Origin of the sequence: Moorena producens 3L, assembly GCF_000211815.1 — a bacterium.
Lineage (GTDB): Bacteria > Cyanobacteriota > Cyanobacteriia > Cyanobacteriales > Coleofasciculaceae > Moorena > Moorena producens.
In genome coordinates, this window is the sequence record NZ_GL890965.1 from 1 (window position 1) to 89,368 (window position 89,368).

At 44.8% G+C, this 89,368-nt stretch carries 74 protein-coding genes, 1 tRNA gene, 3 rRNA genes and 2 pseudogenes; 41 read left to right on the plus strand and 39 right to left on the minus strand.

Annotated elements, in window-relative coordinates:
• Positions 1 to 106 precede the first annotated feature (106 nt).
• The 4 genes from LYNGBM3L_RS26420 to rrf all read left to right on the plus strand — a co-directional run bounded on the left by LYNGBM3L_RS26420 (position 107) and on the right by rrf (position 5,059).
• Positions 107 to 1,595 (plus strand): 16S ribosomal RNA (locus LYNGBM3L_RS26420).
• Positions 1,596 to 1,709: 114 nt separating this feature from the next.
• Positions 1,710 to 1,783: transfer RNA gene (locus LYNGBM3L_RS26425), tRNA-Ile, on the plus strand.
• Positions 1,784 to 2,005: 222 nt separating this feature from the next.
• Positions 2,006 to 4,880: ribosomal RNA gene (locus LYNGBM3L_RS26430) — 23S ribosomal RNA — on the plus strand.
• A 61-nt stretch (positions 4,881 to 4,941) separates the two neighbouring features.
• Positions 4,942 to 5,059, plus strand: a 5S ribosomal RNA gene (rrf, locus tag LYNGBM3L_RS26435).
• The 16S, 23S and 5S rRNA genes sit together here with 1 tRNA gene alongside, the layout of an rRNA operon.
• 165 nt (positions 5,060 to 5,224) lie before the next feature.
• Here the strand turns inward: rrf and ribBA are convergent.
• Positions 5,225 to 6,904, minus strand: coding sequence for a bifunctional 3,4-dihydroxy-2-butanone-4-phosphate synthase/GTP cyclohydrolase II (gene ribBA / locus LYNGBM3L_RS26440; RefSeq protein WP_008188638.1), 1,680 nt, complete (start codon positions 6,902 to 6,904; stop codon positions 5,225 to 5,227).
• A gap of 909 nt (positions 6,905 to 7,813) precedes the next feature.
• On the opposite strand from ribBA, the gene argC reads away from it, so the two are divergent.
• Positions 7,814 to 8,872: an N-acetyl-gamma-glutamyl-phosphate reductase gene (gene argC / locus LYNGBM3L_RS26445; RefSeq protein WP_008188640.1), complete on the plus strand. Its 1,059-nt coding sequence runs from the start codon at positions 7,814 to 7,816 to the stop codon at positions 8,870 to 8,872.
• A gap of 277 nt (positions 8,873 to 9,149) precedes the next feature.
• On the opposite strand, the gene eno is transcribed toward argC, so the two are convergent.
• Positions 9,150 to 10,448 carry a phosphopyruvate hydratase gene (gene eno, locus LYNGBM3L_RS26450; RefSeq protein ID WP_008188642.1) on the minus strand — a complete coding sequence of 433 codons (1,299 nt, stop codon included), beginning with the start codon at positions 10,446 to 10,448 and terminating at the stop codon, positions 9,150 to 9,152.
• Positions 10,449 to 10,979: 531 nt separating this feature from the next.
• Here eno and LYNGBM3L_RS26455 point away from each other — a divergent pair.
• From LYNGBM3L_RS26455 to dtd, 3 genes are all read left to right on the plus strand, one after another.
• The gene (locus tag LYNGBM3L_RS26455; protein WP_008188644.1) at positions 10,980 to 11,804 is read left to right on the plus strand and encodes a hypothetical protein; all 825 of its coding nucleotides are present in this window, start codon (positions 10,980 to 10,982) and stop codon (positions 11,802 to 11,804) included.
• 4 nt (positions 11,805 to 11,808) lie between these two features.
• A complete protein-coding gene (locus tag LYNGBM3L_RS26460; RefSeq protein WP_008188646.1) occupies positions 11,809 to 12,294 on the plus strand; it encodes a hypothetical protein in 486 nt (161 codons plus the stop codon).
• 345 nt (positions 12,295 to 12,639) lie between these two features.
• Positions 12,640 to 13,101, plus strand: coding sequence for a D-aminoacyl-tRNA deacylase (gene dtd / locus LYNGBM3L_RS26465; protein ID WP_008188648.1), 462 nt, complete (start codon positions 12,640 to 12,642; stop codon positions 13,099 to 13,101).
• Here the strand turns inward: dtd and LYNGBM3L_RS46125 are convergent.
• Positions 13,090 to 13,338: a hypothetical protein gene (locus LYNGBM3L_RS46125; protein WP_131827069.1), complete on the minus strand. Its 249-nt coding sequence runs from the start codon at positions 13,336 to 13,338 to the stop codon at positions 13,090 to 13,092. The genes dtd and LYNGBM3L_RS46125 overlap by 12 nt on opposite strands.
• A gap of 334 nt (positions 13,339 to 13,672) precedes the next feature.
• On the opposite strand from LYNGBM3L_RS46125, the gene LYNGBM3L_RS49535 reads away from it, so the two are divergent.
• From LYNGBM3L_RS49535 to LYNGBM3L_RS44355, 3 genes are read left to right on the plus strand one after another with little or no spacing between them, the layout of a single operon-like run.
• Complete coding sequence (locus LYNGBM3L_RS49535; RefSeq protein WP_008188651.1) at positions 13,673 to 13,963, plus strand: RpnC/YadD family protein; 291 nt, start codon at positions 13,673 to 13,675, stop codon at positions 13,961 to 13,963.
• A gap of 24 nt (positions 13,964 to 13,987) precedes the next feature.
• On the plus strand, positions 13,988 to 14,653 hold the full coding sequence (locus LYNGBM3L_RS26475) for a hypothetical protein (protein ID WP_008188653.1): 666 nt from the start codon (positions 13,988 to 13,990) through the stop codon (positions 14,651 to 14,653).
• Positions 14,654 to 14,665: 12 nt separating this feature from the next.
• Positions 14,666 to 14,803: a hypothetical protein gene (locus LYNGBM3L_RS44355; protein ID WP_154659924.1), complete on the plus strand. Its 138-nt coding sequence runs from the start codon at positions 14,666 to 14,668 to the stop codon at positions 14,801 to 14,803.
• A 316-nt stretch (positions 14,804 to 15,119) separates the two neighbouring features.
• Here the strand turns inward: LYNGBM3L_RS44355 and LYNGBM3L_RS35110 are convergent, their stop codons facing one another.
• Both LYNGBM3L_RS35110 and LYNGBM3L_RS44360 read right to left on the minus strand, forming a co-directional pair.
• A complete protein-coding gene (locus LYNGBM3L_RS35110) occupies positions 15,120 to 15,623 on the minus strand; it encodes an ATP-binding protein (RefSeq protein ID WP_008188655.1) in 504 nt (167 codons plus the stop codon).
• 2 nt (positions 15,624 to 15,625) lie between these two features.
• Positions 15,626 to 15,775, minus strand: coding sequence for a hypothetical protein (locus tag LYNGBM3L_RS44360; protein WP_154659925.1), 150 nt, complete (start codon positions 15,773 to 15,775; stop codon positions 15,626 to 15,628).
• Positions 15,776 to 16,166: 391 nt separating this feature from the next.
• Here LYNGBM3L_RS44360 and gloA point away from each other — a divergent pair, with 391 nt between their 5' ends.
• Complete coding sequence (gene gloA, locus LYNGBM3L_RS26485; protein WP_044494940.1) at positions 16,167 to 16,595, plus strand: lactoylglutathione lyase; 429 nt, start codon at positions 16,167 to 16,169, stop codon at positions 16,593 to 16,595.
• A 253-nt stretch (positions 16,596 to 16,848) separates the two neighbouring features.
• The gene (locus LYNGBM3L_RS26490; RefSeq protein WP_008188659.1) at positions 16,849 to 18,273 is read left to right on the plus strand and encodes a carotenoid oxygenase family protein; all 1,425 of its coding nucleotides are present in this window, start codon (positions 16,849 to 16,851) and stop codon (positions 18,271 to 18,273) included.
• 88 nt (positions 18,274 to 18,361) lie between these two features.
• On the opposite strand, the gene LYNGBM3L_RS26495 is transcribed toward LYNGBM3L_RS26490, so the two are convergent.
• Complete coding sequence (locus tag LYNGBM3L_RS26495; protein WP_008188662.1) at positions 18,362 to 18,553, minus strand: hypothetical protein; 192 nt, start codon at positions 18,551 to 18,553, stop codon at positions 18,362 to 18,364.
• 528 nt (positions 18,554 to 19,081) lie between these two features.
• Here LYNGBM3L_RS26495 and miaB point away from each other — a divergent pair.
• Positions 19,082 to 20,428, plus strand: a complete 1,347-nt coding sequence (gene miaB, locus LYNGBM3L_RS26500; RefSeq protein WP_008188664.1) for a tRNA (N6-isopentenyl adenosine(37)-C2)-methylthiotransferase MiaB — start codon at positions 19,082 to 19,084, stop codon at positions 20,426 to 20,428.
• Here miaB and LYNGBM3L_RS44365 read toward each other — a convergent pair.
• Both LYNGBM3L_RS44365 and LYNGBM3L_RS26505 read right to left on the minus strand, forming a co-directional pair.
• Positions 20,369 to 20,599 (minus strand): hypothetical protein, encoded by a 231-nt coding sequence (locus tag LYNGBM3L_RS44365; RefSeq protein ID WP_154659926.1) that lies wholly within the window; start codon positions 20,597 to 20,599, stop codon positions 20,369 to 20,371. The genes miaB and LYNGBM3L_RS44365 overlap by 60 nt on opposite strands.
• Positions 20,600 to 20,801: 202 nt before the next feature.
• Positions 20,802 to 21,224 (minus strand): type 2 periplasmic-binding domain-containing protein, encoded by a 423-nt coding sequence (locus LYNGBM3L_RS26505; protein WP_008188665.1) that lies wholly within the window; start codon positions 21,222 to 21,224, stop codon positions 20,802 to 20,804.
• 180 nt (positions 21,225 to 21,404) lie between these two features.
• On the opposite strand from LYNGBM3L_RS26505, the gene LYNGBM3L_RS26510 reads away from it, so the two are divergent.
• Entirely contained in the window at positions 21,405 to 22,664 is a 1,260-nt protein-coding gene (locus LYNGBM3L_RS26510) for a uracil-xanthine permease family protein (RefSeq protein WP_008188666.1), read from the plus strand.
• Between the two features lie 267 nt (positions 22,665 to 22,931).
• Here LYNGBM3L_RS26510 and LYNGBM3L_RS26515 read toward each other — a convergent pair whose 3' ends face one another.
• The 3 genes from LYNGBM3L_RS26515 to LYNGBM3L_RS26525 all read right to left on the minus strand — a co-directional run bounded on the left by LYNGBM3L_RS26515 (position 22,932) and on the right by LYNGBM3L_RS26525 (position 28,227).
• Positions 22,932 to 24,446, minus strand: a complete 1,515-nt coding sequence (locus LYNGBM3L_RS26515; protein WP_008188667.1) for a hypothetical protein — start codon at positions 24,444 to 24,446, stop codon at positions 22,932 to 22,934.
• The gene (locus LYNGBM3L_RS26520) at positions 24,446 to 24,802 is read right to left on the minus strand and encodes a hypothetical protein (protein ID WP_008188668.1); all 357 of its coding nucleotides are present in this window, start codon (positions 24,800 to 24,802) and stop codon (positions 24,446 to 24,448) included. Before LYNGBM3L_RS26520 ends, LYNGBM3L_RS26515 begins: the two co-directional genes overlap by 1 nt.
• A 137-nt stretch (positions 24,803 to 24,939) precedes the next feature.
• Positions 24,940 to 28,227: a CHAT domain-containing protein gene (locus tag LYNGBM3L_RS26525; protein WP_008188669.1), complete on the minus strand. Its 3,288-nt coding sequence runs from the start codon at positions 28,225 to 28,227 to the stop codon at positions 24,940 to 24,942.
• A gap of 299 nt (positions 28,228 to 28,526) precedes the next feature.
• Here LYNGBM3L_RS26525 and LYNGBM3L_RS41795 point away from each other — a divergent pair, with 299 nt between their 5' ends.
• Positions 28,527 to 28,718 (plus strand): hypothetical protein, encoded by a 192-nt coding sequence (locus tag LYNGBM3L_RS41795; protein WP_131827070.1) that lies wholly within the window; start codon positions 28,527 to 28,529, stop codon positions 28,716 to 28,718.
• Between the two features lie 76 nt (positions 28,719 to 28,794).
• Here the strand turns inward: LYNGBM3L_RS41795 and LYNGBM3L_RS35525 are convergent, their stop codons facing one another.
• Positions 28,795 to 29,100, minus strand: coding sequence for a DUF4351 domain-containing protein (locus LYNGBM3L_RS35525; RefSeq protein WP_008188671.1), 306 nt, complete (start codon positions 29,098 to 29,100; stop codon positions 28,795 to 28,797).
• A gap of 355 nt (positions 29,101 to 29,455) precedes the next feature.
• Between LYNGBM3L_RS35525 and LYNGBM3L_RS37150 the strand changes: the two genes are divergently transcribed.
• Positions 29,456 to 29,533 (plus strand): DUF2281 domain-containing protein, encoded by a 78-nt coding sequence (locus tag LYNGBM3L_RS37150; RefSeq protein WP_229414730.1) that lies wholly within the window; start codon positions 29,456 to 29,458, stop codon positions 29,531 to 29,533.
• Here LYNGBM3L_RS37150 and LYNGBM3L_RS37155 read toward each other — a convergent pair.
• Complete coding sequence (locus LYNGBM3L_RS37155; protein WP_131827071.1) at positions 29,507 to 29,881, minus strand: hypothetical protein; 375 nt, start codon at positions 29,879 to 29,881, stop codon at positions 29,507 to 29,509. The genes LYNGBM3L_RS37150 and LYNGBM3L_RS37155 overlap by 27 nt on opposite strands.
• Positions 29,882 to 30,014: 133 nt before the next feature.
• Between LYNGBM3L_RS37155 and LYNGBM3L_RS26535 the strand changes: the two genes are divergently transcribed.
• Entirely contained in the window at positions 30,015 to 30,215 is a 201-nt protein-coding gene (locus LYNGBM3L_RS26535; protein WP_008188675.1) for a hypothetical protein, read from the plus strand.
• A 4-nt stretch (positions 30,216 to 30,219) separates the two neighbouring features.
• On the opposite strand, the gene LYNGBM3L_RS44370 is transcribed toward LYNGBM3L_RS26535, so the two are convergent.
• Positions 30,220 to 30,384, minus strand: coding sequence for a hypothetical protein (locus LYNGBM3L_RS44370; protein WP_008188677.1), 165 nt, complete (start codon positions 30,382 to 30,384; stop codon positions 30,220 to 30,222).
• Positions 30,385 to 30,733: 349 nt separating this feature from the next.
• On the opposite strand from LYNGBM3L_RS44370, the gene LYNGBM3L_RS26540 reads away from it, so the two are divergent.
• From LYNGBM3L_RS26540 to ndk, 6 genes are all read left to right on the plus strand, one after another.
• On the plus strand, positions 30,734 to 32,179 hold the full coding sequence (locus LYNGBM3L_RS26540) for a tetratricopeptide repeat protein (RefSeq protein WP_008188680.1): 1,446 nt from the start codon (positions 30,734 to 30,736) through the stop codon (positions 32,177 to 32,179).
• Positions 32,176 to 32,730, plus strand: coding sequence for a CHAT domain-containing protein (locus LYNGBM3L_RS46725; protein ID WP_008188682.1), 555 nt, complete (start codon positions 32,176 to 32,178; stop codon positions 32,728 to 32,730). Before LYNGBM3L_RS26540 ends, LYNGBM3L_RS46725 begins: the two co-directional genes overlap by 4 nt.
• Positions 32,731 to 32,964: 234 nt before the next feature.
• Positions 32,965 to 34,017: a filament morphology actin-like protein FcmB gene (fcmB, locus tag LYNGBM3L_RS26550; RefSeq protein ID WP_008188684.1), complete on the plus strand. Its 1,053-nt coding sequence runs from the start codon at positions 32,965 to 32,967 to the stop codon at positions 34,015 to 34,017.
• Between the two features lie 53 nt (positions 34,018 to 34,070).
• Positions 34,071 to 34,793, plus strand: a complete 723-nt coding sequence (locus tag LYNGBM3L_RS26555; protein ID WP_008188687.1) for a hypothetical protein — start codon at positions 34,071 to 34,073, stop codon at positions 34,791 to 34,793.
• A gap of 16 nt (positions 34,794 to 34,809) precedes the next feature.
• Complete coding sequence (locus LYNGBM3L_RS26560; RefSeq protein ID WP_008188688.1) at positions 34,810 to 35,856, plus strand: D-alanine--D-alanine ligase family protein; 1,047 nt, start codon at positions 34,810 to 34,812, stop codon at positions 35,854 to 35,856.
• Positions 35,857 to 35,933: 77 nt separating this feature from the next.
• Positions 35,934 to 36,383, plus strand: coding sequence for a nucleoside-diphosphate kinase (gene ndk, locus LYNGBM3L_RS26565; RefSeq protein ID WP_044494944.1), 450 nt, complete (start codon positions 35,934 to 35,936; stop codon positions 36,381 to 36,383).
• 111 nt (positions 36,384 to 36,494) lie between these two features.
• On the opposite strand, the gene LYNGBM3L_RS26570 is transcribed toward ndk, so the two are convergent.
• Positions 36,495 to 37,253, minus strand: coding sequence for a TerC family protein (locus LYNGBM3L_RS26570; protein ID WP_008188702.1), 759 nt, complete (start codon positions 37,251 to 37,253; stop codon positions 36,495 to 36,497).
• A gap of 373 nt (positions 37,254 to 37,626) precedes the next feature.
• Between LYNGBM3L_RS26570 and psaM the strand changes: the two genes are divergently transcribed.
• On the plus strand, positions 37,627 to 37,722 hold the full coding sequence (psaM, locus tag LYNGBM3L_RS37160; RefSeq protein WP_071986952.1) for a photosystem I reaction center subunit XII: 96 nt from the start codon (positions 37,627 to 37,629) through the stop codon (positions 37,720 to 37,722).
• 1,472 nt (positions 37,723 to 39,194) lie between these two features.
• Positions 39,195 to 39,587, plus strand: coding sequence for a slr1601 family putative cell division protein (locus LYNGBM3L_RS26580; RefSeq protein WP_008188704.1), 393 nt, complete (start codon positions 39,195 to 39,197; stop codon positions 39,585 to 39,587).
• Between the two features lie 122 nt (positions 39,588 to 39,709).
• Here the strand turns inward: LYNGBM3L_RS26580 and LYNGBM3L_RS26585 are convergent, their stop codons facing one another.
• Positions 39,710 to 40,414: a tetratricopeptide repeat protein gene (locus LYNGBM3L_RS26585; RefSeq protein WP_044494947.1), complete on the minus strand. Its 705-nt coding sequence runs from the start codon at positions 40,412 to 40,414 to the stop codon at positions 39,710 to 39,712.
• 390 nt (positions 40,415 to 40,804) lie between these two features.
• Here LYNGBM3L_RS26585 and LYNGBM3L_RS26590 point away from each other — a divergent pair, with 390 nt between their 5' ends.
• The 4 genes from LYNGBM3L_RS26590 (at position 40,805) to murI (ending at position 46,852) form a co-directional block, all read left to right on the plus strand.
• Complete coding sequence (locus LYNGBM3L_RS26590; protein ID WP_131827072.1) at positions 40,805 to 41,761, plus strand: hypothetical protein; 957 nt, start codon at positions 40,805 to 40,807, stop codon at positions 41,759 to 41,761.
• A gap of 258 nt (positions 41,762 to 42,019) precedes the next feature.
• Complete coding sequence (locus LYNGBM3L_RS26595) at positions 42,020 to 43,447, plus strand: cation:proton antiporter (protein WP_008188710.1); 1,428 nt, start codon at positions 42,020 to 42,022, stop codon at positions 43,445 to 43,447.
• Between the two features lie 448 nt (positions 43,448 to 43,895).
• Positions 43,896 to 45,830, plus strand: a complete 1,935-nt coding sequence (locus tag LYNGBM3L_RS26600) for an N-acetylmuramoyl-L-alanine amidase (protein ID WP_044494951.1) — start codon at positions 43,896 to 43,898, stop codon at positions 45,828 to 45,830.
• Positions 45,831 to 45,955: 125 nt separating this feature from the next.
• On the plus strand, positions 45,956 to 46,852 hold the full coding sequence (gene murI, locus LYNGBM3L_RS26605) for a glutamate racemase (RefSeq protein WP_008188715.1): 897 nt from the start codon (positions 45,956 to 45,958) through the stop codon (positions 46,850 to 46,852).
• On the opposite strand, the gene LYNGBM3L_RS44375 is transcribed toward murI, so the two are convergent.
• Positions 46,849 to 47,019, minus strand: a complete 171-nt coding sequence (locus LYNGBM3L_RS44375) for a hypothetical protein (RefSeq protein WP_008188717.1) — start codon at positions 47,017 to 47,019, stop codon at positions 46,849 to 46,851. The genes murI and LYNGBM3L_RS44375 overlap by 4 nt on opposite strands.
• A 498-nt stretch (positions 47,020 to 47,517) precedes the next feature.
• On the opposite strand from LYNGBM3L_RS44375, the gene LYNGBM3L_RS38925 reads away from it, so the two are divergent.
• The 3 genes from LYNGBM3L_RS38925 (at position 47,518) to LYNGBM3L_RS26620 (ending at position 52,279) form a co-directional block, all read left to right on the plus strand.
• Positions 47,518 to 48,312 carry a lysozyme gene (locus LYNGBM3L_RS38925; protein WP_008188719.1) on the plus strand — a complete coding sequence of 265 codons (795 nt, stop codon included), beginning with the start codon at positions 47,518 to 47,520 and terminating at the stop codon, positions 48,310 to 48,312.
• An 802-nt stretch (positions 48,313 to 49,114) separates the two neighbouring features.
• Complete coding sequence (locus tag LYNGBM3L_RS26615; protein WP_044494954.1) at positions 49,115 to 50,275, plus strand: iron-containing alcohol dehydrogenase family protein; 1,161 nt, start codon at positions 49,115 to 49,117, stop codon at positions 50,273 to 50,275.
• 798 nt (positions 50,276 to 51,073) lie between these two features.
• The gene (locus tag LYNGBM3L_RS26620; RefSeq protein WP_044494956.1) at positions 51,074 to 52,279 is read left to right on the plus strand and encodes an aspartate aminotransferase; all 1,206 of its coding nucleotides are present in this window, start codon (positions 51,074 to 51,076) and stop codon (positions 52,277 to 52,279) included.
• 287 nt (positions 52,280 to 52,566) lie between these two features.
• Here LYNGBM3L_RS26620 and LYNGBM3L_RS50640 read toward each other — a convergent pair.
• A pseudogene (locus LYNGBM3L_RS50640) lies at positions 52,567 to 52,680 on the minus strand (IS630-like element ISMae26 family transposase); the annotation flags it as partial.
• A gap of 729 nt (positions 52,681 to 53,409) precedes the next feature.
• Positions 53,410 to 54,324, minus strand: coding sequence for a restriction endonuclease (locus tag LYNGBM3L_RS46730; protein ID WP_008188725.1), 915 nt, complete (start codon positions 54,322 to 54,324; stop codon positions 53,410 to 53,412).
• A 278-nt stretch (positions 54,325 to 54,602) separates the two neighbouring features.
• Here LYNGBM3L_RS46730 and LYNGBM3L_RS47900 point away from each other — a divergent pair.
• Together LYNGBM3L_RS47900 and LYNGBM3L_RS26640 are read left to right on the plus strand one after the other, a co-directional pair.
• Positions 54,603 to 54,803: pseudogene (locus LYNGBM3L_RS47900) on the plus strand (hypothetical protein); the annotation flags it as partial.
• Between the two features lie 224 nt (positions 54,804 to 55,027).
• The gene (locus tag LYNGBM3L_RS26640; protein ID WP_008188729.1) at positions 55,028 to 55,417 is read left to right on the plus strand and encodes a hypothetical protein; all 390 of its coding nucleotides are present in this window, start codon (positions 55,028 to 55,030) and stop codon (positions 55,415 to 55,417) included.
• A 359-nt stretch (positions 55,418 to 55,776) separates the two neighbouring features.
• On the opposite strand, the gene LYNGBM3L_RS26645 is transcribed toward LYNGBM3L_RS26640, so the two are convergent.
• From LYNGBM3L_RS26645 to LYNGBM3L_RS44380, 4 genes are all read right to left on the minus strand, one after another.
• Positions 55,777 to 56,448, minus strand: coding sequence for a CpsD/CapB family tyrosine-protein kinase (locus tag LYNGBM3L_RS26645; protein WP_229414732.1), 672 nt, complete (start codon positions 56,446 to 56,448; stop codon positions 55,777 to 55,779).
• A 280-nt stretch (positions 56,449 to 56,728) separates the two neighbouring features.
• Complete coding sequence (locus tag LYNGBM3L_RS26650) at positions 56,729 to 57,073, minus strand: GNVR domain-containing protein (protein WP_008188731.1); 345 nt, start codon at positions 57,071 to 57,073, stop codon at positions 56,729 to 56,731.
• A 154-nt stretch (positions 57,074 to 57,227) separates the two neighbouring features.
• On the minus strand, positions 57,228 to 58,394 hold the full coding sequence (locus LYNGBM3L_RS46135) for a GumC family protein (protein WP_008188733.1): 1,167 nt from the start codon (positions 58,392 to 58,394) through the stop codon (positions 57,228 to 57,230).
• Positions 58,395 to 58,464: 70 nt separating this feature from the next.
• The gene (locus LYNGBM3L_RS44380) at positions 58,465 to 58,620 is read right to left on the minus strand and encodes a hypothetical protein (protein ID WP_154659927.1); all 156 of its coding nucleotides are present in this window, start codon (positions 58,618 to 58,620) and stop codon (positions 58,465 to 58,467) included.
• A 236-nt stretch (positions 58,621 to 58,856) separates the two neighbouring features.
• Here LYNGBM3L_RS44380 and LYNGBM3L_RS44385 point away from each other — a divergent pair, with 236 nt between their 5' ends.
• Positions 58,857 to 59,051, plus strand: coding sequence for a hypothetical protein (locus LYNGBM3L_RS44385; protein WP_154659928.1), 195 nt, complete (start codon positions 58,857 to 58,859; stop codon positions 59,049 to 59,051).
• Between the two features lie 188 nt (positions 59,052 to 59,239).
• Complete coding sequence (locus LYNGBM3L_RS26660) at positions 59,240 to 60,586, plus strand: RuBisCO small subunit-like domain-containing protein (RefSeq protein ID WP_008188739.1); 1,347 nt, start codon at positions 59,240 to 59,242, stop codon at positions 60,584 to 60,586.
• A gap of 168 nt (positions 60,587 to 60,754) precedes the next feature.
• On the opposite strand, the gene LYNGBM3L_RS44390 is transcribed toward LYNGBM3L_RS26660, so the two are convergent.
• Positions 60,755 to 60,892 (minus strand): hypothetical protein, encoded by a 138-nt coding sequence (locus LYNGBM3L_RS44390; protein ID WP_154659929.1) that lies wholly within the window; start codon positions 60,890 to 60,892, stop codon positions 60,755 to 60,757.
• 14 nt (positions 60,893 to 60,906) lie between these two features.
• Between LYNGBM3L_RS44390 and sfsA the strand changes: the two genes are divergently transcribed.
• The gene (gene sfsA, locus LYNGBM3L_RS26665; RefSeq protein ID WP_008188741.1) at positions 60,907 to 61,638 is read left to right on the plus strand and encodes a DNA/RNA nuclease SfsA; all 732 of its coding nucleotides are present in this window, start codon (positions 60,907 to 60,909) and stop codon (positions 61,636 to 61,638) included.
• 46 nt (positions 61,639 to 61,684) lie between these two features.
• Here the strand turns inward: sfsA and LYNGBM3L_RS26670 are convergent, their stop codons facing one another.
• Genes LYNGBM3L_RS26670 through LYNGBM3L_RS46140 form a run of 3 tightly spaced genes read right to left on the minus strand, consistent with a single transcriptional unit; the run spans position 61,685 to position 63,774 of the window.
• On the minus strand, positions 61,685 to 61,915 hold the full coding sequence (locus LYNGBM3L_RS26670; RefSeq protein WP_008188743.1) for a hypothetical protein: 231 nt from the start codon (positions 61,913 to 61,915) through the stop codon (positions 61,685 to 61,687).
• 9 nt (positions 61,916 to 61,924) lie between these two features.
• Positions 61,925 to 63,586 carry a uroporphyrinogen-III C-methyltransferase gene (cobA, locus tag LYNGBM3L_RS26675; RefSeq protein WP_008188745.1) on the minus strand — a complete coding sequence of 554 codons (1,662 nt, stop codon included), beginning with the start codon at positions 63,584 to 63,586 and terminating at the stop codon, positions 61,925 to 61,927.
• The gene (locus LYNGBM3L_RS46140) at positions 63,583 to 63,774 is read right to left on the minus strand and encodes a hypothetical protein (RefSeq protein ID WP_044494960.1); all 192 of its coding nucleotides are present in this window, start codon (positions 63,772 to 63,774) and stop codon (positions 63,583 to 63,585) included. Before LYNGBM3L_RS46140 ends, cobA begins: the two co-directional genes overlap by 4 nt.
• A gap of 975 nt (positions 63,775 to 64,749) precedes the next feature.
• Here LYNGBM3L_RS46140 and LYNGBM3L_RS26690 point away from each other — a divergent pair.
• The gene (locus tag LYNGBM3L_RS26690; protein ID WP_008188763.1) at positions 64,750 to 65,256 is read left to right on the plus strand and encodes a hypothetical protein; all 507 of its coding nucleotides are present in this window, start codon (positions 64,750 to 64,752) and stop codon (positions 65,254 to 65,256) included.
• A gap of 624 nt (positions 65,257 to 65,880) precedes the next feature.
• Here the strand turns inward: LYNGBM3L_RS26690 and LYNGBM3L_RS46145 are convergent.
• Positions 65,881 to 66,702 (minus strand): HIRAN domain-containing protein, encoded by an 822-nt coding sequence (locus tag LYNGBM3L_RS46145; protein WP_008188765.1) that lies wholly within the window; start codon positions 66,700 to 66,702, stop codon positions 65,881 to 65,883.
• A 195-nt stretch (positions 66,703 to 66,897) separates the two neighbouring features.
• The gene (locus LYNGBM3L_RS41825; RefSeq protein WP_008188767.1) at positions 66,898 to 67,113 is read right to left on the minus strand and encodes a hypothetical protein; all 216 of its coding nucleotides are present in this window, start codon (positions 67,111 to 67,113) and stop codon (positions 66,898 to 66,900) included.
• 170 nt (positions 67,114 to 67,283) lie between these two features.
• Here LYNGBM3L_RS41825 and LYNGBM3L_RS44395 point away from each other — a divergent pair, with 170 nt between their 5' ends.
• The gene (locus LYNGBM3L_RS44395) at positions 67,284 to 67,424 is read left to right on the plus strand and encodes a hypothetical protein (protein WP_008188768.1); all 141 of its coding nucleotides are present in this window, start codon (positions 67,284 to 67,286) and stop codon (positions 67,422 to 67,424) included.
• On the opposite strand, the gene LYNGBM3L_RS26710 is transcribed toward LYNGBM3L_RS44395, so the two are convergent.
• The 6 genes from LYNGBM3L_RS26710 to LYNGBM3L_RS46150 form a co-directional block, all read right to left on the minus strand.
• Complete coding sequence (locus LYNGBM3L_RS26710) at positions 67,415 to 68,776, minus strand: FG-GAP repeat domain-containing protein (RefSeq protein WP_008188769.1); 1,362 nt, start codon at positions 68,774 to 68,776, stop codon at positions 67,415 to 67,417. The genes LYNGBM3L_RS44395 and LYNGBM3L_RS26710 overlap by 10 nt on opposite strands.
• A 719-nt stretch (positions 68,777 to 69,495) precedes the next feature.
• Positions 69,496 to 69,942 (minus strand): hypothetical protein, encoded by a 447-nt coding sequence (locus LYNGBM3L_RS26715; RefSeq protein ID WP_008188770.1) that lies wholly within the window; start codon positions 69,940 to 69,942, stop codon positions 69,496 to 69,498.
• A 292-nt stretch (positions 69,943 to 70,234) separates the two neighbouring features.
• A complete protein-coding gene (locus LYNGBM3L_RS49030; protein ID WP_008188771.1) occupies positions 70,235 to 70,363 on the minus strand; it encodes a hypothetical protein in 129 nt (42 codons plus the stop codon).
• Positions 70,364 to 70,387: 24 nt separating this feature from the next.
• Positions 70,388 to 71,344, minus strand: coding sequence for an alpha/beta fold hydrolase (locus LYNGBM3L_RS26720; protein ID WP_008188772.1), 957 nt, complete (start codon positions 71,342 to 71,344; stop codon positions 70,388 to 70,390).
• Positions 71,345 to 71,393: 49 nt separating this feature from the next.
• A complete protein-coding gene (locus LYNGBM3L_RS41830) occupies positions 71,394 to 71,600 on the minus strand; it encodes a hypothetical protein (protein WP_131827073.1) in 207 nt (68 codons plus the stop codon).
• A 954-nt stretch (positions 71,601 to 72,554) separates the two neighbouring features.
• Positions 72,555 to 72,746, minus strand: coding sequence for a hypothetical protein (locus LYNGBM3L_RS46150; protein WP_044494964.1), 192 nt, complete (start codon positions 72,744 to 72,746; stop codon positions 72,555 to 72,557).
• A 990-nt stretch (positions 72,747 to 73,736) separates the two neighbouring features.
• On the opposite strand from LYNGBM3L_RS46150, the gene LYNGBM3L_RS26730 reads away from it, so the two are divergent.
• Positions 73,737 to 73,964 carry a hypothetical protein gene (locus tag LYNGBM3L_RS26730; RefSeq protein WP_008188774.1) on the plus strand — a complete coding sequence of 76 codons (228 nt, stop codon included), beginning with the start codon at positions 73,737 to 73,739 and terminating at the stop codon, positions 73,962 to 73,964.
• 143 nt (positions 73,965 to 74,107) lie between these two features.
• On the opposite strand, the gene LYNGBM3L_RS26735 is transcribed toward LYNGBM3L_RS26730, so the two are convergent.
• The 4 genes from LYNGBM3L_RS26735 to LYNGBM3L_RS26750 all read right to left on the minus strand — a co-directional run bounded on the left by LYNGBM3L_RS26735 (position 74,108) and on the right by LYNGBM3L_RS26750 (position 89,246).
• Complete coding sequence (locus LYNGBM3L_RS26735) at positions 74,108 to 74,896, minus strand: HIRAN domain-containing protein (RefSeq protein ID WP_008188775.1); 789 nt, start codon at positions 74,894 to 74,896, stop codon at positions 74,108 to 74,110.
• Positions 74,897 to 76,340: 1,444 nt separating this feature from the next.
• The gene (locus LYNGBM3L_RS26740) at positions 76,341 to 77,327 is read right to left on the minus strand and encodes a hypothetical protein (RefSeq protein WP_008188777.1); all 987 of its coding nucleotides are present in this window, start codon (positions 77,325 to 77,327) and stop codon (positions 76,341 to 76,343) included.
• Between the two features lie 132 nt (positions 77,328 to 77,459).
• On the minus strand, positions 77,460 to 88,553 hold the full coding sequence (locus LYNGBM3L_RS26745) for a Calx-beta domain-containing protein (RefSeq protein ID WP_008188780.1): 11,094 nt from the start codon (positions 88,551 to 88,553) through the stop codon (positions 77,460 to 77,462).
• 180 nt (positions 88,554 to 88,733) lie between these two features.
• A complete protein-coding gene (locus tag LYNGBM3L_RS26750) occupies positions 88,734 to 89,246 on the minus strand; it encodes a hypothetical protein (RefSeq protein WP_008188782.1) in 513 nt (170 codons plus the stop codon).
• Positions 89,247 to 89,368 lie beyond the last annotated feature (122 nt).

The following is an 89,368-nucleotide window of genomic DNA, read 5'->3' on the forward strand; positions in this document are numbered from 1 at the left end:
CCTAATTATAGGACAGATTAGCTAAAACTAAAACCTAAAATTCCGAACTGGTTCGAAGTTAACTGTTTAAGTTGACTAAGGGTCAGGGAAAGAAAAAAAACTGAGTACCATGGAGAGTTTGATCCTGGCTCAGGATGAACGCTGGCGGTATGCTTAACACATGCAAGTCGAACGCCCCTTCGGGGGAGTGGCGGACGGGTGAGTAACGCGTGAGAATCTGCCTTCGGGTCGGGGACAACCACCGGAAACAGTGGCTAATACCGGATATGCCTATTGGTGAAAGATTTATTGCCAGAAGAGGAGCTCGCGTCTGATTAGCTAGTTGGTAGGGTAAAGGCCTACCAAGGCAACGATCAGTAGCTGGTCTGAGAGGATGAGCAGCCACACTGGGACTGAGACACGGCCCAGACTCCTACGGGAGGCAGCAGTGGGGAATTTTCCGCAATGGGCGAAAGCCTGACGGAGCAATACCGCGTGAGGGAGGAAGGCTTTTGGGTTGTAAACCTCTTTTATCAGGGAAGAAGAAAGTGACGGTACCTGAGGAAAAAGCATCGGCTAACTCCGTGCCAGCAGCCGCGGTAATACGGAGGATGCAAGCGTTATCCGGAATTATTGGGCGTAAAGGGTCCGTAGGTGGTACCTCAAGTCGGCTGTTAAAGACCAGGGCTTAACTCTGGGCAGGCAGTGGAAACTGAGGAACTAGAGGGCAGTAGGGGTAGAGGGAATTCCCGGTGTAGCGGTGAAATGCGTAGATTTCGGGAAGAACATCGGTGGCGAAGGCGCTCTACTGGACTGCACCTGACACTGAGGGACGAAAGCTAGGGGAGCGAATGGGATTAGATACCCCAGTAGTCCTAGCTGTAAACGATGGATACTAGGTGTAGCTTGTATCGACCCAAGCTGTGCCGAAGCCAACGCGTTAAGTATCCCGCCTGGGGAGTACGCACGCAAGTGTGAAACTCAAAGGAATTGACGGGGGCCCGCACAAGCGGTGGAGTATGTGGTTTAATTCGATGCAACGCGAAGAACCTTACCAGGGCTTGACATGTCGCGAATCCCGGTGAAAGCTGGGAGTGCCTTAGGGAGCGCGAACACAGGTGGTGCATGGCTGTCGTCAGCTCGTGTCGTGAGATGTTGGGTTAAGTCCCGCAACGAGCGCAACCCTCGTTTTTAGTTGCCAGCACTTCAGGTGGGCACTCTAGAGAGACTGCCGGTGACAAACCGGAGGAAGGTGGGGATGACGTCAAGTCAGCATGCCCCTTACGTCCTGGGCTACACACGTACTACAATGGTGAGGACAATGGGCAGCCAACCCGCAAGGGGGAGCTAATCTCATCAAACCTGGCCTCAGTTCAGATTGCCGGCTGCAACTCGCCGGCATGAAGGAGGAATCGCTAGTAATCGCCGGTCAGAATACGGCGGTGAATCCGTTCCCGGGCCTTGTACACACCGCCCGTCACACCATGGAAGCTGGCCACGCCCGAAGTCGTTACCCTAACCCTTTAGGGAGGGGGATGCCGAAGGCAGGGTTGGTGACTGGGGTGAAGTCGTAACAAGGTAGCCGTACCGGAAGGTGTGGCTGGATCACCTCCTTTACAGGGAGACCAACTGAGACCGAATCTTTCGCCAAAGAGGCGAGTTCGTGAATCAGGTCAACCGAGGTCGAAGGGTAGAAGACTAGGCTCTCAAACTAATGATGGTTCGGATACGGGCTATTAGCTCAGGTGGTTAGAGCGCACCCCTGATAAGGGTGAGGTCCCTGGTTCGAGTCCAGGATGGCCCACATCTAAATAACAGGTGAGGCGCGTAGCCAGAAAAGCCAAAAAAAATCAGGACGGAAAACAAGCTCAGCACCGGAACTGCCAGAAAAAACCAGTTCAGGATGCTGGGCTTTGAGTCCAGTAAAGAACCAAGAAAATTGCATAGCGAAGTGTAGAAAAGCCAAAAAGTCGAGCCGCGAGCGAAACGAGAGTAGCGCGAAAAAGCGGTAAAAAAGAACAAGTATGGTCAAGCTACAAAAGGCTAACGGTGGATACCTAGGCACACAGAGGCGAAGAAGGACGTGGTGACCGACGATAAGCTTCGGGGAGCTGGAAACGAGCAGAGATCCGGAGATTTCCGAATGGGGCAACCCAAAAACGGCTGACTGAATCAATAGGTCAGAGCGAGCGAACCCAGCGAACTGAAACATCTTAGTAGCTGGAGGAAAAGAAAGCAAAAGCGATACCCTCAGTAGCGGCGAGCGAAAGGGGCAGAGCCTAAACCATCAGCAATTGCTGGTGGGGTAGTGGGACAGCATTAAGGTAACTGGAAACTAGATCAAGCAGCTGAATACTGCACCAGAGAAGGTGAAAGTCCTGTAGTCGAAAGTGGAAAGAAACCAGTTGAATCCCGAGTAGCACGGGGCACGTGAAATCCCGTGTGAATCAGCGAGGACCACCTCGTAAGGCTAAATACTCCTGTGTGACCGATAGGGAAACAGTACCGCGAGGGAAAGGTGAAAAGAACCCCGGGAGGGGAGTGAAATAGAACCTGAAACCGTTAGCCCACAAGCAATGGGAGGACGATTAAACGTCTGACCGTGTGCCTGTTGAAGAATGAGCCGGCGACTTACAGCCAGTGGCAGGTTAAGAGGGAGAAACTCGAAGCCAAAGCGAAAGCGAGTCTGACAAGGGCGATAGTCACTGGTTGTAGACCCGAACCCGGGTGATCTAACCATGTCCAGGATGAAGCTTGGGTGACACTAAGTGGAGGTCCGAACCGACCGATGTTGAAAAATCGGCGGAGGAGGTGTGGTTAGGGGTGAAATGCCAATCGAACCCGGAGCTAGCTGGTTCTCCCCGAAATGCGTTGAGGCGCAGCGGTTGGGGAAAGCCTGGGGGTAAAGCACTGTTTCGGTGCGGGCTGCGAGAGCGGTACCAAATCGAGACAAACTAAGAATACCAGGTGTAATCCCAACCAGTGAGACAGTGGGGGATAAGCTTCATTGTCAAGAGGGAAACAGCCCAGACCACCAGCTAAGGCCCCAAAATGCGTCCTAAGTGAGAAAGGAGGTGGGAGTGCAAAGACAACCAGGAGGTTTGCCTAGAAGCAGCCATCCTTGAAAGAGTGCGTAATAGCTCACTGGTCAAGCGCTCCTGCGCCGAAAATGAATGGGGCTAAGGACGATGCCGAAGCTGTGGGATAGAAATATCGGTAGGGGAGCGTTCTAAGTAGGGAGAAGCACTAGCGGCAAGCAGGTGTGGACAGCTTAGAAGTGAGAATGTCGGCTTGAGTAGCGAAAACATTGGTGAGAATCCAATGCCCCGAAACCCTAAGGGTTCCTCTGGAAGGCTCGTCCACGGAGGGTTAGTCAGGACCTAAGGCGAGGTCGAAAGGCGTAGTCGATGGAAAACCGGTTAACATTCCCGTACCATCAGTAGTTGAGACCGGGGGACGGAGAAGGCTAACCATCAGCCGGGGAATGGTAGTCCCGGTGCAAGCCAACGAGGTGATGAGGAACGGAGAAAACGTTCTGAGCTAAGTGGCGAGTCCGACCCGCTAAGGCGGGGAAGTGATGGCAGTCAGGCTTCCCAGAAAAGCCCGAAGTCTCATAAACTGTTGATGCCTGTACCCGAAACCGACACAGGTGGGGTGGTAGAGAATACTAAGGGGCGCGAGGTAACTCTCTCTAAGGAACTCGGCAAAATGGCCCCGTAACTTCGGGAGAAGGGGTACCACCGAGAGGTGGTCGCAGTGAAGAGCTCCAGGCGACTGTTTATCAAAAACACAGGTCTCCGCGAAGTCGCAAGACGCAGTATGGGGGCTGACGCCTGCCCAGTGCCGGAAGGTTAAGGAAGCTGGTGAGGGAAACCGTAGCTAGCGACTGAAGCCCCGGTGAACGGCGGCCGTAACTATAACGGTCCTAAGGTAGCGAAATTCCTTGTCGGGTAAGTTCCGACCCGCACGAAAGGCGTAACGATCTGGAGACTGTCTCGGAGAGAGGCTCGGCGAAATAGGAATGTCTGTGAAGATACGGACTACCTGCACTTGGACAGAAAGACCCTATGAAGCTTTACTGTAGCCTGGGATTGGGTTCGGGCTTGGTCTGCGCAGGATAGGTGGGAGGTGAAGAACATGCCCTCGTGGGGGCATGGGAGCCGACGGTGAGATACCACTCTGACGAAGCTAGGATTCTAACCCGAGACCGTAAGCCGGTTCGGGGAAAGTTTCAGGTGGGCAGTTTGACTGGGGCGGTCGCCTCCAAAAAGGTAACGGAGGCGCGCAAAGGTTCCCTCAGGCTGGTTGGAAATCAGCCGAAGAGTGCAAAGGCAGAAGGGAGCTTGACTGCGAGACCTACAAGTCAAGCAGGGACGAAAGTCGGCCTTAGTGATCCGACGGTACTGAGTGGAAGGGCCGTCGCTCAACGGATAAAAGTTACTCTAGGGATAACAGGCTGATCTCCCCCAAGAGTTCACATCGACGGGGAGGTTTGGCACCTCGATGTCGGCTCATCGCAACCTGGGGCGGAAGTACGTCCCAAGGGTTGGGCTGTTCGCCCATTAAAGCGGTACGTGAGCTGGGTTCAGAACGTCGTGAGACAGTTCGGTCCATATCCGGTGCAGGCGTAAGAGTATTGAGAGGAGCCCTCCTTAGTACGAGAGGACCGGGAGGGACGCACCGCTGGTGTACCAGTTATCGTGCCAACGGTAAACGCTGGGTAGCCAAGTGCGGAGAGGATAACCGCTGAAAGCATCTAAGTGGGAAGCCCACCTCAAGATGAGTACTCTCACTCTGTTAAGGAGGTAAGGTCACAGTAAGAACAGCTGTTGATAGGCGTTAGGTGGAAGTTTAGTAATAGATGAAGCCGAGACGTACTAACTGACCGAGGGCTTGACCACAAATTAAAGACAATTTGGCTTTGAAACACTAGCTATGCAATCTTAATGGTTCTAACCACTTCCTGGTGCTTATAGCGCTACGGAACCACACCGACCCCATCCCGAACTCGGAGGTGAAACGTAGCTGCGGCGAAGATAGTTGGTGGGTAGCTGCCTGCTAAAATAGCTCAGTGCCAGGATATATATTATTTTAATAATAGTTAATAGAAAAAGCCTCTTGTCTAAACTGGCAAGAGGCTTTTTCTATATCAAGCAACCAAAGAAATTAAAAGAGATTAAATCATTAGCATGGGTGTTGGGTTAACAAATAAGTAATAACTAATGACTAAAAGCAATAATTGATATTACTCCATGGAGCGATCAAAACTATAAATTTTCTGAGTCGTTAAATTCTCACACACTGAAGATGGTCGCTTAGTCAAGGGAAACTTCTCTCGGTCTAAGAGTATTTGTAAACTAGTCAGTGGATCGTGTCCAGAAGAGACTAGAAATTCCAGGCATCTTAGCTCAGGCCATTCAATCACGCTGTCTAAAATATTAGCGATCGCATTAACATAGGGATGGTCACTAGATTCGTACCAATCTAGTGCTGCTAGCTCAGGCTGATCAAACCCTAAGTGTACCATTAAAGCAGGTTTCTCAAAAACTGCGGACGCTACAGGTCGTGACTCCTCCTGCAATAATAAGTTCTGACTATGAGCTAGAGACCTTAGCTTTTCTAAACGCTGATAACGTTCTGTCACCTGCTGGGGCTGGTCTTGCCAATGAATCGCTACCGTAACTAAATAGGTCTGCAACAGCAAATGACCCAGCTTCTGTGCCTTAGTTGCCAGATAGCTAGAATTGTAGTCATTAGCTTCAATCAACAATGGTACCCGATCGACTACCTCCAATCCATAACCTTTTAAACCAGCGATTTTCCGAGGATTATTGGTAATCAAGCAAATTTTCTTAACTCCTAAATCATTGAGAATTTGTGCTCCCATGCCATAGTCTCGCAGGTCAGCCGGGAATCCCAAACGTTCATTTGCTTCTACGGTATCCAGTCCCATATCTTGCAAGGAATAAGCTTTCAACTTATTCACCAAACCAATCCCTCGGCCTTCTTGCCGCAAATAAACCACGACTCCCTCACTGGAATTCTCAATCATTTTCAGGGCAGCTTGTAGTTGCATTCGACAGTCACAGCGCAGAGAACCCAAGGCATCTCCCGTTAAACATTCTGAGTGCATCCGCACCATCACTTGATGGTCTTTGAACTGAGTCGGGTCTCCTTTTACAACGGCAACATGCTCCGAGTGATCTAACGTGTTGCGGTAAGCGTAAATCTGGAAATTCCCAAAATTACTGGGGAATTGGGCAACGGATTCTCGATAAACAAAGCGGTCATGTTTGAGGCGGTAACTGATTAAATCAGCAATACTGATAATTTTGAGTTGATGCTTATTGGCATACTCAATCAACTCTGGCAAGCGAGCCATGGAGCCATCAGCATTTTGAATTTCACAGATCACACCCGCTGGGTATAAACCTGCCAATCTTGATAAGTCAACCCCTGCTTCCGTATGACCAGCCCGCTTCAATACGCCTCCCTTTCTAGCACGGAGGGGAAAAATGTGACCAGGTCGTCGCAAATCACTGGGTTTGGTTACTGGGTTGATCGCAAACTGGATAGTACGAGCACGGTCTTCAGCGGAGATACCAGTGGTCACCCCTAAGTGGGGTGCTGCATCAATGCTCACGGTAAACGCTGTCTGGTTAGTGTCCGTGTTGTTACTCACCATTAGGGGAAGGTCTAGAGCATCCAAGCGCTCCCCTGTCATCGCCAGACAAATCAACCCTCGTGCTTCCACTGCCATGAAATTAATCATGTCAGGGGTAGCAAATTGTGCAGCACAAATTAGGTCTCCTTCGTTTTCCCGATTTTCATCATCAACCACCACCACTGGTTGACCTGATTTCAGGTCTGCCAGAGCATCATCAATGCTATCAAACTTATACACATCAGTTTTGGGTGATTCCACTTGCTTGCTGCTTTTGTTTAATTATTGAATGGGCTTGAAATCAATGGGAGAATGATTATAGCTCATTTTCCCAAGTTTGACACTTGACATGAGGTGAGATGGGTGCATCTCAATGCCTGAAATTAGGCAAAAATTGCCCCGAAAATTCCCACACTTCCCACACTCCCCCCCCTCCCCACACTTCCTTTTTTACAAATATTCGATGCACCCGGTTAGATGTTCTTGGTTTCTAGTATAGTCTATCGAAGTTCGGCTGCTGGCTTGGTAGATAGACCAGGCTTTTAATCACCAGAAGCAGGTTCCGATGTCAGCGCCTTGTGATTTGGAAAATCACGTAAGCATTCAGCCGTCAGGTATCAGCTAAGGCGCTACAGATGGTGCTACAGATGGTGCTTTTGAATGAAACAGGTAAGTATTCGTTTAATATCAGTTCCCTCCCCTGAGCGAGGAATTTATAGTCTTTGGCTTTGAGTCCGTTGAACTGGTCAGCCGGATAGCTTGTTTTAAGCTGACCGCTAAGGGCTGATAGCTGAATGCTTACGAAATCACAACTGGTCTTGTGCCATTCAAATGTTGCCAATAACTGAGGGATTAGGGTAAACTTAGTCAGTTTTAACGAACCGTTGCTAGGGGATAATTTTTGTTAGTGATCGGATTGACTAACAGATGTGGCAACTGCACAAATAGTGCTAAAACAGGACGTAGAAAACTGAGCCACTGTTCCCAAGACAGTGAATGAAAATGCCTGTGGAGAGGGTCTGACGGGGACTGAGGTTGTTCTTGGTCTAGTCAAGAGTCCCGCAAGCAGGTGTATAATCAGGCCCAAGGTTGAAAATCTCCCACTGAGCCAGCAATTAGCCCTTAGTGGGGGAGGATGTCAAAGCTCTTACCCTATAGGAAAGGAAGATGATGGGGGATTTAGAACGCCTGCCAGTAGGCATAATTGGTGCTTCTGGTTATGGTGGCGTACAACTTGTAAGGCTCTTGATGGATCACCCAGGAGTCGATGTAGTTTATTTGGGTGGAGAAAGCAGTGCTGGCAAGGGATTTGCCGAGCTTTACCCTCATCTAGGCCATCGTGTTAATCTAACCATTGAGCCTATTGACATAAATACTATTGTATCCCGTTGTCAGGTAGTGTTTCTGTCGTTGCCTAACGGTTTAGCCCATAAGCTAGCACCATCACTGTTATCAAAAGGATTAAAAGTTCTCGATCTCTCAGCTGACTATCGATTTAGTAAACTTGAGACTTACAAAAGCTGGTACGGTGGAGAGCGCCACGACCAAGAAACCGCTGCTACTGCTGTTTATGGTTTACCGGAACTGTATCGCGATCGCATTTCCTCTGCCGAGTTAGTCGGTTGTCCTGGTTGCTACGTCACCACCAGCCTGCTCGCCATTGCTCCCCTGCTCAAACAGGGTCTGATTATTCCAGACACTGCGATTATCGATGCCAAATCCGGTACTTCTGGGGGTGGACGCAAGGCAAAAACCAATCTCTTACTAGCAGAAGCTGACAGCTCTCTAGCCCCTTATGGCGTGACCCATCACCGCCATACCCCAGAAATTGAGCAAATTTGCAGTCATTTAGCCAGTCACGAAGTCAGGGTGCAATTTACACCCCACCTCGTTCCCATGGTAAGGGGAATCCTAGCTACCGTTTATGCCACATTGCAGGATCCGGGACTAGTCAGGGAAGATTTATTCACTATTTACACAGCCTTCTACCGCGCCTCTCCCTTTGTCCGGGTGTTACCCAGTGGCACCTATCCCCAAACCAAGTGGGCTTGTGGCACTAATCTTTGTTACATAGGGGTAGAAGTCGATAGCCGAACTGATCGAGTTATCGTTATGTCAGCCATCGACAACTTGCTCAAAGGTCAAGCTGGTCAAGCCGTACAGTGCTTGAATCTGATGATGGGTTGGGACGAAACCCTAGGCTTGCCTCAACTGAGTTTTTATCCGTGAATCGGTTGTGGGACGGATGTGCAGAAGACACCAGATGTAAGGGGAGATAGGAAAAAACCATTCCTCCCACACTCCCCACGAAATAACCTTCAACCTACCCTACAAGGGACGCCAAAGGCGAACAACCTTGGCCAATAGGCACGGGCGTCGCGTTCAACCAAATAACCTTCAACCTCCTAACCAAATAACCTTCAACCTTGGCCAATAGGCCACGCTACGCGTTCAACCTCCTAACCTTAGGCTATTGGCCACGCAATCGCGTTCAACCTCCTAACCTTCAACCCTGACACAGCGGTCCCATGCCACAAGTTCCAGCATAAATGGCGCGATCGCCTAATTCATCTTCAATCCGCAGCAACTGGTTATACTTAGCCACCCGTTCACTACGGCACAGTGAACCTGTTTTAATTTGACCGGCACGAGTAGCAACCGCTAGATCAGCAATAGTAGTATCTTCGGTTTCCCCAGAACGGTGACTAATCACGGAACGGAAACCGTTGCGAGTTGCTAAGTCAATAGTTTCAAGAGTTTCGGTCAAGGAACCAATTTGATTGAGCTTAATCAAGATCGAGTTACCAGCACCGATATCAATACCTTTTTGTAGCCTGGTGGGATTGGTAACAAATAGGTCATCACCCACTAACTGAATACGGGAACCCAGTTTTTCAGTGAGCAACTGCCAATTACTCCAATCCTCTTCGTGGAGTCCATCTTCAATAGAAACAATTGGGTATTGCCCCACCAACTCAGCTAGATAGTTAACAAACTCTTCTGGAGAGTGAGGCTGTCCATCATAGACATACTGAGCGTCTTTGTAGAACTCGCTGGCTGCCACATCCATCGCTAAAGCAATTTGTTCTCCTGGCTTATACCCAGATGTTTCTATAGCCGCAATCAATAAGTCTAGCGCTTCTTTATTTGACCCCAAGTTGGGAGCAAAGCCACCTTCATCTCCCACACCGGTAAGCAATTTTTTCTCTTTCAAAACCTTAGCCAAGGCGGCAAAAACCTCAGCTCCCCAGCGCAGAGCCTCTCGAAACGACTTCGCTCCCACTGGCACAATCATGAATTCCTGAAAATCTACATTATTATCCGCATGAGCACCACCGTTGATCACATTCATCAACGGAACTGGTAGTAGATTAGCTAGTGGTCCACCTAAGTAGCGGTAGAGGGGGAGTCCTTTACTGGCCGCCGCCGCCTTAGCTGTAGCTAGGGAAATAGCTAGGATGGCATTTGCTCCCATAGTCTTTTTGTTGGCCGAACCATCCCGATGAATCATCTTGTGGTCAACCAACATTTGGTTGAGAGCATCGTTTTCCAATAGGTCTGGGCCGAGTTTTTCTTTGATATTCGATACTGCCTTGAGTACCCCTTTACCACCGTAGCGACGGGGGTCATTATCTCGTAGTTCATGGGCTTCAAAAGTACCAGTAGAAGCACCACTGGGAACTTGGGCAATTCCCACGGCACCGTTCACAAGGCGCACTTGGGCTTCTACTGTTGGACGTCCACGAGAATCTAATATCTCTCTGGCATCAATTGCCGCAATTGCAGTTTCTGATTTAGTCAACATGCTTTTTCCTCTAATTATCTAAAGATTGCAACTGCCTTAATCGTTAAATCGCTCTAGGATAAGAAAGGAATGTCACTTCTTTTCAATCTCCTAGTTAATCAATGATGTCAGCCATCTCAGCCCTTAGGAGCTGTGAGCTATCTGCTATCTGAGCTATCTGCTATTAGCTATCAGCTTAAGCGCTACGCGCACGCTACGCGAACAGCCATGGTTTAAAAACTGACTAGTTAGTGCTGATAACTGGGTGCTGATAACTTAATTCTTACGATGAGAGTATGCCACTTTAAGGTCTGGAACATCAACACTACATAGTTTTCTATACCTATAGTATTGTTGATATAATCGCCCTAAATATTTCGACCATACTAATTGTGATATGGCTCACGAAAATTGCTGAAAATAATCACAATTATTTTAGAGTTGGCTCACAACTAACCAAAATTATTTTAAATAAGCTAGGGGAAGACTAGTTAAGATGACTAGGGTTTCGGGACTCTTACTGACCTGTTGTTAAGGGCAATAATATCATCTATGATTTCCTCCCCACTTCAGAAATTTGTGTTTAGACCAGCATTGATTTCAGCAACAGTATTTGCTGGGCTGACGTTACCCGTAGGCTGGTTCGGTGCTCAGCCATTATCCATTAAAGTACAGGAGGAGCAACTATTCTACGGTCATGTGCGAGATGCGGCAACGCCTTACCTGACCTTAGCAACGGTGATTAGCCTGGGAGCTGGTATGGCCAGTGTCGCCATAGCAGGATGGCAACAGTCTGCTCAACAGTCATCCCAACTTCAGTCACAGTTATCAGATTTAGCACAACAAAGTCAAAAAAAGGAAGAATTATTAGAAAAACTTAGGCTTTCAGAATCCCAGCAGAACCTTACTCAACATAAGCCTTTAGAAAATCAGATCGAGAATCAGATAGACAATCAGATAGACAATCAGAAATTGCCACAGCAGCCAATTAACTACACTGTATATACTAGTTCTAGCTTCCAGTCAAACCGTGAACCACTGGTGACTAAGACTCGGTCGAGAGAATATCAACCAGTAGCTAAATCTGCGGTGAAGGGGCCAGCCAAAACCGTTGAGTACATGGGATTGACCTACGGTCACGCTACGCGATTGACCTACGGTCACGCTACGCGATTGACCTACGGTCACGCTACGCGAACGCATCCTGGTGTCGGTAATGGTCAAACCCATACTGGGTTTCAATCCTATTCTGAAGTAACATCATTACCATCGGAAGATATTCAGCAACTTCAAAGTCAGCTGCAACAGGCCAAAGCTCAGATGGAAGCGATGCAAAAGGTTTTGCACAACAAACACTTTGTGTTACTTGAACACTAACGTTATGTCTAGTCCATCACCCATCGACCCCCAACCCCCATCGGGCTCAGAATTCGAGCTAAATCTGCTCAAACAGGAATATTTTTTCCTGCAAACTACTGTAGAAGATTACAACAAACAAATCTGGGTGATTAAAGCCTTGGGGATTACGGCCACTGGTGTGGTTGTGCGCATGGTCTTAAAAGAGAAACAGAATAGCATCGCCCTGATTGGGTGTGCTATTCCCCTGTTTTTCTGGATTCTGGAAAGTCAATGGAAGCACTTCCAGCGCGGTTTCTATCCCCGTTTGGGACAAATTGAGGAAATTTTGACTCAGGAGTTTAACTTGCGCAGTCCAGCTATTTTTACTGGCTGGAGTCGTACCTTTAAGCGCAGTAATGCTCCGAAACGCCAAGGTTATCTTTGGGATGGTTTATTAAACCGTAGCGTTTGCATTACTTATCTGTTAGAAATTGGCTTTCTTTTGGTATTATCGTTAATTAGTTTGTAGGTATCATAAGTTTTTAAGAGGGAACAGCGGATCTGGGAATCGGGAATCGGGAATCGGGAATCGGGAATCGGGAATCGGGAATAAATGGTGGCCTAGTGTGGCGATTATAAATGAGTATAAAATAATTGCTCTGAAGCTTACTAAATCAAGCTTTTATGGATTAAAAAAATCCATTTTTATTAAAATGGCCTTTCGTATTGTTTTATAATCTAATGAGGTCCATAAAATTTTTTTCGACTGCCGACTTTTCTCTTAACTCCTGTATGCTCCCTGTTCCCTATTCCCAGATCCGCTGTTCCCTAAAACCCAAAAATTTGTACCTCAGCCAATTGAGAACTGCTACATATGCGCGTAATCATCCAACGAGTCAAATCCTCTCAAGTCGAAGTAGAAACAACAGTGATTGGGAAAATAGGGCGAGGGCTTAACCTACTAGTCGGTATTGCGGATACTGATACGGAAGCTGAGTTAGACTGGATGGTGCGAAAGTGTCTAGAATTAAGGCTATTTGCTGACGAGACTACTGGTAATGACCGTTGGGAAAAGTCCGTGCAGGATATAGGTGGTGAGCTATTGGTGGTTAGCCAGTTTACCCTTTACGGAGATTGTCGCAAAGGACGCCGCCCTTCCTTTAGTAAGTCCGCTGCTCCAGAATACGCTAGGGGATTATATCAACTATTTGTGGATAAGTTACGGATGAGTGGCTTACGGGTAGAAACTGGTGAGTTTGGTGCGATGATGGAAGTTTCTATAGAAAATGATGGTCCTGTGACACTGTTGTTGGAGAAAGAGGCATCAGTAAGGTAAGGGAACAGGGAATAGGGAACAGCGGATCTGGGAACAGGGAGTGTGGGAAGTGAGATGACTAAGTGGTGCGCCAAAGGTGCCAGCACAAATTTGGTCGAGTTTGCTCCCATATCGGCTTTTGTCGTAACGGAAAAGGCTGGTTTCGGCTCTGTGAATGTGTCCGTGGAGGAAGAAGCGAAATCCAGCAACGGCCAGTTGTTCGATCAATCCAAAGTCAGTAATGCGATGCGTGAGCATTGAGCCGCTACGCGATGAAGCGTTCGCATAGCGTGGCCTACGGCCTCAGCTTCCGCGCTTATGCGATCGCATTACTGATCAGCCTCCTCTGCTAGTGTCCAGTTCAGGTCATGGTTACCAGGAACTAGAACAATTTCCATAAAATTTTAAAATTGTGTACTTAACCTAAGTTATAAATCCTAGAGATTGCTTTCAGTAATTTTAGTATTAATCTCTCCATAGTCTTATATTTTTATATACAAATTTCTACATTTACTACTATGATATAAATAAGATTATTTGTCTCTTTATGATTAGATATTTTTTAGTATTAGTGTAGTATTAAAAGATAGAAATGAACGAACCAATAGCTGACTATGACAATCCTTGTAAAGAAGCATTACAAGCCTATTTTGAGTCATTTTTACAGTTTTGTTTTCCCGAAGTTCACACTCTGATTGATTGGAATCAGACACCCCAATCCCTTGATACAGAGCTACAGCAGATAGTTGGTGCTGCCGAGTCAGGAAAACGGATCGCTGATAAATTATTCCAGGTCTGGCTCTGTGGTGGCAATGAAACTTGGGTGTTGATTCATGTAGAGGTACAAAGCCAAAAAGAATCAACCTTTGCCAAGCGAATGTAGCAATATCATTACAGGGCATTTGACTTGTACGAAAAACCTGTGATTAGCTTAGCGGTATTGGGGGATGAGAATGCGTCTTGGTCTCCATCGTCCTATGAATATGGATTGGGAGGTTGTCGCCTGAGTCTAGAATTTCCCATAGTTAAATTACTCAACTATGAGTCAAGGTGGCAGGTGTTGGAATCGAGTACCAATCCCTTTGCAGTAGTGGTGATGGCTCATTTAAAAACCAAAGCCACCCATAAACAACCGATGGAGCGCAAGCGATGGAAGTGGTACCTGATTCGGATACTTTTTGAACAAGGTTATAGTAAAAACGATATAGTGAAGCTATTCCAATGTATTGACCAGATGATGGCTTTACCGGAACAGTTAGAACAGGAGCTGAATCAAGAACTCGAACGTTATCAGGAGGAAAGACAGATGCCTTTAATTAGTCGAGGGTCAGAAAGGGCAATGAAAAGGGGTCTGGAACAAGGACTTCAACAATCTCGGAAAAGCTTTCAAGGGACAGTAGTTAAAATTTTACAAAAGCGCTTTGAATCGGTATCACCGGAATTGGTGGCAGCGATTAATGGCATAGACGATATCTCTGGGTTGGAACAGTTGATTGATCACTCTCTTGAGAGTAACTCCCTTGAGGAATTTGAGCAGCTATTGGCACAACATCAGGTTAGTCAGGAGAATTGAGCACTATCACAGATGCGATTGGCCGTAGGCCACGCTACGCGATTGACCTTTGGTCACGCGGGGCGCGTTCGCATTTGTGATACCAGGAAACGGGCAAGATGCCCATTCCACATCACTCCCGCCTACTCCCGACTCTCTACAAGTCAATGAAATAATGATCCAAAGCACCAAGTCCGGGACCCTGAGTCTTCTGGTAATCCCTCCGAAACTGAGTCAAATCTTGGTATCCTGCTGCTGACGGTAGCTCGTTCACGCCATCGCTCAGTAACCAGAATTGTCCATCAATAGACCTCTTGCAAAAGTATTTTTCTAATAGTGTTCTTGATGCAGTCGCTCATGGGGGAAACCACGGCAGTCGCTCATGGGGGGAACCCCCAAGACCGCGCTGCCTCCCCAAGACCACTTAGGTGCGCTTTCCGTAGGCGAATTAAATTCGCCACGGGTCGCACCTCTGCATCGCTTTGCGTCAATTCTTGTCCACTGTTCCCAGATCCGCTGTTCCCTGTTCCCGACAACTGCCGCGAAGTCTAAACAATAGTCTTTCAATTTCCGTGGAGTCCAGCAGTACACCATGGCGTTTCACAAAATTCCGTACTAACTCCAGCACCGATGTCTGGTAATATCGCAGTTCCACCAGCACCGGAATTTTTCCTTGTATCCCTTCATCCCCCAACAATCGCACTAAGGCTGTGGATTTGCCTGAACCCGGACGTCCTACCAGCAAGACATGGTCACCAGCATACTTCTGCAATCCTTCTAGGACAGGCAACCGCTGAGTCTCTTCCGGATGCTGGTATCTTTGTGGCTGCTCGGACTTGATGGTTTGCACCATTAGGTTAAAGTTAAACAGCCCAGGAGTCTGTTGCTGCTCCTTGCGCTTGCGGTTTTCGACATCGGTGAGGGTATAAACTTGCCACCATTGGTCGTACTCTTTAGGGATTGATGCTAGATAGGGATCCCAAGTGACCATGTTTAGGGTTGAATCGGGTTAAAGGTTAATTGGTTGAAGGTTGAAGGTTGAAGGTTAAAGGTTATGGGGTTTAAGGGAATCGGGAATCGGGAATCGGGAATCGGGAATCGGGAATCGGGAATCGGGAATCGGAAAATGCGATGCGCGCGCATTGAGCCGCTATGCGAGTCACGCGATGAAGCGTTCGCATAGCGTGGCCTACGGCCTCAGCTTCCGCGCTTATGCGATCGCACTACATGAACTGTGGAATAATCAACTCTATTGTAGACACAAGAAACTGCTAAACTCTGCCATGTATAGTAGAGAGACCTCCAAACCCGACCTTGATCACAATTCGAGGTATAGCGCTGGGTTCTCAATTATATTTCAGATATCAAAACTTATGAGGTAAACAGGATTTTTTCCCGATTCCCGATTCCCGATTCCCGACTCCCGATTCCCGACTCCCGACTCCCGATTCCCGACTCCCGACTCCCTGCTCCCTCTAACAACTGCTATAAAATAGAACCGAATTAGCTAGATTCAAGAGGAGACACTAAGCTAATGCGAATGCTACACACAATGCTGCGAGTCGGCAATCTTGAGGAATCGATCAAGTTTTACTGCGATGTCCTAGGCATGAAGCTGCTCCGTCAGAAGGACTATCCAGGGGGAAAATTTACCTTAGCATTTGTAGGCTACGGGGATGAATCTGACAACACAGTTATTGAACTAACTTATAACTGGGGGGTTGATCAGTACAACATCGGGGATGCTTTCGGTCATATTGCCCTTGGTGTAGACGATATCTACCAAACCTGCAACCAAATTAAATCCCTTGGTGGTAAGGTAGTGCGGGAGCCAGGACCGATGAAGCATGGTTCAACAGTGATTGCTTTTGTGGAAGACCCGAGTGGATACAAGATTGAACTGATCCAACGCAAAGATCAGGAGTCTGCCCAGAAACCAGAAGCGACAGCAGTAGCTGGGTAATAACTATCGGGAATCGGGAGTCGGGAATCGGGAGTTGGGAATCGGGAATCGGGAATCGGGAATCGGGAATCGGGAATCGGGCTAAGAACATTGAGTTTACCTGGTAAATATCAGAAAAGCTATAAAAATGTTTCCTATCTCCCTATCTCCCCATCTCCCTATCTCCCTATCTCCCTATCTCCCCATCTCCCCACACTCTTCCCTACTCCCTGCTCCCTGCTCCCTGCTCCCTTTGACAACTGCTATAGCAACGATGAATCAAGCATCTACAACAAAAGGCTGGGCGAATGCGATCGCAAAACCGGCAACTGAATTTCCGCCTACTGCCCTCCCGGTCATCTCTGGCCAAATCCCAGAAGGGTTGCGAGGTTCTCTGTATAGAAATGGTCCTGCACGGTTAGAGCGAGGTGGTGTAGCTGTTGGACATTGGTTTGATGGTGATGGGGCGATTTTAGCAGTACATTTCACCCCTGCTGGTGCCACAGGAGTTTATCGCTACGTCCAAACCTCTGGCTATCAAGCAGAAGCAGCTGCTGACAAATTACTGTACCCCAACTATGGCATGACAACACCAGGACCAATCTGGAAACGCTGGAGTAAGCCAGTTAAAAATGCTGCCAATACCTCAGTGCTACCATTACCTGATAAATTGTTAGCCCTATGGGAAGGTGGTCATCCCCATGCCTTAGACCTCCAGAGCTTAGAAACCAGAGGCACTGATGACTTATCTGGCCTAGCCCAGGGAGCAACCTTTTCTGCCCATCCCAAGATTGATCCCAAAACTGGAGAGATTTTCAACTTTGGACTGACGGCTGAACTTAATAGCAGACTCAACATTTACAAGAGCAACTCCACTGGCAAAATTATCAAACAAGGGTCAGTACAGCTAGAGGGTTTGCCCTTCATCCATGATTTTGTTCTGGCAGGGCCGTATCTAGTATTTTTTGTACCCCCAGTGCGAGTGAATTTCCTAAAAGTAGCTCTAGGTTGGTGCAGCTATGGTGATGCTATGGAGTGGCACCCAAATAAGTCAACCCAAATTATTGTTGTAGATTGTGACAGCCTTAGTGTAGTCAGTCGCGGTGAAGCAGAACCCTGGTATCAGTGGCACTTCAGCAATGGTTATGTGGAGAAAGATGGCTTGATCGTGATTGATTTTGTCCGTTATGCTGACTTTCAGACCAATCAGTATTTGAAAGAAGTTGCCACTGGTCAAACTAAGACCGAAGCGAAAGGAACCCTGTGGCAAGCCCGACTGAATCCTGACACTGGTCAGGTCGTGCAGTTACAACAGTTGTTGGATAGAAGCTGTGAATTTCCTGTAGTGCCGCAACAGCGAGTAGGACAATACTCACTTCATACTTATTTATCAGTACATCGCGAAGTCGTCGATATTAGTAAAGAATTATTGGGTGCAATTGGATGTTTTGACCACAAAACTGGCACCTTGATTGTGGCTGATTTAGGAGAAAATCGCTATCCCTCGGAACCAGTCTATGTAACGGATAGCCTGAATCCTGACCAGGGTTGGATATTAACAGTGGTGTATGACGGTAATTCTGATACTAGTGAAGTGATGGTATTTGGTAGAAACACCCTAAATCAAGAACCGATATGTCGTCTGGGATTACCAAAGGTTATCCCCTTAAGCTTTCATGGTCAGTGGAAATCCAGGTAGTTATCTTTTAAATTTACCTGATAAATTCCCCTGAACTGTAGTTATCAATTCCAGCAGGATATAGCCATTTTTTTAAGGATAAAGGCTTTCAATTTAAACAATCAGAAGTCTCTCGCCGTCCGCTTCCTGGAGGACAACTTTCTTCCTGTACAGCTAGTAATTGCTGGTAAACCGAATCAGAATGGTACCCTTGTCCAAAACTAGACTCACCATAGTAAAAATTACCTCCTAAAACTGTAACTAGCAGAGTAGACAAAAAGATATATCTTTGAAAACCCATTGTGGTGACCTTGCTCAAAGTTTCTACTCATTACTTCAAAACTTTTCCAGCAAAATCAGCATGAATTTTCAATAAAAACTAAATTAATCAAAAAATATTAAAATAATAAAACCAGCAAAAAACACACTATTTTAACTTAATAAAAACCAACAAAAAACGATGATTTTAGGGATTTATACAAATAGCTTTATGTTTAAAATAAGTGTATTTACGGATATGATTAAATAGTCAAGCAAGGTAAAGCAACCAGACAAAAATTTTGGTTAATAAAATGTTGATTAGAGAAAAATGCTGGCAACTATAGCAGAAGTCATTTGTCAGAAGTCATTTGTCAGAAGTCAAACTCTTGCGCTTACTTAGGTTTGAGACTAATGTCGATGTCCTAACTGCCCTGGCGACTGCTATATCTATAGGTTTGGTCTAGGGGTGTAATTTAGGTTTGGCTGAGAAATGATAAAGAGGAGTAGGTCTGAGAAATCTATAATTAGAGAAGATCCCCTGATCGAATCCTTAGCTGTTTAACGTAAGATGACCTCATTTCCCCGCCGCTACCATATCACCACCTTTGGCTGCCAGATGAACAAAGCCGACTCCGAGCGGATGGCTGGAATTCTGGAGGATATCGGCTTCCAGTGGTCAGAAAATCCCAACGAGGCTGACTTAATTGTCTACAACACCTGCACCATTCGAGATAATGCTGAGCAAAAGGTTTATTCCTACCTAGGAAGACAGGCAAAGCGCAAACACCAACAACCAGACCTGACCTTGGTAGTAGCTGGTTGTGTGGCACAACAGGAGGGAGAAGCACTGCTGCGGCGAGTCCCAGAAGTTGACTTAGTCATGGGACCCCAACATGCCAATCGTTTGGGGGATTTGCTAGACCAGGTATTTGATGGCAACCAGCTAGTTGCTACAGAACCAATTCATATTGTTGAAGACATCACTAAACCAAGACGGGACAGCAGCATTAGCGCCTGGGTAAATATAATTTATGGGTGTAACGAACGCTGCAGCTACTGTGTAGTGCCCAATGTCCGAGGTTTAGAGCAATCCCGTACTCCAGAAGCGATTCGGGCAGAAATGGAGGAGTTGGGACGGCTTGGCTATAAGGAAATCACCCTATTAGGACAAAATATTGATGCTTACGGACGTGACTTACCAGGGGTGACTGAATCGGGGCGGCATCAGCACACCTTGACAGATTTACTGTATTATGTTAGCAATGTGCCAGGCATTGAGCGGCTCCGGTTTGCTACTAGTCACCCCCGCTACTTTGTAGAACGGCTGATCCGCGCCTGTCATGAGTTGCCGGAAGTGTGCGAACATTTCCACATTCCCTTCCAATCTGGGGATAACGATATTCTCAAAGCTATGGCAAGGGGCTATACCCACCAGAAATATCGCCGGATTATTAATACCATTCGGGACTATATGCCCGATGCCTCCATTAGTGCAGATGCGATTGTGGGCTTTCCTGGGGAAACGGAAGCACAATTTGAAAATACCCTAAAACTAGTAGAAGATATTGGCTTTGACCAGCTCAATACCGCTGCCTATTCCCCTCGTCCTGGCACACCAGCCGCATTGTGGGAAAATCAGCTCTCTGAGGAGGTCAAATGCGATCGCCTTCAACGTCTCAACCACCTAGTTGCGGTAAAAGCAGCTGAGCGATCGCAACGTTATCTGGGACGGATTGAGGAAGTGCTGGTGGAAGACCAGAATCCCAAAGACAATACTCAAGTGATGGGCAGAACCAAAGGAAATCGTCTCACGTTCTTCTCTGGGGATATTAATCACCTTAAAGGTGAGCTAGTTCTAGTTAAAATTACCGAAGCTCGTGCCTTTAGCTTGACTGGTGAGCGAGTAGAGGAATAGGGAATCGGGAGTCGGGAATCGGGAATCGGAACCCACCCCTAACCCCTCCCAGGAGGGGAACGGGAATCGGGAATCGGGAATCGGGAATCGGGAGTAACCATGCAGTGAGGTCTTGGGGAGCCACTTACTCATCTCACTCCCCACACCTCCCACACCTCCCACACTTCCCACACTTCCTGTTCCCTATTCCCTTCCCCCCTTAGTAAGGGGGGTTAGGGGGGATCCGCTTTCCCTTCCCCCCTTAGTAAGGGGGGTTAGGGGGGATCCGCTTTCCCTTCCCCCCTTAGTAAGGGGGGTTAGGGGGGATCCGCTGTTCCCTTCACACCAAAAAGTATGTCCTAAACTATAGTTCCGTTGCTATAAAAGACGTTTCCTAATCTTCCCGCTGGAAGAAGCAAACCACATCCCGTATATAAAAATCGTTATAGAGGTCGCCAGCAGAGGGGTTTGGCAAATCTACGGCTTCAACCTCCAGCTCATTATCCCCATCCTTCAGGATGCCAGCACCAATGTTAATGATTTGGGTAAACCAGTGATTCGGATTAGCTCCCTCGTAGGAGTAGATCTTCCCTACACTTTTACCATTGATTTTGACCTCTGCATCACTGTCGGTTGCTGTCAATCCCTTAACCATCAACATCAGGATCGCAGCGCCGCCCTTGTAGCGTCCCCCTGTGTTGAAGGTCTTTTTCCAGAGGCTAGCACCACCATCGCCAATTCTGCGATTGATATCTCCCTGGATCACCACAAAGTTACCGGTGACTAGTTTAGTAGACGCAGTTGCTTTCTGTTCCATGTTTTTTGTAATTATCAAGTTATAAGCTAGTTGTTTGGAATTCTATCAGCTTTGGTGGGTAATGTCCCTTGAGGAATTACTGAATCAATCCCGAGTTATGATATGGAATAATTTCCATGCTTCCTGACTGAGTTCAGTGTAAGATAACTTTTAAGCAATTGACAAAAGCGTCCGCAACTCATGAGTGAATTCCCTGAACATTCACCAAACCCAGACCTTCAATCTAGCACAGTTTCAACAGTTTATAACTTCCGTTTTAAAGATATCCTCCTCGGGGCACAGATGCTGTTTGTTGCCTTTGGTGCGTTGGTGTTAGTCCCCATTTTAGCGGGAGTAAACCCGAATGTTGCCCTGTTTACTTCTGGTGTGGGAACGTTATGTTTTCAACTGGTTACGGGGGGTAAAATTCCCGTTTATCTCGCTTCTTCCTTCGCCTTTATCGCCCCCATCACCTTGAGTGTTCAGAAATATGGTTTGCCTGCAACCTTATCTGGACTTGCAGCTGCTGGCATTGTTTATCTGATTTTAAGTCTAATTATTTTTTGGCGCGGTTCGGGTATGATTACCCGTATTTTACCCCCGATTGTCACCGGACCAGTGATTATGGTGATTGGTCTGAGTTTAGCTTCAACTGCTGTAAAAATGGCATCAGAAGCTGGGGAAGGATACAGCGAAGGGATGGCAATTAGTGTAGCAATGATTTCTCTATTAGCCACGATGCTAACTGCCATTTTAGGGCGGGGTTTTTTACGATTAATTCCGATTTTGATGGGGATAGGAGTCGGTTATCTGGTAACTTTACCGTTAGGGATGGTGGATTTTACACTTGTTAGTCAAGCTCCTTGGTTTCAAATACCTGAATTTACCAGACCCAGTTTTAGTTTACCAGCAATTTTATTTATTGTACCCGTTGCGATCGCTCCTGCCATTGAACATATTGGGGATGTGTTAGCCATTAGTTCTGTGACTGGAAATAATTATCTTCAAGAACCCGGTTTACATCGCACCCTGTTAGGGGATGGATTAGCAACAACATTGGCGGCTTTTGTTGGGGGTCCTCCCAACACCACCTATTCGGAAGTTACAGGGGCAGTTGCCTTAACAAAAACCTTTAATCCAGCGATTATGACCTGGGCAGCTATTATCGCTATTTTACTCTCTTTTTTAGGAAAGTTAGAAGCCCTTTTAAAAACTATTCCTGTGCCAGTAATGGGAGGAATTTTAATTATTTTATTTGGCACAATTGTGGTGATTGGGATGAACAGTATTGTTCGCTCTAGCGCAGATTTATTAGAATCCCGTAATCTTGTGATCGTTGCTGTAATTTTAATGCTAGGGGTAGGGGGAATGAGCGTCAATGCAGGAGGGTTTGCCTTGGAAGGGATTGGACTTTCTAGTATTCTTGGGGTGTTATTAAATGGGCTACTTCCAGACAAATAGCTATAGCGCTACGCTTAGCGTCAGAAGTCAGAAGTCAGAAGTCAGAAGTCAGAAGTAAGCTAGACTCACGTTTCGGAGTTTAGGAGCGACTGCATCAAGACAATGTCAAACATCTGAATGCGTAGTGCTATATATAGCGGTTTATAGGCTAATGAGGTACACAGGATTTTTTACCTCTTGGCTCTTGGCTCTTGCCTCTTGGCTCTTGCCTATTCCCTATTCCCTATTCCCTATTCCCTATTCCCTATTCCCTGTTCCCTTGAGTACTCATTTTGATACCAATTTGATAATTCGATCCATAATTAACGCAGCGATCGCACCAACTCCTACATGAAATAGCACAAACACGAGAGTGTAAATCAAGCAAGGTGTAACACCAGCAGTGGGGCAATCTAAGGATTGTTCCGGGTATAGTTGGGTGATCATAGACTCTACCGGTTTAGCAGCAGTTTGGGACGAAATACCACTAACTGCTAAACCAGTACCGACCAGGGCAATCCAACGTTCTAATTGTTTTTCTCGTTCTTCAGCAGCTTTCTGTTCCTGATGCCGAATTGACTCTAATTGTTTTTCTCGGGCTTGATCAGCCTCCTCCTTATCTCTGAGGGCTTTTTCCAAAGCGCGATCGCATTCTGCCTGCTCAATGTCCACAATGCCTCGGATACTACCAAGCATCTGGTCAAATAGTTGCTGACCGGGTTTGAGATAATTGAGGTCGGTTTGAATCTGTTTTTTAAACCGTTTAGTTCTTTGGTTGAAGAAGTCTTCCAAAAACTTGATAGTATCGTCTTCGAGGCTATGTTCACAGATTTTGTTTAGCCAGTAGTCATAGTTGTAGTCATTGGTAGCGATCGCATTTTTGTGGTCCTCCATGTCTCGCAGATAACCAGCATACTCAAAGGTCTTGGGTGGCATCTCCGTCAGTTTCTGCTTCAGTTGCTCTAGCCGTGTTTCTGGCTCCCTTGGCAATTCCTTGAAGCCTTTAACCTCTTGTTCCAGTTGGCTATAGAGTGCTCTAGTTTGGCGATAACACCAACGGGCTTGATCATAAGCAAACAGGATTTTACTGCGACAGCACAACAGATTGAAAAAAGACAAGGAAGTCTTTTCAACCAGCTTTGAGGTTTCTGGGTTACGGTTTAACCAGACCAGAAGGTGACATTGCTCCGTTGGTTTCTCCTTACGGTTGTCATAGGCAAAAATTGGACTACCAAATAACTGCCCAGATGCCATAAACTGCGGTTTTTGGTCGCTTCCCTGGAAAAAAGCATCCACACAGGCATCGGCTAACTTTCTATCTTCCTCAAGAGTGCCCACGGGTTCGCCATAGAGCACTAAGGTTTGTCCCAAGGAAGCTTGAATGTTGCTGGCTAGGAGGCACCCTTGGGGATTGAAGCCACTAAATTCACTGGCTGCAACGGTATTCTGGCAAGACAGGGTTAGGTCAAGGGCATAAGTATCATGAATTTTAACCGGATAGACCTGGACGGTTAGGGGAGAGCCTGCTAGTTGCAGTGGTGCAGTGTAGGTTAAGGGAGCATTCCCTGGGAGTAACTCTACGTAACGGCTTGCGATCGCGGTTTGGCTTAGAGGGGATGGTATTTTTTCAGGTAAAGATTTCAGGTCTGGGATACCTAGGGGTTGGCTGAGGTTAGCACAGTGTTGCCACAACTGATCCGCATCCGGTCGCAACTGTTCCAGTTCTTGGCTTAGGTCTTGGCAGAGATGGAAGGCATAAAGGGTGACGCTGGGGTTTTTGAGTCGCAAGGCGGTGTTAGTCATCAGCCTTTGGGATTTTTGGGTTCGGGGTTTTCTGGGGGAGAACTCTTGCGGAGAGCGTTGAGTAGTTCTTCTTTCACGTTATTTTCATACTCAGCTTTAGTTTCAGGAGTGGGGACAGTGCCTCCAATTCCCTTCTCACCTATTGGTTCATGATCTGGGAGACTTCTACGTACTTGCTCCAAAGCCCCATTAATTTCTGGTCGTTGTTCGCACCAAGCCAAGAGTAATTCTGATATTTCTTCAATATCTTCTGGAATCTTATCTTCGAGAGTTTGTCTGTCTTGAATATTCAACAGGTCTGGATTATTTTTTAGTAACTTTATAAACGCTTTAACGTTTTTTTGTGCAAATGTCATGTTAAAATATCCCAATTTAATTACTATAAACTATAGCAGTCGAAGTAAAGCTTAAGACATCTTCTGCTCCCTGCTCCCTGCTCCCTGCTCCCTTTCAACTAAAAGACTATATCCTAAACTATACTTCCCTTGCTATACTAGTTACCAATGGCAACAAAAGCTGCCCAATAGTAGGGGTTCTGAAAAGGTTTTTCCATAGAACCCCGCTTATAAAAAGTGTCACCTAACTGTGCTCGATGATTCCGACTCAAGGGCAAGTGGTTTGCCCACTCCTCTAATTCTTCTTTGGTGCTATCCCGCAGCCAGAGTTGCGCTTGGTTAAGGGCAACTGCTAAAGGTATCTGCTCTCGCAGATTCTGATAAAATTTAATCATCAACAACGCTGTCGATAAATCGTTTACCTTCCACAAGCTACTAACTACTGCTGGACTTCCAGCAACTAGGAAACCACTGGGTAACCCAATGTATTCATCGCTGATGTTCTTAAAGTCGATTAATCCAGTTTCACAAGCCGAAAGGGTGACCAGGCGACATTGTTCTAATTGTAGGTCAAAGACTTGATCGATAGTCAGACATTTCTCTAGGTCAAAGATTTCCTCGTCACTTATCCGCAAATAGCGCTCCGAATTGGGTTCAGCAGATGCCGGTTGGGCATTGGCCAGAATTAGAGCGGATTTCCGGGGTTCTTGGTAATTAAAGTAACCGTGACAGCTAAAATGTAAACAGTGGTAACTGTTGAGAGCTTTGCTATCGATGGCGGCTTTGGTAGCAGCGTTTTCCACAAGAACCTCTGTATCTGGTGGTGGATTGAAGTAGCTTTTAATTACGTCTACTTCCATAGGAGTGTAATCCAAATCAGCACTGGGATTTTGAACCGCAAATAGGTGGGTAAACTCTTCTGGGCGTTTTCTGGTTTGAGTAAGTTGGAGTAGTTGACAGCTAGGGGCGTAACTTACCCCTGCTGGAAAGCGATCCATTAGAATTTCAGATTTACCTTCTCCCTGCTGACTGGTAATCGGTAAAGCATGAAGGGGGAACAAATGTAAATAGCGATGGGGGATTAAAATTAAGCGATCGCACTGTGGTGGTATTTGCTGAATGATTTCATCTATGTGCAGAATTTTTGCCAACAGATGGAGGCGAGTATTCAGACGGCGTTGCCAATGGTATTTTTTGGTATAGTAGGCTATGAGATAGCCTTTGAGGTATTTTATTAATTTGTAAAAGTCTTTTGGCTCAGATTCCCAAACGATAGGCTGCTGGGTTTGACCGGTAAAGATGAAACTGAGCAGCTTATCCCTTATAATATAAAACTCGACAATGGCAGTGTGGTGATCCAGCTTCTGCTGAAATTGCTCAAACTTAAACCTAGAACCGATAGGGAAATAGTAGTCTTGTAAATCATTGCGCTGCTGTCGCAATTCTTGAAGACGTTGTGCTAACACTTTTGGATTGTCAGCTTTTCCCTGTTGGATTTGGTTCTGACCTGCTGCTATTTCATCCCTGTATTTTTCTAGTTGAGTAGCAACATCTACAGGAAAGATAGTTTTCAGGTCACGGCTGAGAATCTCTTCAACTAAATTGCCGGTTTTGCTCCGTTCAACATAGTCAATGGCTTCAGTGATTTTAGTTAAGGCTAGGCAAACTTCTACCATGCCTCCATAGCTTCGGTGGTTCTCTTCAGCTAGTTTAGTCTTGTATTCTTCTACTCCAGAACCAGAAATAATTTCATCTCGCAGGAATTCTACTATTTTAATGGCAGCATCAAAAGCCTTGTAAGCTTCCGGTAAATTTTGAGCATCTCGGTAAGCAAAACCAAGGTTATGGTTAGTATGTAGATAGTTTTGGGGAAAAGCCTCAAAGGTAAAAACTCTAAGAGCCTGTTGGTAACAAGCGATCGCATCTTCTATATTCTCTGCTTTCTCACCTTTTATTCCTTGATAGCAAGCAGCACCGAAATTATTTTGTGTCCTTGCCCAATCAATTGGAAATGCCTCAAAGGTAAAAACTCTAAGAGCCTGTTGGTAACAAGCGATCGCATCTTCTATATTCTCTGCTTTCTCACCTTTGATGCGGTCACCGTAAGCATTACCGAGATTATATTGTGTCATTGCCCAATCAATTGGAAATGCCTCAAAGGTTCTGACTCTAAGAGCTTCTTGGTAACAAGCGATCGCATCTTCTATATTCTGTGCTTTCTCACCTTTGATGCGGTCACCGTAAGCATTACCGAGATTATTTTGAGTCCTTGCCCAATCATAAGTAAAAGCCTCAAAGGTATGAACTCTAAGAGCTTCTTGGTAACAAGCGATCGCATCTTCTATATTCTGTGCTTTCTCTCCTTTGATGCGGTCACGGTAAGCATTACCGAGATTATTTTGTGTCGATGCCCAATCATAAGTAAAAGCCTCAAAGGTATGAACTCTAAGAGCTTCTTGGTAACAAGCGATCGCATCTTCTATATTCTCTGCTTTCTCTCCTTTTATTCGGTTAGAGTGAGCATTTCCGAGATTATTTTGTGTATTTGCCCATTTTTCAGGAAAAGCCTCAAAGGTTCTGACTCTAAGAGCTTCTTGGTAATAAGCGATCGCATCTTCTATATTCTCTGCTTTCTCACCTTTGATGCGGTCACCGTAAGCATTACCGAGATTATATTGTGTCATTGCCCAATCAATTGGAAATGCCTCAAAGGTTCTGACTCTAAGAGCTTCTTGGTAACAAGCGATGGCTTCTTCTATATTCTCTGCTTTCTCTCCTTTTATTCGGTTACGGTAAGCAAGCCCAAGTCTGAATTGAGTATTTGCCCAATCTTCAGGAAAAGCTTCACGGGTGCGTACTTCTGCCAATTTGTAGCAAGCGATGGCCTCTTCTAGGTTTTGCGACTTCTGACCTGTGATTCTGTTAGAGTAAGCAAGACCGAGATTGTATTGAATCTTTGCCCATTCAACCGGAAAAGCTTCATGGGTGTGTACTTCTAAAGCCAATTGGTAACAAGCGATGGCAATTTCAAGGTTTTCTGCTTTCTGACCTGTGATTCTGTTAAAGTAAGCATTTCCAAGATTCCTTTGAGTTAATCCCCAATCAAACGGAAAATCTTCACGGGTGTAAAGAGTTAGTGCGACTTCATAGCCAGTGATGGCAATTTCTATATTGCTAGCTTTGTCACCCAAGGATAATTTTGCTACTATTTTGCTAAATTCAACAATATTTGCTGCTAGGGATGTGGCTTGATCTGGTTTTAATTCTTCAAGAGTAGTTGTTGCCGAATCCCGCAATTTATCTGCTAAGGTCTGATTAAGTTTATCTGTATTTGCTTCCAGTAATTTCTCAACTACCTGCTGATTACCATTACTGGAAGCAATTGCTTTTAGTACCTCTAACAGAAAGTCGAGTTGGGCATCAGATGTATTGTCAGTCATTGCCATCCACTGCTCTACAATAGTTATTCAAAAAATAGACTTATTGAAAGCACCCTGGATTTACCAATCTTCCGCCACTGCCAATTTAAGTATTCAGCCTAAGCGCTACGCCCACGCTACTTGAGGTGCTAATGGGCTACGGGCACCCTAACTTAGTCATAGCTTACTTCTGACTTCTGACTTTTTACTTCTAACTTGCGCGTAGCGCTATATCCCTTAGGGAAAGGCAAGAGGCAGAACCTGATAAATTATAGCATTTTTCAATTGGGTGAAGTTTTTATAAAATAGGGAGCATTTCTATGTGAGTGGTTAACCGTAAGTATTCAGCCGTCAGCCGTCAGCCGTCAGCCGTCAGCCGTCAGCCGTCAGCCGTCAGCCGTCAGCCGTCAGCCGTCAGCCGTCAGCCGTCAGCCGTCAGCCGTCAGCCGTCAGCTGACGTAACAAAGATTAAAAGAATGCTTACTTGTTTTCTTAAAAAGCTGATAGCTGATAGCTGATAGCTGATAGCTGATAGCTGATAGCTGATAGCTGATAGCTGATAGCTGATAGCTGAGTGCGACACCTAACCGGATCTTACTTATCCCTAAACTGCTTCAACCAATTGGTCAAATCCACTTCCGTTTCAAAATCTAACAACGCTTCTCCTAAATCCTCCAACTGTTCAAAGGATAATTCCTCAATTTGATTTTGTAATTGGGGATTGATTTCACCTAAGCGACGGCTAATTTGACGGATAATTAACTTAACCTCATTGCGCTTTCCTTGTTCTAATCCTTGGCGAATAATTCGTTGATAAACTACTGACTCTTGCATCATATCCTCCCGAAAATAAGCTTGAATTAACTGTTCATCAAATTTGACTCCAGCCAACAGTTGCACGCAAGCAGATAGGTTACGCTGCTGTTGTCTATGTCTTGATGCAGTCGCTCATGGGGGAAACCACGCCAGTTGCTCATGGGGGGAACCCCCAAGACCGCACTGGCTCCCCAAGACCGCGCTGCATCGCTCTTCAATGATATCGATTCTGGCTGCTACTTGGGATAGCAAGGTTTCTGAATGTAGAATGTAGAATTTAGAATTGGGAATGTAGAATTTAGAATTGGGAATGTAGAATTTAGAATTTAGAATTTAGAATTTAGAATGTAGAATTTAGAATTGGTAATTCAAGATAATTTAGAATAGGCGCGGTTTCGCCCCTGTTTTTATATATGCTAGCAATAAACGTCGTTCAGGTATATTAAAAGGAACCTTTGTTCTACCATTACCTGATGATTTTGATGAACCCTTAGACGATTTTAAGGAATATATGTAGGGGAGCAGGGAGTAGGGAGTAGGCAATAGGCAATAGGCAATAGGCAATAGGCAATAGGCAATAGGCAATAGGCAATAGGCAATAGGCAATAGGCAATAGGCAATAGGCAATAGGCAATAGGCAATAGGCAATAGGCAATAGGCAATAGGCAATAGGCAATAGGCAATAGGCAATAGGCAATAGGCAATAGGCAATAGGCAATAGGCAATAGGCAATAGGCAATAGGCAATAGGCAATAGGCAATAGGCAATAGGCAATAGGCAATAGGCAATAGGCAATAGGCAATAGGCAATAGGCAATAGGCAATAGGCAATAGGCAATAGGCAATAGGCAATAGGCAATAGGCAATGCTGACTTTTAAAGTCTTAATTCTAAATTCTACATTCTACATTCTACATTCTATAAAACATTTTTAAAACCCTTGACAAACAAAACTATAATCATTACCATAATCAATATAAACCCATTGAACGTTTTCACAATGTCAGAAAAATTTACTCGCAATTTCAAGAAAAAACCGACTCAGCACACTCTCAAAGGTCCTCGTGAATCAGTAATAAATAGTATGCACATGCTTTATTCCCTAGGTTATGCGGAGATTGCCGAGTGGACACCTCTAGAACCGACCGATATTCCAGGAGAAGTAATGACTACTATGATCAAGTATTGGTTGTTGCCATAACACCTTAAATTTCTGGGGGGTTTTCCCCCCGGTGGCCTTGGGTTTCGGAGTCTTGATGCAGTCGCTCATGGGGGAAACCACGCCAGTTGCTCATGGGGGGAACCCCCAAGACCGCACTGGCTCCCCAAGACCGCGCTGCATCGCAATTTCTGACATATGTGATTGCCATAGCCGTGGATAGTATTTCTACGGCTATTTTTTTTTGGAATTAAGAATCGGGAATCGGGAATCGGGAATTGGGAATCGGGAATCGGGAATCGGGAATCGGGAATTGAGAATTGAGAATTGAGAATTGAGAATTAAGAATTAAGAATTAAGAATTGAGAATTAAGAATTGAGAATTAAGAATCCCACACTCCCCCTTTGACCCTAAATGTAAAAACCTACCCCCGACTCCCGACTCCCGACTCCCGACTCCCGACTCCCGACTCCCGACTCCCGACTTCAGACTTCTGACTTCAGACTTCAGACTCCCTGCTCCCTTTGCTATCATTTAAATCTGCAACTGGCATTCTCCCATGAGCCGCCAATCCAGTGTCCGAACCGTTCTAGGACTTCTTTTCCTATCCAGCCTCACCATTAGCCTGTGGCTCGGTGATATTCCCCATACCACCTGGCAACTGCAAGTGGGAAACCCAGCCACAGCTCAATCTCCTGATGCTAGCCAACTTGTCCAACAAGGGGTGGAACACTACCAACTGGGAGATTTTACTAGCGCTATAGAGTATTGGCAAACTGCCCTAACTACTTATCAACAAACCAACAACCGCCCTAACCAAACTATTGTTATAGAAAACCTAGCGAGAGCTTATCAGCAAATTGGTCAAATCGACCAAGCCATTAACTACTGGGAACAAGTCATCACTAATTATCAGCAACTGGGTGATTTACAACAGGTAGGGCGGATGCTTACCGAACTGGCTCAAGCTTATAGTAAATTGGGGCAAAATCAAAAAGCGATCGCATTATTATGTGGTACCATTAATTATGATAATCCCCAAGATAACCCCTGTGTGCCAGAAAGTGCTTTACAACTGGCTCGCACCCATCAAGACCAACTGGGAGTTGCTGCGGCTCTGGGGAGTTTAGGGGATGCTTATCGCCTCAGGGGCAAGTACGATCTAGGGATTAACTATCTCAAAGAGAGCTTAACTATTGCAGAAGACATTGACCACCTTGCCTATCAATCCTCAGCCCTGAATAGTTTAGGTAATGCCTACAGTAGCAAAGCTCAGCTCAGCTATCGTCGGGCAAATTCTGCTGAAAAAATCGAGTACACAAAAAAGGCTTCGGCACTCGCAGAAAAAGCTAAGAATAACGATAGCGAAGCACTAAAGTATTTTCAGAAAAGCCTCGACCTAGCTATTACTCAAAACGACCAATCCGGTCAAATCCGGGCAAGGCTTAATGAGATTCCCTTGTATTACCGCCTTGATAAATATAGCGCTAGTGTTACGGAATGGCAAAAAGAATGGCAAAAAGCCTACTCCCTGTTGGAAAGTCTACCAGATTCCCAGGATAAGGTTTATGCTGCCATTGAGTTAGCTAACCTTTTGCAACCGATTGCTCCGGCTCATGAAACCAGTCCCTGGATGCGATGCTATCAGCCCAAACTAGAACCCCAGGCTATTGCACTCCTGACCCAAGCCGTAAAAATAGCGCAACGTATTAATGACCACCGCTCCCAATCCTTTGCCCTAGGGGAACTGGGTCATATCTATGAGTGTCGTGACCAGTATACCAAAGCCCTAGAGTTAAGCCAACAGGCTAGACTAGCAGCTGAGCAAAACTTGCTGGCAAAGGATAGTCTGTACTTGTGGGAGTGGCAAACAGCACGGATTTTTAAGGAGCAGGGGAAAGTAACTGAGGCAATTGGAGCCTATGAAAACGCGATCGCTACTCTCGAAACAATCCGTAGCGATATCCTAACTGCCAGTCGAGATGTCGTGAATTTGAAGCCTTGAGCAATGTCTCCAGAGAAGTTAAGGCAGTGACACAAACCATACCAGAGAGCAAACAGCTACTAGATGAGGAATTTCCCCGCGATCGCCTACAACAAGAATTAGGCACAACGGTTTACCCGATGATTCACATAGCTACTCACGGTGAGTTCGGCACTGAACCGGAGGATACTTTCCTAGTCACCGGGGAAAATAATCAACTCACCATTGATGAATTAGATCGGGTAATTCGCAGTGTAGCTAGTACTACTGAACCAGTGGAGTTACTATCCCTGACTGCCTGTCGAACCGCCACTGGTGATGACCGAGCAGCATTAGGTTTAGCCGGTGTAGCTGTTCAAGCAGGAGCCAGAAGTGCTTTAGCCTCGCTTTGGTTCATTAATGATCAAATTACTGCCCAAATTGCTGCCCAATTTGACCAGGGTTTGCGACAATCAAACTTAAACAAAGCCCAAGCGCTTCGTGCTGCTCAAATCGCTTTACTGGAAGCAGGAGGACAATATGCTCGCCCCGCCTATTGGGCACCTTATCTAGTAATTGGAAATTGGTTTTGACACTCCCATAAGGACGGGGCTTTAAACCCAAATTTTTTGGTAATCTTAGGTGTCCGACAGACTTGAGTGAACCTGCGTCTATAACCGACCTAGTATACTGATTTTTGGCCATTGGTGCCAGAGCGATCGCAAACAGCCTGATCATTGTCCGCACCCCGCTCTTGCCTAGACGGGGCTTCCAAACATCGGACTATTTTTTGTGAGTTGAGTTAAACAAACTGCTATATACTACGAATGACTGCTAAACAGCTTGCTACCCTCGTGAACAAAGTTCCTATTCTCAGCATTGACTTAGGTCGCACCTCTACTAAAGCTTGTATCAGCCGTTACCCCGATGGTGTAGTGCTAATTCCTGCCAACGTTGCCCATCTCACCGTTGAGCAAGTGCGTCGGGGTGGGTTTGAAGCTCGACTGGGTGACCCTCTATTAGATATTTGGCTCGAGTATCAAGGCAAAGGATACGCCATTGGACAACTAGCTGCTGACTTCGGAGCTAACTTGGGTGTTGGTCAATCGAAAGTAGAAGATGCCTTGATAAAAGTCTTTGCCTGCGTAGGACATTTCGAGCTTCAAGGTGACTTGGCAATTATCATGGGATTGCCCTACCATTCCCAAGAGCAGTTTGAGCGTGAAAAAGAGGAATTAATTGGTATCCTGGCTTCACCTCATGTCATGTACTACAGAGGGGAACCAGTGTCGATTACGATTAAAAAAGTTTGGGTGATACCAGAGGGCTATGGTAGTTTGATCTGGGTTGAAGTTCAGGAAAACGATCCATCCGATGGCGGATTACATGACCGTTCCGTCGCCGTTGTGGATATTGGCCACCAAACCACTGACTTTATCATGGCAGATTCGTTCCGATTTGCCCGAGGAGCATCTCAGAGTGAAGCATTTGCCATGAATGAGTTCTATGATCAATTAGCTGCCCAAATTCAGGGAGCTGACAGTCAATCTTTGCTATTAATCAAAGCGGTTAATCGTCCAGAAGGAGAGCGCTTCTATCGTCCTAAAGGTGCTGCTCAGCCCACAGACCTCGACGAAATTATACCGAGTTTGCGCAAAAGTTTTGCCCGTGAACTGTCTGATCGTTTGCTCGCTTGGCTACCAGAACGCACCACAGACGTAGTGGTGACGGGTGGTGGTGGACAATTCTTCTGGAATGATCTTCAACTTATCTTCAAAGAAGCTAGACTCAAGGGTTACTTAGCTCAACCCTCTCGAAAAGCGAATGCTTTGGGACAATACATTTATGGAGAGGTGCAGAAGCAGTCAGCATCTCGATAACTTGTAGATAAATTGTATTGTAATTATCCGATAAGATTATAGGCATAATTACCATGGCACCTATAGCAAAAAAAGTAAATAAAACAGTAGCATTTACCGCTAACCGGGAGGATCAAGCCCTACTAAAGGTAGTGGAGAAAGAACTAGCTAAGGGTCAGTATCCTAGCTTTAGCATGTTGTGCAAGCAAGCTCTCCAAGAGTTTCTGTTGAAACCAGAGTCCTCTGAGGAAAAGAAATCCTCCCAGGAAACAACCAAAGAAACAACCGAGGAAACAACCGGTGTTGGAAATCTTGAAGACAAGCTAACCCAACTGCAGCAGCAATTAACTGAAGTGGTACAGGCGTTATCGGTTCAGAGTCCTAGCCAAGTCAATAATCAGCTAAGTGATCTGACTCAACGAATTGAGGAAATAGACTCTAATACAACTGAACAATTGACCCAGTTACAACAGCAGCTTGGGAAATTAGAGCAAGTTATATCTACTGAAGAATCCTCTGACCAACTTGATGATCAATTGACGGCCTTAATCCAACAGGTCAAGCAAGTCGATGACCGTTCTCATCAACAACTCGAACACTTAAAACAGCAAGTTGCTGGTGTAGAAACGGTGCTGTCGAATTTTAGTACGACGGATGTGTCTGGCTTAACAGCACAGGCATCCACAGCAAAAGCGACTAGAGACTCAGATGGGACGGCTAAAGCAGGATTGGAAAAAGAGGCTGATCAATCTGATCCGTTACTAAGTCGCTTGGGTTCTTTATTAGAGGATTTTTAATTAACTTTATAGTGCTATGACAAAACGCACAGTTGGACTGCTGTTTGGTGGTGTCTCAGGAGAACACGAAGTTTCCATTAGTTCTGCAAGAGCGATCGCAAACGCTCTATGTGCCGACGAAAATGCCTCTAAGTACGAAGTGGTGCCAGTGTACATTCAAAAAAATGGCATCTGGACAGCGGTCGAAACTATCGCACAGGTTTTAGACTCGGGAACACCCCTGGAATCTGCTCCTAGCGGTAATGTCTGGCAATTTCCTGCCGTTGTCAGTGAGGTAGATGTCTGGTTTCCCATCCTCCATGGTCCCAATGGGGAAGATGGCACAGTTCAGGGATTACTAAAGCTGATGGGAGTTCCCTTTGTGGGTAGTGGTGTTCTGGGTTCAGCTGTAGGCATGGACAAGCTGGTAATGAAAACAGTATATGCCCAAGCGGGATTACCCCAAGTCAAATACATGGAAGTTTTGCGATCGCAAGTTTGGTCCGATCCCTGTGTATTTACCAAACTCTGTGACCAAATTGAAGAAACCTTAAACTATCCCTACTTTGTCAAACCAGCTAATTTAGGCTCATCGGTCGGGATTGCCAAAGTGCGATCGCGTTCTGAATTAGAAGCGGCCTTAGATAAGGCTGCTAGTTATGACCGCAGGTTGATTGTAGAAGAAGGAGTAGTAGGGCGAGAAGTAGAGTGTGCTGTACTAGGGAACGATCATCCCAAAGCCTCAGTAGTTGGTGAAATTACCTATGAGAGTGATTTCTATGACTACGAAACCAAATACACTCAGGGTCAAGCGGACTTGTTAATCCCCGCTCCCTTGCCCACTGACGTCATTACCCAGATTCAGGAAATGGCAATCCAGGCGTTTACTGCCGTTGATGGGGCTGGTTTAGGACGGGTAGACTTCTTTTATGTCGAAGCCACTAGGGAAATCTTCATCAACGAGATTAACACCTTACCAGGTTTTACAGCAACCAGTATGTATCCCCAACTGTGGGCAGCTACAGGTGTTTCTTTTCCAGAATTGGTGGATCAGTTAATTCAACTAGCAATAGGGCGGGCTTGAATCTTAGTCCGAAGGGAATATCATGGGAAAGGCTATGCCGAAGATTGAGCTGAGTTAAACAATTTGAGGAGATAAACTTGGAACGGACATTTCTGATGGTTAAGCCGGATGGTGTACAACGGAATCTTGTTGGTCAAATCATCCAGCGTTTTGAGACAAAAGGTTTTACCTTAGTTGGGCTGAAGCTGATGAACGTCAGCCGTGAACTTGCCGAACAGCATTACGCTGTTCACAAAGAGAGACCTTTCTTTCCCAAACTAATCGAATTCATCATCTCTGGTCCCGTAGTAGCAATGGTCTGGGAAGGAAATGGAGTAGTGGCTTCCGCAAGAAAGATAATTGGTGCTACCAAACCTCTGGAGGCTGAACCAGGAACCATTCGGGGCGATTATGGCTTAGACACAGGTCGCAATCTTATCCATGGCTCAGATGCCATTGAGACAGCGCAGAACGAGATTAGTCTCTGGTTTAAGGAAGAAGAGCTAGTTAGCTGGCAACCAACCATAACCCCTTGGCTTTACGAGTAATAGTAACATGAACCTTTAGACCGGAAGTCCAACGCTCTACCCATGTTTGGTGAGCGTTGGTATCATTGATTGGGAGATGGGGGAATTCTTCCCGGCTCTTGTGAAAAGCCTTTAGCGACTAGCTTCTTTTGCGGTTTGCTCTTTCCCCAAAGCCGGTTGCCCTTGGTTTTCCACAGGAATTGGCTCCAGGTCTGGGGTCTTAGACTTTTCAGAAAATCCCCACATGAACACTAGGGCAATAGCAGCAATCATTAACCATTCCGGTGGCACTAATTCCGGTTTAATCGCTCTGACCAACAGCCGCAATCCCACAAAGCCCACGGTGATGTAGCCAGCATCCTCCAGATAGACATACTCTTTCAACCAACGAATAAATAAGCCCGCCATGAAGCGCAGGGTAATTACCCCAATGGTGCCACCAGCAATAACCAGCCAGGTCTGGTCAGAAATTGCGATCGCTGTCGTGACACTATCCAAGGAAAAAGCTAAATCCGTAACAGCAATTAGGGGAATTGCCTGCCATAGAGAAGTAAACTTCGGGCCATGATGGTGATGTTGTTCATCTTCATCAGAGGTGAAATACTCAAAGACCAACCAGAGCAGATAGGCTGCTCCCAATAACTCAAACTGCCAAAACTGCACTACCCAAGTGGCTGTAAAAATCAAACTGATTCGTAGGACATAGGCAACTGCTAAGCCCAAGTTAAGAGCATGGCGTTGAAGTTGTTTGGTTTCTAAGCCTTGGGAGATCGCAGCTAACGCGATCGCATTATCAGCAGACAGTACAGCTTCTAGTGCCACCAGAATCAACAAAACCACAGGACCCTCAAGCCCCACATTAAACGATGAGTTAAGAATTTGGTCTAGCATTAAAAATTATTAATGTCTTAAAAGGTTAACTTAGTCTATGTAATAGACTTAATCGCCTAAATTGCTAAAACTTTGATATCTAATTTAATTAATCTTAACATTTAATCATAATTAAAGTGCGCTGCGACCCCAGGGAGGTTCCAACGCCCACACCGAACCTTCAGCAAGATCAAGGTAATAGCTGTGATCGCAATTTGAGATCAACCCAAGCTAAAAGGATTCTATTATCTGGATTTGACCAGTGATTGTGATAAAATTCCAGAACTAGCCCAATTAGTTGGCTTCGGTGCGACCCGTGGCGAATTAAATTTGCCTAGGTCAAGCGCACCGTGAATGGTATAGAATATCGCTCAAATAAAGGAGATTGTATACGATGCCTATTTCAGATGCCCAAGTTATCGGAGCTCTATTCCTGGCTTTGATTCCGGGATTTCTAGCATTCCGGCTGTCTACGGAACTTTACAAATAATCCTGGGAAGCTCAAAGCCTTGCTCCTAAGCGGCCTGGATCTAGAGCGGACAAAGGATAAACAAAATAGTTTAACTAACCCACCCATAATCTAGGATTTGGGTGGGTTAGCTTCCTCCGCGATTCATCCCACATCTCAATGCCCAGCATGAGTGTTTAAAGTTACCGTAAGGTACTGGTCGCCTTTATGGTTAGTCGGTTATGCGTAAAAGGGTTAAAACTTTGCCGATTTTGGCTCCACTAACAATCAGGTTTCGTCTCCAGGGATGAATCGCGGACAGGAACTCTGATAAACAGCCTGAAAAACGTTATACTAAAAATAGTAGGGAAAACAAATTAAGAGCTAACCGCCACCTACTAATTAAAAATAGAACTTATTGTATTGTTCCGGCGCGGAGGGGCATCCCGTGTCGTTAATAAAGTAACCCGTGTATCCGTTCGCGATGGCTGGAGTTGGTAAGAAGCCCACACTGTAATCTTCGATGAGCGTGTGGGAGTATGTCACTTAAACTAGTTAATCAATGGCGAAGCCTCATTAAAGCTAGTGAAATCCTTGACACTCGCTCACGCTCATCACGCGATTATAGTCAGGGATTCTTAAGAGCATAAAACTCTTAATGGCTGAGCCAAACAGCCTCTAGACTCTCTGACCAAATCATTGAGCTTACTTGCATCTTGATCTACGCTTTTAGCAGCGGCTTTTCAGCTGGCGCGCAAACCGGCACCTTTTGGGTGCATTAATATTTTTTAATCTTAGCAGAGCTCATCAAGAAGCGCAACAGATTGAGTCTCCAATTCCCAAGGGTCAGAAGTTACCCCAGCGAGCAATCCCTCGCTGGGGCAGCCTTTATGGTTGGGAGGCTTGGCTGAAAAGGCTTAAAACTTTGAGGCGCGACAATCGCGCGAATTTAATTACGGGTCAAGCGCGCCTCCATGATTAAGGCAAGAGACGAAACCTTAGATCAGGTCGCCTTTATAACAACAGTTTTAAACCTTTTCTGCATAACCTACAACCCAAAAAGGCGACCTGATCTTACGGTAACTTCAAACCTTATTTTAAGGTTTCGTCTCCGGGCTGTGTGGGTCACCTGCGTCCACACTCTATAAGCCCCCTTTCCCGCGCTTCATACGCGGGTATAACGGGAGGGGAATTGGATTTGAATGATGGCTGCCAACGCCAGTCTACCTGGGAATGTTAATAGATATTTTATATATTATAAGCAATAATTCTGAATTATTATCCTGAGTGGAAGATCCTTTCCCTTGGATTGGAGTCAACACCAGGCAATTTATGTGATCGAACTCACATTATGCTAAGCTCTTAGTCTATTTGGGGGTTTGATTCTTCCATAAAGACTATTCTTTAGCTAAATTATCTGGCTAAATAAAAGGTGCATACTCAAAACTCTATCCTAATCAACCCAATAATAAACCCAAGGGCGCTGGTGTGCCAGCGTGGCATTGTAAACGGAAATGAACGCAATCCAACCCCCTCACTCAACTCGGCTACCATCAAAACCTCGCCGAAGAGTTCCTCGAATCAAGCACCGTCCGCAGCGACAGTCTTACGGGGCAGTTGCTGGTGAAACTACTGCTAAGTTACTTGTTAACCTAGTTCTCTGTGCCGCTGCGATTACCGCACTAATGGAACTATTACCTTATCATCTCTCACAGCAAGCCAAGTTGCGAGAAGTCAAACGAGAGGTGAAGCGAACTGAAACACGAGTGAATAAATTGCGCCGTGAATTCAGTCGCTCTTTTGACCCCAGGCAAGCCCAGAAAGTAATGCGAGAGCAAAGCTTACGACGTGATCCAAATCAGGTTCAGGTCGTCTGGCAAGATCCCGACTTAGGGGATGGAAATTAGTTATACTTCCGGTGGGCATAAACTGAGCTAAAGGTAATAGGTCGAGGTGGCTCGATGCGTTCGCGTAGCGTCTCCTAGGTCGAATCGCTGTTTGGGACCGTTAGAGCTAAGCACTAACCCCTTCAAGCTCTCAGTGGCTTAAGCAAATCATTGATCCAATTTTCCACTTTCTCGCGCAAGGAATCAGAAGAACCAGACTTTGGCAGCCACTTCAGAGCCTTGTGATAGTCGCTGATGGCACAGTTCCAGTCACCCCTGAGATGGTAAGTACGCCCTCTCTGAGCATAGACATGGTCTTCCAGGCATCCCAGCATTAGAGCCATGTCAAGGTTTTCTAGGGCTAAATCGTACAATCCCAATTCCCGGAAGGTGATCCCTTGGTTAATCCAGGTGCGGATATTTCCCGGATTGAGATCAATAGCTTGCTCGTAGTCGGTGAGGGCTTCAGCCAGTTGCCCAACTGATGCATAATAATTAGCGCGATTGTTGTAAGCACTGTCCAATGTTGGATCAATTCCCAGTGCCTGATTGTAATCAAATAAGGCTTTGTAGGGCTGACCACTTTGGAAATACAGCAATCCCCGATTGTTGTAGTCTGATGCGCTGGTGGGATTGAGATTAATCAACTGGGTTAACAATGCGATCGCACTGTTGTAATCCCCTTGTTTCACTTTCGAGTTTGCTAAGGTGCGCAGGCTTTTCACAGAGTGTATGTGGCTTTTTCTAGGCACTAGCCTCACTGGCGCTAAATGCCTGTGGTTTTTACGGGACATTGGGAACCACTGTCGATTTTGGTTTTGCCGATTTAGAAAAGTAGGAGCATTCATATTTGCCTCAACCTCATTTGCAGCCTATCTAGATTCAACCTTACGGCTAACAGCACCCAGCTGGTTGGTCTTAATGTGTCACTTATTAATGCGTCTTCGGTGTACCCAAGAAAACCATCCAGATTGTCCCTACAACTTGGGACTCTTCTTTGAAGACTACAGCAGTAATATTACAGTTTCCTGAAAGACGAATTAATTTTGTCCGGATGATTTTATAGAGGGGCTGGGACTGGACACTTTTGGGAAGATGCACAATTCCCTAGGGGTTTGGGGTTTGGGGTTTGGGGTTTGGGTGTCATTACTGAAATGCAGCTATAGCAGAAAGCGGATAGATGTGTTCAAAATAGTATAGTTACTATTCCACCGCATCCACTCTCAGGAGGAAATCCTGTGCCATCCCTTCCACCTTCAATTCCACCTGTGTCTTCGCCCCCAACCAACCAATGGCTGCGAATGGTAGGGATGTGGCTAGCAGTTGCTGTCATTGGTGCAGGGCTAGGTTGGTCATATCAAGAATGGCAAAGTTATCGAAATCTACTATTACGCTTAGAAGAGATTCAGAAGCACCGATCAGAACGGGAATATGAAGAATGCATCAATAAAGCCACGACTATTCCTGAAAAGTCGCCTATATATCAACAGACTCAGGTGATTTTTAATGAGTGTGCCCAGAAACTATTTGGCAAAGCTAAGATACTAGCTGCAGCGAACCAATTTAAAGACGCAATTATCGAGGCCAATAAACTGACCCCAGATAGTGCTCCTTACCAAGAGGCACAACAGTTAATTAATCAGTGGTCTAACCGCCTATTTCAGAAAGCTACCAAGCTGTATCAGGAACAAGGGAAGCTCAATGAAGCCATTGCTCTAACTCAAGTCATTCCTGAAACTAATCTGATTCGTCAAAGATTACCCGAGACCATTGCCCAATGGAAACAAGAGTGGGCTGTGAATGTATCGATTCGCAAACAAGCACTTCAAGCTCTGGAGGCAGGTCAATGGCAACAGGCTAAGCAAAAGGCTAGGAGGGTGACCACTAGCTATTGGCAAAAGAAAGTTGAACCAATTATAGACAGGGCAGATGCTAAAATTTCTACCATAGAAGCCCACAAAGAAGCTCAACGAGTCAGACGACAAGCCCAGCAAGATGCTCAACGAGTCAGACGACAAGCCCAGCAAGAGGCTCAACGCATAGCTAGAGAAAAAGCACAACAACAAGCTCAGGAGCAGGATCGACGTAGACAGCAATGCATTAAGCTGGTAACCAAATACACTGAAGAGAATGAGTGGGCTCTCAAAGAATACGAAAGGTTAAGATGTGATGATTTTCCCCATGAGCTCTTTTAACCAAGCGATCGGGTTGTTCTTCTCCTAGACAAGTTGGTTTGTTGGCACGCCCTTGATTAGGAATTAAGTACCATAACTTAACCCAACATCTAACACCTCAAACCTGACATCTAACATTTAATACATAACACCTAACACCTAAGCATCAAAACTCCATTGACAGAGTACTAGCTTAGTTTGAGCCCCTGACTAGACCTGAGAGGCTCAAGGATTGCCATAATTTTTGTAAAGTATAATGAATGATTTATTCGCAACTACATGGCTGATACAACTGCCTGGGTGAATCTCCTCACCCCCTTACCATTCCTCCCCCCTGAACACCCTCTGCCATCCCTATTGGCAACAGCAACGGAAGCCACTGCTAATGCTAATGAAGCAGAAAACGGTTCACTGGTTCTTGCAGGAGTGCTATTGAGTCTAGTGGTGATCTACTTCGCCAGTAAACTTGGAGGCGAAATTTGTGCTCGGATTAACTTACCACCGGTATTAGGGGAATTGGTCGGTGGTGTAGTTGTCGGGGTTTCTGCCCTAAATCTGCTAGTTTTCCCAGAAGGGGGCAGTGTGGCTAGCAATTCCTTAATGATGAGCTTTCTGCAAACTACCGCTGGTCTAACCCCAGAAGCTACCAACTCAGTATTTCAGTCTACTAGCGAGGTGATTTCCGTCTTAGCGGAACTCGGCGTTATCATCCTGTTATTTGAAATTGGACTAGAGTCTGACCTCAAAGAACTGATCCGTGTTGGTCCGCAGGCTGCTGTGGTAGCTGTAGTTGGCGTGGTTGTCCCCTTTGCTGCTGGTACTGCTGGTTTAGCTTACCTATTTCATATTTCTGCTGTCCCTGCTATTTTTGCTGGTGCTGCCCTAACTGCCACTAGTATCGGGATTACCGCTAAAGTCCTAGCAGAAATTGGACAGTTGAGTTCTAAAGAAGGGCAAATTATCATTGGTGCTGCCGTACTCGATGATGTCCTAGGAATTATCGTCCTGGCTGTGGTGGCTAGTCTGGCAAAAACTGGGGAAGTCGTGATCACTAATGTGATCTATTTGATTATTAGTGCTGGTGTCTTCCTAGTTGGAGCAATTCTAATCGGTCGCTTCCTCGGTCCGTATTTCGTTGCCTTGGTCAAGGAAATGAAAACCCGAGGTCAGGTATTACTGACAGCACTCATTTTTGCCTTTGTCTTGTCCTATATTGCCACAGCTATCCAATTAGAAGCCATTTTGGGAGCCTTTGCTGCTGGGCTAGTCTTGGCAGAGACGGATAAGCGTCGAGAATTAGAAGAACAGGTCTTACCAGTGGCAGATATACTTGTGCCCATCTTCTTTGTTACTGTGGGAGCCAAAACTGATTTGAGTGTGCTTAACCCAGCAGTTCCCAGTAATCGCGAGGGTTTGATCTTGGCAACTTTCCTGATTGTGGTGGCAATTCTTGGTAAGGTGATCACAGGATTGACAGTCTTTGGTCAATCAGGAATTAACCGTCTGGCTATTGGGGTTGGCATGATTCCCAGAGGTGAAGTGGGGCTAGTCTTTGCTGGTGTTGGTTCAGCAAGTGGTGCTCTTTCAGAAGCCACTGAAGCAGCGATTATCATGATGGTTATTTTAACGACTTTTATCGCTCCGCCTTTGTTGCGGTTGGTCTTTCAAGAGCCATCTGAGCCGGTGGAAACAGCTGGAGAGTCTTGAGACTTGTTGCTAAGCTATCTGAGCTTGCTGATTAAAGACAATTATTGATGCAGGATTCTTGAAGAATCCTGTTCAATTTAGTTGATTGTGTATGCTTTAAGATTTGACAAAGCTAAGTGTGTTAACTAAAACCAAATTTTCGATTCAGAGAAACCCGTGTATACTGAAACTCTTGAAACTTAACCAAGCTACTCTACGTCCGAGTCTGTTAACGGTTTTAATAAGATTAATCAGATTAATCTTATTAGTCAAACAGACTAGACATTGCTTGACTGGGCTATTAATTAGGGGTATTCATCGTGAGTGGTTAGGGATTAGCGGTTAACTATAGCCTACTCTAGGCAGCTGTTGGGGTCTAATACTTAACCGCTAACAGCTGGTATAACCAATTGCTATAACCAATTGCTATAACCAATTACCTAAGATACATGATACAGGAGTAAGAATTGTGAGGTTTCGCTGGCTACTGCTACTCTCCAGCTCTTTGACATTTTCTCTATTTTCATTGGCGGCTCAAGCCCGTGAACTACTATTTTGGCAATATGATCGCAATCAGAATCGCCTGGAATTTACCACTGATGTGGGTGTACAACCCACAGCCCAACTCATTTCTAATCCTACCCGGTTAGTGATTGATTTACCGGGAATTAACGTCGGAGGTCCATCAACAAATCAGCGTCTAAGCGGGGCGATTCGAGAAGTGCGAGTGGGTCAATTTGAGAGACAAACCACTCGGATTGTGGTTGAATTGGCTCCTGGTTACACTATAGACCCCCAGCAGGTAAAATTTCGGGGTATTAGCCCCAATCAGTGGACTGTACAATTACCTCAGCCTTATCGAGGGTCACTGCCGGTTCTGCCTAACCCAGCACCGCCATCTCTACCACCGGCTCAGCCACCGACCCGCACTCAATCCCCTCCACCACGGCCAACTATTCCGAGATCCAATCCAACTATTCCGAGATCCAATCCGGGGATTCGCCGCCAAGGCTTTCAGATCAATAGAAATGGATTTTTTGTCAGTACCGATGGTGGGAAACCTATCATTCAAATCGAACGAAGTCGCAATAACCGCCGCATTAACATCGACCTAGAAGGGGTTACAATTGCCGAGAGTCTGTTAGGGGAGGATTTGGAGGTAAATCGCTACGGGGTTAGCAAAATCGAGTTTGAAAAGAAAAAAGAGTCCCCACCGATTGTCCGGATGACCCTAAATGTGGATAGTGACAGCCCTGATTGGCTGGCATCGTTCAGTCAAAGATTGGGAGGGGTGTTGATTTTCCCTAGGGGGATCCCAGCTCAACGCTTAGATAATGGACCAACATCCAAAGTGCCAACGAAACCGATTCAATCTCGTGGCTCGGCTAATACCGGTAAGTTAGCCACCATTGGGTCAGTGGAACTGGCTAGTAATCAGACTCAGCTATTGATTAAGGCTAACCAACGGGTCAGAGCCACTAGCAAATGGGATCCTCGTTCAAAGTCTTACCAAATTACTATACCGAATGCCAAACTAGCTGAGAAGTTCAGTGGCCCTCAACTTAATACCACTAGTCCCGTATCAGAGGTGATGGTTCGGCAGGAGGACAAAAACACGGTGCTGATTCTGGTACAACCATCAAACGGTACCCGAATTGGTAGCCTCAATCAGCTCAATGATCAGCTGTTGGCTCTGCAACTGAGACCATTTCTATCAAGGAGGCCAACCAGGATACCCCCGCGCTCGATTCCTGTGCCACCGCCTAACTCGATTCCTGTGCCACCGCCTAACCGGACTCGCCCACCAATTCCCAGACGTCGGGTTCCCAAAGAGCGCCTGGTAGTGGTCATTGATGCCGGACACGGTGGCAAAGACCCTGGTGCTATTGGGATTGGGGGTATACAAGAGAAGGATGTTAATTTGTCGATTTCCCGACAGGTGGAAGCGCTGTTGGAAAAACAGGGGATCCAGGTTGTCATGACTCGCTCAGATGACCGATTCATCAGTCTGAATGGACGAGTTCAAGTGGCAGAACGGACTGATGCTGATTTATTTGTCAGCATCCACGCTAATGCTATCGGGCGTAACCGACCGGATGTGAATGGATTAGAAACTTACTACTACTCTACTGGTCAGAGTCTTGCCCAAACCATCCACTACACTATCTTGCGGAGCGTGGATATTAGTGACCGACGTACCCGACGGGCGAGGTTTTATGTGCTCAGGAAAACCTCCATGCCAGCAGTTCTGGTAGAAGTTGGTTTTCTAACCGGCTATGAAGACTCCGCTAAACTGAAAACTTCCGCCTATCGCAGCCAGATGGCTAGAGCGATCGCTCGTGGCATCCTCCTATATATTCGGCAAAATCGGTTATATTCGGCAGAATCGGTTGACCTAAGTTAAGTTCTGATATTTTGTCAATTCTTAATTGATAATTGCTAACCTATAATCTAACAATTTTCTTGTTTTGAGCGAACCTAAGTAATTTGTTTATTGCCCCTGGGTGGGTAGGTGCCAATTCTTAGCCAATGATCAATAACCAAATTTTGATCTCTCGAACTCAACCCCAGAGTAGTCCTATCGGGATTTTCGACAGTGGTGTGGGGGGTCTGACTGTTCTGAGGGAACTATACAAACAACTACCATCCGAATCAATTATTTACTTTGCTGACACAGCACGGCTACCCTACGGTACCAGATCTACCGATGAAATCGTGCAGTTCGGCTTCGAGATTCTCAGCTGGATGGTGCAACAGGATGTCAAAATGGTGGTGATGGCCTGCAACACCAGTTCGGCTCTGGCATTGGAAACTCTGCGTAGTGAGTTTGACATCCCAATGCTGGGGCTGATTCTACCGGGTGCCCGTGCGGCGCTCCACCAAGGTCGTCGGATTGGGGTGATTGCTACACCAGCTACGGCTGCCAGCAATGCTTATCGAAATGCTATTTTAGAGGTTGAACCAACGGCTCAGGTCTGGCAAGTGGGTTGTCCGGAGTTTGTGCCATTAGTGGAGCAAAATCGCTTGTGCGAACCCTACACTACAGCGGTAGCACGGCAGTACCTAGAACCTTTGCTAGCAGCCCAAATTGATACCCTAGTTTATGGCTGTACTCATTATCCCCATCTCGAACCGATCCTACGGGAAATATTACCCCCAGACGTTAAATTGGTAGACCCAGCGAAATACGTTGTTGCTGCTGCTGCTCAAGAACTGGATTTAATTGGAGGGAAGAATACTGGGGAGGCAAGACCAACTCGCTTTGGGGTCAGCGGTTGTCCTCAACAGTTTGCCCAACAGTCCCTACAATGGCTGGGTTACACTCCAACAGTTGAAAAAATACATCTACCACAGGTGTCAATCCCTAGGATACCTTTAGGTGCGACCCGTGATGGCGAGCAATCCCTTGACCGTAGGTCACGCTAAGCGAACGCCATCACGGAAAGCGCACCTTTAGAATCGGTAGACTGACCAATAATAGACCGATTTTTTTTACCATAAAATTGCTTGTGGAGGCAATAGTTAACGCATCCCACTTTCCTTAGGTGAAGTCGTTGCTCAGAGGCGATTTCACCTAAGTTAGTTATTATCATGATTAATTTTTCGCAATTTTTTCGGTCACTTTAACCCCTTTAACTCACCCTAGATCTAAATCAAGCTAAATCAAGGTTTGGCTCGGCTTGTCATATCATCTCCGGATAATTACCCTTAATAATCTGTCGCCCACGGGAACGCGCACCAAGAGACGGGAAAGGGGAATTCCTAGTTTTGTAAATTTTTGTTTCAAACTTATCACAATTAACGTAAAAGCGAAAACTCACGCTGAAGACTACTTTAGTAACTCAAAACCCTAGTTGTTGAGTAAGCAGTCAGCTATCAGCTTAGTCAAGAAACAGAGTCAAGTCATGGAATTTTTTTCCTGGGCGACTCTTGTCTATTAAAATCTGGTTTATCGCTTTTTTATAACCATTAAAAATTGCGAATTAATAATTTACCCTTAACCTTTAGCAATAAAAAATCAGGGATATAATAATTAGTAAAGCAGATTTAATCGCCAATAACGTTACGTTAATTTTATAAGTAATCCAACTATGTCAGCTCTAACTATTAAAGACATCAACATCGATAGCCTTTCTGTGGAAGAACGCTATGCACTTGACATTCTAGTCAACCTGCCAGTGCCTCAGGTTAGTCAACTCCAAGAATTAATGGAATTGGAGGTAGAAGACGTTATTAACCCTATAATTTTAGAAAATTTTCTTGAACTGTGTCAAGAATGCGGCTTGGACTTGTCTGAGGCAGGAGTCAATAAGTTTAAAGATGCTAACAAACTCGGTAATACTGGAGCTGTCAGAGGAATTATTGGTCCTCAAACGGCTCAGTTTTACTTTGATGCTATCATCAATAAAGTAACACCAGAGTTGCCACCAGGTACCGATAGAAACATTAACCAAGCTGGTTTAGATCTTGTTAAAGAGTTTGAAGGACTCCATAAAAGGTGCCCTGATGGCAGAGTAGAAGCTTATATCGATCCGGTGGGAATTCCTACTATTGGATGGGGTCATACTGCTGGTGTTAGGATAGGAGATATCATCACTGTTGAGCAAGGGGAGAAATTGCTCAGACAAGATTTAGAAAGTTCTGAATCTACGGTGAGTAATCTTGTCAAAGTATCACTGACTGATAATCAATTCTCTGCTCTAGTTAGCTTTGTGTTCAATATAGGACCAACAGCGTTTAGGCGCTCGACATTATTACGTAAGTTGAATCATGGTGATGATCAAGGGGCTGCCAATGAGTTTCTTCGTTGGAACAAGGGTGGTGGTCGAGTCCTATTAGGCTTGAGCAAACGCAGAGAAGCGGAGCGTAAACTGTTTCTGAGCTAATTCAAATTGAAGGTTAAAGGTTGCAGGTTGAAAGGTTGAAAGTTTGAAAGGTTGAAGATTGTCATCCAAGGCTACACCTAATACCTAACCCCTAACCCCTCTAAGTTTGGCAAAATGTATAATAAAAGACCTATCACCCAGTAAGGTAATTACTCACCTTAGCCAAAAAAATGGGTTTAAAGCCCCGTCCTTCTAGGACGGCTTTTATTTTAATCTCTGACTTGACAGTTTTCACAGAGCGTGTTATTGAAAAATATAACAGATAACTAAAAACAATACGGATAGACACTATCTTAGAATAAGTAGACAATGTAAAAAACAAGCTAAGAGATAAGCATGTTGCATAATCCAATCTAACGATTTGGTCGTCTATGAAAATCTAAGATTAAAAAAAATATGGGCTCTCCTAGACTGATTATAGTAAATGAGTAGTTTAAATTAGCGATTACCCCTTAAATAGCAAGGGATTCAATAAACTAAAAATACATTTTTAGTTTATTGGCATTTTTAAATTAATCAAACCCTTGATTAGTAAAGGCTATGGCGATTATTTTATACTTTATAATAGCCACTCTAGGAGAGCCAAAATATTTAAAATCATTGTCTATCTAAATCCTTAATAATTTAGGTACGGTGGGGCACACCGAAACCTAGGTCATAGACCAAACACGCTCATGGAGAATTGTCCTCTACCTTTCCTGGCTCCGGCCTGGTTAGGCAAGACAGCTCGTTGAAGTGAGAATCCCCGTCCATAAGCGGGCGGGGAGTGTCAACAAACCAAAAGTTTATTTGGGCTACAGGCATGACCAAACAAGCACCTACTTCCTTGCTTTACCTAAACGTGGCACCGACTCAAGTAGTGCGTTGCTCCTTGGAAGAATCAGGAAATGCGATCGCACGGCTGGGAAATCGTCCTTTGATTCTAGGAGGTCAGCATACTCTGGCTACCCTAGCCTCATCACTGGAATCGGTTTTGGAACAGCATCAACTCAGTTATGAATGCGCATCCTACAGTCCTGATTGCAGTGAGAAGTCTCTAGCTAAACTCTCAGAAGCTGTTGCTGCTCATCAATCTGACTTGATTATTGGGATTGGCGGAGGTAAGGCGTTGGATACTGCTAAAATCCTAGCGCACCAGTGCCAGTTACCTGTGGTTACTGTACCCACCTCTGCTGCTACCTGTGCCGCTTGGACAGCTCTATCTAATATCTATTCTGACCATGGGGCTTTCCTGTATGATGTTGGACTTGACCATTGCCCAGATTTATTGGTACTCGATTACAGCTTGATTCAGACAGCGCCCCAACGTACCCTAGTTGCCGGGATTGGTGATGCCTTAGCGAAGTGGTACGAAGCTTCGGTTAGTAGTGGTAGCGCTACAGATACTCTAATTATTGCGGCTGTCCAACAGGCAAGGGTATTGCGAGATATTTTGTTCCAAAAGTCGGTTGAGGCTCTAACCCAACCTGGTAGTCAAGTTTGGCGGGAAGTTGTTGATGCAACAGTTTTACTGGCTGGTGTGATTGGGGGCTTGGGTGGAGCTCGATGTCGTACTGTTGCTGCCCATGCTGTACATAATGGTTTAACTCATATCCCAGCAGCTCACGATTCTTTACATGGTGAAAAGGTGGCTTATGGCATTTTGGTGCAGCTGCGTTTGGAAGAAATGCTTCAGGGGAACCAACTGGCGGCATCAGCACGGCAACAGTTGCTGAAGTTTTATGCTGAGCTTGGTTTGCCCCAAACTCTCCAAGACCTGGGATTAGGGTCGATTACCTTGGCTCAGTTACAGAAAGCAGCTGAGATTGCCTGTGGGGAAAATTCTGATATTCATCGGCTACCGTTTAAGGTGCTTCCAGAACAGCTGATGGCAGCAATGGTTTCTACTAGGATACTAGTTGAGGGCAGTCGTAAGGAGTTAAGTTTGCCAGCGGTTGAGGTTGAAGGTTGTCTGTCAGAATGAAGAATGTAGAATGAAGAATGTAGAATTTGGAATTCTACATTCTTCATTCAAAAATGTTGCAGGTTGCAGGTTGTAGGTTGAACGGTGTTGGGTTAAGGTTGCAGCTTTTGAGCTCAAACCTGTTGACACTCCCCGACCATTAGGCGCGGGGATTCCTAGATCAACGAGCCGCCTTAAACCGCCGTATTCCTATCTTTAACGCCGTCAAAAATAGGACAGTACTTAACCAAAAACCCGTCAAGACCAAGTTTTTAGTCAATTTACGACAGACCCAGAGGGCGATTCTCCCTAGGCGTTTGGTTACTTAGTTGGAAGTGCCTTTAAGAGTCCGTTTCTCTTCCTTGTCGCCTGGTTCCGGTGTGCCCCACCGTACCGTTTCTTTTTCTCAAGTTGTGATTTTTCTGGGTTCACACGTTAATTGTTAGTTAACGATTGGGTTTTTAAGGAGGATTTTCCCTGCCCTCCGGGCATTACTGTTTTAAGGTCAAGCAGTGGCGGGCTTCTCTCCCGGTTGCGCCTCGGTTTTTCAACCTGTACCCTATACTTATATACCCTAGGGCTAGATAATCGTCAACCCTTTAGACTAGATTTCTTTTAGGCTAAAAGCGCGCTAGTCGCTTTCATCTCCGCTCGCTTTGTGGCGGAGTTTTCAGTGTTCGGATTTCTAATAACCTTTTATATTACTAGCATTTTCCCTTATACTGGCTCTCAACTCGTTCGCGATCGCGTGGCCTTTTGGCCAAAGTCAAAAATTCTAGGTTTTGACCTTCAACCGGCTAACTTCCAAACCTGACACTGATGATGGTAGATTTGATTACCCCAGCACAACGACTAAGCGCACTCCCTCCCTATGTATTTGCTCGTTTAGATGAATTAAAAGCAAGAGCCCGTGAGCAAGGGCTGGATTTGATTGACTTGGGGATGGGTAATCCTGATGGTTCAGCACCGCAGCCGGTGATCGAAGCAGCGATCGCAGCCTTAAAAAATCCGGCTAACCATGGTTATCCTCCCTTTGAGGGGACTGCTAATTTCCGTCGGGCAATTACGAATTGGTATCACCGCCGCTATGATGTGGAGCTAGACCCAGACAGTGAAGCTTTACCTCTGTTAGGGTCCAAGGAAGGACTAGCTCACCTAGCCTTGGCCTATGTGAATCCGGGAGATTTGATTTTAGTACCTTCTCCTGCTTATCCGGTCCACTTCCGGGGTCCGTTGATTGCTGGGGGGGAAATTCACAGCTTGGTTTTGAAACGGGAGAATGATTGGCTGATTGATTTAGGGGCAATTCCGGATCAGGTTGCCCAACGAGCTAAGATCCTCTATTTTAACTATCCCAGTAATCCGACCACCGCTACCGCCCCAAGGGAGTTTTTTGAAGAAATTGTTGCCTTTGCCCGTCGGTACTCAATTCTGCTAGTACATGACTTATGTTATGCGGAATTAGCATTTGATGGCTATCAGCCTACTAGCTTGCTGGAAATTCCTGGCGCTAAAGATATTGGTGTAGAATTCCACACCCTATCCAAAACTTATAATATGGCTGGCTGGCGCGTTGGCTTTGTAGTGGGGAATAGCCGCATTATTCAAGGGTTGCGTACCTTAAAAACTAATCTGGACTATGGGATCTTTGCTGCCTTGCAAACCGCTGCTGAAGCGGCCTTGCAACTGCCAGATGTTTACCTTCAAGACGTCCAAAACCGTTACCGCCGCCGCCGAGATTTCATGATTGAGGGTTTGGCAGAGTTGGGTTGGCAGATTCCTAAATCCAAGGCAACCATGTATCTGTGGGTTCCTTGCCCAGTAGGGGTAAGTTCAACGGATTTTGCTCTGGATGTTTTGCAGCAAACTGGAGTAGTCCTCACGCCGGGAAATGCTTTTGGCATCGGGGGTGAAGGGTATGTGCGGATTAGTTTGATTGCGGAATGCGATCGCTTGGGTGAAGCCCTCAATCGGTTGAAACAAGCTAATATCCGCTACCAAGCCGAAACAATGGTTAAGGTTTAAGGTTTAAGGTTTAAGGTTTAAGGTTTAAGGTTTAAGGTTTAAGGTTTAAGGTTTAAGGTTTAAGGTTTAAGGTTGTAAATAGGTGCAAGTTGTAGGTAGGTGCAGGTAAGTGAACTCAACAACTGTTGGGGGAATTATATCAAATCTGGTAGCATCGGTTTACAACTTGCATTTGCCTTAACTATCCTTACCGACAGCGATTTTTGCGTATAGCTGTCAGTGAGAATGGCCAGAGTTTAGAATGGGTGCATCTCAGTTTTGCCATTAGGCAAAACTGAGATGCACCCTGGCGGACTTCCCCCTTGACGTTGCGGTTTAATATCTCCGGTTTCTCTATGTTGTTTTAGTAATTTTTGAATAAAGCTTTTGGCTACACCAAAACGTTGAGCTAAGTTTCGGAGGTGCGACCCTAGGGCGATTTACTCGCCCTAGGAGGCGCGCACCTTGATAATTTTTATTTGTTATGAATTTATAGAATTTTTTGCCGAAAGTCAAGAGAGTAAGGTTTCATACGAAATTTTTATAATTAACTATTTAATCTATTTATAATTGTACCTCATAGCTATGAGAAACGCTATATATTCCAAGCAGTAACGCTTCAAGTCCTAATTTTGATCAGCAATCAGCAGCTATTCCGACAACCCCAAAAAAAGCAATACCTCCTATCATTCCGAGCGGTAGCGAAATTTTAGCTAAACACTACCAGCGCGTCATGCAGGAGATACTCAATTATGCTTTACCAGCATTCTGAATTATTCACTCAACACCCGCTGCAATTAAACAGCGGGTGTTTTTTACAATGAACTATCTTCCTGGGGGGGTGACATACAAGCTGAAATCCTTACTGGATAATAATTTCAGCCCATAAGTTCCAAAAATATACATTCTGTTTTGGGCGCTCCTTTGGACGTAGTTATAAGGGTTTGAGCTTGCCATTAAGCGATGCAGCTTCGGAACAGGGGAGGCAGCGCGGTCTTGGGGGTTCCCCCCATGAGCGACTGCCGTGGTTTCCCCCACTCGCGCTTTGCATCAAGACAATGACTTGAGGGTTAATTTCCGACTGTATCTTCCATGAGCCCATTGGCATCAAAGCCTTATAGAGTAAGCTTTTTGGGGCTCATGTCACCCCCTCAGCTATCTTCAGAAGGCTTTTGCTTATATACTTTTTTAATTAATTTTTTCAAATCATCCCTATCAAAAAGCATAATGTCAGTCTTAGCTGCCAGATTTTTTGCAGGTTCTGTAAACTTACTATTAGTGATAACTAGTCCCAGGTTCGCCTGATAATAGCCAATTGCCCCTGTTACTTCCTGAACGGCCTTAATCCCTACGCTACCTTGTTGTATCTTGGCTTGAACAACAGCCTTTATCTCCCCTTTTTTAATTACCAGATCGGCTCCATAATCCGCAGTTGCTGCAGTGCGCTTCACTTGGTAGCCCAGTTGCTTAAATAATTTAGCCATAAATTTTTTAAACTCCCTCCCCTTCATTTTATCAATTATATCTAAGTGTTCATCAATATCCTCTATAGATTCAATATCTAAGTGTTCATCAATATCCTGTTTCGATTCACGCCTATCATCAACCAAAGATTTACCATTATTTACTTCTGCTTTGAGTTTGCGTTTCCAATCAACTTTATATTTCTTTATTCCTAAATTATCAAAAGATGATGAATTCGATGCCCGCCTATCCTCAACCGAAGATTTACCATTATTCACTTCTTCTTTGAGTTTGCGTTTCAAATCACGAGAAACCATTAACCGTTCAATCTCTTTACAGAGAGATGCTTTAGATTCTCCTTCTTGTTGGCGCTCTTTATATATTCCAACCAGTAATGCTTCAAGTCCGAATTTCGATAAGCCATCAGCAGCTATTCCCACCACCCCAAGAAAAGCAATGCCTCCGATCATTCCGAATGGACCTAACATTGCCAAAGCCGCTGTGATCGCTGCTGCTCCAGTAAATCCCGTTGTTGCCATAGCAATTAGAAGTATCACACCAGGTAAGCCTAGTGCAGCAAACTTTCTAACCACTTCATCCATATCACTATTCCTCAATATTGTTAGCTTAGAGAATTGCTCTAATTGTCACCAGTATTCCCTCCAAACTGAGTAACGACATCAGTGGAAATAGGGGATTATTGAATTAACGACGAAGCAAGCTAATAACAGGTTTACACCAACCACTTTACGTTGTCTACTTATGGTTAGCGTGAATAAAGTCAAAGCTTACTGCTGACAACCTATGGGAATCCTGCTTGATGAGTGCGCCCCACGACTAAGTTAAAATAGAGGCGTAAAGCTGAAACAAGATCATTCCAATGACAGTCCGACAACCTCGATACAGCAAAGAAGAATTTGCTCGACGTGGTGATGAAATCTACGAAACTCAGGTGCGTCCAAAGGTCGAAGCAGGGAATCACGGCAAGATTGTTGCCATTGATATTGAAACAGGCGATTTTGAGGTTGACCCAAGGGAAATAGCCGCTTGCGATCGCCTCGAAGCCCGTAACCCAGATGCTCAGAGGATATCTGAAAAGTTTTTTGATACTGAATTTTGCCCCCCTAGCCCCCCAATTCTGGGGGGAACAAGAATCAATTTGCTGGTAGAAGTCCCCCAAAATTGGGGGACCAACGGGGGCTTGGATGTAGCAAATGAGACTTTTCAGACAACCTCTCAAATCTGGATAGTCCGGATTGGTTCACGCTATGTTCGTCGGTTCGGTGGACGTGGAAAAAGAACGGGATGATTAGAGGAAATGTTAATGCAGACTTTGAACCCATTATTCCCATTTCAATTTATGGCTTGAATGGTAAAATTTACACTCAAGCGGCAATCATAGATACAGGGTTTAATGGTTGGCTTTCACTGTCTCCAGATTTGATTACTCAGTTAAATCTGAGATGGAAAAGGCGAGGACGCGCTCTTCTTGGGGATGGTAGTGAATGTATTTTTAATGTGTATGAGGTAGTTATCCTATGGGACGGATTCTCTCTAACAATTCCCATCGATGAAGCTGATTCAGAACCACTTGTTGGAATGTCATTGATGGAAGCGATGCAGCGCGGTCTTGGGGGTTACCCCCATGAGCGACTGCATCAAGACAGGCTATCAACTCATGATTCAAGTCTTTGAAGGAGGCAACGTAGAACTCCACAAAGTCAATGCACTCTAACTAATCACTACATCTTTCGCACTATCTCCCGTTCTTTGTAATTATCTATTAATTATCTAGGGATGATGGTCAATAGTAAATCGTCAATTCTAATTAGATTCAGTATCTAGGAATAAGGGGAAATCGTCCTCCCTACTCCCTACTCCCTACTCCCTACTCCCTACTCCCTGCTCCCTACTCCCTACTCCCTGTTCCCTTTGCTATATATGATCTAATTACTCATAACTAGCAACATCAAGTATTCTATTAAGAGCAACGCTTTCATCTGAAATGTATTCCTGAGAAAAATGGTAATAACTGTTAGGCTCATTATCAGGAATCACGCCATTAACCACCAAGCCCAGAACAGTCTGACCAGACTGCTCCAAAAGGCGAAAGCAGCACTACCAGAATCTACCACTCCAGGTCGGGAAACTAACAGCACACCATCGGTCATTTTTCCTAAGATAGGAGCATCAGCAGCAACGTTTAAAGAAGGGGTATCAATAATCACAAAGTCGTAACGACTAGCAACATGGTTAATCAATGAAGCCATGCGCTGGGAATCCAGAAGCACTGCTGGATTAGGAGGTACTACTCCAGAGGTCAGGACATCCAGAGTCTCGATTACTGGTTTAATGGCATCCCCCAAGTTAACCTGATTCACAAGCATATTGCTCAAGCCCACTTCATTGGACAAATCCCAGATCCGATGTTGAACAGGCTTATGGAGATCAGCATCGATTAGCAATACCTTACTTCCTCGCTGAGCAATCACTGCTGCTAAATTAGCAGACACCGTTGACTTACCTTCTTGAGGTAAGGAACTAGTCACAGTCACCGCCTTGAGGGCTTTATCTGAACTCAAAAACTTGAGATTTGCTTGCAGCATCCGATAGGATTCACTGATGGGAGACCGAGGCGTATTCCGAACAATAACTTGGGGGGTAAATGGATCTAAAACTTCCTGTGATGGATTTAATAATTGAGTTTTACTAAAGTGGGGAATCACACCCAGCAAGGTAAATTTAAATAATTGCTTAACGTCTTTGGCGTTGCTGAATTAAGGAATGAATTCGCGATCATCTGGTGAAAGTTAAAGCCCCCTAAATCCCCCAACTTTGCGGTGCGACCCAAGGGCGATTTACTCGCCCTAGGAGGCGCGCACCGGAAGGGACTTTGAAGGTCTTATTCCCCCCAGAATTGGGGGGTTAGGGGGGCAAAACCATACCCAGAATAAGCAACGCCACGTCTTTAATGGTTTTCAGAGATTTATCTCTTGTTTCTAAAATCTAAATAATTGCTGCGGTCGCAAACAGTCCCTGAAAGCAAGCAGCAATATAGGCTATTTTAGCAGAATAAATCGGAATCATCGGCACCTGAGCCCCTGCAATAATGCGGGCATTACCCATGTTTTGATTTTCCGCTACCTGAATTTCTCCAAGCTTATTTAGCAACAGAGAATAGGTGGATTGGGACACATCAAGTTGCCGTTCTAACTCGCGCTGCTGTTGTTCCAGTCTAGGGAGATCGTTAAGTCTTTTTCGGTAAGCGGTTTGGGCATTGACTAAGGCTTTTGTCTGATTAGCCAAACCTAAACGAGCTGCTTCTAATTCTACTAGCTCTTTAGTAAGCATTCAGCCGTCAGCCGTCAGCCGTGAGCTAAAGGCTCAAGCTGCTTGAGGTGCTTTTTGGCACAGGCTTTGGCCTTGGCCTTTTGGCCTTTTGGCCACGCTACGCGAACGGCCACGCGTGCGCGTTTGGCCACGCTGTGCGAACGACGCTGGGACTTCACTCAGCATTATTCCAATGCTTACTTGTTGTCTTGATGCAATAGCGAGTGGGGGAAACCCCCAAGACCGCGCTGCATCGCTTATTCAAAAGCTGAGAGCTGAGAGCTGAGAGCTGAGAGCTGAGAGCTGAGAGCTGAGAGCTGAGAGCTGAATACTTACGCTCTTTAGTCAGGTCTTGTTGTAACTCTCCTAGTTTAAAAAGCTGGCTAGCAGGTTTCGGCTTAGCATTAGAAACCTGTTTTACTCGCTGGTTTAGGATACCTTTTAGGCTGGCTACCTTACTTTCTAACTTAGCAATTGTGGGATGGGTGGATTGGAAACGGTTACGCTCTAGGGCCAGTTCGACTTCCACTTGGCGCAATTCTTGGAGTGCCTCCTGCACCTCAGGAGACTGTTTAAGAGCTGTAAGAGCTACAGCTTGTTTGGAGTTCATGCCCAATCGTTTTTGGAGCGATTCGTACTGGGCATTGACATCAGCCATTTTAGACTGATTTTGAGCAATTTCCTTTTGCAAATCTGTCAGGACTTCGATAGCTGAGCGAGCTTCTGCGTCTAAAGATATCACTTGATTTTCTTGTTTGAACTGACGCAAAGCTGCTTCTGTTTTACTAACAGTAGCTTCTGCTTGAGGTAACTGTTTCTCAATAAACTTCCGAGCAGCTACAGCTTCAGCCCGTTGAAAATCTAAGTGATTTTCTAAATAGATAGTCATTAGTTGATTAACAACTGCTGCTGCTTCTTTAGGGTCTTGAGATTGGTAAGATACTTCCAGAAGATCAGTTTTCCGAATATTGGTAACACTGACATTGTGCAAAAAGTCTTTAATTGCTAAAGGTTGCCCCTGATTATCTTTAAGATTTAGTGCGGTGATTGTCTTTTGAGCCAGAGGCTCAGACATCATGATGTTGGCTTCTGTATCTAGAGGATTACTTTGGTCTACCAGAGGTTGTAAAATACCGATTTCTTTACCTACCTCGGTAACTGAAGACGTGGTATTAAGCCGCTTAAATAACAGCAATCCTTGGGCTACATATACCGGCTTTTGCAATGATGCCACCAGAGACATAATCACAGAAACTGATACAAAAATACCGGAAGCTGGTAGCCAACGTCGCTTCAGGATCCACCAATATTGTTCAAACCTTGAGGATTCAGGAGATTCCATAAATAGCTCAAGAAAAAATTGTTTAAGTACCTGATGCTTATTTAGGGATATCCTAGCCCAACCAATAGTCTCAATTGTGCCAATACGCCAATTTGAGTACTGTTTGTTGAAGGTTGGCTGGTTGAAGGTTGAATGTTGAAGGTTGAAGGTTGAATGTTGAAGGTTGAAGGTTTAATCGGGTTAATCGAGTTAAAGGTTGAACGCGATCGCGTGGCCTTTTGGCCAAGGTTGAAGGTTGAAGGGTTAATCGGCTTGATGGTTGGCTGGTTGAAGGGTTAATCGGCTTGATGGTTGGCTGGTTGAAGGGTTAATTGGGTTGGCTGGTTGAAGGGTTAATTGGGTTGATGCTTGAATGTTGGCTGTTCGCTGTCAACTTTAAACCTACCCTACTTCAGAGGCCAAAGGCAAACAACCACATAACCTACCCTACACCGAACGCCAAAGGCGAACAACTAAATAACCTTGGCCAATAGGCCATGCGATCGCGTTCAACCAGCCAACCTTGGCCAAAAGGCCACGCGATCGCGTTCAACCAGCCAACCTTGGCCAAAAGGCCACGCGATCGCGTTCAACCAGCCAACCTTGGCCAAAAGGCCACGCGATCGCGTTCAACCAGCCAACCTTCAACCAAATAACCTTCAACCTTCAACCAAATAACCTTCAACCAAATAACCTTCAACCTTCAACCAAATAACCTTCAACCTTCAACCAGCTAACCTTCAACCTTCAACCTTCAACCTTCAACCCGATTAACCCGATTAAACCTTCAACAAACTGTAATAGTATTTCCAATAGGCTGAAAAATTGCCGGATTTGACGAGATTCTTACCATAGCACCTGTTTGTATGTCCCAGCACTATTACATTTCTCCCCGGTTTATCGATAAACTGGCAGTTCACATCACTAAAAACTTCCTTGACATACCCCATGTCCGTGTGCCTCTAATTTTGGGAATTCATGGACGGAAGGGGGAGGGTAAGTCCTTTCAGTGTGAGCTTGTGTTCGAGCGCATGGGAATTGAAGCGGTTCATATGTCTTCTGGTGAGCTAGAAAGCCCAGATGCTGGGGATCCAGCCCGTCTGATCCGCTTGCGCTACCGAGAAACGGCTGAAATGATCCGAGTCAAGGGTAAGATGTGTGTGCTGATGATTAATGACTTGGATGCTGGGGCGGGACGGTTCGATGAACGAACCCAATATACGGTAAATACCCAGCTGGTGCATGGGACTTTGATGAACATTGCTGATAATCCTACCAATGTCCAACTTCCAGGGAGTTATGACTCACAACCGATCCACCGAGTACCGATTATTGTCACTGGTAATGATTTTTCTACTCTGTATGCGCCCTTGACTCGGGATGGTCGGATGAGCAAATTCTACTGGGAGCCCAACCGAGAAGACCGGATTGGTATTGTTAGTGGTATCTTTCACGGAGATGGACTCTCTAGCGGGGAGATTGAACAACTGATTGATACCTTCGACAATCAAGCGATTGATTTCTTCAGTGCTTTGCGATCGCGTATTTACGATGAACAAATCCGTAAGTTTATTTATGATATTGGTATAGACCGAGTTTCTTCTCGTGTAGTCAACAGTAAGCAAGGACCGCCCAAATTTGAAACACCAAACTTTAGCATCTCCCGCTTAATTGAGTTTGGAGAACTGATTAAAGCTGAGCAGCAACGGTTGGAGCTCAGCGGACTAGCTAGGGAGTACAATCAAGTCCCCTCCCTGACGAGCCCAGCAAGTAATACAAATACTAATACAAATAGTAATTCTCATATCCCAACCCCTGACCAACCTCAAGCAAACCACAAGGCACCTCTATCCAATCCAGTCATCAGTGAGTCAACTAGCCCTAAGGTCGCCAACGGGTTAAATCAATGTCAGATAGGACAGCACAACGGTAGCAAAAAGCCCTTAGATCTAGGATTAGATCTAGAAACCCAAGAGCAGATTGGAGAGCTTTTGGCTCAAGGTTACCGCCTAACCCTAGAATACGGCAATGAGCGTCGCGTTAAGAATAATGCTTGGAAAAGTGGGAATCCATTACCAGAAAACAATGTATCGGAAGCGATCGCAGCTTTGACAGAACGCTTAGGGGAGCATAAGGGTGAGTATGTGCGCCTAATTGGTATCGACACCAAAGCCAAGCGGCGGGTTATCGAAAAGATTATCCAACGTCCTTGATATCTTTACGTAAGCATTCAGCTATCAGCTATCAGCTATCAGCTGATGGGTAAATCCCTAGACTTTCAATTCTCATTAATCTGGAACTATAGCAATTCTATATCCCATAAGGTACAAATTGATCCCCCTAAATCCCCCTTAATAAGGGCGACTTTGAGGTTGATAATTCTACCTCATAACTGCGATAAACGCTATATTAAATTCTCCCTTTTGAAGTTTATTTTCAGCTGACGGCTGACAGCTGACGGCTGACAGCTGACGGCTGACAGCTGACGGCTGACAGCTGACATCTTTACAATTAACCAATCCACAATTTTAACATGACTAATGACAATAACTTGATTTACTCCTACCCACCCCTAAAAGCTGGAACTTTACTCAAACGCTACAAACGCTTTCTTGCGGATATTGAACTGCCATCAGGGGAAATTATTACTGCTCACTGCGCCAACACTGGCCCAATGATCGGAGTATCAACCATTGGCTCTGCTGTACAAGTGTCCCATAGTGATAACCCAAAGCGGAAGTTACCATACACTTGGGAAATGATTCAGGTCAAGGACAATGAACCAACTTGGGTAGGGGTTAATACGGCTTTACCTAATCGAGTGATTAAGTTAGCGTTGGAACAAAAAGTGATTCCAGAATTAGCCGACAGCTACAGCGAAATCCGCCCTGAGGTGCGTTACGGAAAAGAAAGGAAAAGCCGCGTAGATTTTTTACTGACTGGCTCAGATCGTCCGATTTATTTAGAAGTTAAAAGTGCTACCTTAGCTGAAGAGAATCGTGCTTTATTTCCTGATACAGTTACTACTCGTGGACAAAAACATTTGCAAGAACTGATGGCAGTACTTCCCGAAGCACGAGCGGTGATGCTTTATTTTATTAATCGTGCTGATTGTTTGCACTTTTATCCTGGTGATAACTATGACCCAGACTATGGTAAACTCTTAAGGGAAGCAGTTAGCAAGGGTTTGGAAGTGTTGCCTTGTCGCTTTGAAATTACCCCGTCAGGAGTTCGCTATTTGGGGTTAGCAACCTTTGAGTGTTGAGGGTGTTAGTAGGTTATGTATAATTTGGAGTTGTTAATAAAATCCCTTAGGGAAAGGCAATAGGCAAGAGGCAATAGGCAATAGGCAATAGTGAAAAAATCTTGTGTACCTCATAGCTATTAGAAACGCTATAGAGGTGCGCTTGACCTTGGCGAATTAAATTCGCCAAGGTCAAGCGCACCTGTTGCTTTTTGGGCGAGTTGTCGCCCCCCCAGACTTGATCTAATTTAATTCTTGGGGTCTCGATTTTGGCTTGTTGTGAGTTGTGGGATTCCATGAAATCACATTATCTCTGCTTTTCTGTCTTTCCCCCTCTCCCAGTCTCCCATGCCACAATCGCCTCAGTTAAACCTTCTAAAGTATATTCAACTGCTTCTACATCTACCCTGCCTAGCAACTGGCGACAGCTTTCGGATGTTTGGGGACCAATCGAAGCGATACAGACATTGTCTAAAAGGGAATGGAGAGTTTTTAAGGGTGGAGATTGTTCGCCGTCGGCACTAGAGTAGGCTTGGTTAGTTTCCGTGGAAGAGTTAAAAGCTTGTTTGAGAAGTTTGTAAAAATTCTTGACGGTTTTAGAACTAGCAAAGGTAACAATATCTATTGCTCTCTGTTGCCAAGCATCTAAAATAGCAGGAGCCATGTAATCTGGACAACCAGACTCATAGGCAGCAACTTCTACTACTTGAGCACCTTTTTCCGTTAGTTCTTTTACTAATACTTCTCGCCCACCGGTTTCCACTCGGGGGAAAAGCACTTGTTTGTTAGTTAAAGACTCTGGAAAATGTTCCACCAAAGAATCAGCCACAAAGTTTGGTGGGATAAAGTCCGGTTGTAAATTGTGTTGTTTCAGACTCGCGGCAGTTTTCTTACCCACCACAGCAATCTTAATCCCGACTAAGGCACGGGCATCTTTGCCATTATCCAGTAATCGTTTAAAAAAGTAATCGACCCCATTGCTAGAGGTGAGAATCAACCAATCGAAGTTAGCGAGATTAGCGATCGCATAATCTAATCCAGCCCAACTGGAAGGAGGCGTAATCACCAAGGTGGGCATTTCGATAATAGTCGCTCCTTGTTGTGCCAGGAGCTGGTTAAATTTTTGGGATTGACTAGCGGAACGGGTAACTAAGACAGTTTTTCCAGTAAGCGCCTTAGTAGTTGCCGTTGCCCCTTGAACCTTGTCTTGATAACCTTCACTCTGCGACTGGTCTTGATCAGCTAATCCCATAGATGCCCTTAACCCCACTACTTCACCAACTACAATTACCACAGGAGAGAGGGAGATACCAAGGGTTTGGTTTACAATAGTGCTTAAAGTACCCAGCCAAACCTGTTGCTGGGGGCGTCCACCATTCCGAATCAGAGCAATGGGAGTCTGATGCGATCGCCCATAGCGTTGCAGCTGTTGGACAATTTCTGCTAGATGACGCCCTCCCATTAAAATCGCCAAGGTGTCAATTCTTGCTAGTGCTTCCCAATCTAGTTGCTCTGGCTGATGAGCAGTGACAACGGCAAAGCATTTGCTCAAAACTGAATCTGTTAAAGGAATTCCGGCTAGTAAGGGAGCGGCTAGGGCTGAGGAAATGCCTGGTATCACTTCAAACTGACACTCAGCAGCAATCAATGCCTGAATTTCTGAGCTAGAGCGCCCGAAAATAAACGGGTCACCACTTTTTAGCCTTACGACTTGCTTGCCTTGTCGGCATTGGTCTACTAGTAGTTGGTTAATCCTAGCTTGGGGTGTAGAAGGGCGTCCACCCCGTTTCCCTACATGGAACAGTTGACAATCACAGGGCACCAGTTGCAATAAAAGGGAATCTACGAGAGCATCATAGACCAACACTTGAGCTTGAGTCAGCAGTTGTTGCCCCCTTACGGTTAAGTAGTTAACATCTCCTGGACCAGCACCTACGATGTAAATTTTTCCCTTTTTGTGATTAGTCATTCCTCTTGCTCAATCGGCACACTTATATCGAAAACTATTAGAAACTTAGCATCAGGCACCAGCTGTTTCAGGGTCTGCAAATAACCTTTGGCATCATAACAGTTGCGGAACCGAGCGAAAACGACTGGTGGCATCGGTGGTAATAGCCTAATCATGACCCATGGGTATAGGCTTGGACTATCGGACATAATATGAAGTTATCTCCTTTACTTTAAGGGGTACCCAGAGCCAGCCTTCGCCCTTGCAAGTACGTCAGGCTGGCTCTTCCCGTGGATTTGAATGTCCACGGTTTCATTGTAACATAAAAATCTGCATATTATAGCATATTTTAAAAACTTTTGTAACAAATTATTGAAAGAGTCGGCAGAGGTACAGTTTGATCGAATTGGGAAGTTTGTTCGGGTAGCGTGGCCTACGGCCAGGGAAAGAATACCCCATCCTCCAAAATCAGAAGCGTTTAGATGGAGGGGAACAGGAATGGAACCAAGTTGACTTATAAATTTGTCTGTTATAGTACTTAGTTCCCATGATAGGAATGCAGACATTGCTAATACCGAAAATATTCAAGCTCCGATAATACCCAGTTTCTCTGATGAATTTATTTGTCCCGGTAAACCCAGTTACCAGTCTTAAAAACAATGTTATAAACAACGCAAAGTAGCGGATTATCTATTGAGGATTTCGGCTCTAATGGCAATATATTGGTGCATCTCATATTTGTAAAAAAGAAGGGGAGTGTGGGGCCTGGGCGCGGGGAGTGTGGGAAGTGTGGGAATTTTCGCGGGAATTTTTGCCTAATTCCAAAAGCGATGCAGCGCGGTCTTACAGATAAATAGTTGACTTGTGATTGTGATCCGTGTTAAATTCAGCCGGTTGATCATTCAGGAGGGCAATCACTTTGTTGATAAGCAATCAATAGCTCCAGAGAAAACCGAAGGAAGACCCAACCCAAAAAACCGATCCGGGATGCAAACCCCATCCAACATGGGGGCGTCTACCTCCCAGTAGCAATTGATAGTGATGGGATATCCGTGCCACCCACGCTCTTGCACGTTCGCATTCTTAGAACCGATAGCACAGAGGAAAACCGTGGAGCCCGCATTGGTAAATGAGAATGCCGTCAGTCAGATATTGTTTGATAACCAAAAAGAGAGCAAAAAGAAATGACGAATAGAATCGGCCAAGCAAAACAAATAGTAGCAGCGTTTATCCTGGGTATGTTACTGCTATTCACCGAAGGGTGTGCGGTAGAGGGCGACTTCTCCGGATCCCTAATTCCGGGCGACTCCTCCCGACCCCTAATTCCGGTGAGTTCGTTACACCTGGAGAACGGTAAATACGAATATGTCGATAGAGGTTTTAATCCCCCAGTAAGTAGCATAGATTTCTTTTCAAATTCCAGCATAACCATAACGAGCGAAGATGGATGTGCCGATCAACTTTACACAATCAATGCCACCCTGGGAGGAATGCCACTCATCCCCCAAGGGCTAACAACAATACAATGTGGAATACCAAAGGTATTAGGACAAGATCTAAGCATCCCCCTCAATACAGGCAAAGTAGCCCTCAGTATAGGTAAACCAGGCCTAAGAATTACAGTACAGAGCAATAAAGGCAAAGATGAGGATATAAAAATCATCGAACAAAGTCACTATATCCTACACTGACCTTGACGGGAGCATCCCATTTTGGAAAAAAGGGGAAACTTATTGGCGATTATAACTCGCCAATAATAACCTAACTTAGATATTTTCTTGCTCCGAGTCGAAAGAAATATCTAGGGCATGTCGTCAGTTAAGCCAGATGACGGAAGCGGCGAGATGAATGGCTCCGATGAAAATTGCGAGCTGTTTTATCATAGGGAGTTGCATTTTTCGACGCCATGTGGTAATTAATTCTCAGAACTGAACTTCTGATCACTGGTAATTACCCCCGTGTAAAGGCGGGTCCAAAGGAGCATCGCTTCTAGTTTCCCCCGATCACTGGGAAAACCCACTGGAGAAAGGTTTTAGGGGGTGAGGTTTTATTCGTATGAAATCAAAAACGCCTAATATCTGGACGGTAGAAGGGGTAATGCGATCGCGCTTCTTTGAAGGAGTATTATTTACATCGGGCAAACCAAGTTTTTCGACTTTTCTTTTTCCTTAGTTAACGGCTGATAGGTCTTGTGAGCATAGGGCTCATATCCCTCAAAACCTGAATAAGTCATCTTACACAATAACCGAGACTTGAGCGGAGAAGGAGGTAAATTTACCGTAAGCATTCAGCAGTCAGCCGTCAGCCGTCAGCCGTCAGCCATTCGCTACGCGAACAGTAGTGTGGCCATAAGCCATAAGCCATAAGCCTTTAGCTGATAGCTGATAGCTGATAGCTGATAGCTGATAGCTGATAGCTGATAGCTGATAGCTGATAGCTGATAGCTGATAGCTGATAGCTGATAGCTGATAGCTGATAGCTGAATGCTTACAATTTACCTTTGCTACTTTCACTTCTACTAAACCTGGATCATGCCTTAAAATATCAAGTAGATCCTGTGACAAGTAGCGGGGACAATACCCTAGGTGATAATGATCTTTTGTGGTTAAAGCTAAAGCCTTATTGTCATAAGAATTATGAAACTCGTGACATAACCACAAAGGATCACCGACTTGTAGCTGTTTTATGCGCTCCATAGAACACTCTGGTAAGTGACGCAAACCATGTACTAGAAAACAAAGGTGGTATTTCCCGTCACTGTCGAGGTCTGGATAAGGGAAAACTTGAAAATTATCTGTTTGTCGATTTCCTTCGCTCCTTCCTAAAAATTCCATCACATCAACACTCTCGGCTGATAACTTGAGCCGGTCTAGATGCTTTTGGTAATCTGGACGCGAGGGTGACATAACTCGGTTGGCAAAAAACGCAAACAACTCCGTCGAACGATAGGTCTTATCCCACTCTGGGAAAGACATTAGAGGCTCAAACCCAAATTTTTTTTGCGCTTCCTTTGCACCTTCTATATAAACAAAAGTGTAATTTTTTCCATTAAATGTCAATCGACCCACTGGGTTCCACGATCGACTTTCATGATCTTGCCAAGCTAAAAATAAAGTTTTTAGGGAAGTGATACTCATAAATTTAATAGACAAAGCAGTCTTTTTTTGTTGGTGAGCAAAATTTTCTTAGCAAAGTCAGATGCTTCTTTTGAGATCCGAAAATCTGGAAATGCCTGTAAAGTTGAATTTATCTGTTGCTCTGAAATTTGCTCAAGACGGTTGAGCCACTCCTGAATAGCTTTAGGATAGTGAGTATTAAGGTATTCAAAAAGTTCAAATGTTTTCAGAGGCTTTAGTGGGAGCTAGATAAATACCTGTTTGAGATGTCTTAGGACGTACAAACCCCCAATTTTCATGATGACGATCACCATTACCAATCCACGCATCTAGCAACAAGTAGCCAACAAACAAATCTCTTGCATCTGTGAAACCATCAGGTACTTTCCATTTAGGGGGGAAGTTAACCGATTTTTTTATAATCGCCTCCATAACCGCTTCAATTGTGTGTTGATAGGCGTTTTGCTTAACCGAAGGGGGATAATCGGGATGAATGCCACTAAGTACTTCATTAACGCGCGTGACAAAGACCCGGTGGGGCTTGCGCCATTAGCAAATACTCTTAATGGCCAAAGCTAAAACAACCGCCAGAAGTAGCCGAGGTGACTGGCTATTCCTGGCGGTGGATTCGGGTCATCGCTAACCGCTACAACAATTTTGGAGTTGCTGGAGTGGGAGACCAACGCCATCACAACTCAGGTGCATTACCAATGCTTGATCAGGTGCAACAAGCTCAACTTTGACAATTCTGTACCCTTTTTTGTTGGTCACGTTGGTCACAAATGTACTGCAATGAACGAACACCAAAGTCACCAGTTATCACCTTAACTCCACCTGCTGGTGCCCACTGATTAATAAAGTTGCTAATTCCGGCATTGGTAACATTAAAGCTGCCATCACCATTGGAAAAAGCCACAGGTATACTACCCCAACCTGGAGCTTGTCGTACCAGGGCTATATCAGTGCGACCATCGCAGTTAAAGTTGCCAGTTATCACCTTAACTCCACCTGTGGGTGCCCACTTATCAATAAAGTTGCTAATTCCGGCATTGGTAACATTAAAGCTGCCATCACCATTGGAAAAAGCCACAGGTATACTACCCCAACCTGGAGCTTGTCGTACCAGGGCGATATCAGTGCGACCATTGCCGTTAAAGTCACCAGTTATCACCTTAACTCCACCTGCTGGTGCCCACTGATTAATAAAGTTGCCAATTCCGACATTGGTAACATTAAAGCTGCCATCACCATTGGAAAAAGCCACAGGTATACTACCCCAACCTGGAGCTTGTCGTACCAGGGCTATATCAGTGCGACCATTGCCGTTAAAGTCGCCAGTTAAAACCTTAACTCCACCTGTGGGTGCCCACTGATCAATAAAGTTGCTAATTCCGGCATTGGTAACATTAAAGCTGCCATCACCATTGGAAAAAGCCACAGGTATACTACCCCAACCTGGAGCTTGTCGTACCAGGGCTATATCAGTGCGACCATTGCCGTTAAAGTCACCAGTTAAAACCTTAACTCCACCTGTGGGTGCCCACTTATCAATAAAGTTGCTAATTCCGGCATTGGTAACATTAAAGCTGCCATCACCATTGGAAAAAGCCACAGGTATACTACCCCAACCTGGAGCTTGTCGTACCAGGGCGATATCGGTGCGACTATCCCCGTTAAAGTCGCCAGTTAAAACCTTAACTCCACCTGTGGGTGCCCACTTATCAATAAAGTTGCTAATTCCGGCATTGGTAACATTAAAGCTACCATCACCTTCGGCAAAAGCCACAGGTATACTACCCCAACCTGGAGCTTGTCTTACCAGGGCGATATCGGTGCGACTATCCCCGTTAAAGTCGCCAGTTAAAACCTTAACTCCACCTGTGGGTGCCCACTTATCAATAAAGTTGCTAATTCCGGCATTGGTAACATTAAAGCTACCATCACCTTCGGCAAAAGCCACAGGTATACTACCCCAACCTGGAGCTTGTCTTACCAGGGCTATATCGGAATAAGCTTGAGCTGGTTTAGCCATTAAAGTAAAGGCTAGGGTTATAGTACAAATAATTGTACTTAGACGCCTTACCCAGGTTTTCATGTTATTCACCTTTTAGTTTTGAAATGTTGGTTCTTAAATACTTACTAAGCCAAACTAACAATTAAATGGAATAGAGGCAAGGTAGCTGATTCGATCAGTCGGGTGCTAGAGCGTCCAGTGGCTCTTTCCTACTCCCCAACAGTTGCAGCCAGCCGGAAGACTATGGCAATTCCATGATTAACCAATTGTCAACCGCACCTTTGAGAATATTGAATAGTTGGAGCAGGTAATTTTCGCTGTTGTGTTTTACTCAAGCACTGCGACTTTATTCGTGGTCTGACCCATTTTTATTGGTGCCAGGCAGCTGAGGGGGTGATATAATTTCCGGTTGAATACTTACACTTTGGCCAAAGCAAGGCAGAGGGTACCCACCCCTAACCCCTCCCAGGAGGGGAATGGCAGAAGGCAGAAGTAAAGGAGTAAGGTTTTAAGAGTAATGGTGTTTTATAACTAATTATCCGGACATGATATGACATGAGCCCCAAAAAACTTACTCTATAAGGCTTTGATGCCAATGGGCTCATGGAAGATACAGTCCCAAATTAACCCTTAATTAATTTTATGGAAGCTAAAACCCTTATAACATAGTCCAAAGTCAGCCCAAAACAGAATGTATATTTCAGGTGCGACCCGTGGCGAATTTAATTCGACGACTGTAAGCGCACCTGAAGTCAATTATGGCCTGAACTCCTTACTGGGTAATAATTTCAGCTGGCATGTCACCCCCCCAGCGCCCCGTCAGGTACAATAGCATTGCGAAACTCATCATACCTATCTGATAATTCTTCCTCCTTTTCAGTAAGGATATCTATTGCTTCCTCTTCGTCTTCGCTCAACTCTTCTAAGGGTATGGCCGCTAGTAGCGTTCGCTCTTCTAGTACTCCAATCATTCCGAACAATTGATCGCGATAAGCGTCAAAAAAATCTACATCATATAGGTTAGCTAGAACAGCAGCCCGCCGCTTTTTCCCTTTCTTCCTTGCTTTCTTGATCTTCTTTCGCTGCTTTTGAGAGCGATGGTATTTATCATCCCCCATCCCAGAGTGAACGGGAAACTCTCCTTTCACTTCTTGGTAAATGAATGGTAAATCACAAAAGAAAAACTCTTTCTCGTCCTGACCTAGGCGATATCCAGACATCTGAATGATACAATCAGCGGTAAGCATTTGCTCTTCTACGTTTGATACTATTGAGACTATGAAACAAGTGATGGGTGCATCTCATTTTTGCTGTTTGACACCGTGGTGCGTTACGGGGCGGGCTATCCAAACCCTGGCTACGAGGCAGAAAATGAGGCCCCCCTAACGCACCCTACGCAACTTTTTTACAAATATGAGATGCACCCCAAGTAATCGCATCCAAATGGGTGCGATGCACTGGTCTTTGTTGATTAACATTGGTAAAGGTCTAATGCTAGTTGGACATCCAGTAACTCACATCCTGGGTTAATCGGTACAGTTACTTTGCATTTATAGCGTTTCTCTTAGCTATGAGGTACACATTATTTTTTACCTCTTCCCTCTTCCCTCTTCCCTCTTCCCTGCTCCGAAGTCCCTGCTCCCTAAAAACCATAACTTTGTACCTCATGGGTATAAGACTTGCTATATACTACTACTCAAACCTAGAAATAGCATCTCCGACAACTTTTACAAACTCATAGGTTGACTCATAAGGCAAAACATTACGACCAGGAATTTTACGACCTTCACTTTGAGGAAGATGCTTGATATACTGAGCTAGTCGGTCTTCTGGTGTTTCAGATTTTCCCAGCTTACTAATACTTGAAGCTTGCTCTCCTACTACTACTAGGGTAGGTTGAGAAGTATTAGCGATCGCTTGTTGATAGTTTTGTCGCCAAAAGCCAGCTAAAAAAGAAAAAACTGCGTAGCGGCTAGCTGGATTAATTGCTCCCTTTTGGAGATTATCTAACCATTGGTTATCTACTATAGAACTCTCAGCAAACAGTTTATCTTTCGAAAACTTTTGTAGGAATTGACGGCGACGAGCATAACGAAAGAAGGCACTACCTAAAGGAGATTCGAGGAGATTCCAAGCAACTCGCTGCTGCCAGTATTGAGTTTCTGCTGTCATCAGAGACCAAGACGGAGGACCTGAGAGTACTAACCCTTGAATATAATTTGGTTCAGTTTGCTTTTGGATCAAGGTAAGTGCCACAGGTAATAAAGCCCCTTGCACTAGCAGAATCACCGGTTTTTTGACTACAGTTGTTAAAAAATATTGTAACTGGTCAGCCCAATCGATCGGGTAGTAAGCAAGAGGGGGCATTTCGCTTTCGCCACATCCTAGCAAGTCGGGATTATAAATTAGATGACCATGGCCAGTGTTCAACCACTCCTGGCAAAAGCGATGCCAAAAAAAGCGTGATAGTCCAACACCGATAGGATGGACTAATAGTAGAGGAGTTTTCGTCTTAGCACTTTCATCTGTTGGGGTATAGACTTCATAGGCACAACGGTAATTATGCCAAGTGTAGAATTCTTCTTTATTTAAGGATGTTTGCCAATTATCTGTATTGGGCGAACTGGAAGTAGAAGAGTTCAATGCCATCTCAAATCCATCAAAAGTATTGTGGGTATTATAGTACGTTGTTATCTGCTCAAGATCTGAGTCTAATGGGACTAGGGAAGACTTTTGAAAAGGACAGCATGGGTGGCATGGGAGTCGCAATCACCGACACCCAATTTGCCAGAGAAAGTAAGGCAAAAAAAAGATCGCACTCCCAATACTCAGGATGCGATCGCGTAGCGTGGCCTACGGCCAATCGCATTTCTAGGGATCTGAGAGGTTGTCTGAGAAGTCTCATTTGCTACATATAAGNNCNCNCNCTCTCTCTACTACTACTACTACGTACGTACGTACGTACGTACGTACGTACGTACGTACGTACGTACGTACGTACGTACGTACGTACGTACGTACGTACGTACGTACGTACGTACGTACGTACGTACGTACTACGTACGTACGTACGTACGTACGTACGTTACGTTACGTTACGTTACGTTACGTTACGTACGTTACGTTACGTAGTACGTAGTAGTAGTAGTAGTAGTACGTAGTACGTAGTAGTACGTAGTAGTACGTACGTAACGTAACGTACGTACGTAGTACGTACTACGTACTACTACGTATAGTAGTAGTAGTAGTAGTAGTAGTAGTAGTACGTACGTACGTACGTACGTACGTACGTAACGTAACGTAACGTAACGTAACGTAACGTAACGGTAACGGTAACGGTAACGGTAACGGTAACGGTAACGTAACGTAACGTAACGTAACGTACGGTAACGTAACGGTAACGGTAACCGTAACCGTAACCGTAAACCGTAACCGTAACCGTAAACCGTAAACCGTAAACCGTAAACCGTAACCGTAACGTAACGTAACGTAACGTAACGTAAACGTAAACGTAAACGTAAACGTAACGTAACCGTACCGTACGTACCGTACGTACGTACGTACGTACGTACGTACGTACGTACGTACGTACGTACGTACGTACGTACGTACGTACGTACGTACGTACGTACGTACGTACGTACGTACGTACGTACGTACGTACGTACGTACGTACGTACGTACTACGTACGTACGTACGTACGTACGTACGTACGTACGTACGTACGTACGTTACGTACGTACGTACGTACGTACGTACGTCGTCGTCGCGNGNGNGGNGCAAAATTTAGTATCAAAAAACTTTTCAGATATCCTCTGACTCCCGATCTCCCCACCCTTCCCACCCTTGCAACACTCCCTATTCCTCTGGCTCCATCGGCACACTTATATCGAAAATAATTAGAAACTTAGCATTAGGCACCAGCTGTTTCAGGGTCTGCAAATAACCTTTGGCATCATAACAGTTGGGGAACCGAGCGAAAACGACTGGTGGCATCGGTGGTAATAGGCGAACCATGACCCATGGGTATAGGCTTGGACGATACGACATAATATGAAGTTATCTCCTTTACTTTAAGGGGTAGCCAGAGCCAGCCTTCGCCCTTGCAAGTACGTCAGGCTGGCTCTTCCCGTGGATTTTATTGTCCACGGTTTGATTGTAACATAAAAAATTGCATATTATAGCATATTTTGAAAAGTTTTGTAAAAAATTATTGAGAGAGTCGGCAGAGGTACAGTTTTATATCATGTTAGGATAATTACCCTTAATAAAAATCTCCCCCATCTCCCCATCCTAAAAAGGGTAGGTTTTTGACAATTAGGAAGAGTCAGAAACAGCGAAAAAGCTATAGTAATTCTACGACTTGTGAGGTACAAATTTCTGGTTTTTAGGGAGCAGGTAGCATTGAGCAGGGAGCAGGGAGGAGGGAAGAGGTAAAAAATAATGTTTACCTCATGAGTCCTATAAACGCTATAAAAGTGTTGAAGGGGGATGGAAACAGGATACTAAAAGTCAGGGATTCTTGATATATCTAAATTTTTTCGGTTCTTCAGTACCTTTTATGCTAAATTTCCAGTTAAAAAACTTATAAAGCTTACTCTAAAAGGGTTCTGAGGCTATTTAACTAACAAAATTTTCTGAATACCGCCTCTTCCCACTACTCCCTGCTCCCTGCTCCCTGCTCCCTTTGCAAAAGTGTTTATTTAAGCACCTACACAGAATTAATTACCTACTTAAAATCTCTATAACCCTTACCCGGCAAGGTTTTGATTATTTTAAAATGTGTAATTAATTTTGTGCACCTGCTTAGCATAACAAGTACGGAAGAGCCATTTTTCCTATTTCAAAAACAGCTTTAGTCTAAACCTCTGCAGCTGCATTCATCCAAAAAAAACTTAGTCAATTATTCTGGTTTTGAATATTTTCACACTTGCCATGCACGAGTTAGTGGGTTTATAAAAACTAAAGGGAGCAAGTCAAGGTTACAGCATATTCTGCATGTATGACTTTCTCCCTAAACTTAACTACTTTTGATTTCTCATGTTACCATCCCAGAACTTCGATTCCAACAACCTTGAAGCTAATCAGCTTTTAGGTACTTCAACTGCTGTGTTAAATCCAGATACATCTTCAGGTACTGGTCTTCCAGTACTTCCTCTTGTACGAGGTGGAACTGCGGTTGCTTTAGTTATTGCCCTAGCTTTTTTCACGAAAACAGTAATCGAAGCGATTACTAAGTTAGTCAAGGAGGTCAATGATGGCAAGTAAATACTCCGGATTTGGTATTGTTACTTGTTAACTACCAATAGCTTAACATAAAAAATCCCCAACTATTACTTAGGTAGTGGTTGGGGTGATGCTTCGGACCCGCTACGCGATCATAGGAACGCAGTATACTTAAGGAGTATTACTTACATCGGGCAAACCAAGTTTTTCGACTGTTCTTTTTCCTTAGTTAACGGCTGATAGGTCTTGTGAGCATAGGGCTCATATCCCTCGAAACCTGAATAAGTCATCTCACACAATAACCGAGACTTGAGCGGAGAAGGAGGTAAATTTACCTTTGCTACTTTTACTTCTACTAAACCTGGATCATGCCTTAAAATATCAAGTAGATCCTGTGACAAGTAGCGGGGACAATACCCTAGGTGATAATGATCTGCTGTGGTTAACACTAAAGCCTTATTGTCATAAGAATTATGAAACTCGTGACATAACCACAACGGATCACCAACTTGTAGCTGTTTTATGCGGTCCATAGAACACTCTGGTAAATGACGCAAACCATGTACTAGAAAACAAAGGTGGTATTTACCGTCACTGTCGAGGTTTGGAGAAGGGAAAACTTTAAAATTATCTGTTTGTCGATTTCCTTCGCTCCTTGCTAAAAATTCCATCAAATCAAAACTCTGGGCTGATAAGTTGAGCCGGTCTAGATGCTTTTGGTAATCTGGACGCGAGGGTGACATAACTCGGTTGGCAAAAAACGCAAACAACTCCGTCGAACGATAGGTCTTATTCCACTCTGGGAAAGACATTAGAGGCTCAAACCCAAATTTTTTTTGCGCTTCCTTTGCACCTTCTATATAAACAAAGGTGTAAATTTTTCCATTAAATGTCAATCGACCCACCGGGTGCCACGATCGACTTTCATGATCTTGCCAAGCTAAAAATAAAGTTTTTAGGGAAGTGATACTCATAAATTTAATAGACAGAGCAGTCTTTTTTTGTTGGTGAGCAAAATTTTCTTAGCAAAGTCAGATGCTTCTTTTGAGATACGACAATCTGGAAATGCCTGTAAAGTTGAATTTATCTGTTGCTCTGAAATTTGTTCAAGACGGTTGAGCCACTCCTGACTAGCTTTAGGATTAAGAGGGAATAGGGATAAAATTCAGTGTACTTGATAGTTATGCAAAGCGCCGTATTCAATTGAGTATGATAAAACCAAAATTTTTCCTTTGTCCCCATTGTTTCCTAGTCAGAAGTCAGAAGTCAGAAGTCAGAAGTTAGAAGTCAGAAGTCAGAAGTCAGAAGTCAGAAGTCAGAAGTCAGAAGTCAAAAGTAAGCTATGACTAAGTTTCGGAGTTTAGGAGCGATGCAGCAAGGGAACAGGGGGTTTCCCCCATGAGCGACTGCATCAAGACAATGTCAAACACCTTAATGCGTAGTGCTATATTATCCCTCTTCTGTCATTTTGGGACAATCGAACGAATTGGCGTCATTTCAGCCTAGGAAAAATCAGGGTTTGACCCGAGTTTGACAGAAGAGGGGTATATCGAAAATAATTAGAAACTTCGCATCAGGAGCTGTTTCAGGGTCTGCGAATAACCTTTGGCATCATAACAGTTGGGGAAGCGAGCGAAAACGACTGGTGGCATCGGTGGTAATAGGCGAACCATGACCCATGGATATAGGCTTGGACGATGCGACATAATATGAAGTTATCTCCTTTACTTTAAGGGGTAGCCAGAGCCAGCCTTCGCCCTTGCAAGTACGTCAGGCTGGCTCTTCCCGTGGATTTTATTGTCCACGGTTTCATTGTAACACAAAAAAATTAACATTATAGCATATTTTTAAAAGTTTTGTAAAAAATTATTGAGAGAGTCGGCAGAGGTACAGTTCTATAGAATAGGGTAGTTTGTTCGCGTAGCGTGGCCTACGGCCAGGGGAAAAGAATACCCCATCCTCCCAAATCAGAAAGGTTTATATGGAGGGGAACAGGAATGGAACCAAGTTGACTTATAGATTAACCTGTTATAGTACCTAGTTCCCATGATAGGAACGCAGACATTGCTAATACCGAAAATATTCAAGGTCTGATAAGACCCATTAACAGAAATAGAATCACTTTTTGTTTGTTACAAATAAGTCTTGTGTCCGCCTTAGCGCCACTGTTGGAATGACGGCAACGGTATTGGGTTGCACTTAAGTATTGTGTTATCTTGTGTTGGGATCAGGTAGAGTACAGAAAACATTGCCCAAATTAGCCAGACTTTTCTGTTTTCGCGTATTTCATGAAAACTGGGTAATTTAACTATTCTGAGCAATCTAAGAATCGAGAAGGTTAGGAGGTAGTGATAAATTATAATCAATGTTTGTCGGCTTGATTAGGCCATCACTACATGTTTATCACTACCAACATTATTACTGCTCATCAATCCAATCGCTACACAATTCACAACACAAATCGACATCATCTACTGAATTTACCCAACTAGGATACCTAGAATCGTCAATGTCTTTTTCCCACTCGTGCAAAAAGGAAATGTATGGCTGTTCGCATCTAAAACAATAGTTAATTGTGTATTCTGCCAGGCAGTTAAAGCAATGAGCAACTCTAGAGTATTTTGCAGTTGGGTCAGGAACAGCAACTGCTTCCTTGTCACAAATTTCACATGTAAAGTAGTGATAATACCATTTTTCTTTTGGATTTGAAACTGGTATTCCTTCTTTCTTCATGTGCTGAATATAGAATAAACACGCCATAGACAAAGTTCGATAGGTACTTTGACTTTCAAGGTTGCCAATATCGACTCCATCCTCAGAAAGTTCATCTACACGGACTTCATCAAGCTTATCTAGTTCAGTTTTCAGACTCAAATCCAATTCTTCAGACACAAACCTATCTAAAAAAACAAAAGCAGTACCCAAAAACTTTTTAACTTTATCCGAGTCGAGAGCAATTTCTTTGTGTTCGATTGAATTTCTAGCCTTTCGCAAATCATCTAATGCACCACCTAGCTTATATTTCCCTTCGTATTTTCCTGATTTCTGAACTTCTGCATACTGGGACAATTCTACCTTGGCTTCATTAACCAAGAGATCTATAGCTTGATCAGAGCCTATTGTGTAACCATTTTTACGATTTTGATAAATTAATGACTCATTATATTTAGCCAATCTAGCTTTTAGAAAAAGTTCAACAGCGTGGAAAGTATGCAGAATTACATACTTCCAATCTGTTTTCCTTCTTCCATAAAGATGATGCTCAACACCATGCACGAGAGAGTCCATTGCATTCTCTTCAAGGTTTACAATTAGTCTCTGCTGATTTGAGAGCGTCTTATTTTCCATTTCTTGGACTTCGCTGTTAATTAAAATACTGACTCTTTTTAGTTTACCATTTACCATTTACCATTTACCAATTTAATTCGCCTACGGAAAGCGCACCGGCGGGGGAACAAAACTCTTAAAGTCCCCCAAAGTTGGGGGATTTAGGGGGCTTTACCAACTTTAATTCAGCAACGCCGAGAATTGCTATAACTATTCCTCAATAATATCTGTAAGCAAAAGATTCAAATTTTCCACCGTTAACAGCGGCAAGTTAGGATTCTCAGTACTACTCACATTTTCTGGATTGGAAAACAGACTAAAACTAAACAGATATCGTCCCCTGCTTTGATTGGGGTTTTTCTGAGTTTGCCAATTCTCAATTTCCCGGACAATATTTGTTCGCAGGTCTTGAGTAACTACTAACATATCCGTGGAATCCCCAGACTTTTGAACCGTAAATCGAGGGGTGAGTAGAACAGGTAAGGAAGCTAACAGTTCCTCTTCATTAGTGTTGCTAGCTAAAGCAAAGGCATACTGACAGCTAATCCGAATATCATAAGGACGGTTAATGACAGCTGGCAGCAAGACTTTGAATAACTCTTCCAGATGCTGTGTCAAAGTTTTACTTCTGGAATCGCCCAAGTCTGCAATATCCCAACGCTTATCATTAACAATGAGAGGAGTAATCCGGTTCTTAAACCTTACTTCAGGAGTCTGGAAGATGAAAGCTGCATTAGTTTCCCTGCCATCAATCAAATTCTTATTGCGGGCGAGACGGATAGCACCCCAGGCATTTTGATAGTCCAACACATCCAAATTAGTCACAGTCACCTTACGATCCGGTAATGCCGACTCCCCAAAGGTTTCTACCCCAGTTGCATCAAGCAATTTGGTGAAATCATACTCAATGGTGGTGTAAGGTACTGTGGGGGAGTTAGTAGTTACATCGTTCTGCCTGGTATCATTTAACTCATACCCTGGTAACTCAATGTCTAAGATTTGTTGATCAGCAACGGGAAGATTGTTAGTGGGAGTGATGATAACCGTTTTGGTTTCTTGGTCAGCAGATAGGTTTTCATCAATATTGTAGTGAACTGTCTGGCGAGATGCCTGTGCGATCGCAATCGGTTGCCAAATTTGCCATGACCTAGCCACCTCTTCTGCTAGAGTCGCAAAGGCATTGAGGGCAGAGGTAACCGTAGTCTGGTTGTCAGAATTCACCCCTGTTTCCAAAGCTTTGAGATCACTGGCTAGGGTTGGATATAGATTGTTAAACCGCACCAGAGTATCCAACAGTGGATCAATAGTATTAGTCGTATCGATAATTGTGCCAACACCCACTGGATCCCCAATGTCTGCATTAACTGCATTACTCAGCACAAGGGTAAAGGTTTCATTATTTTCAACCACATCATCGCTGTTGACTTTCACCTCAATTGTTTTGCTGGTTTCACCGGTCGCAAATTCCAGACTTCCGCTAGTTGCGGTGTAATCTCCCGGTGCTTTCGCGGTACCATCCTGGGTTTGATAATTAACAGTAACAGTCTTGTCAGAAGGAGGAGATAAGGTAACCGTGAAAACTGCAAATGTTTCGTCTTGATTTTCTTCGGGTTCCTTCAAAGAGACATCATCAATGGTCAATTTAGACGAACCATTGTATTCAATCCGGCATTCAATGGTATCTTGAGCCACATCGGGATGTTCATAAAGGAAAACATAATTCCAGTCTCGAATATCCTCAGCACTGAGAATATCACCAGCAAAACTGTCGGGGTCAGGAATTGCTGTTTGGGAAATCAGAGAAGGAGGAAGGGGAAAATCTCGCAAAGGAATGGGAATTTGAACATCTCCAATTTGATTAGGCTCATCATTGAGAGGTTGAATAAAATTGAGCCAAGAGGAGGTGGAATTGGTAGTATTAATATTGTATTCCAACTCATTAACCTGATAGTTCAGATTAACCGCAATATCTTCGTAACGCTGAGGCGTTTGGGTATTGAAGAAAAAGGTCAGCGTAGACTTACCATTGTTGGCATCGCTCAGGGAAATTTTAGCTGGAGATAAAGTGAAATCTATTGATTGAAGCAGAGCATTCTTTTCTGTGTCAGAACTAGTGGAGTTGGGAGTACTTTCAGGATTGGTGTAATAAGCCCCGCTCATAACTGGTTGCCCAGATAAACGAGGAATATCTTGATCAGACCATTGATAGCGATCAGCGATCGCGACATCCACGTTATATTGAACAATGGTTTCAATGTCGTAAGCATCCGCTAAATTTGTCAGCAATTCCTTTTGGAGTGCTTCCACCGCTAAGGTTTGGCGAGTAGTATACTCTTCGGAAGTTGTATCCACAGAAGTCTCCAATACATGGGTCACATTTTTACTAATCGAATCGGCCAAACTTGCTTTGACATCTAAAATGCGCCTAAGCTGATCCTTTAAAGTGCTATCATTCACTGCAGGGATAGCTGTTTCCGGTTTCAGGATATCTTCAATAGCACGTAAATACTTACGGGCTAAACCATTCAGGTCTACCGCATCCACTCGCACGGTTTCTGTTGAGCTTTGGTCAAGTCCATTCTCTTGGGTGTAGCTGTAAAGGTTTACTTCCCCTGACATTAAGGTATTGCTCAAAGGCGCAGCGGAAAAGAAGTAGGGGAAATCCTCTTTGATATCGTAACTAATCCCGGTATCCCCCAGATGAACTGCCCACAGGGTATCACTGTTTTGAGGATTAGCATTATCAATATTCCCAGCATCCCTCCCCACTGCTAGCTTTAAGTTAGGTAGTGCTTGCTCAAATGCCTTGGCAAAGGGGTCAAGGGAGGCCAGGCGTTCACTAAACTCAGCATTTTCATCATCGGAGGAGCTGGTCAGCACAACGGTTTTGGGGGCAAAATAGGCTGATACTACCTCAGCTTCAGACACATAGCAATCCATCTCCTTTTCACACACATCGTCGGAATGCATCAAATCCTGGTTGCGTCGCATTTCCAGCTGTACGGTGACCGGGAAAAGTAAATCCGTTGGATACAGAAGACTATTATTGTTATCCCGGAAGGTGAGATCAACCGTTGTGCTAGCTACTGCTGGGGGAACAATCCAATTCTGATTGGCCTTAATCAGAACCGATTCATTTTGGAGCGCCTCTGCTACTTCTGCCACAGTTAGGGGGCGTTGCGTACGCTTTTCTAACAGATCCACCGCTGTTTTCAGACAACTGAAGTCATACATGCGATGAATAATCTCCAATGAGTCCTTTAAGGTGTCGATCAATACCTGATCATCGGGTTGACCATGGGCAGTTTCGATATTAGCGATCGCATCCGGCACATCCAAGGTTTCAGGTTGAGTATGAACCGTTGATGGCTCGAATTGGGATTTAAGGTTTCCTTCAGCATCCAGCAGTGTTGCTTTCAAGATACTCAAGGAAGATTCACTATCATTGGGATCAAGTAAGGCCCGTAACGCAATGCGATTTGCCCCTTCCAAGTTCTCCAGTTGCTCATAAATAGCATTGACCGCCCCAATGCTTTGCTGGGCTTGACTGGCGTCGCCTACAATATTATTCCCAATGCTTTGCTGGGTTTGACTGGCGTCGCCTACAATATTATTTTTGAAGTTAACCAGGGTTTGCGCCCATCCAGAGGTGAGGGTGTAGAAGGTTTCATCGGTTCCGGTCTGGATAGTTTGACTATCGATGAAAGCCGCTAACCGTTTTAAGTCGCTATTTACTGTATCGTCACTGTTGTAACTAATCTTAGTCAGGGATGCCAAAACCGGACGGACATCGATAGCAGTATTGCCACTCAAGAGTCCTGCCAGGGTTTGGTTAGCCACCGCTACGGCTGCTGGGGTAATTTCCGTTCCCATGGTACTGGTTAAGGTACTCAGGGATGTGGTTTGATCTGTGAATTGTACCACTGCTAGATAGTCAGGGTTCTGTGCAGAAGAGGTATCCAGGGTAAAGCGATCCGGAATGTAGAGAGTTGCCCCGGACTCTAAGGCTAAAGTGGGAGTTTGAAGAGCAATATCCCCTGCTGTGGTTTGATCGGTAATAATTTGACTATCATGGGCAGCAGCAATAGCAATCATTTGGTCGAAGCTATCCCCACTGGTGACAGTGTAGTTCAACAGCACGTCAGCCAGGATCACATCCTCTGTACCAAATAACCCACTCATATCGCTGACAGCAGCAGCAACCACAACTAATTGACTATCGATCGTAGACTCAGTCAGAATATCACTGATATTGCCCACTGCTTGTACCGTTTCCAAAACCGTGCGATGAAGGTTGGTTTGTAGATGAAGCTGCTGAGTTAGGTAAGCCAGGGTCTTCCGTTCGGGCAGAATTGCGTCAGTAATGGTATACTCCAGGGCACCCACTTCAGCAACAATGCCCGATTTCAGCACATCCATAGAGCTAACATCATTAGTGGCGACAAACTGGTTAAGGGCAATGTGATATAGACTATCCTGAGCCTGGATGGTGTAATCAAGGCTACTATTGGCCATTGTGATTTTTATTGTCGAACCTGCCACCAGTAAATCCTGGCGTTGGGCATTGGCAGTAATCACCGTTTCAGTAGTTTCTAAACTATTGTTATTGGGGAATGCTGCAGCGATCGCAATCCAACTCTTTTCAGTAATCACCTTGATCTCTACATTAAACGGAGTTGGTGTTGCTTCATCTTTCTTGGTCACCGTGACCGTTAATGTTGTGTCCGTGGGGAAAATTTCCAGACCACGAATGGCCTCAACCAGATCCTGGTCTTCTGACAGACGATTTTGAAGAGTTTCCAAAGTCTCGTCATCCTGGGTTGTGATATCCAAGGCTGAAACCGTAACCCCTGCCAGCAATACCGTGGATTCATTCTCTGCAATAATCTCATTGATACGGTCGGTCAGGATCTGGTCAAACTCCAGATCCAGGTCAGCATTTTCCAGCTGCAATACCCCATAGGCAATTTCTTCTAGGGTGGCGTTTAGGGTAACGTAATTGTTGACGTGGGATGATTCTAGACCCTTGATCAGGACACCATTGGTTAAGCTTTCAGTGGTATCTAACCCTTGAGCAATGGTTTGTAGGTTGGGTTCGATCAGCTGGTCTTCCTCTAGGGCGAGTTGTGCGATCGCAATCGACTCGAAGGTATCCCCATCTTGAACGGTATAGTTTACCAAATTACCAGTATAAGTAATAATCCCACCAACCGCTAATAAATCCGCCGTTTTTGCATATTCGGTGACAATTTCCTCAACTTTGTCACTTTCAGTGCCGTAATCTTTGTTGAGCTTGGTTGCGATCTTATTTAAGCTGTTGGTTGACTCAACCCGAATACCTACAGGAATCTGAATACTTTGACCACTGCTGAAAATACCACTAACTGCACTATTACTATCCCCTAAATCTCCAATATCACACCTATATTGATTAGCAACCGATTCCAGGTCTTCACTGTTACCAGCAACTGTATAGGTAAATTCCTGGAGATATTCCAACGTGACCAAATACTTATAGACATTATCCACAAAGCCCGTGAAGGCAGCACGCTGGGTATCAGTCAACTCCTGGTCACCGCTGGGAATCACCGATGTAATCACCGTAAAGGTTAAGTTCGAGTCATGAACCTGATAGTAAATTTGTTGATAGGTGGCGCGGTCAGTTTTAATCTGATCCAGTGCCTCAGTGAAAAGATTTCCAGGAGTGGGAATATATTTAGATTGGTCTAACACCAACTCCAGAATCAAATTAGCAGTCTTATCATCCTTGCTGGTGATCTGATAGCTTTCACCCACCGATGGCCATTGATTGATTCCGAAAATCGGGTCGAAATAACCTAATTTTTGGCTAATACCTTCAGCAAAGTTCCCATCGCTTCCCAAACGATTGCCATAGATATCTTGCCAGCGAAAATCTAACTTAAAGGTATCTCCAATACCGTAATAGGGATTGAGGGTATCCTTGAGAATTTCCGGTAATGCTTGGGATGGTGTATTTTTTGCTGCGGTAGTTAAAGCATAAACCGGCAAGACTTTTTCATAGACCCATGTTGTATCATCCTCATCCTCTTCAATCGGTCCGATCGGTAGACGGTCTTGCCCGGTTTCCTCCTCAGCTTCAATTGTACTGGGCAGCTGATAACTCAAAAGCTGATAGAGGTTTTGAATCTCATCGGTCGCAGTATCATTGTCTTGAGGTTCAATGGCAGTACGGGTCAGTCTAAAACCAAGATTTCCTGCCGGAATCCTTAACACATTAATGGTTTCACTACTGGTGGCAAAAATTTCGCTGACCTCATCATTGAGTGTACTAAACTGGGAATGATCAGATGGAATCTCAAGGCAGTTGTGATAGCTAGCGGGAGTGCTGCTAAAGGTCATTAACAGAGTGACCTGAGCCGTGTCCCCATCAGCAAACAGAGAATCTGGTAAGCCCTTTTGCTCATAGCTATAGTTGAGGTAATAGCCTTCACTATTTACAACAGTGCTTTCTTGAACCAGTGTTAGGAATGGTAGGAAATTCGTAGACAAGTCTAGTGTCACAGTACGGTTATCCCCAGAATCTAGGGATAAATTCGTCTTCAGCATCAAGACGTCAGCACTGCCATCACGGGTCAGAACTTTAGAGTCACCACTGTCATCCAAATACAACAAGGTCAAGGTTGTAGGAGTTACGTTTGCGGTCAGAATATCTTGCAGTAATTGCCGACTAGCCGTTTCAATCCGTTCAATAGCGTATACGGTCGGCAAAAATCCGCTCCCATCTGAGGTCGAGACTTGGCGGATTTCCAAGGTTAATTTAGTTGCCCAGGTATATCCTGCTTCAATCTCCGCAGTATCTAAAGTTTCCCCCTCCGCAGTATCTAAAGTTTCCCCCTCCGCAGTATTTAAGGTTTCCCCATCTTGAACTGACTGCTGATTGTAGAAAAGGGTTAAGCTTCTCTGAGCAGACGTAGACTTGAGATAATCACATAACCCAGAAGGAAGTTCCCACAGCAGATTATTGCTAGTTGCATTGATTTTTTGGCGAATAGTGTATTGCTGGTTCGTGGGATTGTAAAACTCCAGCAGTGTTGGAGGAGTTGTGGGCAAAATTCCACTGGTTTCTGCCTCATCAAGCTGCTGAATCAGTGTAATGGTGTTGTAGGTACCAGTATCAGGGAAAGGGTAATTAAGTTCAGGAGTTAAGGTTGCACTATCGCTGTTCTCACTTGGATCATCAATTAGTCGAATCCAGGTCAAAGTATCGGGTTTAAATAACCGGATTTCATTGGGGGTAATGGTTACTGTCTCACTATCCCCCTCTGTTCCGGAAACAGTCCGCGTGACTGTGACAGTAAATTGTTGTCCTGTACCAAGATAAGCAGCTTGTTGTCCATCAATGGTTGTAGTGCTACCTGTAAAGGTGGGTAATCGCAATCCATGCAACAAGAATCGTGAGGTCATTCCCGCTAAGGATTGGAACGACTCACCACCATTGAAATTAGTTAATAAAGTGCCTAGGGTAATCGTGCCATTTTCATCAACCCCCTCTTGTTTATCCCTAACATGATCGATGCCAAGCTGCACCGCAGAGCGAATAATTAAGGTGAAGTAGTCAATAAATAAAAGTTCAGCGATCGCTAACTCGGCGGATGAATCGTTGGTCGGTATTTGTCCCAGGACTTCTTCTGTGCTCTGGTTATGGTTATAGTTGGAGGATTGAAAATAAGTTTGAATCGCCTTGATTTGAGCGGGAGAATATTTCGTACTATCAAAATCAACGGTATTGAGAACAGTATCAGCACCATCCTTGAGTTCCATCTCAAGTTGAGGAAACATCGGGAAAATGGTACCACTAATTGTTGGATCTGTCTCATTTGTATCTGTATTATTTGTATCTGTCTTATTTGTATCTGTATTATTTGTATCTGTATTATTTGTATCTGTCTCATTGATGGGGCGGTCGGTGATATCAAAGATAAAATTGGTAGACAAGAATCGAATCAGGGGTGCCCAAAACTCATCCGCCGGTTCTTCCTCTAAGTAGTTAACGAATAGGGTATAAACATCTTCTAACAATTCCAACGTTAAGACTTGATCATCAACATTAACAGCACTTGTGTCGATATTTAAAGCATTACGCTCACTATCTGATAAATAGGCATAAATCACCCATTTGAATAGGGCTTTAACTAACTCATCAAAGTCCGTATCATTATCTGTATTAATATCCCCAGTAGTGCTATTGCTATCCCCAGTAGTGCTATTGCTATCCCCAGTAGTGCTATTGCTATCCCCAGTAGTGCTATTGCTATCCTCAGTAGTGCTATTGCTATCGTCTAGAGGAATCGAGTTTTCCATAAACAATAACCCGATACCACTTACCCCTGTTTCGGTCTTGGTAAAGGACGGTTGAAAATAAATATCGAGGCGAAGCTTGCCGTCTTTTACAGTTTCCGGGCGCACCTGGTCGGTAAGGATTTCTAGCTTAATTCCCGTTGTGCCATCATCCCATCGCAATGACCGTCCACCAGATGTTTCAGTAGTGACATTTGTAGTAGTGACATTTGTAGTAGTGGCATTTGTAACTGTCCCTGTGCTACTAGTGGCCTGGGCTTTAGCAAAAGCAAAGGAGCGATTAGCCCTAGCATTTTTCTGCATAGAGGGACGCAGGGTTTGAGCACGGGCAGTAAATACTGGATCTGGGGGAGCCATGGCTCCCCCAGATACAGCAGCGAGTTGCCAGGGTGGTGTGGTATCTGAACCGAGGACAAATTGCTCCCGGACGGTCAATTTAAACTTAAATCTGATCCGGACAAAGCCAACCTTGATCGATGCTTTGACAGAAACCTTAGCCACCAGAGCCACCTGAATAGCTTTGTATACCTCCACCACAAACAGCACCGCAACTTTAACCAGGACTTCTACATCAACCTGAATCACTTTAAAGTCCACGACACCATAGATGCGACCAACAATGGCTACACCACCCTGAATTCGGTAATAGGTGGCCTTTTTCTCATTAGTATCGGTGGGATTATAGGTAGCAAACACCCCTTGCAAAAGGCCCTGCATGGTAATGCTGAATTCTGCGCGCAGAGGACCTTTGTTGATAATTTTCCCCAACCCGACCTGTAAGCCAATGCCAAATTCCAATACCGGGTCAAAGGTGCCACTAACAATGTCGGGAACACTGGTGGCTGTTTCTGCACTAAGTTTATTGAAATAGAAGCCCCCTAACCCTAAAAAGATGCCGACATTAACGGCAATGGATCTCGAAAAGTCACCACCCCAAGGGAAGCCCACATCGATACCAAAGTCCCCATTGGTATAGATTTCAATGGCAACCACTGGCAGGGTAATATGAACAGCACCAAAGTCGATATAGCGCATGGTGTCTGGTAAAACCAGCTCACTGCGATAGACCCCGACAGTATCACTAATGCGGCGATAGAGGATTTCAAATTCAAATCCAGCAAAACTTTGTACCGGGGGTCCCGACAAACTAATGCGCAGGCCATAGATAAAGGGGTCGTTGAAAATTATACTGATCTCAATGGAACCCAAAATCACAAATTGGGCACCAATTAACCAGCCACTCTCTGCACTAAACTGTATTGGCTGACCTGAAAATTGAATTGGTTGAGTGGGGTCAGAACTGACGGCTGAGGGTAAGGACTGTTGCAGAGCTGTGAGGGGATTTTGCCGCCGTTTAATAGGGGGAAGGGGTACCAAGGTTTGGCGCATCACCGTGGTGAATTGCTCAATAGTACGAGCTTGCTGCACAATTTCTGGTGCGAAGGCAACCCGTTGTCCCAAAGCCAGGAACTTCAGCTCGAAGATCGGGGCTTTAGTGCTGGGCACTTCTGGGGGATTCTCATTGACTGGGTCCCACTGAACTCGCTTTTTGGGTTCTCCGGGAATACTTAAGTCAACTGCGATCGCTATTTTTTTATTGGATGCTGTTCTGGCATTATTTTGTTGGGTACTAACCTGAGATGACTTAGTCCCAAACTGGTAAGACAGCCCCACATTGGATACCTTAGCAATCAAGACATTCAAGGTAGCCTTGTAGGAAATGGTGATGGATTTATCGGTTAGGTCTATCTCCAGACTAAACTTATCTAGCGCTATCTCTTCTTTAGCAAATTCATCCCAGGGTGGATCGAGTTCAAAGTCAATAATGCTGGAGTCATAGACGCTGACAATATAGGCAATCAGGTCACCAATAGTGGGATTCTTTCCACTGACCAAACTAACGCTAAACCGCAACAGTTTACGATTATTGATATTGGTGTACACTGCGCTCAACAACAGGGTACTGATTTGGAGTTGGAAAATTAACTCACCGGTACGATTTGCCAGGGCTTGGGATGAACGACCAGAGCTAGAGGTGCTACTGGTTTGGCTAAAGGTATAGATAACCGAGAGTTGTAAGGTATCGAAAAAGGGAATCGAGGCTTTGACCGTTCCTGCGATCGCGCCTTTTAGGGTCGTAGAGGTTCCCCCTGATCCCTGACTGGAGGTTTTGGCAATTTCAATCGCGGCTTGGATTTGCAGGGTTTCTTCCCCTGGCACTAAGGCAATGCCAGTATCCCAATCCATGGATCCGGTGAAGGTATAGCGGGATTCGACGATTTGGGTACTATTGTCTTGATAGCGGGTTTGTTGTAGCGCAAATGCCAAGGAAACTACTAAATCCCGCAACCCATACTCATCGAGTTTATCCTGGGAAAACCCAAAAGCTTTGATGACTTCGGTAATACTAATATTTTCAGCAGTGGCAGAAAATGCCCACTGACTGGCAATTATGCCACTCTGTGACGAAAATTGATGGGCGACCTTAACCGCAAATTCGCCCCCAAATAACTCAAACAGCCCCTCAAATGAGAGTTTTCGCTGCTGGGAGAGGGATTCTGCCGTATTCTGTTGACTCCCATTGGTTGAGCCAGAAGATTTGACCGACGACACTGACAGAGCAAGCTGTTCGATGGATAAGGTTGGCCCCGAATCGAGGGTAATCGACCAGGCATTTTCAATAGCAGCCTCAAAAGAAAATGCCCCTTTATCCGGTCGCAATTCCACCGCCATTTTAGTAATGGCTAAGTTCTGAATCGAGTCTGGTGCATCTAATTCTGGAATTAATTCTTCCAAAAGCGCCACGACATAAAGTCGCTGTCCAGCAATCATACCGCCCTGATAAACCGTTACGTTGCGGTCTTCAATTTTCTCCAGGATCAAATTGACGGTTTCACCAGCAACGGTTAGCTCGGAGACCATACCAAAGCTAACACTGGTTGTTCTTTGCACTATTGCAGTCATAGCTCGATTCAGAAAAGATTAGGAGGCAACAATGGAATTATCGAAAGTCAGGGGTCAGCCGTCAGCCGTCAGCCGTCAGCCGTCAGTGGTCAGCCGTCAGCTGATTGCTGTTCGCGTAGCGTGCGCGTAGCGCATATGCTGATTGCTAATAGCTGATTGCTGATTGCTAATAGCTGATTGCTATTCTTCATTACTAACTTTGAAATAGACTCCCTTTAATTTAAGCTCTAATCCATCAATTAATTGACCTGCATCATCTTGCCATTCTGCTGATAGTCCAACAGTGTAAGCTGTTTTCTCTTTGGTTACTGTTCCACTTGTGGCAGCACCTGGAATTCTGACATGAAATTCATCCACATATAAACCAGCTTCTAAAACGAGATCAGCAGCATTCTGTAAGACAGCTATATCGGGCAAGAAATCCGATTTTATCGCTCCTTCTGTCAGTGTGCCACTTGAATCGTTGTCAGCCTCTTCTTTGCTCACTATAAAACTAGTATCATCGACACCTAGAGTACTCATAATACTACCAATAGAGGTACCAACCGTACCAAGGTAGACTCTCTCCCCTGCCGGAAGTTCAACTTCAATTCCCTTTTCTTTAAGCTCACTAATGGCATTTTTAGGTTCTAGGGAAATTGTCTTCCCAGCCAGTTCTAGAGAAACACCAAAAAATACTTTAGTTTCTGACATTTTTTTGCTCCTTATTCAAAAATATTTAGTTTCAACAACTATCAATTTACAACAACAATTATAAATTAGACATTTACCCTTGAATTATATATCATATATAAATGATATGTAAACCTAAGAGG

Excerpts from the sequence above, each read along its gene's own strand:
- argC (WP_008188640.1), top strand. The coding sequence starts at position 7,814 with ATGGGGGATTTAGAACGCCTGCCAGTAGGCATAATTGGTGCTTCTGGT.
- eno (WP_008188642.1), bottom strand. The coding sequence starts at position 10,448 with ATGTTGACTAAATCAGAAACTGCAATTGCGGCAATTGATGCCAGAGAG.
- LYNGBM3L_RS26455 (WP_008188644.1), top strand. The coding sequence starts at position 10,980 with ATGATTTCCTCCCCACTTCAGAAATTTGTGTTTAGACCAGCATTGATT.
- LYNGBM3L_RS26460 (WP_008188646.1), top strand. The coding sequence starts at position 11,809 with ATGTCTAGTCCATCACCCATCGACCCCCAACCCCCATCGGGCTCAGAA.
- dtd (WP_008188648.1), top strand. The coding sequence starts at position 12,640 with ATGCGCGTAATCATCCAACGAGTCAAATCCTCTCAAGTCGAAGTAGAA.
- LYNGBM3L_RS46125 (WP_131827069.1), bottom strand. The coding sequence starts at position 13,338 with ATGCTCACGCATCGCATTACTGACTTTGGATTGATCGAACAACTGGCC.
- LYNGBM3L_RS49535 (WP_008188651.1), top strand. The coding sequence starts at position 13,673 with ATGAACGAACCAATAGCTGACTATGACAATCCTTGTAAAGAAGCATTA.
- LYNGBM3L_RS44355 (WP_154659924.1), top strand. The coding sequence starts at position 14,666 with ATGCGATTGGCCGTAGGCCACGCTACGCGATTGACCTTTGGTCACGCG.
- LYNGBM3L_RS35110 (WP_008188655.1), bottom strand. The coding sequence starts at position 15,623 with ATGGTCACTTGGGATCCCTATCTAGCATCAATCCCTAAAGAGTACGAC.
- LYNGBM3L_RS44360 (WP_154659925.1), bottom strand. The coding sequence starts at position 15,775 with ATGCGCGCGCATCGCATTTTCCGATTCCCGATTCCCGATTCCCGATTC.
- gloA (WP_044494940.1), top strand. The coding sequence starts at position 16,167 with ATGCGAATGCTACACACAATGCTGCGAGTCGGCAATCTTGAGGAATCG.
- LYNGBM3L_RS26490 (WP_008188659.1), top strand. The coding sequence starts at position 16,849 with ATGAATCAAGCATCTACAACAAAAGGCTGGGCGAATGCGATCGCAAAA.
- LYNGBM3L_RS26495 (WP_008188662.1), bottom strand. The coding sequence starts at position 18,553 with ATGGGTTTTCAAAGATATATCTTTTTGTCTACTCTGCTAGTTACAGTT.
- miaB (WP_008188664.1), top strand. The coding sequence starts at position 19,082 with ATGACCTCATTTCCCCGCCGCTACCATATCACCACCTTTGGCTGCCAG.
- LYNGBM3L_RS26505 (WP_008188665.1), bottom strand. The coding sequence starts at position 21,224 with ATGGAACAGAAAGCAACTGCGTCTACTAAACTAGTCACCGGTAACTTT.
- LYNGBM3L_RS26510 (WP_008188666.1), top strand. The coding sequence starts at position 21,405 with ATGAGTGAATTCCCTGAACATTCACCAAACCCAGACCTTCAATCTAGC.
- LYNGBM3L_RS26515 (WP_008188667.1), bottom strand. The coding sequence starts at position 24,446 with ATGACTAACACCGCCTTGCGACTCAAAAACCCCAGCGTCACCCTTTAT.
- LYNGBM3L_RS26520 (WP_008188668.1), bottom strand. The coding sequence starts at position 24,802 with ATGACATTTGCACAAAAAAACGTTAAAGCGTTTATAAAGTTACTAAAA.
- LYNGBM3L_RS26525 (WP_008188669.1), bottom strand. The coding sequence starts at position 28,227 with ATGGCAATGACTGACAATACATCTGATGCCCAACTCGACTTTCTGTTA.
- LYNGBM3L_RS26535 (WP_008188675.1), top strand. The coding sequence starts at position 30,015 with ATGTCAGAAAAATTTACTCGCAATTTCAAGAAAAAACCGACTCAGCAC.
- LYNGBM3L_RS44370 (WP_008188677.1), bottom strand. The coding sequence starts at position 30,384 with ATGGCAATCACATATGTCAGAAATTGCGATGCAGCGCGGTCTTGGGGA.
- LYNGBM3L_RS26540 (WP_008188680.1), top strand. The coding sequence starts at position 30,734 with ATGAGCCGCCAATCCAGTGTCCGAACCGTTCTAGGACTTCTTTTCCTA.
- fcmB (WP_008188684.1), top strand. The coding sequence starts at position 32,965 with ATGACTGCTAAACAGCTTGCTACCCTCGTGAACAAAGTTCCTATTCTC.
- LYNGBM3L_RS26555 (WP_008188687.1), top strand. The coding sequence starts at position 34,071 with ATGGCACCTATAGCAAAAAAAGTAAATAAAACAGTAGCATTTACCGCT.
- LYNGBM3L_RS26560 (WP_008188688.1), top strand. The coding sequence starts at position 34,810 with ATGACAAAACGCACAGTTGGACTGCTGTTTGGTGGTGTCTCAGGAGAA.
- LYNGBM3L_RS26570 (WP_008188702.1), bottom strand. The coding sequence starts at position 37,253 with ATGCTAGACCAAATTCTTAACTCATCGTTTAATGTGGGGCTTGAGGGT.
- psaM (WP_071986952.1), top strand. The coding sequence starts at position 37,627 with ATGCCTATTTCAGATGCCCAAGTTATCGGAGCTCTATTCCTGGCTTTG.
- LYNGBM3L_RS26580 (WP_008188704.1), top strand. The coding sequence starts at position 39,195 with ATGAACGCAATCCAACCCCCTCACTCAACTCGGCTACCATCAAAACCT.
- LYNGBM3L_RS26585 (WP_044494947.1), bottom strand. The coding sequence starts at position 40,414 with ATGAATGCTCCTACTTTTCTAAATCGGCAAAACCAAAATCGACAGTGG.
- LYNGBM3L_RS26595 (WP_008188710.1), top strand. The coding sequence starts at position 42,020 with ATGGCTGATACAACTGCCTGGGTGAATCTCCTCACCCCCTTACCATTC.
- murI (WP_008188715.1), top strand. The coding sequence starts at position 45,956 with ATGATCAATAACCAAATTTTGATCTCTCGAACTCAACCCCAGAGTAGT.
- LYNGBM3L_RS44375 (WP_008188717.1), bottom strand. The coding sequence starts at position 47,019 with ATGATAATAACTAACTTAGGTGAAATCGCCTCTGAGCAACGACTTCAC.
- LYNGBM3L_RS38925 (WP_008188719.1), top strand. The coding sequence starts at position 47,518 with ATGTCAGCTCTAACTATTAAAGACATCAACATCGATAGCCTTTCTGTG.
- LYNGBM3L_RS26615 (WP_044494954.1), top strand. The coding sequence starts at position 49,115 with ATGACCAAACAAGCACCTACTTCCTTGCTTTACCTAAACGTGGCACCG.
- LYNGBM3L_RS26620 (WP_044494956.1), top strand. The coding sequence starts at position 51,074 with ATGATGGTAGATTTGATTACCCCAGCACAACGACTAAGCGCACTCCCT.
- LYNGBM3L_RS46730 (WP_008188725.1), bottom strand. The coding sequence starts at position 54,324 with ATGGATGAAGTGGTTAGAAAGTTTGCTGCACTAGGCTTACCTGGTGTG.
- LYNGBM3L_RS26640 (WP_008188729.1), top strand. The coding sequence starts at position 55,028 with ATGATTAGAGGAAATGTTAATGCAGACTTTGAACCCATTATTCCCATT.
- LYNGBM3L_RS26650 (WP_008188731.1), bottom strand. The coding sequence starts at position 57,073 with ATGCTTACTAAAGAGCTAGTAGAATTAGAAGCAGCTCGTTTAGGTTTG.
- LYNGBM3L_RS46135 (WP_008188733.1), bottom strand. The coding sequence starts at position 58,394 with ATGGAATCTCCTGAATCCTCAAGGTTTGAACAATATTGGTGGATCCTG.
- LYNGBM3L_RS26660 (WP_008188739.1), top strand. The coding sequence starts at position 59,240 with ATGTCCCAGCACTATTACATTTCTCCCCGGTTTATCGATAAACTGGCA.
- sfsA (WP_008188741.1), top strand. The coding sequence starts at position 60,907 with ATGACTAATGACAATAACTTGATTTACTCCTACCCACCCCTAAAAGCT.
- LYNGBM3L_RS26670 (WP_008188743.1), bottom strand. The coding sequence starts at position 61,915 with ATGGAATCCCACAACTCACAACAAGCCAAAATCGAGACCCCAAGAATT.
- cobA (WP_008188745.1), bottom strand. The coding sequence starts at position 63,586 with ATGACTAATCACAAAAAGGGAAAAATTTACATCGTAGGTGCTGGTCCA.
- LYNGBM3L_RS46140 (WP_044494960.1), bottom strand. The coding sequence starts at position 63,774 with ATGTCCGATAGTCCAAGCCTATACCCATGGGTCATGATTAGGCTATTA.
- LYNGBM3L_RS26690 (WP_008188763.1), top strand. The coding sequence starts at position 64,750 with ATGACGAATAGAATCGGCCAAGCAAAACAAATAGTAGCAGCGTTTATC.
- LYNGBM3L_RS46145 (WP_008188765.1), bottom strand. The coding sequence starts at position 66,702 with ATGAGTATCACTTCCCTAAAAACTTTATTTTTAGCTTGGCAAGATCAT.
- LYNGBM3L_RS41825 (WP_008188767.1), bottom strand. The coding sequence starts at position 67,113 with ATGGAGGCGATTATAAAAAAATCGGTTAACTTCCCCCCTAAATGGAAA.
- LYNGBM3L_RS26710 (WP_008188769.1), bottom strand. The coding sequence starts at position 68,776 with ATGAAAACCTGGGTAAGGCGTCTAAGTACAATTATTTGTACTATAACC.
- LYNGBM3L_RS26715 (WP_008188770.1), bottom strand. The coding sequence starts at position 69,942 with ATGCTTACCGCTGATTGTATCATTCAGATGTCTGGATATCGCCTAGGT.
- LYNGBM3L_RS49030 (WP_008188771.1), bottom strand. The coding sequence starts at position 70,363 with ATGAGGTACAAAGTTATGGTTTTTAGGGAGCAGGGACTTCGGAGCAGG.
- LYNGBM3L_RS26720 (WP_008188772.1), bottom strand. The coding sequence starts at position 71,344 with ATGGCATTGAACTCTTCTACTTCCAGTTCGCCCAATACAGATAATTGG.
- LYNGBM3L_RS41830 (WP_131827073.1), bottom strand. The coding sequence starts at position 71,600 with ATGAGACTTCTCAGACAACCTCTCAGATCCCTAGAAATGCGATTGGCC.
- LYNGBM3L_RS46150 (WP_044494964.1), bottom strand. The coding sequence starts at position 72,746 with ATGTCGTATCGTCCAAGCCTATACCCATGGGTCATGGTTCGCCTATTA.
- LYNGBM3L_RS26730 (WP_008188774.1), top strand. The coding sequence starts at position 73,737 with ATGTTACCATCCCAGAACTTCGATTCCAACAACCTTGAAGCTAATCAG.
- LYNGBM3L_RS26735 (WP_008188775.1), bottom strand. The coding sequence starts at position 74,896 with ATGAGTATCACTTCCCTAAAAACTTTATTTTTAGCTTGGCAAGATCAT.
- LYNGBM3L_RS26740 (WP_008188777.1), bottom strand. The coding sequence starts at position 77,327 with ATGGTAAATGGTAAACTAAAAAGAGTCAGTATTTTAATTAACAGCGAA.
- LYNGBM3L_RS26745 (WP_008188780.1), bottom strand. The coding sequence starts at position 88,553 with ATGACTGCAATAGTGCAAAGAACAACCAGTGTTAGCTTTGGTATGGTC.
- LYNGBM3L_RS26750 (WP_008188782.1), bottom strand. The coding sequence starts at position 89,246 with ATGTCAGAAACTAAAGTATTTTTTGGTGTTTCTCTAGAACTGGCTGGG.